Below are 115,343 nucleotides of genomic sequence, written 5' to 3'. Positions count from 1 at the left end.
ATTGTGGATGCCATACGGTTGGACAATTCCTTATCAATCACAACGACCGGCAACAAACCGTTCTCGCGCTGATAAATCCGTTTGGAAGTTTTCAACACCTGATAGCGGTGGTATCCGTCTACCAAAATATAGTTGTCTTTCTCCCGGTCGTAATAGCAGACGCAGGGCATTGTAAAACCATCTTCCCAGATGGACAGTTCCAACAGTTTCATTTCGGGCGGCGCCACTACATTCGGATTATAATCATTGGCTTGTATCTTTTCTATGGGAACCGCTTTTACATTGTATACCGGACTTTTATCTACACTCATAGCATCATATTTTTGAATTGTTCCATTATTTTGTCTCGCTTGTATATCTCTTCTTTAGTCAGGGCAAATCCCATGTATTTACACGCATGGTCATTCTTCAAAATACAAATGCACATACGTTTATAAGTAGGTATCTCCCTGAATTCCGTAATATCGATATCATCCAGATAATCCATGCGGACAGGTTTCTTGTTTGTTTTGTAATTGGTATAGTTCACCACTTCGATGGGGATACCCGCATCCTGTAATTTTTTTATGGTATTCTCGCTAAGACATCCTCCTTTGGTTCGCCAGAACTCGATGCTGACGGTCAATTTCTTCAAATAGTTGCGCCGGGTTTCTTCGGGCAAGGTAGAAAGCAGAAACTGCATAAAGCCTTTCCACGTATAGCCTTTCGGGATGCGTACGCTCTGCCATCCCATAGCGTGAGTACCGCCATAAATACCTGTAAAGTTCACTCCATTGACACGTCCTATCATTTTTCCCCAAGTATTAGGGTCTATCACTTTATACAACGCAAGGCTCTCCTGCGCCTCGCACAGAAACGGGCTGGCCACACGCTGGCGTTCTATATTGACACCTGCCTTATAATACAAGTCGTACAAATGGTTATAATCGAAGCCGAACTTTCCATTGGCAGTCCAGATATCCGTCGTTTTCCAGTCGTAGATGGGATAAGCGTTGAATATGTCGTTGCCTATTTTGGAAGTCCACCTGTAATTATGATACATCTGATATTTGCGGTTCAGATGAATACTGCGCCAGCGGTTGAAGCTCTCCTGCGTGCGAATACCTATAAGGAAACAGGTACGCACCGCATCTTTTCGCAGATGCAGCCATTTGGCAAAATGCATCTGATACTCATAATCCCACATATTCTCCGTATAGAACGGAAAAGCCTCTTTCGTATAAGAGCCCGGAGGCATCTGACGCACCCAAAGTTCTTTCATGCTCTCATCCCAGGGACGCCAATAACTCTGATACATGGATGTGCAAGTAGTAACCTTGAAAGGGACACATACCCGATAGACTTCCAAAATATCCTTATTGGCTTCCAATATACGGTCTACATAATCTATGGTTACGGTATATTGTATCTCATAATCCATATGAAACACACATAACTTTCGCTTTAAATTATTGCGCCGGATGTAATCTATGCATAAGTTCAGCAATACGCCACTGTCTTTCCCGCCGGAAAACGACACGCATATTGTATCGAACTCTCTAAAAATCAGTTCTAAACGTTCCTGCGCAAGTTCGTATACATTTTTAGATGCGGCCATACTTATTTATCTTTTTTCATTTTCACGTAGCGAGTCCAGACCTTTTCCTCCGAAAAGCCTAATTCCTTAAAAAGAGAACAGTGCTCCATGAAAGTAACCGAAGTCAGTTCCTTACTCGCAGTCGTCTCCGATATAACTTTCTCTAATAATAGTTTCAGCGTACTTTCATTATTACCTTCTATATAATAATTATTAATGATACACTCTTTCTTCTTTTCTTCTACCGGTATAAAACCTATGACTTTCTTTTTGTCTACTGCCACAAACCAAACAAAATCTTCCGATGTACGGAAGGGGTAGTTATAATTCTGCTTTAAGATATCAGGATTCATCACCAATGGTGCTACAAGCTCATATAGCCGCTTGTCCGTTCCTTGTAGTTGTATAATCTGTATCATCCTGTATTGGCGGTTTAATATTTTCGAATGTTCAAAGATAAATATTAAACTTTACGACTTAAGCACTTTTTAAGCAGTTTTAAGAATAAAGATTTTACATGCCATGATTTATGTTTCCTATATAAAACCATAGTACACTGATAAACAAAAAATATAAAAGTTACACTATCTCAGTATCGGCTTTAACTCCCAAGCCCGCCACCTGCGGACTGATAACTTCTCTAACTCCTTTTCACTCCTGACTTGCATATCTCAGTACAATCCGTTTCTTTGTTTAAGAGGTTGGGCTGCTAATGCTTATTCGTTCCACCATGGAAAAGTTTTCGTTCCACCGTGGAGAAACTTTTGTTCCATCATGGGGAAGTTTCTGTTCCACCATGGTGGAACGAATAAATATTGGCAATGTCTCTTCTTATTAAAGACATGAACGATTTTCAACGTAACGATTTTGTTCCTAAGGCAAATAAGCAACCTTATTTCACTTACCAACTTATTTTTTAACGGCTTATCAGCTATTAATTAAATAAAATTCATACATTTGCGCAGATTTTAGAAGATAGCCTAAAATACCTTTTATCTGTTCTATTTTTCCATATATTGAATATAAATAAACAACAAAACAATTATAAACAATAAAATTATGATTCTAAACGCAAAGAAAAGACCGCTTATAGCCGTGGCCTTATTATTAACATCGTTAGGAATAACTACATCGTGTATCGATAACAGTTATGACTTGAACAAGGATATCGACATGACAATCAGTGCCGGTGGCGAACATTTGGCGATTCCTGTGGGATATACGGAGAAGATCACGCTGGATAAAATCATTGAGATTGAAGAAGGAGATGATTTACAACTGGTAGACGGAGAATACCATCTGTTGAAAGCGGATGAGATGGCGGGAACGGAAACAGAAGTCGCAACAGTTACAGTTGACCCATCTACAAATAATATAGATGCCATCAAAGTATATGACAGCAATCAACCAAGTTCTTATAATACAGAGCATACTGTAAGTAATGTAAAATCTCAAGGTGAGATTAACATTAAAGCCCAAAAAATTGACAAAGCTGTAATAGAAATCGGAGCATTGACTGCCGAAAATCCAACAAAATTATACATAAAATTTGTTATTGAAGCAGATAATACTCTCACCTATAATAGCGTCACCATTGATAAAATGGAAATAGCATTCCCTAATTTCATTAAATTTAAGGAAGGACAAGAGGGGTTGATTGGCAACACGTTAACCTTAAGAGATAAAACAATATCTTCTAACAATGATACCCACGAACTGGATATCATCGGATATGAATTTGGAAGCCGATACGGAGAAGGAATAGCCGTAGAAGGAGAGAACAACGAAAAATTTATCAACATAAATAACGAGTTTATCAAAGTAGTAACTACCGTAACAGTGACCAACATCAGCGGTACAGGAACACTGAATATCAAGCCGACTGCCATTTTAAACGAAATGACAGTCAATAAAGTCTTTGGAACCATCAAACCTGATATGAACGTAGAAACCACCAATGTGGAACTGACCAATCTTCCTGACTTCCTGCAAGATGATGAGGTAAAATTAGATATTACCAATCCTATCTTCTCATTCAAAGCCAACAACCCGTTGCAAACGAATATTGAGATGGATGGAGTTATGACCGGATACAAAAACGGCCAAGTAACCAAAGTCGTAAAGATAGGTAGTGGTAATGGCGGCAATTCTATAATTTTAAAACCCAGTGGAGATAACCAACAAACAATTTCTTTAACACGTGTTGCAACCGCAATTGAGGGAGCTACCAATGTTGTTGTACCCAATTTGAATGACATAATCGAAACCATACCCGACTACATAACAGTGGATTTGGAACCGACTGTAAAATCTGACGATTATTACAATGTGGAATTAGGACAAAAATACATTTTAAATAGCAGTTATGATATTGATGTTCCCCTCAACTTCGGCAGCAACCTGAAGATCGTATATGATGAAACCATCGACAATTTCGACCTCGACCTTGAAGATGTAGACATCAAGAAAGCCATTCTCTCTATCAACGCTGTCAACACCATTCCTTTGGCAATGGAAATCAAAAACGAAAATGTAAGCGCACTGGATGCCAATGGAAACGTAATAAAAGACATTGACGTGACCGTAGAAGGAACCATCACGGAAAGCAAAGACGGTAAAGCCGAAGTTTCAAGTACGCTCAATATCAACCTGAACGAAACCGCAGAAGGCGCTATCAGTAAGTTGGACGGTCTGAAGCTGAAAGTTACAGCCGTACCGGGACAAGCAACCGACGTTCAGTTATTAAGTACACAATGGTTACAGCTTACAGACATGAAACTCAAAATACCTAACGGTATCAAAGTTGATTTGAACTAATAGAAATATATTTCATGCGATACAAACAAAAGATTCAACAATCATATATAACGAAACGAATGAAAACAAATGTTTTAGCGATTATACTGTCCGGAGCAGTAGCGACACTTGCAATCAGTGACGCAATGGCACAGACACAGAACAGCCGTTCAACCTATTTTCTGGAAGGAAGCACCTACCGTCACGAACTAAATCCCGCCTTCATGGGCGAACGTGGCTATGTCAGCCTTCCCGGCTTGGGAAATCTTACCATCGGAGCGCAATCCACAGGTGGTGTAGGTGACTTTATCTTCAAGAAAGCCAACGGTGACCTCACTACATTTATGAACGAAGAAGTCAGCAGCGCCGAATTCCTGAAAGGGCTGCCCAAAAGACTGAAAGTAGGCGTCAATGTAGACGAATCAATCCTTTCCTTAGGTTTTCATGCCTGGGGCGGTTTCAATACGCTCGGTATTTCCGTTAAGTCAAACACTAACTTCTTCATGCCCGATGAACTCTTTAAGTTCATGAAAAACGGAGTAGCCAGCGAAACAGGAAGCAGCTACAATGTGAAGAACCTGAATATCGTATCTACCAACTATGCGGAAATCGCTTTCGGCCACGCACGCGAAATCAACGAACGCCTGACAGTAGGCGCCAAAGTAAAGGCACTCGTGGGATTGGCGAAAGCAACCATGCACATCGACGAGCTGAACATCCTTGCCTCTCAGGACAAATGGACCATCACTCCGAAGAATGCCGAACTATATATGTCTGCCAAAGGTCTTATTGTACCCACTAAAGGCGAAACCGGCAACTATCAGGAAGACGACTATATCTTGGATGCCAACGGAGACAGAACACAAACTTTGAAAGAAGGTACCGACGGACAGATTTCTTACGATGATTTGGATTTCGATACAGACAACCTCGGTCCCACAGGCTTCGGTATGGCTATCGATTTGGGAGCGACTTACAAGTTGAACGATGAATGGACATTCTCCGCTTCCTTGCTTGACCTCGGTTTCATATCATGGAAGAATACCACCAAAGGCACAATGAGCAAAGACTTTACGTTCGACGGCTTTAGCGAAATCTCCGTAAAAGACGATGGAAGCAACAATAACAAAAAACTGGATACCCAAGTAGACGAACTGGTAGACGACCTGGCGGACTTGGCAAAGTTCGATAAAGTGGGCGAAGGAATGAAGCGTACCACCGCCCTTGCGGCTACCTTGCACCTGGGCGCTCAATACACTCTGCCCGCTTACGACCGTCTGAACTTCGGTTTCCTCTCCACCACCCGCATGCAAGGTAAGCACTCGTGGACAGAAGCACGCGTTTCTGCCAATGTCGCTCCCCTTTCTTGGTTTGAAGCATCGGTAAACTACGCTCTGTCTAATTTCGGTTCCGACGCCGGCATCATGTTGAATTTCCACCCGCGCGGTTTCAACTTCTTCATCGGCGCAGATGTTCCCATGTGTAAATACGAACCGGCCTACTACGCTCCTATCAGCCGTGCTGCCGTCAACGTAAATCTGGGTATCAACTTCACTTTCGGACCGAAGTACAAGCGTAAATACAAAACGGTAGAAACCCAATCACTCTAAATTCATCAACTAAAACAAGAAGAATATGAAAAAAATATATTGCCTGCTGTTTGCCATGCTGCCATTGGCCGCGATGGCAGGTGAAGTAAAAGTCACCAAACCGGCATTGACCTTGGAAAACGATACGCTGACATTGGACTTTAAGTTTAATATGGAAGCTGTAAAAGTGAACAGTACCCAATCTTACGCTTTTACTCCGGTATTGTTTGCCGGAAAGAACTACAAGACCTTGCCGCCCGTTGTTGTGACCGGAAAGAGCAAGTTCAAGATGCGTCACAAAGACCGTAAGCTTGCCAAGAAAGGATATTACAACGCGCCTTATACCGTCATCAAAGGTAAGTCTGCCGACCGCCGGAACCTGGTGGACTATACCGTACGCATTCCCTACGAAGAATGGATGAGCCAAGCGGATATGTGGATATTGCAGGAAGGAAGAAAGAAATACGGTTGTCTGCTGGATTTACCCGAGATTCAGGTAATAGAGCCGGTGGTTGTAGTGGAAGAAGAACCGTTGCCACAAAAAGGTTCCATCTGCGAGCCTTGCATGAGCATGGTATCCTACCTTACTCCGACGGAAGAACCTCTGAAAGTGCGTTCGGAACAAAATACCCTGTATATAGAATATGCAGTAGGTGGTACGGAATTCAAAGCCGACTTCAAAAACAACTCCGCCGAGCTCCAAAAGCTGAAAGAAACGCTGAATCCGCTGACCGAAGGCGATTTGGTAACTTTCAAAGCCATCAACGTATGCGGATACGCTTCACCCGACGGCTCTGCCAAGACCAACGACCGTGTGGCAACAAAACGCGCCGACTCTTTTGCTCTTTACCTGAGAGGAAGCTATCACTTCCCGGACAGCATACTGAACGTGACCTCTGCCGGTGAAGATTGGGAGAGCCTTGTTAAGATGCTCGAAGAAGACAAGCCCGTATATGCAGAAAAAGCATTGGAAATCATCAATAAATATACCAACCCCGACGTGCGTGAGGCCAGACTGAAATCGGGACTGGGCGCCGCTTCTTACCGTGCCATGATGAATGAATATTATCCTCGTCTGCGTCGTCTGTCCATCGCTATCGATTACGAAATACGCGAAGTACGTAACTCCGAAGCCGCAACGTTGATTTATACCAATCCCAAAATGCTGAACTTGCAGGAAATGTACGGCGTAGCCAAAAATTTCCAACCGGGAACAAAAGAATATAAAGAAGTCTACGAAATAGCCGCTACCAACTATCCGGCAGATATTGTAGCCAATATCAACGCAGCTTCCGCCAACATCGTTTATGGTGACTTTGACCGTGCGGAACAATACATGGAAAGAGTAAAAGACGATCCCCGTGCATGGAATAACCTGGGCGTATTGGCATGGCTGTCGGGAGATACCGAGATAGCAAAGGAATGGTTCACCAAAGCCTTGACTATAGAACCGGACAAAGCACAGGAGAACCTTAATAAGATGAAGTAATTCCATCTTTACATAAGACATGAAAGAGTTGCAATAACGGGATTTTTTCCCTATATTGCAACTCTTTTAGTATAGATACAAGAAAGAAAATGAAGTACCTGATTCTATTCCTTACATTTGCCAAAATCGGTATGTTTACCATTGGTGGCGGCTATGCCATGATACCCCTTATTGAACGGGAAATTGTAAATAAAAAATGGATGACTAAAGATGATTTCATGGAGATGTTCGCGCTAACCCAATCGCTACCGGGAGTATTTGCGGTAAACATATCCATCTTTGTAGGCTACAAACTGCATAAGGTAAAAGGCAGTCTGGTATGCGCCCTGGCTACCATACTTCCGTCTTTCGTCATTATGATGCTGATAGCCATGTTCTTTGCGCACTTTCAGGATAATCAGACTATGATACGCATCTTCAATGGCATCCGCCCGGCGGTGGTCGCTTTAATCGTATTTCCCTGTATTTCCGCCGCACGCGCCTTGAAACTGAAATACCGGCAACTGGTACTTCCCGCCATCGCCACATTGCTTATTTGGCAATGCGGTCTGTCACCTGTATATATCGTACTGGCAGGAATTGCAGGCGGACTGATTTACACATTATGGTTAAAAGATAAACTGACAAAACTACAAGCATGATTTACTGGCAATTAATTTTAGTATATCTAAAAATCGGGATGTTCGGATTCGGTGGCGGCTATGCCATGCTTTCCTTAATTCAATATGAAGTAGTAGACCATTATCACTGGCTCACGCTCCAGCAATTTACCGATGTTGTGGCCATCTCACAAATGACTCCGGGACCTATCGGCATCAACAGCGCCACTTATGTAGGCTATACCGTTACTCAAAGCATATGGGGAGCTATCGCAGCTACGGTGGCAGTCTGTCTGCCCTCGTTCATACTGGTACTGCTCATCTCTTATTTCTTCGTAAAATGCAGGGATAACAAATACATCAAAGCAGCCATGTCGGGACTGTTACCTATGTCTGTCTCACTGATTGCCGCTGCCGCCTTGTTACTGATGAACAAGGAAAATTTCATAGATTACAAGAGCATCCTAATCTTCGCGGCCGCTTTCGGAGTAACCTGGAAGTGGAATATGCATCCTATCCTGCTGATAATACTTGCAGGAGTAGCCGGATATATCTTATATTGACAAGCTCTTTATCGTACCTTTCCTGCCACGGACAACATCTTGCGCGCATAGCACCATACTACGCAATAAGCCGCCAAAGGTACGGTAAATGCCATTACCATTGTTGTGTAATCTGCTACAAGTCCCATTAACAAAGGCCCCACTACCCCGCCTACCGGAGACATCATCAGGAAAGAAGAAGCGCGCTTGGTATGGTTACCCAGCCCTCTCAGAGAAAGGGCAAAAATCGTGGGGAACATAATAGCCTCGAAGGCATATCCGCAGAGCAACGCTATCAATGACACCATACCGACATCAAGCAATACCACCAAAGTAGTCACCACCGTTCCCGTAGCGCAGACCAGCAACATTTTCTCCGCACGTACACGCCCCATAATCCAACTGCCCGCAAAACGTCCCAGCATAAATAAGCCCAGTCCGCCGAATGAGAGTACCAATGAAGCTTCACGGGCATTCATCCATCCTTGTTCCACTACATAATTGATAAAAAAGCTATTAATGGAAATTTCACCTATCTCATAAGCAAACAGAGCCAATAAGCCAAAGATAAAGAGTTTATGCGACCATAACCCTATTTTGTGCCCGGCCTCATCCACCTCTACACCATGCTCTATTTCGGGCAGCTTAATTTTCGAGAAAACCAGCGCCACCAGCAACACCACTATCCCCATACCGACATAAGGTAGCGCCACATTGCCCGCACTGCCGCTCCCGTCTTCCGAAAACAAAAGCAATCCTGCCAGTACAGGGGCGCAAATACATCCCAATCCATTGAACGACTGAGCAAAGTTCAAACGACTGGCAGCCGTTTCTTTTGCCCCCAATTCCGTAGCATAAGGGTTGGCGGCCGTTTCAAGAAATGTCAGTCCGCAACCGATGACAAAAAGGGCAAACAGAAACATATTGAACGAAAGATAATATTGTCCGGGAATAAACAGCAACGACCCGATACCATATAGCAGTAATCCGAAGACTACTCCCCTGCGATATCCGAAACGGCTTATAAACAATCCCGCAGGAATAGCCATTACGAAATAACCCATATACATCATCGCTTGAATAAAAGCCGAATGTGCCTTTGTAATATCCAGCAACTCCTGAAAATGCTTATTCAGCACGTCCAGAATGGCATGTGCAAATCCCCACAGGAAAAAGAGAGAAGTTATCAATATAAAAGGAACAAGATATTGTTCTCCTACCAACGGTATTCGTTTCTGTTTCATAATATAATAATCTCAGACAATCTGTATCAATCAATAAATGCGGCTGTAAAGATAAGCAATAAAAAGAACTGCATAATAAATAATACCGTATCTTTGCGCTCAAAATCTTACAACATAAGTCTTCCGATATGGATATTCCCCGTTATACTTTTCATAAAACAAAATACGGAAGTGAGCTTCTGATTGATATCGTCAATCTGAAATATGTCAAAAAATACTTGAACAAAGGAATCACGCACAAATTGACCTATTACGACATTACGTTCATCACAGAAGGAGAAGGATTTTTTTCTATTGATAATCAAACCTATCAAGCCATACCGGGTGACGTACTATTTTCCCAGCCCGGAGAAATCCGAAGCTGGGATACCACACATATAACCAATGGCTATGCCTTGATTTTTGAAGATAACTTCCTGTCATCTCTTTTTAAAGACTCTCTGTTCGTACAGCATCTTCCTTTTTTCCATCCCGAAAAGACTGCTGCCAAACTGCATCTTTCCAATGAACTATGTCCCCGGATACTTCAACTTTTACGAGAAATAAAAAAGGAAATTGACGCATACAAACAGAATGATATACATGTACTGAGAGCATTACTCTATGAAACGCTCATGTTACTTCATCGAGCTTATCTGAATATGGAATCTCCGAAAAACAGGCTTAAGGAAGCAAGCAACATGCACATCAACAAATTCATACGACTGGTCAGTAAGAATCTGAAAGAAGAACATTCCGTCAAGTTTTATGCGGATAAACTTTGTATCACTCCTAATTATCTGAATGAGATTGTCACTTCCGCTCTGAATGTCAGCGCTAAACAATATATTCAAAACAAAATTATGGATGAAGCCAAAAAACTGCTCAGTTACACAGAACTATCCATATCGGAAATAGCATTTGAGCTACACTTCTCAACAGTTTCCTATTTTACACGTACTTTTCGTCAATATACAGGCGAAACGGCACTCTCATACCGGAAAAATCATAAACCTTGAAAAGTATCATTTTCTCCTTCATTTTTATTGCAACTGTTTCCCATATCACACTTACCTTTGCCCCAACATAACCCCTTAAAATAAAATTAATTATGAAAGATGTAGAAAAAACAGTAGGTGGCATGATTGACAAGCAGAAAACAGCTTTTATAGGTTCAATTGATGCGGAAGGATTTCCCAATATCAAAGCCATGTTACAACCCAGAAAAAGAGAAGGAATAAGAAGCATTTATCTTACGACTAATACTTCTTCTATGCGTGTAGCACAATTCCGAAAGGATAATCATGCCTGTATTTATTTCTGCGATAATCGCTTCTTCAGAGGTGTCATGCTACGCGGCACAATGGAAATTCTGACCGATAACGCCAGTAAAGAAATGATATGGCAAGAGGGTGATACCATGTATTATAAAGAGGGAGTTACCGACCCGGATTACTGTGTCCTCAAATTTACCGCCACTTCCGGAAGATATTACAGTAACTTCAAATCAGAAAATTTCAGTATTGATTAATGAGCATTCATCCCCATAAATTTATCTCTCAAATTACTTTCCGACAAAAAAATATCCTACATTTGTAAGACATTGATTAGAGGTACCCGCATTAATATTTCCGACAACAACAAATATGCGCTTTTAATTTATATATTATGGATAAGAACTATTGGAAAGAAGCCTATAAAGAATACTGGGAAATATCCAGCAAGAAAGAGATATTCGTGAAAGAACTGATAGAAAGCAAAACAGGCTTTAAAACGCTGGAAGTAGGCCTCGGAGCCGGAAGCGAAGATTTTCTATCGGGGAGTGCATCAGACTATGGTTTAACGAAAGGAGACGCCGATTTATATGTAATCGTCCCCGATACGTATGTAGAAGTTACAGGTCCTAATATAAGCGTCAAGCCGGAAGACACACTGTGGATCAGACCGGATAAAGTCAAAAACTCTTTCAACAAACAAAAAGCAGGTAAAGGCAAGTTGCACGTCATTGTTCATATTGCAAAAATCAAACCGAATGGAAATATAGCCATAAGAGTTATCATGTTAAACAAAACATTCTTTGAAGCCTGTCGTAAGAAAGAATTTCCACTGATTCAGCGAAACATACGAGGGCTGCAAGAGACCTATTTAAAGTTACCCCCAAAACATGAAACCATCATATCATTCGAGGAGTTTATAGCACTGCTCAAACAGAATAAATAATGTAGAGTTCGTGGGAGTAAAACGACTTTCAAAAAGTCCCACGGATAAGCCACGTGAGAACTGCCTGAAACCGCTGTTTTTTGCCTAAGCGTGGAAAAAGAAAAAGCTCTGAAATTCAAGAATTTCAGAGCTTTGCTTTAATTTGCTATTTGCTTTCGCGGTGCGTACGGGAGTCTCTGAATGATATTGTCTGATTTTTAAAGAAGCCACAAAATCTTAATAATCAACATTATAATAAAATCTCATCAACTTCATAACTTCAACCAATATTATATATTCTCGTAAATCGGGGGAGTAGTTAAAGGGTGTTACTCCCCCAAATTAGTCTTCGTATCTTCGCTCTTGAAATTAAGTGGATAGAATAAGGGAAAGTAGTTTGTACTATCATGTATATTCATGTAATGTCAGCCTATTTTCCCTTTAAAATCTTCTCTTTAGATTCGCGATAAAATTAAGTAAAACGTATGAAAAAGACAAATTTTAGCACAAGAGCCTATGTAATGAAGAACGGGCAGGTAATGATCCGGGTAAGATGGAACAGCAAGAAGAATGAGGTCGGTTTTTCCGTCGGTTATACTATTGATCCTTTAAAATGGGATAGTGACAAACAGTTGGTAAAAAGTAATACGACCCATAAAATTGGTGGAAAGATTGTCTATGCCCGCGAGATTAACAATGCAATCCGTAGTTTTCTGGTTTGTATCGAGGAAGTGTTTGCCAAATATGACCTTCATTCCAAAACACCAACGACAACTGACCTGAAAGAGCTGGTGAATGAGAAATTGGGTAGGATAAAACAAGAAACGGTGAATGAAGATAAAGTGAAAACGTTGAAAGATATATTTTCCGAATTCTTGCTGCTTCGGCCACAAGAAGGTAATTGGGGTAATAAGATCCATGAGAAATATGACCAGATGTGGACTCAGTTAAGCAGTTGTGACCCCAATATCACACTTGAAACTCTAGATCAGGCAAAAGTTCAGGAGCTTGTCGTGTGGTATATAAAGAATGACTATTGTAACCGTACCATACAGAAACAAATCAGGATATTGAAATCATTCCTACGGTGGGTTTCAAGGCATGGATATACAATAAATTCCGGTGTATTAGAATTCAAACTCAGGCTGAAAGTAATTCCCCGAACCGTTACTTTTCTAAAATATAAGGAATTGATGCACTTCTTCCATTTTGAATTTCCCAAAGAGAAAGAATACCTATCAAAAGCAAGGGATATGTTCTGCTTCATGGCTTTCACTTCTTTACGATATTCAGACTTGGCCGCACTTAGACCGGTCAATATTGTAGATGGCTGCTTGGATTTCTGTACCGAAAAGACCGATGATAAATTACATATCGCTTTGAATGAACACGCACAGCGGATCATTGATAAATACTCTTGGTACAAAGGCGATACCATATTTCCGGTTCCAAGTAATCAGAAATTAAATGACTACTTGAAAGAAGCAGCCAAACTTGCCGGACTGGATCGTGAAATATCTCAAGTTTATTTCAAGGGTAATACCAGGCATGAGGATACTTATAAGTTTTGGGAACAAATCAGTTGTCATGATGCAAGAAGAACTTTTGTATGTTGTTCCTTGGCTCTTGGTATTCCGGCTAGCGTAGTAATGAGCTGTACTGGCCATTCGGATTATGCTACTATGAAACCTTACATCGAGGTTGCTGACGAGACACAGAAAATACAAATTGAAAAGTGGAACACACACCAATACAAGTCGGGAATCATAGAAAGTATGGAAAAAATGAACTCGGCACAGCTAAAACAACTTTTTGAGTATGTAAAGAGTATTACATAATATATTTTTTTATATATTTAAGGCAGCATTTGAAAAAATCGGGCGCTGTCTTTATGTTTAACTCAAAAAAATGTCATTATGGATAAAGTTATAGCAGAATCTATAAAAGATAATCAAGATTTTAAAATTCTATCCCAAATATATGATGATATAGAAACCGGTAAAGTGCCGATAAGAATAGAGAAATACCAGCTGACTCAAAATATTTATAAATGGAAAGACCAGGAATGCTCCATCAAAGAAATCATTGACATACTGTATTTAAAAAGTTGGATGAAAAAAGGAAAAGGGAAATATATATTAGAAAATGTGAAGATTGGAGAAAACCTATATAGCATATGTGGAGATAAATATTTTATAGAAGATGATATTGTCCCTATATTTGAGGATGTCCTTAACGATAAAATCCAATTGAACGAGGAAGAGAATATAGAATATCGGTTTCATCTTTTCCTTGTATCCATGCCTGCAAGTATTGTAAGAGCACTCACACTTACAATGACCAATAAAGAAAATATTAGGCAGCAAAAAATACAAAGAAGTTTCCATTACGCAACTGATGAGGAACAAAAAAAGATTGCATTGTCATTTTGGATTCTTTGGAACAAGAACATATCAATACCCGAACTACTAAGTTGTTGTTTCCCATCGTTATTCTCGCCGGAGGAGATACAAATTATCCAGAACAAATACATGGAATTTGAGAAAAAAGAGGACTTTACCATTTGGTTTGATCAGAACTATGATGCCATTCTACAAGATTATATCAATAAGGAGTTCCAAGGCAGCAGTTTAAGATTCAATGAATATATAAGGAATGAATTGGAAAGAAGCGGTATATGTCCACTTGATAGAAAACCGACAGAAGAATATGAATGGAAAGTCGCGGCAAATGTTGTTAAAAAATTCCACAACGAGTATCAAAAATGGGAACAGCAAATTATGGGGGATGGTTATATGGACATCCATCCGATTTTTGAATATGAGTACAGAAAGCCTATTTTCTTCCTGCAATATTATTGTTTTCATAAAAGGAACTGGGAGATTTTTTTTGATATGATGAATGGTGACAAATTGAGTATGGACGAATATAACCATATACTCAGCCGGATGAAAGAAGAAGGTCTAAATAAATATGTCCAGAAAAAATATAATGAATACAAAAGAATAACAAGTGCCGTAAAAGATATAGTATTTGTCAAAGAGCTTAACATAAATGAAGTTAGCCAATCGTTGTCAAGATACTATAGGAGAAAAAAGGACGGAAAAATTGATTATAAATTTGACCGTCAGTATTTATTGGATATTATTGAGGATATAATTTCTGAATTACATTCTGGTTTGGATGTGGCCGGATTTATTTACATATTATGGAGAACCCACTTCTTTGACCACGCCTACTTTGATGATAAATTCACTTCATTTCGAGATAAAATGACTGAAATATTCCAACTTAGTGATATTCCTAGTATTAAAGAATATACAGAAAAGAAGCCCAAGACAAAAGATAAAGCTTATAAATTATGGGATCAATGGGACGTTTTTCAAAGAATGATTGACAAGACAGCACTGGACTAATTTCTCTTCAATAAAATAAAAGGAGGAATATTTTTACATATTCCTCCTGAGCTGAGTTATTATAGTCTTTCGATCTCTTCTTTGGTCAATCCGGTTGCTCCGATAATCAACTCTATTGAAGTTCCAGATGATTTTAAATAACGGGCTACTTCTATGGCTTTCCTCTTCTCTCCTTCTGCTCTTCCTTCTTCACGCTCGGTATTGATATTATCACGAAGGATTACAATATTATCCAAGTGGCGGTAATAGGCAGCAAGCTCATCCTTGGTCATACTATCCAGTTTCAGCCTTTCACGAGCCTCTTCAAGACCGGGAGCTGTGGCAGTGGAAGGTATCTCTCCAGTGTTAAGATAATAAATCCATTCTTCCAAGGGACTTTTCGCTACCTGATTGAAACCGTTTACTTTCAAGATATAATATTCAGGATATAGCTGACTTACCGTATCCACCTTGAATGTTTGCTTCTGAAATGGAGTGAGTTCAAGGAGATCGTTGGTGTGGATACCTCTGAATTCCGTCTTTCCATGATAAACAAAATCAGTTCCATGTCCCAGAGAGAAGTAGACTATATTGACGCTATAGACTTTACGCACCTTGTCATAGCTTTCTCCCCTATTGATATACTCAGTTACTAATTTGGAAGTACCGAACAACATACGCTGGAAATAGGCATACTCATTATTGTTCTGCACCTCTATCAGTACCAGCTCACCCTTGGAGTTCTCGGCAAGCATATCGACACGGTTATACTTGTCATACTCATCCTCCTGATTGCTTTCACTTTCTAGGAGTCGCTGGATAATAATCTTCTCACCCAATAACGTAGTGAGCAGACCTTCAAGGACACTGAAGTTTGCCTTGTTCCTGAGCAGACGTTTCATCGCCCAGTCAAAACGGATTATCTGATTCTTATTGTTGCTATTCATAATTGTCTAATATATTGGTTACTACAAAGGTAATAAAAACACCTTGAAATACCAAAGAGTGAGATAATTTTCAGAATGTAAAGCTAAAGAAATATCAATTAAGAATATAAGTACCAATTGAATTAATAATCCTATTTTATAAGTCCATGTTAAAATTACACATTTACTGTGTAAGATATTATATAACGTACAATTCTCTTTGTTCACTCATTTGCCATAACTCTTCAGGGATATTCTTACACATTTTCTTGAACTGAAATATATGTTCGTCTATAATACTTTCATTTATAGCAATTTCCCAGCGTGCAATATAAACATGCTTAATAACAAACAAAACAAAAGACAATGGAGTTAATATAATAGCACTAGGTAATCGAAAAGTATTATTTAACCCTATGTGAATATGCGCGTATGAATGTAAATTAGGCCTATAACCTTTACGGTCTACATCATATCGAATATACATAGCTCCTACATTTATTTTTTGCTCATCTCTCCTTTGTTCATAGTCTTCTGCATAATCTACTTTCATCTCCTCCAACACTTGTTCGTCAGTAGGAATATCTTCCTCATCGAATAATTCTAATAGGAAATCCGTAAAGGAAAAATAAGTTGATTGCGATTGAATAAAAGCATAACGGAGCTTATCTCCCTCCTTACTAAATTGAAAAATAGAATCATCATCTAACAATAGCTCATAATCATTATTGTCTATTGCTGTTTGATGAATTTTCTTTAAATCACCTAATTTTGCAATATCTAATGATGTAGAAGAGTATGCGCCTATTCCAATTTCCTTCCTACGTTTTAAGAATTTCATTTTTTTCAAAATAAGCGCAGCATCTTTAATTGATATATTAAAAGTAGCCTCGTTCATTTTTTTCTTTGAATAAATTGCATAATATCCTCGACACTCAACCCACTATTAACAAGAATATCTATTTTAGACTGCACATCTAATAGCAAATTTTGTTGAACCTTACTTCCGCTTTCAATGGTCTTGGTAGTTTCTTTACTTGGTTGAGTAAAAACTAATTTGAAATCATTTTCTTCTAATTTGTTCAGTTCTTCAAGGCAGTATTTTATTTTTTCTCCTCCGGTTATTGTCACCCACCCCTTAGTTCGTGTAATAGCAGTGAATAGTTTATTTCTCAATATAACATTATCTCGATTTATAAAAACAGTATCAGCACCTATAATATAAACCATTCCAGCCTCATTACCTTTTGCTTTATTTATAGTGGATAAAGTGACGTTATTTTCATAAAAAAAGTGCTTATTAGCATTTGGAGCATCAACAAGGTTGAATGTAGATATTCCATTTCTTATTAGCATTCTAGACAATAGACTATAATAAGCATTAATGTTCCGATTATCAAGACAAATAACACAAATATCGTCAGGCCTCAATTTTTCATCTTGAATATCTTGTGTTATACATTGCGTTACAAATTTACACTCTGAAGCATAATCACTGAAAGAGCTTACTTTTATAGTATATATTCCTAATTCTTGATTCATTATATTAGGTGTATGCTCTATAGGACGAGATATTACCATTTGATCGCCAACATCCGAGTGACCTGACTCAACTTTAAATCCTAATAATTCCCAATGATTATTATCCTCTAAACGTTGTAAAACTTTTGAATTGTAGATGCCTAGCCCTAAAGAAAAAGCAGCAATCAATGCTGTTCTTGGGTTTCTATAGCATGTATGTAACACAATATCTTGAAGAGGGTTATTGTTTTTAGAAAAGTCAACTAAATAATCCCCTTTTTGATCTTTTCCAAAGGTGTTTTTCTCATCTTGCAAATTTATATCAAATATGTTTTGAAAATCGTCATATGCCCAAACAATTCTTTTTTCCTTTGAAAGAGCATAACATAATTGATAAAAATGATCAGGAAAATCCTGTCCTTCATCAATCAAGGTTAAATCATATTTGGGAGCTATCTTACCAGTTCCCAAAATGGATTTGCAAACATAATCAAATGGATTTGAAGAGAACTGCCTAGCGATATTGTATGTAATAGGCTCAATACCATTTTCCATACATGCAGTTGAATATACTCCTCCTAGCTCAACACCTCCCCAACCATGAAGTATATGAATCTTCTTCCAATTGGGTTCTCTATTATCTGCAAAATCACGATAAAAACGTTCTATCAAATTCTTTATTAAACCAAATAGAGATTTTGTGTAATATGTATATAAGATATCCTCATTAGGATGAGCCATATGATATAAGGCAGCTTTCATCGTTAATATTATTGTTTTTCCTGACCCTGCCAACCCTCTTATTCTTTGAGGCCCATCAATGGTTACTAAAGCGACTTTTTTTTGCTCTAAATCAAAAGCAGCCTCCTTATTTTGAATTCTATTAAGTACATCTGCTTTCAACTTTGATTCATTATCAAGGGAAATTTTACGTTCTTTTTTGGTAGTTAAACGTGAGGTTCCATCAATGCAACTCAATAAAATATTAAATTCCTCATCGGTTAATGCTGCATCTTTATTTGCTTCTATAGCTTTTTTCAAACAAGGTAAAGAAACATATTTTCTATCATCAATTATTTCATCTTTTTCTGAGATAATCAGGAGGGTAACATTAAATTTTAGTTCTCTACGTCCTTTTCTTAATTCACTACGTTTGTTTAAACGATTAATAATACTAACATCTAAATCATCCAAATAAATTTCTTCTTCTTTTGTTAAATATCTATTTGATTCTAAGCATTTAAAATACAAGATACCATATTGTGGAGACGCCAACAATAATTGCGCTTGTATTAAATCTTCCGGCAATTCTCCACGATATAATGGGAAATTATAATAAAGTACAGCAGAGCTATCTAAAGTAAATTCTTTTAGTTTCTCACAAACTCGATATGTTACAACATCTTGTTTTAGTTTAATTTCATCCGCTATTATATTCATAACTTGTTATTTTAAAGTATGCATGCAAATATAGGCAATATCTATTGCATAGATTCAATAGTTGATATTTATTTTATTCAATACTAACCCATAACTCTTCTTAATTGATTATTGCAGCTTTTTCTTTTATTAAAACAGTAACCATTAGTCGTTACAGAATAATAATGCATGTGCTTCGATAAATATAGTTATAAGAAGATTATCTATACCAACGAAAATATAGCATATGAAATCATTAAGCAAATTTTCTTTTCAAATCCCCTCAAACTCTTATATATGATGAAATAGCTTGGAGTATAATACAGCACCATTAAGATAAGGTGCGTAGCTTCAAGCATTAATGATAAAAACAATTACTGGGTCACGCTTATTTTCAGACGATGGATAAGATGGCGATTCGATGATGCGTAGCAATTTCAGTATGTGGACAAGACATAAAGTTCCCCACGAAAGAATGTATGCCGCATGATAGGCCAAGTAAATGCGAGGAGCTATTTATAACGGTTCAACTATCACAACCAGTCGAAAGATTGGTTTATTTTTTTCTTCTCCCCTTCCTTGATTTCCCCTCAAAGCCTTATATATGAGAAATATGTATATAAGAGAATAGAAATAATAACTAACAATTTAAAACAACTAAGAGACATGGGAAATTTAATTAAAGGATTGAAGGTCGCAGCTTATGTGGCCGAGATTATCGTGGCAGGTTCCGTAGTAATCGAGCTTGCGGAGAAGTATAGTGGCAAATTCGGGAAAAAGAAGATTGCCACGGGTGAAGTCAAGGCCGTTGATGCTGCGACTGAAAACTGATAGTACGTCTGATGAATGGATTATGACAAGAAAGCAGACGTAATAATAACGGTATTGGAGGTAGCAACTTCAATACTCAAAGGGATAAAGAAGCTAAGAGGTATATTCATAAAAGCAAAGAAATAACACCTCTTGGCTTTTTGTTTTTTCATCGCATTTTATTAACCGACTAAAAAATAACAAGAGTATGGAAACAATGACTAATGAACTTACTGTCATTCCAGGAACAATCGGAATGATGGACGGAATGGGTATGCTTAAACCTGAATTTATCGAAGACGCAGTAATCGTATCGGAAGAGGAACAGGAGGAGCATCCCAATTTTATTGAGAGTAACACTTCGGGTATTACGCTTGAAGAACTTGAAAGGAACTGTATCGTACCCAGCTTCAGTGACAACCAGCTAACAATCAGCCACCAGACATTCATACACCGGATCGAGGATGCTGCAAGGAGCTATTTTACAGGTGAGAACCTTGGAAACACAGAGATCAGAGTTTCACATAAAATCCTGGGCAGAGTGCCAAGTGCATTGACCAAAAGGAAAGAGGAGCTTAAACCTGAGGACGAGACCATCTATTATCAACGTATGGCTTTCTGCTTTCATATCAGAACAATGAGCAGAATGATGAACGGAGAGGAAGTACATCTTTGCATAGGTGGGGTACGTAGTTTAAACGAGGAGAATCTATACAACCGAAAATCACCTGAGAAATTCAAGATATTCATAGGTTGGCGTGTGCGTGTATGTTCAAATCTAATGCTGACCAATGACGGACTGACCGGACGGCTGGAAGTGATGAGTGACACTGATATTTACAATTCGGCGCTACGGTTATTCCAGGACTTCAACCCGGAACACAATTTGAGACTACTTGAGAACTTAGGAAGAACAAAGATTTCACAAGAACAGTTCTGTCAGATTATAGGCAGACTGAGATTGTACCAAGTCTTGCCTGTATCACAACTTAGAGAACTGCCAAAGGTGATTTTAGGTGACTCAAATATCAATGCGGCAACCAAAAACTACGTGGATAATCCTAATTTCGGGTTACGTGGAAGAGAAAACATATCGTGCTGGGATTTGATGCAGCTTCTTAATGATGCGGCTAAACAATCCTATATTGATAAATTCTTGGAGAGGAATCAGAACTGCACAGATTTTGCGGTTGGTATCCAGAAAGCCTTGAACGGTGAGGATACGGAGAATTATGGCTGGTTTTTGAGTTAGACCGGAAAATAAATTAACTCACAAGGGAGAAAGATCTGAAATAACAAACATGGTCTTTCTCCCTTTTTTTGTTGAACCCTTTTAAAAATAAATAACATGAGCAGATTGGATATACTTAAAGCCTCCCTGGAAAAGAAGCAGGCTAAATTTAATAGAAAACTGAATGAGTACTTTTCCGATGTGAAGAGTGCCAACGGACAACCCCTTAACGACAAGAGAAACGGATATTCAACGATGAAGCGTTGGGACAGGCAGAATGACACCCTTTCCAAAATACAGAAAGAGATTGAAAAGACTCAGACAGCGATTGAACGGGAAGAAAGCAGAATAAGATGTATTGACCGCAACAGAAGTTCAATGCCCGAAGAAATTCAAACGCTTATCAATGACGGTACTTTAAAACAATGGGGCAGATATCCCCATATCATGTTTGTGGAAGGTGTGGATAAAGCACGTATCATATGGGATGACAGGAAGAAAGTGGTGATGCACAAGTTTGTAAGCTCCATTACCGATACAGAGCAGAGAAGGAAGTTTGCCCGGGTGTATAACTTACTCAATGCGTCAATAAATGAAGAGACAGGAAAACAAGGAAAAAAATAGCAGAAAGACATTATGGAAAGACAAGAATTGGAAAACAGCAGGGAATTCAAGGCTGCAAAAGAACTTGAACATGCCCTGAACGATTATGGGTGGAATGAGAGAAGGTTCGCTATTGCAGTCACTACATTCCACAAGACCCTGCAACAGACTTTATTCAGAAGTATGGTTGAAGTAATAAGAATCATGGGAAGCGAGGATTATGGATATGACCTGAGGAACAAGGCTTCCCATAAGATATGTAAGAAGATAGTGGAATCGGGAGTTCTGGAAGAGGATACGATACCATTCATCTGAAAAGGTTGAAACATACCAAAATTTGATATTCTGAGGAGGGATATTTCCGATAAAAAGGAAGTATCCCTCCTTTTTTATTTACCGACAATTTAAAATTCAGAAGATTATGTTATACTATGATTTTTACGGTTACGAAGGATTCAAGGCCCTTTTCGGACTTGAAAAAAGAGAGAATGGTACAGTGGTAAGAAAGAACAGGATACTGCTGAGCCATCTGAAAAATCCTGCATTGCTCAGATATTGCAGGGAACATGATGATTATGCCTTGTTACATATATATGATATGGCTGACCTACAGAAAAAAGTAATGGATGCTGTCATTGAATCAGGAAAAGGTGATGAAAAGCTACCTTATAGGGTGGAGCTGATAGGAAAGACATATTACTCCTCCCAATATCAAACTGACGAAAGCAAGGGTGTATGTGAGGATCTGGATAAAAGTTCAGTCCGCTATATAAATGTTGAACGTAACAGGGTCTTCAAGAAAAGAGCCGGAAAATTCATGAGAGGGCTTATCCTTGAGACAGAGATAGGAAAACTGCTCTCTCCAAGTGTAGTGAACTGGATTTCGGGAGACGTTTTCACTCAAAACTGGTGGACTTATACACATGGGAAATCACCTGATATGGAATTGCATGTGAATAAGGAGTTCTGGAAAATCTATGACAGCAACTGTTGTAAAGGGAATTTCGGTTCATGCATGGTGGATGAGAACAGGACTTCGTTCTATCGTGATTCGGTAAAAGCCAAGGCGGCTTACATAACAGACAAAACAGGATTGATTGTAGCCAGATCCATTCTTTTTACTGACGTTACGGATCAGGATGGCAATAAATGGAGATTGCTTGAAAGGCAATACTCCTCAGGAGGTGATGATGTATTGAAACGGTTACTGATTGACAAACTCATTCAAGGTGATTACATAGACGGTTATAAAATCGTGGGTGCATCCTGTCATGAAGCTAACGCATTTGTAGATATTCATGGGAACTCATTATCCGACAAGAAGTTTGAGATTGACTGTGATCTGGAACTGGAAGACACGCTTTCTTATCAGGATTCCTTCAAATGGTATAGTTATAACCTGAATAAAGCCTATAACTACGAGAACTCACACTATTCATATAACCTTGACACCACAGACCTGAACTTATATGGTGACACTGACGATGATGAAGATGACGGGGAATGGGACGATTACCACCAGTATCATTGTTCAGAAACAATCTGTTGCTACCGGAATGGAATAGAGATTTGGGTGGATTCAGAGAACCTGGATGATTTTATATGGATAGAATCAGCACAGGAATACCACCATGAAAACGATTGTGCCTGCTGTGACGAATGTGGAACACATATCCTGTTGGATGATGCCATGTGTTCGAAAGTGACGGAGGAATATTATTGCTGCAAGGAATGTATGGAGAAAGCGGAGAATGAGTTCAAGCGGAAGAACTGGCACTATTCAGAATATGATGATGAATGGTATGAGGATTACACCGATATAACCTACATCCATGTCTGGAATGAACAAGAATGCTCCTATCAGGATAAAAGCATCAATGTGGATACATTATGCAGGTTATTAAAAAATGAGGAAGCATGGGAATTTGGCGAGGATATATTTGACAAAGTAAATCCAAGTACCAACCTTCCATACGGCTATAAACTTAAAAAAGAGATAAATCATGAATATACAATTATTGAAGAGGCTGTATAGTATCTACAGCCCTAGTGGAAAGGAACAGAAGATGGTGAAGTTCCTCTGTTCCTATATAAGACAGCTTCCCGGAAACATATCCGTGTCAAAGGATAAATTCGGAAACTTATATATAGTAAAAGGAAATTCGGAAATTTATCCTTGCCTGGTGAGCCATATCGACCAGGTTTCACACTGCAAGCATTCAAAGGATTTTAAGGCAGTGGAGACAAGGGAAATCATATTCGGTTATTCGCCAAAGAACAGGAGGTTTGAGAATTTGGGAGCCGATGATAAAAATGGAGTGTTCATCTGCCTTGAATGCCTAAAGAAATATGATGCTGTTAAAGTCGTGTTTTTCAGAGAGGAAGAGACTGGCTGCAAGGGAAGTTCTGAGGCGGTGATGTCTTTCTTCGATGATGTAAGGTTCGTTATCCAGCCTGACAGAAAGGGTGATTCGGATCTGATTACAAACATAGGTTATTCCGAGTTGTGTTCAGAAAGGTTCATTGAAGCGATAGAACCTGAGAAATGGGGTTACATGGAAGAGAACGGATTGATGACTGATGTTCTAGCCTTGAAAGAGAAAGGATTGGAAGTGTCTTGTATCAACGTATCATGTGGTTATTACAATGCCCACACCGATGAGGAGATTACAGTGAAGAAAGACCTGATGAAGTGTCTGAGATTTATAGAACATATCATAGAGGACTGTACAGACACTTATCCCCATACACAAAGTGATTCATATTTCAGTCCCTATGAGTTCGAGGATGAGGTTTACGATATGCTGAACAATGACCCGACTTTAACTCCCGAAGATCTTTATGACATGTATTCCACCAATTTCCCACATTTCGGATTGGAGGATTACAGAAAGATATATGAAGATTATCGGATGTTCTGGGTTGAGGATGAAGAAGATAGGAACTTAAAAACTTTGGATTATGGAAAGAGATAAGAACTACGATTTGGAACTGGCCAAGTATATCTGGTCAATCCTGAAATCCAATCTCCCGATTCTAATGTCTTGGGGAGTTGAGATTGAAACAGTAAAAGTGATAAAGTATGGTCTTGAATTCAGAGTCAACGGATTCAAACATACCGGAAAAGTTCAGATAGTTTTGAATGAGGGTGCTGACCTGTTTGAAGTCTGTCTGATTGCTGAAGATGGAGAAATCAGGGATAAGAGAGAGGGCATCTACTTTGACATGCTTGTTTCTGTGGTAGATGAACTTGTGGAGAAAACCAATGACTATGAGAAGAGGGTTTCTGATACATATAATATATAAGGTATCGGCGATTCTCTGAAAAATCGGGAAATATGATAACGGGCTTTCTGTGGGAGAGTAGAATTTATAAGAACTCGAAATCTCATGGAAAGCCTTTTTTATAAATCAGCTTAAAGGTTATTGAACGGACATTCAGTAACCGAGAAGGACGTTAAATAAGTGTTAATTATGAAACAGAAAAATTATGTAGCTTACTTACGACAATCCACAGTGAAACAGGAAGTATCAGGATTAGGCGTAGAGGCACAAAGAGAAATTATACAGAATTACCTGAAGGATAGAAAAACGATTGCTGAATATATTGAAACGGAAAGCGGAAGAAAATCCAACAGACCTAAACTTACTGAAGCTTTGGAATTATGCAGGAAAACAAATTCTGTCCTGATTGTAGCAAAACTGGATAGATTAAGTAGAAATGTCGCTTTCACCAGTAAATTGTTGGAGAGCGATGTCGAGATAGTATTTTGTGATTTTCCTGAGGCCAATAAACTTGTACTACATATCATCAGCAGTATAGCGGAATATGAGGCGGGATTGATCAGCCAAAGAACGAAACAATCCCTGAAAGCCAAGAAATCAAGGGGATATAAGCTGGGGAAATCTGAGAACCTATTGAATAAATTGAATCAAGCAGTAGAGAACAGTAACAAGACCAATCATCAGAAAGCTCTTGATAACCCCAATAACAAGAGAGCCATAGCATTGTTGAAAAACTTAGTAAGAGAAGATAGAAGTTTGTCTGAAATGGCTAGAATCCTGAATAGTGAAGGATTTGTTACAGCTATGGGGAAGGAATTCAGAGCTTCGCAGGTGAGTATATTATTGAAAAGGTATAACTTAAAAGAGGATTGAATTTATGGAACCAAGGTATGTATTGATTTTGGATTTTTGTGTCGGCTGTCTGAATATCATAAGGCTGACAGATGAAGAATTAAGGGAATCGGAGAATTACGAGGCCTTTGAATCCTTCTTATCTACAATCGAGGGAAAATATGGATTCAAACTAAATAATTGCCAGTGGATGACTACTGAAAATTTAGACATCTATTGCTATCAGAACGGAGAAGAGACAGAACCCAATCTGTTATAATCAAATTAAGAAGGGAAACTGAGGTAATACTTGGTTTCTCTTTTTTCTTTCTTCGGGGTTGGTCGGAGATGATGGTAGCAGAAGAGAATATAATCAGGTTAAGTGTTTTTCTATCTGTCATCCACCATATTCTTAACCGGATGAATAATATCGGCATAGTTTTATATTTTTTTGCCGACAATCATCTCATCCGATCTGCAAATGGTGGGATAAGACAAAATGACTGGAGAACTTTTATCATTCCGGCCGTTGACTGCTATTTATGATGTTGTTGGTGGAATAGTAAGGTATCATCCAATCTTCTTTTTGTTGGCGGCTGATTGTTGTTTCCGGTTGATTATAATAGGAAATATGGGGGAGTATTTTTCTTATCCCTAAAAGACAAAGAGATTATAGTTTGGATGATTGGTTCTGTGATTGGATTTTATTTCTTTCCCTACCTCAAAGGGGAAAGGAGGGGAAATGGGGGAAAAGAGGGTGAAAAAGGCTGTTTTTTATAACTTTCTCAATTTTATCCATTCAAAAATCAGTAAAAAAATAGGTTTTAGAGGTTCCGCTTTCCCCTTTCCCCCCTTCTCTCTCTTGAGGACGGGAAGAAACAAATAACTACTGAATCATAATTTAATCCGGAAACAGAAAATCAAATATAACTGAATGCTTTGATTCGCCGTTTTATAATTACCACTTTTAAAAATTGGAAGTGAACAACAAGGCTAGAAGTGGATTATTAAACTTATTTTTAACCGGTGATGTTAGTTGCAATTTGTAAAAATTTCACAAGTGTCTAACCTCTCGTTTAATCCTATTATTCCCTTTGGTGCTTCAAATCTCCAGCTATATCCGTATTTCTTATCAAGATAGTCGAAAATTATTTGATTTCTTTTGACTTTGTGGAAATAATCTAAGATTGTTATTCGCTGTGATTTATCTTGTAAACTTTCTTTTGTGTACCATGATGCTTTAAGTCCGTATTTATCCCAAAAATTGTCTTTCAGAACATTGCTTTCTTCTTCTTTTGAAAGGATTAGGCTTAATTGTGGTATCTGAATGCTAAGGTCTGACAATATAACCTTTAAATCTATGTTATCATTAATGAGAATTAAGGTATCTACACGTTCAAGGCCAATACAAGAGAATGTTAGATGATATTTCCCCTCTCGTAGGCTATCTATTTTGAAGTACCCTTCTGTATCTGTCAGCCAACCACGTTCAGGCATTTCTTTAATTTGAATATAAGTACCAGCACTCTATTGGGATTTTGTTGTTTGATTAGGAACTATATATTCTTCTACAAATGCTCTTCCCGTTATGGAAAAATAGTTTTTTTGCACAAATCCACTTAGCGGGAAATATAAGAGGCTCAATAGAATAATTTTTTTCATGGATAATTCGATTATGATGTGCAAAGGTCAGAATCCCCCAGCGAAAACCCCGCCGGAGGCTTTCTTTATTCTTGATTGTTCTCTTTTATAGGTGTATAATTTAAGGAGGATTCTTCATCTGTAGCCTCCAACTTAAAGATTACGGGTCGCAAACCATCATTACAGCTGCATATAGCTACACCCGGTTTCTTTATCCAGTCTCCAAAATAGAAAGTTTCCTTTGAAGCACCATGAGCCAAAGCAAATACATACTGATAAATTGCCTTCCATGCTTCATCACAAAAACCTTTTGGCTTTGCATAATCGGCATAAAATACCTGACTTTCTTTCAACATAGGACATTTTGTCAACCCCTCTATTCCATATTCCTTTGCCAAATCTTCAATAATAGTTTTCCTTAATACGGTTATTTTTACTTTTTTCATTACATCAATAATTAAAATTGTTATAGTTCTGTATTCACGTGTATTTTTCCGAAAGTTTTTTGCTCGTCACGCACTCGGCATAGTTCCCAATGTACTATTATTTACAAATATACACAAAAAGTGTCATTCATAAGACATCATGAACGGTGCTTTTTGTTTTTCAGCGCAATAAGTCGATTACAATTTCATTCCTCTACTTTTCCTTTGCGGTTGTATAGGTCGGCGTATGTTCTGCCTTAACTTCTCGAATTCTTCCTTGAACTATTCAGCAATGGGCTTTCGGGCAATTAAAAGAACTAATCTCATCCTGTCCATAGGGCTTTTCAGCACTTGAAACCCTGCCTTTTTAATCGTGAGTTTTCGTCTGTGTTCCTTCCCCCACATGCTTCAGCTGTTCGCCTTTCATCGAAATCGATAAGAAGGTATCAAGACCGGAGAAGAGACTGAGTTTGTACTTGATGTATAGTTAATAGTTGACCAATTATCATTCCCAAGTTGGTTGAAGAGATTTCCCAACTGGTATCTCCCCAGTTTCCATAAGTGATACCAAATACTGAATTTCCGGTAACAAGTTTACGTTGAGATGTAACTGTAAAACTTTTACTTTCACCTGTAGCGCTGAAAGATGCTGATGTAGGACTAAGACTGATACTATATTCATAATAAGTACTTTCTGTTGCAGCTGATTGAGTAATTGTGGCTTCAGGAGAATTTACACTGCTGTATGTACCTCTCACTTGAACACTCCTAGAACTTCCAGAATTAGATGTAGCAGTAACAACAGCCCCAGAAATTGAGAAACCGGAAACAGGGGATACTATAGAGAAACTTGTTACGTTCTGATTCCCTGAATCTAAAGGCTGTGTACTCCCCGAGCTCCAAGTTCTAGTACCAGTTCTACGTGCTGTACCTGATAGTGTTGAAGTACCACCAGCCGCACTGATTGTTGTAGGATTAGGAGTACATGTTACAACCCAAGTATTCCATGCATCTGAATAAGAGTTTTCTGCTTGACTAACATTAGCGCTAGATGCTGAACTAGATTTACCATTCATCGTAATAGTTAATGAAACAACAGCTACAGTAGTTTGATTAGATGGTGTAGTACCCTTTGAACCTTGTGCTGCTAAACCACTTGAAGAATTTACTGTTGCTGTTCCCGAGGTTCTGTTAAATGATGGAGTTCCGCCGGATGTTAACGTTGTTGTTTTTCCAGATACCCAATGAACTGCTTAGTTCTTTTATTTGTGAATTATGTTAGCAGGCTGTTATATACTGTACGCTGCTTTCATGATACATCCATAGTAGTTTTTGTATATCCGATACCATCATCCATTTATTGTTCATCATCCTTAGACATTTTCCTGTTCGATAAAGAAACAATAAAAAAAGCCGGAACTTAGTCCGGCTGATTTAAAGAGGTTTAATAGAGTGCTGAGAGATTATTGAACAGAAATAATCCCATAAAGCGTTCCGGATATTCCAATATCTACTTTAGACCAATTGGCTCCGTCTACAGATATATAAGTGGTTCCTGCTTCACCTATTGCTGCAAATTTCCCATTGCCATAGGTGACACTATAAAGTTCCTTCTGCAACTTCCATCCTATAGTCCAATTTATTGCATCAGTGGAATAAGCGATTGCTTTATAATCATCATAACTACCAACTGCAACATACTTCCCATTTCCGTAACAAACACTTTTTGCAAAGAAATCAAGATTATTTGATTTCTTGCTCCAAGAGTTGCCATCAGTTGATGTATATGTACTATTATGAGACAGTGATATAAATTCTCCATTTAAAAAAGCTATGGGTGGAGTCCCTGCTGAAATACCATTATCAGAATATCTCCACGTAATCCCATCAGAGGAAGTCAGAACGTCTCCGTCTGCATATATACTTGTGACAAACTTTCCATTCCCATAAGCTACATTATAATGACTGTCATTATATGGATAAGACTCTTCTGACTTATTCCAATTTATTCCATCGGTACTATATATCCTCTTCGCCGCATCCGATGTAAAATTTCTAGTTTCTCCAACCGCTACAAATTTTCCATTTCCATAAGCAACACTATTTAATCTGTATATTTTCAAGTTACCAATATTTCCTTTATTCCAATTGACTCCGTCAGTTGAGTAAGCGGTATCTCCATCACTTCCAACTGCTACATATTTTCCATTACCATATGTGATACAATTCCATGTCCCACTTCCTATATTTGCCATATTATTATCTCCTACAATTATAAATTCATTATTCCAGTTAATTATCCCATCTGTCGATATTGGCTCTTGTGGCTCTTCCGGTTCAACAGGAGTTTCAGGCTCCTCAGGCTGTTCCGTAGGTGGAACAACAGGTTCATCCGAAATAACAGGTTCATCCTTCTCACAGGATGCAAACACACAAAGACACAATGCCATAAAAAATAATCTGATTTTCATGATTTTACTTTTAATTTCTACATTTTTGATGTAAAAATACTAATCATAATATTATTTACTATAAGCTACAAGTTAAAATAAGTAAAATCAGATTTCTATCCTTTCAATATAACCGTTTCTTCCACAGACGATAAATCCTGTCAATCCTCTTTCCTGGCTGCATGTGAAAAGGATAGTGCTTCCGGATTCTTCCTGGGTAAACATATCGTATTCCGTTCTCTCATTCCCAGTATTCCTACCGACATCAAACATCACATATTCGGGTATTCCGCTTCTGTCTATGGAGTTGAAGTTATCTCCCGAATGCCATCCTACGGAAAATCCTACTGTTTCCGTTTCTCCCGAATCTTTTCCGTTGATGATTTTCTTTTTCAGGGAAGATACGTTGACCCTTTGCGTTCCACCTATGGCCGGAACAGACATGGAATCGGTATCTATGGAGAAGACATATTCCCATGTGATTACACCTGCTTCCTGATACACCACCACTTCATTCCTGCCTTCTTCATGGGATGCGGTAACGACAACGCTTCTTTCCTCTCCTGTATTCTCTACCGCTGTCAGTATGTTTTCCGATAACGACCAGCCGTTACTATGTGCGGGTATACTGAAAAAAGGTGTTCCGGAATCGTCTATGTCTTCCTTACTGCCTGAGTCCCATTCCCTGATACCTTTCCTTTCTGCTGTTCCCGATAATAAGGATGTACCGCCTCTTGCACCTATTCTTACAGGGTCGGCCGATATGTTGACAGTCCAATTCTCCCAAGAATCAGAATAAGAGTTAGCAGCCTGATAAACATTGGCGCTACCAGAAGTACCAGTCTTACCGTTTAAAGTTACTGATAAAGTTACAGTGGCTACAACGGTCCGACTTGAAGCAGTTGTTCCTTTAGAAGGTGCTGTAGTAGATCCTGTAGAAGAATTTGTTGTGCCCGTCCCAGAATTAGATGCCTTAGTAAAAGTCAGTGAACCTCCAGAAGTAACATTTGTGGTTTTTCCTGATACCCAACGAACAACCTGATTATAAGAATAAGTAGGATTAGCGGCTGTTTTTCCAGATGCAGGAATATTTGAATTGTAAGCCAAAGAAACTGTTGGATTATCATAAGAACTGATAGAATCTGCATTTTGTTTATGAGTTGCAGTAGCTGTTTTCTTAGGATCAGAGCCAAAAGATTCAGATTGAGTCCATGTAATAGTACCGCTCGGCTGTGTTGATCCAGTATTTGCTCTATAACTAATAGTATCACTCGCGGCGGTCCAAGTACCAGATCCACTATTAGAACTAGTATACCCTACATTTGTTTGTGATCCCTCTACATAGATACGATTTCCTGCATTACTATAACTATATTGTCTCTTATACGAGGTCACTGTGAATTTCTGTGATCCTCCCGCCGCGGATATAGTTGTTGTAGTTGGAGTTACAGAGAAAGTATATTCCCAATCAAGACGTTCTATATGATCTTGGGGAACAAGCTGATCGGTTGCATAGGTATAACCTTTTTTTATATACAAACCAGCTGATTCAATTTGGCTTCTTGTAGGACACATTGTAGTATCTCCAGTGAAAGAGCCTGCCTTTAATGTATTACAGAAAGCCTTTGTTGCTATTAATAAGTCTGCCATAATTAAATTGGTTTAATGATTCAATAAAAAATAAAACAAAGAAAATCTCTATCTTTTTCTTGATAAATTTTTCTTTGTTCAGATATAAGGATTTCCGCCGTTTTCTTCCGCGTTTTGTTATGGTAAATCAAAGGACAAAACAACGAATGTTAATCAAAGCTTGAATAAAATTAAATACAACATGAGTTTGTCTTCTCCAAACTGCGTTTTTGCCATTTTCACAGCCTCACTGCCTAATATCTGAAATATAAATCGAATTTTTATGTTCACTGACTTTATAAACAGAATATTAGGAGCTGAGCCAAGATCATCAGTTTCTAATCGCTTGGAAAATGATGCTGTGCCAAGTGTTATCGTGACAAAAGACAGCACCAAACCTATCCCTGAAAAGTATAAGAAAGACGTAGCATTGCTCCAGCGCAAGTATGGGGATGCTTTTAAAACCGGATTCTGTATTAATCTTACACTTCAGGAGGCTTTATCAGTCATGCCGAGAGATCGTAAGAGAGTAGATTCTTATGCAGGACTAATATCTTATCTAAAAAAAGAACAGGGAATTACACTAACAATCACATCACAAAAAACTAAACCTAAATCATTATGAAGAACTATTTTATAGCAAACGGAGAAGTGCTCAATACAAATATGAGCATTAAAGAAATGGAATCGCGGGTGCAGGAATCATTGGACGAATACACCTCTGGAATGGCGCAATTTAGAATAAAGGAGATCAGCGAGAAAGAGGTCAGAATGTTCTTTGTCAGGGACTTCGACTATGATCCCGACGCACCAATCATTTTTGATGCGGACATGGCCTTGATAACCGGGGTGGGAATAGGAGCATTCCAGCTACAGGCTGTCGGTGGATATCCAATGATACATCCACTAAAATTTGCCGGGAAGAACTTCTATACTGATATCACAAGCTTCATCAGGTTCTATAAATTCCAGCTGTTTGAAGAGACGGGACAGACAGTGGAACATATCGGAATCAGATGCTATTCGGATCGAATCTTAATGCAGATAATATTCTAAAGCTATGAAAAATACAATATATACCACAATCGGAGCTTCCAACCACTCCGGTACGGCAAGGAAGGAACATGATTTTTATGCTACATACCCCGAAGCCATAGACAGGTTATTCGAGGTGGAGAAGTTCCCTGATACGATATGGGAACCTGCTTGTGGAATGGGACACCTCTCTAAAAGAATGATAGAATTAGGCAAAAAGGTTCATTCCACTGACTTGATAAATCGTGGTTATGGTACCGGTGGAGTTGATTTCCTGAAAGCCACCGAAAACCCTTATGGAGCTGTCATTACCAACCCTCCTTATAAGATAGCCCTGGAATTTATAGAGAAAGCCTTGGATATATCTGACGAAGGAACAAAGATAGCCATGTTCCTGAAGCTGACATTCCTGGAGGGAAAAAGACGTAAACCATTCTTCCGGGACAATCCACCACGAAAAATCCATGTCTTTTCTTCCTGCGCTTCTGTTGCCAAGGATGGAGATTTTACAGCCATCCCAAACAACGGAAATGCAATCGCCTATGCCTGGTTCGTGTGGGAAAAAGGTTATAAGGGAGAGACTGTTGTGGATTGGATAAACTGAACGAATAAGTAATTGGAAATGGTGGATAGTTCATATTTTATTAAAGTCGTAATACTTTTCAGTATAACGACTTTTTAGTATATAAAGAAACTAATTATAGAAAGTATTACTTAAGGATAGGTAAATTGTTTATTTTTATTATATTTGCAACATAGGTTTTATCGTAAGGTTAAGTAATTAATGAATGCATTAAGTAATCTAGTAATGAATCAGCCTATAGAAAAAGGCGGAGCATGGGCTTCTGGTGGTTTCTCTTATCAATGTGATTGGGGAATGGACAAATTATTAACCTTGCATAAATCTGGCAATGACTATATTATTGTTTTTGATTATCATGATGATATAGTTGTTTTAGATGGAGAGGTAAACTTGCAAAATGTTGATTTTTATCAAATAAAAACCAGCCACAATAATCAATGGACTATTAACCGATTGACAAAGTATGAAAAAGGTGGACATTCTATTTTATGGAAATTGTTATCTCATTTCGCTATAATAAGTTATACCAGAAATATATATTTTGTTACCAATGATTATTTATCAAGCAGTATGCTGAAAATAGGGAGTACTTCTCAAAATTTGATTCATTTTTATGATTTAAAAAGTACTACTCAAGCCTCAATAAAGAAAAGATTAGAAAAAGAAGATCCGAAAGTAAATATTAGCAAGCTTGATAATTTGTACTTCTTTATAAATCAATTACACTATAATTTGCATAATGAAATCATGATTGGACGAGTCACTGATTTTATAAAAGAAAGTAATTTGAGTCCAGATCTGAAGCCTAAAATATTTTATGATTCACTACATAATGAAATAGAACGAAAAATTCGTTATGCTACGGATATAACAAGCGCAGATGATTTAATTAGTGAAAAAAGTTTTACTAAAAAACGATTTGATATATATTTGAATGAGATAAATAATTTTGAAACATTCAAAAGGTCTTGTGAAAATATTGTTGGAATCCTTAACAACGACAAGGTTAGTTTTAAAACAATAAAGGAATTGCAAAGATCATGGAAAGAAATACAGGTCGATCTAATGGATTATAGAAATTATGAAATTAGGGAACTGATTAAATATATATCAAGCGTTTATAAAACCACTGAGATAGAAGATGATATAACTCTTTATCAATATTGTTGTAAAATATATGATATGGTTGAAAGGGAATATGTTAATCTTATGAGACATAGTGAGTATTACTTAAAGGCATTAATTTTATATATAGTCAATAATGAGTAAAGGTGCATCTCTTAAATTATTAATCCGATATCTAAGAACAAAGTGTAATGAAAAAAATAAAGTTTATTCAGATACAATTTCTTTCTTACAGAGAAAAGAGAGGACTAACAATAAATCTTGATTATCATGTTGTTATAATAAAAGGAGCAAACGGATCAGGTAAATCCAGCTTGATAAAATCATTATATTATTCATTAGGTACAGAAATCGAGGTTTGGCCTCAAAGATGGTTGGATGCTAATATTATATATTTATTAAAATTTAAAATAGATGGAATAACATATCAATCACTTCGCATTGGTAATGAGATAATATTATATAATTGTGATGGTTCGTTTAGATTTCGTTCTAAAAACTCATGGGAAGTATCTGATAAATTAACTGAATTATTGGGGATTGAATTCCAGATGTTAGATAATGAGAATAATGTGAGAGTAATTCCATTAGGATTTTTATTTGCTCCTTTTTATATTGATCAAGATAGGGGATGGAACTCTGTTTGGAATTCTTTTTATAAAATTGGTATACCTAATGGAAAATCTACAGCTCAACTATATCATGCTGGCATTTATACTGACTCTTATAACAATGCAAAAAATAGATTGATTCTGATAAAGAAAGAAATTAAAGAGTGTACTCGTTCTATTGAACTGATAAAAACATTTATCAGACAATTAAAAAAACAGTTTGATAAAGGAAGTATAAATTACGATATAAACAAATTTAATGCGGAAAAAAAAGAATTAGTTGAAAAATCAGAAGAGTTAAAAAAACTTCAAAAAAAACACTTAAACGAGTTGTCAGAGCTATATAACCAAAAAATATCTCTCGAATTTCAATTACAGCAATTAGATAATAATATATCGGAAATAGAAAAGGATTATTTGTTTGCATTGCAACAACGAAATATTCTTATATGTCCTATCTGTCAATCAAAAGTTGAAAATAGTGAAGTGGGGAGATATGAAATGCTGCTAGATATAGACCAATCTAAAGATTTAAGATTAAATCTCCAAAGCAACCTGGATGATTTGAATAGAAAAATTGATGCAGTGGAAAATAAAACACAAGTTGTTGTAGAAAAAATAGTAGCTATACAAAATTTACTGGCTATAAAAAGAGAAAATTACTCGTTTGAAGATGTAATCGAGTCTTTAGTAAATCAAAAACTTCATGATGTGATAGATATGCAACGCAATAAACTTATGGAGGAAAAGAATAAAAAAATACTATTAGAACATAGTCTAAATGAATCATTAAGCCGATTAAATAATAAGGAAAAGCAAAAAAATATTGAGGAAAAATTTTCTAATTCTATCAATAAAGCATATATAGCACTTTCTATACCGAATTCTAATCCTAAGCCTAATAAAATTACAGGTGTTGTAAAGGGTGTTGGTTCTGCTGCACCTAGATGTATTATAGCCTATAATTATAGTATGCTAGAAATAATAAATGGGAATTCTAGGGCTCTATTTGCACCAATTGTCATAGATTCTCCACGTCAAAGTTCTATTGATGCAGAAACAATGAAGAAGATGAATAACTATATAATAAAGAACAAGCCAGTTGATTCTCAGCTTATATTGGGTATTAACAAAGATGATGAATTTGATGCGACAAATTGTCATCTAATTGAAATAGAGAGTAATATACCTTTATTAAAAGAAGAAGAATATCAAGGTGTTAAGAAAAATATAGAAAAGTTATTGAGCAATTCTTTTTTTAAATAGGAAGGTACTTTATCAATATAGATATATAAACTTTTATAGTTAGATTATTTTTAGCTATTTGACATGATAAGTAAACAATCAAGAATTAAAAGGAGACCGAGCAATTAAGTTCAGTCTCCTCTTTTCTTTTATAACTTGAATCCATCAGGCAGGATTAGATTCACCTTTTTCCGTACTCCACTGCCATAACGGTATTCCTCCAATTGTTTCTGGCATAATGAAGATTCAGTAAAACCGGATTGAGTGATTAACCGTTCTCTACCTTCAAGTACCCAGTTCATAATTCCGGGTAACTCTGTAGAAACAATCTTCTCAGCCAGTTTCGGATCCACTTCCGGTTTGGGTATCTGGACTTTGAAGGGAACGATAAGAAACCTCCTGAAATATCCGTTCGATTTGTCGTTGGTTTTCGGAAGCTCGTTCAGACAAAAAAGCATCTTTGCATAATCGGTAAGTGTTGCCACATCCTTATATAGTTGTCTGGTGCTGATAGGTTCCCCACTGGCGATACGTTTGAAAATATCCCCCGAGAAAGCGTTTGGGGCTACATCAGAGCAGGTATTCAACAGTTTCCCAGATAAATTTGCCCTGCTTCTGTCTCCGTTTTCTCCACACATATCCGATAGAGACTCATGGGAAATATTCTCCTTGCCTAAAAGAGCCTCGACAATATCAACGAACACCGATTTCCCATTTTTTCCTGAACCATAGAGAAACAGACACTTCTCCAGTTTCAATGGTGTAAAGATCCAGCCTATATATTCAGCTAACACTTTCTGAGTGTCTTTGTCCGGTAATACTCTGTCCAGGTACTTCATAAACATCTGACACGTCGCATTTGGGTTATAGGGGTAAGGGAGAACATACCTGAAATAATCCGAATACAGATGTTGTTCCAGTCTTCCGGTTTTAAGATTAAGCGTACCGTTCAGAAAGTTGATTTTCTCCTTGTCCTGCTCTACGGCCAATCCCATCACCGTATATGGAAACTGCTTGAACAATCCTTCCACCACTTCCCTTTGTGATGCCTCTACCATATCATTTGTCATTTTCCCCAAAGCTTCCCTGAGAAATATCTTCAGGTCAAAATCATCTATACTGACCCAATACTTTCCGGTGTAGGAATAAACATGCTGGTCCCTGAAAGTCTGAAAAGGATGACCGACCCTGATTGCCACTTGTTGTATCTTGTAGCATATTTCAGCATTTGTTCCCCTCTTGTTGTTTGAAGCAGTCGGTTGGGGAATGGCATTGATTATATCCCCCAATAATTTTTTGTAATCCATAATCTTAAATTTTTCTATATTTACTACCAATTTTACCTTTACCATCAACCCACTTATAGGCATTTCTTATTTCACGTTTCAACTCTTCTTCCGGGAAATCCGGTTCTATGAACTTTCTCAGATTGACATAAGCCGCACTCTCTGAAAATCCCCATTCAGCCAATTCCCTTGCTCTGTTGAAGGCTGAATCATGTCTTTGACCTGGTGTCATCGGATATTTATAGAATCCACCTTCCAGAAAATTTATGATTTTAGCTGCTTCACTGGGTGAACAGACCATGTATTTAGGACTTATAGGATTGTGATTACCTGTATTCGTTGGTTGAGGAGTACTTTTTCTTATAGTCCATACCTTGCTGTTCCTGTTCCGATAAAGATCAGGGTCACTGCTTAGATAACAAGCTCTGGACATTCCTTTACAACAGTCATCCCAGAACGGAGAGTTATAATATTCCTTCAAGGCATCAAGGTATTCGTTATGACTGGTATTATCCATATTATTCCCTACACGGACAATAACCTTATATCCTCTACCGGAAGGGGAAAGGAATGCAGCATAGGTATATGGATCATTGACCAGCATATTCCAGACACCAGACATATCCTGGGGTGGAATCTTGTCCAAATCAACAACTACAAGCCCCGAAGGAGCAATAAGAGCATCATTACAGAATCTTCCGAATGTTCCGGCAAAGAGACAGACAGGTAATTTTCCCTTAAGTTCGGAATACTTTGAACGGTCAGTATCATAGAAAGATCTCATGGCATCAATCTCAGGTTTCAGTTTTTCCTGTTCAATCATGTCGAATACCAAATCAACATCCACATAGTTGGGAGGATATTCCATGACTCTGAATGATTTTATACCGGTCAGAGTATTTGTATATTCCTGACTATAAGGTTTCTGTTTAAAGAGTGTTACTTCAATCATAATTTCTAAATTTTAATTGTTAATGTTTCATTTTATCTTTCTTCTTCCCGTCCTCAAGAGAGAGAAGGGGGGGAAAGGGGAAAGCGGAACCCCTAAAACCTAATTTTTTACTGATTTTTGAATGGATGAAATTGAGAAAGTTATAAAAAATAGGCTTTTCCCCCCTCTTTTCCCCATTTCCCCTCCTTTTCCCCCTTTGAGGCAGGGAAAGAAAAGTAATCTAATCCCAAAGTGAGGAAAGTCTAATCATGGAACTGTTTATACCTATCTTCACCCCCTTCTTGTTGTCTTCTTCCACCACATAGCCCTCACTTTTCAGTTTCATCTTGAAGTTTTCCCTGGTCTCAGCTTTCTGGTTATTATCCCTACAATATTCCCGATAATTGTTGAACAGGGAAGTCAGACCTATCTTGTTGTCATTATCAGGAACACACTTCTTGGCACTCAGGAACATAACCACAGTATCCGTATCCTCCTTATATGCCTGCTCCAGATTTTCAAGAGTGGAGGACTTGCTGAGTTTTTTCCCGTTCCTGATAAATCTTCCCAGACCTTCGATGGCCCAGATGAGAATACCGGACAATTCACTTTTCAATTTTTTAGCCAAATCAGGATCAGCCTTACCCTTGTCTATCTTCACATCGAAAGGGACAATCAATAACCTCCTCCTGAATCCGAAAGACGTATCGGCACTGTAAGGCATTGAATTGCAATTGCAGGCAATCCTGGCATAGTCCTTTAAAATCTCCGGTTCCTTATATAATCTTCTGGCTTCAACGGGTTCTCCACTCGTCAGTTGCTTGAAGATACCGTTGGCGAATATCTTGCCGTTGAAGTCGCTGCTGTAGTTCAGAAGTTTGTTTTTGATCATTGCTCTGCTGTATCCTTTATCATCACACAAGGAGTTTATGTTGTAGGAGCATACATTATCCTCACCAAGCAGAGCCATCACAATCTCGAAGAACACGCTCTTGCCGTTGAATCCTGAACCTACACAACACAATGCCTTCTCCAGTTTGATGAAGGGATTGAGACAGCAACCGACAAACTCCTGCAATACTTCCTGAACATCTTTGGCTGGCAATACTTCATCCAGAAACTTATGAAACATGGGACACATCGCTTTGGGGTCATACTCATAAGGCAGGACATAGAAGAAATAGTCATCAGCCGAATGCTCCTGTTCCTTCACACTTCCATCATGACCAATCACAAGGGTCGTATTAGTCAGATTGATTTTAACTACACCCTTATCCCGTTCAGTCTGCCTGTAAAGTGAGTAGCAGGCCTGTTCATGGACCTTGTTCGCTATCCTCACATTTCTGGCTGTATATTTGTCGGCTCCCATTTTCTGGAAAGCCTTGCCTAGGAAATGTTTCAGGTCAAGCTCGTTTATCGGTTCCCAGAACACTTTGTTATACAGATAGCACGTTTTTCCCTCATTGATCACCAGGCCATATCCTAATTGTCCAGCTACTTCCTTCACTTTCTCGACAACAAGGACGGATTTGTTCTCATCAGTGACCTGTATGGAATAGATCTTCTCCTGAAAAAGTTTCTTCACATCAGGATCGGTTTCCTTTTCCAGCCTCCGGTACAATCCACCGGCATAAATCTCCTTGAAATCCGTTTTCGGAATATTATCAAGGATCTCTTTAAGAATTTCTTTTTGTTTATTCATTCATTCATTTCTTTTTTAGTTTACAATTTATTATCTTCTTATTTATAAGCTTGTTACATTCTACACCAAGGACGTTTTTAAGCATAGAAAGGGCTGTAATGGGAATTTTGGTTTTTCCCATTATCGTAATTTTTTAATTACACTTCAATTGTGATAAAGCAAGCTGGACCCCTGCTTACTTTATATTAGAATTTCATATATCTGCCGGGAATAGTTTCAATGTTTATTTCCTCATCCTTGACAGCAGATTGTAACAGAGCATACCAAAGGTTCAAATCACTACTCACAATAACCAGCTTCTTTTCCAAGTTGTTATCCAGTGAAGTTACAAGATCACCGTTCCCATCTACTACAGATATTCCACGTGCTAGATAATCACTTACCGTAGTAACATGAATAATAACAGCTTCAACAGGACATATCAACTGACATTGTAGCTTGTTGATGATTCCGGTGTCTATTTTCGGTTTTTGGGGGAGACAGAAACTATACCCGTCTTCCTTGAGTTTCTTCAAGTTATTCATTTTCTGAATGTCGTTTATGAAATCCCCATCACCTCTCACATGATGGGGAAATCTGCATTAGTGTTTAAAATTGGAATCAGCAAATAATTCGTTCAACTTGGCAATAATCATATTATCCTTGCTCTGGCTGGCGCTCTTCTTCATCTGGCTTATTTCCTGTGCATTGGTAGCTCCTATGCCTTCAAGAAATGCAACCAACAGATTCATGGCCTCACTCCGTTTCATATCCCTTTTTATCAGGGAGTCCAGTTGCTTGTAAATCCATTCCGGTAATACTTTCCAACCGAGAACCTTGGCTGAATTTCCTTCAAAAGATTTGGCGGCTGCTTCATAGAGTCTCTTGTCCTCCTTGAATGATGTAGTATCAGCCAGCTCCTCCAGTTTTTGATCATTGGTTGAAGCCTTGATGCAGACTGTCTTTGAATTGGTTTTGCCACCATTTACCCAAGACCATGCAGCGGAATCAGATCCGGTTTTGGCTTTCTCCTTTACCCACTCCAATTTTTCAGTTGATATACCTTTTTCTTTGGCAGTGGCAAGAAGTTGTGTCACCCAATCCATACCATCCCAAGGGTTCGTTGCTGAATTGGCCTCTCTCAACAACGTGGGAACATCATACTCGCTTATAAGAGGAAGATAGACATAACCCTCATATTCTGTCTTACCTTCTTTCCTTAGTTTCTTGTTCAACTGCCTGAGAGCCTCCATGCGGTGCTGCCCGTCAATTACAATAAGGATAAGATCAAGGTTCGGGGTATCTTCTGTGATTGGATTTCCGTTTTCGTCTTCCAGTTCCAGTCCCGCTTTTAGGCAAACAATGGCAGGTACGACAAGGAATGGAGATATGATACCTTTGCAGGCCAGAATGGAAGCTATTTTTTTCTTGACCTGTTTCGCATCAATATCACGGTTAATCTTGATACGCCCGAAAGTATAACCCATTCCAAGCAGTACAGATAAGGAGTAGATCATTTCCCATGTCAGCTTCATCGGTACTGCTTCTGGGACTTCATCTTTGTTTTCTTCTGAATTAGGTTGTTGTGCATCACCAGCAGATGCACCTGCCTGTAAATCCTTATCCTCTACAGTGGATTCTTTCACATTTGACCCTTGCAGATCCAGTGTGGAAACTGCTTCATCAATTAGATTCTTTTCCATTGTACTTTTAACTTTTAACGTTAAACTTGTTTTTCTTGTCACTCACACGTAGGATTTCAATTACTTTAGGCAGTTCAAAGATCACTACCTTCCCACATTGCAGGGTTGCATCATCAAGCAGACCACAAGCTTTCCAACGGTTGACTGTTGAAACGGAAGCACCAAAGAATCCAGCAAGTCCCTTTACCCCTATTATGAATTGGGGAATACCGGAACAAACCTCTTTCGGAGGCGTTTCATCCCTTTGATTTGTTTTTATTACTCCCAGCTCCAGGCCGGCCATCCAAAAATCTGCAACAGTTGCTTGGAACATCGCTTTTTCCAACAGCGATTGTAGTTCATTTTTTTGCTGTGCCATCTTTTTAAAATTTTAGTTCGTTATACTTTTTGTCTTAATGACGTAGCAAAGGTAAGATGGGAAATAAAGGGATGATTTACTTGGGAACAGCCACAAACTCATATGTTCATTATCTCAAAACATTGTTTATCAACAAATTATATGCAATTATTTTTTTTACGTCAATGCAAAATATTGGGATTCTAGGAACATTTTGGGAACGCTTTGGGAATAAAAAGCGTATCATGGTGTATATTCCAATGGAGAAGAAACAGACGTTATATTCAAATGGTATTTAAAACATCTTTGAGTGATGTTAGAAAAGCGAACGGAAGATAATTTGGATAGTAACGAAAGGTCTGTAGTCCATGCCGGAAAAACATTACGGAGGATTTTGGGGACATATTCAATTTGGTAACTAATAACAGACAATGGAGACCCAATCAATTTACTAGATTTGAATGGATAAATTCGTCTATCGAAAAGAAAATCCCATTCTTTTGTAGAAAGATGTTTTTATTATTATTTTCATACCCGATATTAATATCTTTGGAAGTAATCTCAAAATAAGTAAATTTGAGATCTCTAAGTTAATTAGGTTATGGATATTGTTTCTTCTATATCAAAATGAAATGATGTAAATAATATATTAGATATAATTATGAAAAATGAAAAGAGAGTACAAATGCACACAGAATTATATAATCGCAATGTTCGAATATTTGAAAAGGAACATCGAGGAACATGTACAAAATGTAATAAAAAGATTGCTGATGGAGAGACAATACATTTAGGTTATGATAAGCAGTATGAACTTGCTTATGTTTGTGATAATTGCTCGAAAAATTTGGCAACAATAATTGTTAGACATTTGTATAAAAAGGAATTATATATTAAACCAAATAATAAGGCAAAATTATGGAGATTTATGGATCTTGCGAAGTACATATCACTTATTCAGTCTAAGAGTTTATTTTTTGCAAGAGCTGATACTTTTGAAGACCCATTTGAGTGTGCCAAAGGATATAAGAACTTGGAATATAAATGGAATGCTTGTTATGCCGGTTTTTGCTGGGGAGCAATAACTTCTTTGGAGAATTTACCTGATATAAAAAAAACTTATTCTGAAAAAGAAGCGCTAACAGAAGCAAATAGGCTATTGAAACAATTAAAAGATTTATCTAGAAAAGAAAGGCAGAATACATTTATATGTTGTTGGCATGAAAATGAATTTGAATCAGAAGCTATGTGGAAATTATACTCAAATAATTCATCACAAGGTGTTGCAATACAAACAACTTATGAGCGTCTTTATATGGCTTTAGATAAAGATCCCGACATTGATATTGGAAAAATAAATTATATTGATTTTGAAAATCATTTATGCGGAGTTAATGGGTCATTTTGGTATAAAAGAAAGTCATTCGAACACGAAAAAGAGGTTCGTGCTGTAGTTAAGCTTTTTCCAAAAAAGGAACTTGTTCAATCTGTAATGAAACCTATTAACTTAGATGTACTTATTGAAAATATTTATGTTTCTCCAACCTCTCCAAAATGGTTTAGGGATTTAGTTATAGATATAAATATAAAGTATGGCGTTGAAAAAGAAGTATTTCATTCAACCTTAGACAAAGAACCTTTTTATTAAAATTTACAAAGATATTATGTCTTACCTTTCGTTTATCTAAATGAGTAAAGTGAAAAATATTCTTTTTTTAAGTGCACGTTCCATCTAATATTTACATTATTCCGGATGGTTGGGGATTTTTTTAAGCTTTTTGAGTGATGTTTGAAGAATGTCAGAAAATAAATGAAAAATCGCATTTTGTTTTGTGTTAATGATTGAAAAACACTCACAAATCGATTTGAGAAAGCATCACAAAGTATTTTGAGTTTATATATTCTTCACAGCCTTTAACGTAGGAGGGTTAAATGAGTATAAAAGACCGGGGGAGTAAGAGGGGGAGTAGTAGAAAAAAGAAAACCTCCGAGGTGTTGTTTCTCAGAGGTTTACATTGTCATTCGTTTTCCTTAAGCGGTGCGTACGGGACTCGAACCCGTGACCCCATGCGTGACAGGCATGTATTCTAACCAACTGAACTAACGCACCAGAATTTCATTTTATCATTGCTATCTCTCTCGATTGCGGTTGCAAAGGTAGGCGTTTTTTTTAAACCTGCAATAGCTTGAAAGAAAAAAAATCATCTTTTTTTTAACATTGGTTGATTATAAGAGATTTATGTTACCTTTGCATAGACAAAAAATAGAAATTATGAAAAATACCCCTATCGAACGTAAACTAATCGATGAAACTATCGAAGATTTTCATATTGCAGACTTTGCAAAAGCCACTATTCGCGAAGTAAAAGCTATCGCAGCTAAAGCAGAAGCGGATTCCGGTGTAGAATTTATAAAAATGGAAATGGGAGTTCCCGGACTGCCTCCCTCAGCCGTAGGTGTAAAGGCTGAAATTGAATCTCTGCAAAAAGGGATAGCAAGCCTATATCCGGACATCAACGGCTTGCCGGCATTGAAAGAGGAAGCATCCCGTTTCATCAAAGCATTCATCAACGTAGATGTGGCACCGGAAGGATGTGTACCGGTAACAGGCTCCATGCAGGGGACTTTTGCCTCATTCCTCACATGCAGCCAGTGCGACGGGAAGAAAGATACCATTCTGTTCATCGACCCCGGTTTCCCCGTGCAAAAACAACAATTAGTTGTAATGGGACAGAAATATGAAACCTTTGATGTGTACGATTACCGTGGCGACAAACTGAAAGATAAGCTGGAAAGTTATCTCAAAAAGGGCAATATTTCCGCCATTGTTTACTCCAATCCAAACAATCCCAGCTGGATATGCCTGAAAGAAGAGGAACTCCGCATTATCGGCGAACTCGCCACTCAATATGATGTAATCGTTCTGGAAGATCTTGCCTATTTCGCCATGGATTTCCGCCAAGACCTAAGCAAACCGTTTCAAGCGCCATATCAACCTTCTGTGGCTCATTACACAGACCATTATGTCCTACTCGTATCCGGTTCCAAAGCATTCAGCTATGCAGGGCAACGTATCGGAGTAAGCTGCATCTCAGACAAACTTTATCACCGGGCATATCCGGGACTGACACAGCGTTATGGTGGCGGTACATTCGGCACTGTATTCATTCATCGCGTTCTTTACGCTCTTTCTTCCGGAACCAGCCACTCGGCGCAATATGCGCTCGCCGCCATGCTGAAAGCTGCCAACGAAGGTAAATACAACTTCCTGGACGAAGTAAAGGTATACGGTGAACGTGCACGGCGATTGAAAGAGATTTTCCTGCGCCATGGCTTCCATCTGGTATACGACAACGACCTCGGCGATCCCGTAGCCGACGGATTCTACTTCACTATCGGCTATCCGGGTATGAGCAGCGGCGAACTTGCCAAAGAACTGATGTACTACGGAGTAAGCGCCATTTCATTGGTAACCACCGGAAGCCATCAAGAAGGACTACGCGCTTGCACCTCATTCATCCAAGACCATCAATATGCCCAGTTGGACGAACGTATGGCTGTCTTTGCAGAAAATCATCCTATAAAATAAGACGCATATACCTTGTTACAGAGAATGAGCATCTCCTCCCTGAAGACGCTTCATTCTCTGTAAAACCTTAAATTTCCCAAGAAAGATACTTTTCTCATAAAAAAGAGAAATATAATTTGCTCCTTTATAGAAAAATACTTAATTTGGGGGCATGTATATCAATACAGACATATTCAAAATAGAAACTAACCATATAGTTCCTGCACGAGGAAAAGTTCTTATATCTGAACCTTTTTTGTGTGACCATATGTTCGGGCGATCTGTTATTTTATTAGTAGACCATACACAAGACGGAACAATGGGATTGGTAATGAACAAACCGTTGCCTCTATTTTTGAATGATTTATTAAGTGAAATCGACTGTCGGGAGGATATTCCTATCTATAAAGGCGGCCCCATCAGCACCGACACTCTTTTCTATCTGCACACGCTGGAGAACATAGCAGATTCACTCCCGATAGCCAACGGATTCTATCTGAACGGTGACTTCGCCGCCATCAAGCAATTTATGGCGGAAGGCAATTCAATAAAAGGAAAAATACGATTCTTCCTCGGCTACTCCGGTTGGGAATCCGGACAGCTGAAGCAAGAGATAGAAGAAAATACCTGGTTGGTGGACAAAGCGGATATTCCCTCGCTCATGGATGAAAAAGCCAGCAAGAATCTGTGGAAAGACGCGCTTGGCAAGCTCGGCGGAAAATATGAAATGTGGTCACGTTTTCCGCAAATCCCCACTCTGAACTGACAGTAACCGACTAATCCGATTACCGACTATCCTCTACCCGACTCCGTACTCCCGGAACGAATACGTTGCATCAAAACAACATCCTTAAATCTACCACCTGTAAACCACCACTCTTTCAGCAGTCCGCACTGTACAAAACCACAAGAGCCGAACAGACGCAGACTCACCTCATTATCAGCGGCCACATGCACAATCAGTTGTTTCAGAAATAAAAAGCCGAAAGCATAGTCACACAAAAGTTTCAAGGCGTCGGAAGCATATCCATTCCCCTGATACTCCTTTCGTACCGCAATCCCCACCTCACCGCGGGAATGCATCGGTGCAAAGTCCGTAATGTCAATAGTGCCCACTACGGCATCATCCTCGCGACGCACTATCATCATACGGAGCTGACGGTCGGCAAACATATCGCATTGCGAGTTTTCCATGTATTGTTTCAGGACATACTTGGAATACGGCACCGAGAAGTTCGTGACATCCCACGTTTGCGGGTCATTCTCCATGGCATACATTATCTCCAAATCTTCCGGCTCCATGGCCCGAAGACGCACACGCTCACTTATAAAAAAAGAAGGTTTCATTATTCTTTATCTATATGCAGTTCCTTACGCAAGCGATTTTCACCCGGCAGACAGAACAGAGACGCAGTCAAAGCAATTAAGGCACAAAGCACTCCCTTATTGCTCAGTATCATGTAATAGGTGAGAAATCCCGCCAATACCGGCACGGCAAGCAGAGCCAGACGCACTCCACTCCACAACACATACAAGCGCAGCGCATCCGTAATGGCAACAACATCTATTTTCTTAGTCAGCACCCACGAAAAAAGTTTCAGGGAAACAGGCACTAATACAGCCGTAAGCAGAATCGTAACAGTCTCCGCAAAATATGTAGCACGCACATCTCCCGCATAGGCACCAACCCATTCTCCGCCTGTTTCACCAAATACCACAAGAAATACGGGCAACATCCAAAAATATACAAACAACATCTTTGTGCGGGATGCAACCCGCTTTATCTTTTCTTCCATGCAATCGGTTTTAAAGTTACGTCATACCGTACCCGTAAACGGAGTACGATTTACAATGCTACGCCCAAGCGTTACCTCGTCCGCATATTCCAGTTCATCTCCCACAGAAATACCACGTGCTATCACAGACAGTTTCACTCCCAGTTTTTCCAGTTTGCGATAAATATAAAAGTTGGTTGTATCACCTTCCATGGTAGTACTGAGGGCAAGCACTACTTCCTTAATTCCCCCGGCAGACACCCGTTGCACCAGACTTTCTATTTCCAAGTCACCGGGACCTATTCCGTCCATCGGCGAAATCACACCGCCCAGCACATGATACAATCCACGGAATTGCTGTGTCGCTTCCACCGCCATCACATCGCGTATGTTCTCCACCACGCAAATAACGGAAGAATCACGCTGAGGATTGGAGCAGATACGGCAAGTCTCCGTATCAGAAATATTATGACAGACCTTGCAGTACTTCACTTCATGCTTCAACGTAACGATGGCATTGCCGAAGGCTTCCACCACCGCCGTATCCTGCCGCAGCAGATGGAGCACCAGCCTCATGGCAGTCTTCCTGCCCACACCCGGCAGTTTGGCAAACTCATTCACCGCTTTCTCCAGTAATATCGAGGGAAATTGTCCGTTCATACTTAAAGTTCTCCTATTGACGGGCAAAGATAGAGAGAATTCCTCATTATGAACAAAGATTTTTGAAATAAGTGCTACCTTTGCAGGAAGAAACAATTAAAAAACAGATAACAAAATGGAGATAACAAACGCTGAATTCGTCATCAGTAACACAGACGTAACCAAATGCCCCGGCGGGACATTCCCCGAATACGCCTTCATCGGACGTTCCAACGTTGGAAAATCCAGCCTCATCAATATGCTGACAGGACGCAAGGGACTTGCCATGACGTCCGCAACTCCGGGAAAGACCATGCTCATCAACCATTTCCTGATTAATAAGAGTTGGTATATCGTTGACCTTCCGGGCTACGGTTACGCCAAGCGCGGGCAGAAAGGACAAGAGCAGATTCAGCGCATCATAGAAACCTACATCCTGCAACGTGAGCAAATGACCAACCTCTTTGTCCTCGTCGACAGCCGCCACGAGCCGCAAGCCATCGACCTTGCCTTCATAGAGTGGCTGGGCGAGAACGGAGTGCCTTTTGCCATCGTTTTCACCAAAGCCGACAAGCTGAAAGGCGGCAGGATAAACAGCAACATCCGCCACTATCTGGAGAAACTGCACGAACAATGGGAAGAGCTTCCCCCCTACTTCGTCACATCTTCCGAAAACCGTATGGGACGCGATGAACTGTTGGGCTACATCGAACAAATCAACAAGGACATTAACTCCAAACCATAATTATTATAACCGAAATGAAAAGATTTGTTTTTTGGCACATATTCGTTGCCGCATTGCTAATGGCTTCCAACAGCCGGGCACAATCTCTGAAAGATTTATTAAACAAGGAAAATATCGAAAAAGTAGTGAATGCAGTAACCGGCAAAAGTACCGCCAGCATGGAAGGAACATGGATATATACCGGTTCAGCCATTGAGTTTGAATCGGACAACTTACTGCAAAAAGCAGGCGGTTCGGTAGCCGCCGGCGCTGCCGAAAGCAAGTTGAACGAACAATTGGCAAAGGTAGGTATCAAAGAAGGACAAATGTCTTTCACCTTCAATGCAGACAGTACTTTTACAGCCAAAGTAGGTGCAAAAAGCATAAAAGGCACTTACTCCTACGACACTTCCACACAGCACGTTAATCTGAAATTCATGAAGCTGATTCCACTCAGCGCCAAAGTCAACTGTACATCCGCCAATATGGATTTGCTGTTTAATTCGGATAAACTTTTAAAATTGATTACCCTGATTTCCAGCAAGAGCAATAATACCACACTTAAAACAATCGGCTCGCTGGCAAACAGCTACGACGGCATGATGCTGGGTTTTGCTTTGAAAAAGGAATAAACCCAGGAACGGAAAAATCAAAAAAGCCCCGTAAGTATACAACTTACGGGGCTTTTTCATTCTTATTCTTTAAAATATAAAAAGAGCGGAAAACGAGACTCGAACTCGCGACCCTAACCTTGGCAAGGTTATGCTCTACCAACTGAGCTATTTCCGCAAATGATGCCCTTCTTACAAAGAGCGTGCCCAGAACAGGACTCGAACCTGCATGCCTCTCGACACACGCACCTGAAACGTGCGCGTCTACCAATTCCGCCACCTGGGCAATCATTAAAATCAAAGAAAGAGCGGAAAACGAGACTCGAACTCGCGACCCTAACCTTGGCAAGGTTATGCTCTACCAACTGAGCTATTTCCGCAATATACTATGTGAAGAGAAGGAGACTCGAACTCCCACGACATAATTGTCACTACCCCCTCAAAGTAGCGCGTCTACCAATTCCGCCACCTCTCCAACATATTCCAAACATTTCATAGACCATTGCCTCTACCCTTGTGCCCAGAACAGGACTCGAACCTGCATGCCTCTCGACACACGCACCTGAAACGTGCGCGTCTACCAATTCCGCCACCTGGGCATAGGTAATTGCAATCATTAAATCATAGAAAAGAGCGGAAAACGAGACTCGAACTCGCGACCCTAACCTTGGCAAGGTTATGCTCTACCAACTGAGCTATTTCCGCGTTTGCGGTTGCAAAGGTAGATATTTTCCTTAAACCTGCAAACATTCTACGCACTTTTTTCACACATAAAATTGAACATTCCACCCAAAGCGAAAGCAGACTTTTGATTATCAACTCATTCGGTCACGATAATCTTCGTAAGAAAATAGCTTGAATATATCGGCCTTTCCCTCTTTTGTCCACATGGCAATGGCGGGATGATGAATTCCGTTGAACATATTCGTCTTCACCGTGGTGTAATGTATCATATCTTCAAAAACAATTCTTTCGCCGATATGAAGTTCGTGGTCAAAGCTCCACAAGCCCATATAGTCGCCGCTCAAACAAGAATTACCTCCCAAACGGTAGACATATGCACCTCCATCACCCGTTTCAGCGCCCCGAACGGCAGGCTGATAGGGCATTTCCAGACAATCGGGCATATGGCAGGTGAAACTGACATTCAGAATAGCGGTACGAATACCGCGGTTCTCTACGATATCCACCACTTCGGAAGTCAACACCCCCGTCTGCCAGGTAAACGCAGAACCAGGTTCCAAGATAATATTCAAATGAGGATAACGCTCTTTCAATCCGCGGAGCAGACGAATCAGATGCTCTACATCGTAGTCCTTACGGGTCATCAAATGTCCGCCACCCAGATTCAACCATTTTATTTGCGGGAACCAACGGGAGAACTTCGCTTCCAGATGCTCCAACGTGCGTTCCAGTTCGTATGAGGACGACTCGCAATGGCAGTGGCAGTGGAATCCGTCAATACCCTGCGGCAAAACGTCGGGAAGCTGTCCGGCCATTACACCGAAACGAGTACCGGGAGCGCAAGGATTATACAACTCCGTTTCCACTTCGGAATATTCCGGGTTGACGCGTATGCCGCAGGATATACCCTGTCCGCCCGCTTGAATCATGGGATAGAAACGTTTGAACTGCACCAACGAATTGAATGTAATATGGCTGCTGCATCGCATGATTTCTGAAAAGTCGGCTTCCGTATACGCCGGAGAATACGTATGCGCCTTGCTGCCGAATTCTTCCAACGCCAAGCGTGCCTCATATACGGAGCTTGCCGTAGAATGCTCTACATATTCACGGAATATGGGAAATGAACGCCACATGGCAAAGGATTTGAAAGCAAGAATAATCTCTACTCCCGCCCGGTCGGCAACGCTCTTTATCAATGTGAGGTTCTTCCTCAGCAGTTCTTCTTCCATGATATAACAAGGAGAAGGAAAAAGGTCGAAATCTTTGTCTGTCATTTTTATCGTTGTATAAACTTTTCTTATTAATATCACCCTATCACTTTAAAACGCGCGAAACGCAAAAGAAGTTGCTTGTCACCCGCATTCTTAAAACGAATGGTGGCTTTTGCATTATCACCCTCGCCTTCCACTTTCATCACTTCGCCCAGACCGAAACGTTCATGCTCGATAAGTTGCCCCGGCTGCACCGTGTTTCCGCCTGCGACTGCCGATGAATGAGATGCGGCAGAAGCTGTTCCCATAGAAGGCGTCACCCGCTTTAAATTACGTGGAACGGTGGGGGCAATGATTTCCTGCCGGGGACGAACTCTTTCCTCACGTTTTCCATACATGCCGGAAGAGATATTCTCTCTGTTCTCCCGACGGAAAGACATGGCATTCTCATCTATTCTGCGGCTCAATCCCGCATCCTGCGGCAATTTAAGGAAACGTACATCTATATCTTTCAGAAAACGGCTGGGATTTCCAAACTCCATTTTTCCATAACGGTAGCGACTTTTGGCGTAAGTAAGGAAACAATGATCTTCCGCACGGGTTATGGCTACATAGAACAGACGGCGTTCTTCTTCCAGCGCCTTCGGAGAGTCTCCCGCCATACCGCTGGGGAACAACTCTTCTTCCATCCCTACCACAAAGACATTCTTAAATTCCAACCCTTTGGCGGAATGTACGGTCATCAGGGTTATCTTTGCATCGTCTCCGTCCTTGTCCGAATCTTGGTCGGTAAGCAAGGAGACTTCCGAAAGGAAATCACTCAGTGTGATATTGGCGTTACCCTCTTCCTGCCGTTGGGCGCAGAAGTCTCCCATACCGTTTGCAAGTTCTTCGATATTCTCCTTGCGACTGAGGTTTTCTGGAGAATTGTCTTGGCAAACATCATTGATGATACCGGACTGACGGATTATCTCCGTACCGAGCTCGTAGGCATTCTTTTCGGTAACGCCCTCTATAAATCCGGCTATCAAGTCGCGAAAGCCTTGCAGCTTACCCGCTGTCCCTTTGTTGATATTCACTCCATAAGTCAGCGGTTCGCAGAGTACTGTCCACAGGCTTACATTGTTGTCAGTGGCGGCGGCAGTGATTTTGCTTACCGTCGTATCGCCTATTCCGCGTGCCGGATAGTTGATGATACGTTTGAAGGCTTCTTCATCATTCGGATTGACTGCCAGACGGAAATAGGCGATTACATCTTTTATTTCCTTACGCTGATAGAAAGACAGTCCGCCGTAAATGCGATACGGCATGCTGCGTTTGCGCATGGCTTCCTCGAAGACGCGGCTCTGCGCGTTGGTACGATAGAGTATGGCAAAGTCGGAATAAGCGTAATTCTCCTGCCGGCGCAATTCGGCTATCTTGTTGATTACAATATCGCCCTCTTCCACATCACTGTATGCCTGATACACCCCGATAGCCTCTCCCCTCTCCTTTTCCGAAAAGACTTCCTTGCGAATTTGCCGCTGATTCTTTTCTATCAGACTGTTGGCGGCAGAAACAATCGTTTGGGTGGAACGATAATTTTGTTCCAACTTAAAAACTTTCGTACCCGGATATACCTTTGTAAAATACAGAATGTTATCAATATCCGCCCCCCGGAAAGAATAAATACTTTGCGCATCATCACCCACCACACAGACGTGCTGATGCTCTTTCGCCAACTGAAGCACAATACTGTGTTGGGCAAAGTTGGTGTCCTGATACTCATCCACCAAAATATAGCGAAACTGCGACTGATAGCGGGCAAGCACATCCGGATGGTCGCGGAAAAGCAGGAAAGTATAAAACAGCAAATCATCGAAATCCATAGCATCCGCCTGTCGGCAACGTTCCCAATAGCGGCGGTAAATATCGCGCAGGGCGGGCATCTTGGCGGCGCAATCGCCTTCGTAGGCTTCTTTGTTGTTGGCATAGCCCGCAGGAGACACCAAGTGGTTCTTAGCGTTAGAGATACGAGACTGCACCATACCCGGCTTGTACACCTTTTCATCCAGTCCCATTTCCTTGATGATAGAACGCAACAGGCTTTTGCTGTCCGCCGTATCATAAATGGTGAACTTCGAGGTAAATCCTATCCGTGCGGCTTCCGCATGCAGAATGCGCAAAAATATGGAATGGAATGTCCCCATCCAAAGATGGCGCGCACGTTCTATACCTACTTGCCGGGCAATACGCTCTTTCATCTCACGGGCTGCCTTATTGGTAAAGGTAAGCGCGAGAATGTTCCAGGGCTGATAACCGTTCTCCAACAGATAAGCTATTTTGTAGGTTAGCACACGGGTTTTTCCCGAACCCGCACCGGCTATCACCAGTGACGGGCCGTCATTGTAGAGCACCGCGGCTCGCTGTCCCTCATTCAATTCTTGTATATAATCGGACATATTCCTAATCATCTAACGGGTAAAGTTCGGGCACAAAGATAAAAAAAGGTTCGGACACCAGCGAACAATTCCATAGGTTATCACGTTAGTATAGTAAAGTTTCAAAACTAAATAATTGAACTTATGAATACGTTATTAATGTCTTTAATGATAATGATTATGACACATGAAATGCCAAAACTTCCTTACGCAAACAACGCGCTGGAACCTGTAATCAGTCAGCAAACAATAGATTACCATTACGGTAAACACCTGCAAACGTACGTGAACAATCTGAACAATCTTGTTCCGGGTACGGAGTATGAAAACAAAGATTTGGTTACTATCGTAGCTACCGCACCCGACGGTGCTATTTTTAATAATGCCGGACAAGTGCTGAACCACACATTATACTTCCTGCAATTCTCTCCGAAACCATCTCAAAGCGAACCCACCGGGAAGCTGGCGGAAGCTATCAAACGTGATTTCGGCAGTTTCGAGAACTTCAAGAAAGAGTTTAATGCAGCGGCAGTCGGATTATTCGGCTCGGGCTGGGCATGGCTGTCGGTAGACAAGAACGGTAAACTGCATATCACCAAAGAAGCCAACGGAAGCAATCCCGTACGTTCGGGACTGACCCCGCTGCTGGGCTTCGACGTTTGGGAACATGCTTACTACCTGGATTATCAGAATAAACGTGCCGACCATGTCAACGCTCTTTGGAGCATCGTGGACTGGGATACAGTAGGAAAACGAATGAAATAAGCAACCCCTTATAAAACCCTGTTGCAACGCATCTGTAAGCTGTAAAAAGCCACAGATGCGTTTTTTATTGCTTATTTGCAACGTACAGGAACAGGCCACCCGTGCTTTACAAATAAATCAGGCCGTAATCCCATGCAAATGAGAGTTACGGCCTGATTGCCCTATCCAGTTCGCCTTACGGCGTTCTTGTCATTTCTTAATCTTCTATGGCTGCTTGTGCCGCTGCAAGTCTTGCGATAGGCACGCGGAACGGAGAACAGCTGACATAGTTCAAACCTACCTTGTGGCAGAATTTCACGGAAAAAGGCTCACCACCATGCTCACCGCAAATACCGCACTTCAAGTCCGGACGAATGGCACGGCCTTTTTCGGTAGCCATACGTACCAACTGTCCTACTCCATTCTGGTCGAGCACTTGGAACGGGTCTACTTTCAGAATCTTCTTCTCCAGATAGATAGGCAAGAAAGAAGCGATATCATCACGTGAATAGCCGAAAGTCATCTGCGTCAAGTCATTCGTACCGAATGAGAAGAATTCCGCAGAAGAAGCGATACGGTCTGCAGTAAGAGCCGCACGCGGAATTTCAATCATCGTACCTACTTTGAAATCGATGCTGTCGCCAACTTCGGCAAACAACTTGGCCGCTTCGGCGCGGATAACCTCTTCCTGCTGCTTGAACTCGTACAAGATACCCGTCAGCGGAACCATGATTTCAGGATGTGTCTCAACGCCCTCTTTTTTCAATTCCAAAGCGGCGCCGAGGATAGCCCGTGTCTGCATCTGCGTGATTTCGGGATAAGTATTACCCAAACGGCAACCGCGGTGACCCAACATCGGGTTATGTTCGCAAAGCGCTTCCACACGCTGCTGGATATACTGCAAGCTTACGCCCATGGTATCCGCCATTTCCTGCTGTCCCTTCAAATCGTGGGGAACGAATTCGTGCAAAGGCGGGTCAAGCAAACGAACGGTTACCGGACAACCGGCCATCGCCTTGAAGATACCCTTAAAGTCAGCCTGCTGGTACGGCAGAATCTTAGCCAGTGCCTTGCGGCGTCCTTCCGCGTCTTCCGCCAGAATCATCTCGCGCATAGCCTTGATTTTCTCACCTTCGAAGAACATGTGTTCCGTACGGCAAAGACCGATACCCACCGCTCCGAAATTACGTGCGACCTCTGCATCGTGCGGAGTATCGGCATTGGTACGTACCTGCAATTTCGTATATTTATCAGCCAACTGCATCAATTCGGCAAAATCACCGGACAATTCGGCTGCTTTTGTTTCTACCTTTCCTTTGTAAACCTCACCGGTGCTACCGTTCAAAGAAATGAAGTCGCCTTCTTTCAACACAACGCCATCTACCTCTACCGTACGGGCTTTGTAGTCGATATTCAATGCGCCTGCACCGGATACGCAACATTTACCCATACCGCGGGCCACAACGGCAGCGTGTGAAGTCATACCGCCACGTGCCGTCAGGATGCCTTCGGCAACGGCCATACCGGCCAAATCTTCCGGAGAAGTCTCGATACGCACCATCACCACACGCTTACCGCCGGCATGCCATTCGGCAGCGTCTTCGGCAAAGAACACAATCTGACCGCAAGCCGCACCCGGAGAAGCCGGAAGACCGCGGGTAAGCACTTTAGCCTGCTTCAAAGCCGTCTTATCGAATACGGGGTGAAGCAATTCGTCCAGCTTATTGGGTTCACAACGCAACAAGGCCGTTTTTTCGTCAATCATGCCTTGATGCAGCAAGTCAGTGGCAATCTTTACCATAGCGGCACCGGTACGCTTACCGTTGCGTGTCTGAAGGAACCAGAGCTTACCTTCCTGTACGGTGAACTCCATATCCTGCATATCTCTATAATGATTTTCCAATTTGGTTTGCAAAGCATCCAGTTCCTTATAGATTTCGGGCATCGCCTCTTCCATGGAAGGATATTTGGCGGCACGCTCTTCTTCGCTTACGCCGGCAAGTTCAGCCCAACGCTTGGAACCGACGATGGTAATCTGCTGCGGAGTACGGATACCCGCCACAACGTCTTCACCTTGCGCATTAATCAGATATTCGCCGTTGAAAAGGTCTTCGCCCGTAGCGGCGTCACGGCTGAAGCAAACTCCCGTAGCGGAAGTGTCGCCCATATTACCGAACACCATTGCCTGAACGCTTACGGCAGTACCCCACTCGTCGGGAATTCCTTCCATTTTACGATAAAGGATAGCGCGTTCGTTCATCCATGAGTTGAACACGGCGCAGACAGCTCCCCACAACTGTTCGTAAGCACAAGTCGGGAAATCTTTTCCGGTCTGTTCCTTAACGGCGGCCTTGAATCTCTTTACGAGTTCCTTGAGGTCTTCTACTTCCAGTTCATTATCCAGCTTCACGCCTTTGGCATGTTTCACATCTTCTATAATAGCTTCGAAGGGGTCTACATCTTCTTTGTTTACCGGCTTCATTCCCAATACAACATCACCGTACATCTGTACAAAACGGCGGTAAGAGTCCCATGCAAAGCGAGCGTTGCCCGTCTTGCGAATCAGGCCTTCCACCACTTCATCGTTCAAACCGAGGTTAAGAATCGTATCCATCATACCCGGCATGGAAGCGCGCGCGCCCGAACGTACGGAAACCAACAACGGGTTCTCCACATCGCCGAATTTAGAACGCATCAGCGTTTCTACGTGTGCGATGGCGTTTTCCACTTCCTGTTTCAACAGAGCAACAACCTTGTCCTGCCCCATTTCATAATATTCTGTACAAACTTCTGTCGTAATTGTAAAGCCCGGAGGAACCGGAACTCCGATAAGGTTCATCTCTGCCAAGTTAGCTCCCTTACCTCCCAAAAGGTTTCTCATGCCGGCTTTTCCTTCCGCCTGGCCGTTACCAAAGGTATAAACTCTTTTTTTGTCCATAATATAAATTTAAAGTTCTTGATTGTGATTTTTTTCATTTTTCTGTTCGCAAATCTAAGTATATTTCGCAGACTAGAAAACTTTTTAAGAAAAAACTTTAAGGCAAAATGCAATTTCGACATTGCAAAATTTAATATTCCGATTCATAGAGAGAAATCCCGAAAAAATACCTATTTTTGCCACTGAATTTATTATACTGGTGTAAAAGTGGCAAGAAAGAGAAAAGAACTTCCCCTGTTAGAAAAGGTGGAGATTACGGATGTGGCTGCCGAAGGAAAAGCCATCGCAAAGGTCAATGATTTGGTAATTTTCGTACCATACGTCGTTCCGGGTGACGTGGTAGACCTGCAAATCAAGAGAAAAAAGCATCATTACGCAGAAGCGGAAGCGGTGAAGTTCCACCAATACTCACTGGTAAGAGCAGTCCCGTTTTGTCAACATTACGGTGTATGCGGCGGTTGCAAATGGCAGGTGCTCCCCTATTCAGAGCAAATAAAATACAAGCAAAAACAAGTAACGGACAACCTTACCCGCATCGGGAAAGTAGAGCTTCCGGAAATATCGCCGATACTCGGCTCCGAAAAAACGGAGTTCTATCGGAATAAACTCGAATACACTTTTTCCAACAAACGCTGGCTGACTGCGGAAGAAGTCCGGCAAAACGTGGTGTACGAGCAAATGAACGCGGTAGGTTTCCACATTCCCAACGCCTTCGACAAGGTATTGGCCATAGAGAAATGCTGGCTGCAGGATGATATATCCAACCGTATCCGCAATGCGGTACGCGACTATGCCTACGAGCACGATTACTCGTTCATCAATCTGCGTACGCAGGAAGGGATGTTGCGCAATATGATTGTGCGCACGTCCAGTACCGGCGAGTTGATGGTAATCCTTATCTGCAAGATTGAGAAAGACGAGGAAATGGCTTTGTTCAAACAACTGTTGCAGTATGTGGCGGATACTTTCCCCGAAATCACGTCGTTATTATACATTATTAATAATAAGTGCAACGATACCATTACAGACCTCGACGTGCATACATTCAAAGGCAAAGACCATATCTTTGAGGAAATGGAAGGCCTGCGTTTCAAGGTAGGCCCCAAATCGTTCTATCAGACGAACTCCAAACAAGCATACAATCTATATAAAGTAGCCCGCAATTTCGCAGGGCTCACAGGCAACGAACTGGTATACGACCTTTATACGGGCACGGGAACCATTGCCAACTTCGTATCCAAGCAGGCGCGTCAGGTTATCGGAATCGAATACGTGCCCGAAGCCATCGAAGACGCCAAGGTCAATGCGGAAATCAACGGCATCAAGAATACGCTGTTCTTTGCCGGCGATATGAAGGATATGCTGACGCAGGATTTCATCAACGAATACGGCCGTCCGGATGTAATCATCACCGATCCCCCCCGTGCCGGTATGCATCAGGATGTGGTGGATGTTATCTTGTTTGCCGAGCCGAAACGCATCGTGTATGTGAGCTGTAATCCTGCCACGCAGGCAAGGGACTTGCAGTTGCTCGATGCAAAATACAAAGTAAAAGCCGTACAGCCGGTAGACATGTTCCCGCATACGCACCATGTGGAGAACGTGGTACTGCTTGAACTGAAAGCAGAAGTTTAAGAGTTGAAAGGCTTGAGAATTGAAACGAATCATTAATTACAAATTATTATACTCGTGGCAAAAGAAAGAAACATGGCAAGAGCCCGCACGCAATATACGGACTACATGGTAAAAGAGCCGATGGAACTGATGGAATTCCTGGCTGCCAAAATGCCGGATGCCAGCCGTACCAAGTTGAAATCATTATTGAGCAAACGAATTGTATATGTGGACAGTGTTATCACAACGCAGTACAATTTCCCTTTGAAACCGGGCATGAAAGTGCAAATCAGCCGCGAGAAAGGACGTAAAGAGTTCAGCAACAAACTGCTGAAGATTGTATATGAGGATGCATATATCATTGTCGTCGAGAAGATGCAGGGTCTGTTGTCCGTCAATACGGAAAGACAGAAAGAACGCACTGCCTATACCATATTGAACGAATATGTTCAGCGGTCGGGCAGACAGCACCGTGTGTACATCGTCCATCGCCTGGACCGTGATACTTCGGGATTGATGATGTTTGCCAAAGACGAAAAGACGCAGAACACATTGCGCGACAACTGGCATGATATTGTGACCGACAGGCGTTATGTAGCCGTCGTTGCGGGCGAAATGGAAAACAATGCCGGCATGGTAAGGTCTTGGCTCACCGACCGCAAGCTGTACGTATATTCCAACCCGACAGACGATGGCGGAAAAGAAGCAATCACCCACTACCGCACCATTAAACGCGCCAACGGGTTCTCACTCGTAGAGTTGAATCTGGAAACGGGACGCAAGAATCAGATTCGTGTGCACATGCAGGATTTGGGACATCCCATCATAGGTGACGGACGGTATGGATTGGAAGAGGTAAATCCTATCGGACGATTGGCATTACACGCTTTCAAGCTCTGCTTCTATCATCCTGTGACCGGAGAGTTGATGCAGTTTGAAACGCCTTATCCGGGAGACTTCAAAAAATTATTCCTAAAGAAACAATAAGGTATATCCAAGTAAAAGGGTGTATATCAGAATGAAAGTTGAGATTCACTTTGATATACACCCTTTCTTTTTTATTTTATTCCATATCTAATCTAAACTCAAATGGAACAGCATCATTCGATAAATAAAAAGTTCCATACATTCGATTTCCTGCGATTCTTACATCATCCATATAAGATATTCCGGCTCTACCATAATCTAATACAAGATTCCGATTGCTACTATCCTCCCAATACCACTGGAAACGGAAATGCTCATAGAGCCTACCATCCAACTGATAATACTGATATTCTTCACCAAATCCATCCCAACCAAATGTAAATGTACTAAAAAGAGGTTCTCCATAGTCGGCATTCATGCCAACATCTCCTGTCCATGCGCGATCTATAAAGATAGATTCTATATCATATTGATCATCTTCTTCACATGACGTAAGAGTTAATGTCAATGTGAATAAAAACAGTATACCTAAATATTTTCTCATTATCTTTTATTTCTAATTCCGGTTAGTCATAGACTTGGAGGCGGTCAACATTATGATTTCTCCATCCAATTTTCCGGAGAGGTAATGGTCGCGTACCCAAACATTCTCAAAGTACTTTATGTCGCCGGCTCCGTAATTCAGAACAAGTCCCTCTCTCGAGTTATCTATCCACCGCCATGTGAAATCACTCTCCGTAGTCTTCATCTTACCGACTTCATAGACTATCAGCGTTTCTTTTCCGGAAAGAATTTCCTTGCCATTCTGCTTTCCCTTTGTGAATTCCAATATATGTCTGCATTCTCCCTCGTCGGTCGTATAATCTTCCATCCAAGCATCGCTGCATAACTTCTCATCGGTATTCTGTATGGTATAGTAGTTATCATCCCCGCAAGAAGCCAGCCCGATAGTCATTACGCATAACAACACTATCTTCACTAAGTTCAAAATCTTCATAATTATCAAGTTTAGTTAATATTTACGGGCAAACATACATAAAAATAATGAGATGCTTAATATTTAGACTGAAATTTCTTATAGAAGATAGCGAATAAGATGAAACCTGTCAGCGCAAAAGGCACGCCTGCCAAAGCCGGATAACGGTATCCGCCACTAAGAGCCAGGCCTCCTACGTATGCCCCGATGGCATTGCCCAGATTGAATGCCATTTGCACACAGGCGCCGCCCAGCATCTCCCCGCCGGGAGCTACGCGGATAATCAATACCTGTTCGGGGCTCGACACCGCAAACAGCCCCGCCGTACAAAGAGCCATCAATATGGCGGAGCACCACGGATTGGGCGACAGGAAAAACAGCATCAACAGCACAATGCAAATCATGCCCTGCACCACCATGCCAACCTTGCCCGGAGTATATTTATCGGAAAGCCGTCCGCTCACCAGATTGCCGACCACCATACCAAATCCCGCCAGAACCATTAACGCCGTCACACTCTCGGAGCTGAAACCCGAAACGTTCGTCAGCAACGGTGTGATATAGCTATACCAGCAGAATACACCGCCATTGCCCAAAGCCGTCGCCCCCAATATCAACCAGGGAGCGGGTGTCTTCAGGAAACGGAATTGTCCCTTGAATCCGGTATCTTTCAGTCCCTCTACCACAGGCACCCAGCGCCATATATAATAAAGAACTATCAAGCCCCAGCAACCCACCAGCAAGAATGTAACGCGCCACGAGAGCATGTGGCTCAAGGAAGTGCCCAGCGGAACGCCAAACAGATTGGCGACCGTCATACCCGCTATCATAATGGATACGGCCTCGGAACTTCTACCCTCGTCAGCCAGCTTACCCGCCACAATGGAAGCAACTCCGAAGTATGCCCCATGCGGCAAGCCCGAAATGAAACGCGCCGCCAGCAACGACCAATAATCGGGAGCCACCGCAGCCCCCAGATTTCCTACCAGCATCAAAGCCATCAATGCCAGCAGGATATGTTTCAACGGACGTTTACGCGCCAAAATCAACATGGGAGCACCGGCGCATACGCCCAGCGCATAGGCGGAAATAAAATGTCCCGCAACGGGAATACTGATATTCAAATCAGCGGCAACATAGGGCAAAATGCCCATCATCGTAAATTCGGCGATACCCAATCCTAAGGTGCCGAACGCTAACGCAATAAGACTCTTCTTCATTTGAAAAAATACAACCTGTAAAACAAACTTTTTACCGCTGCAAAAGTAATGCATTGTACCGTTCCCGATTCTTTATTTTATAAAAAAGTAACTAAAAATTTGTCTCATACGAATGTAACTTATACTTTTGCACCCCGAATAAAGAACATGTCAACAAGAACTTCAACCATTCTGCCGGTCGGAGTTCGGATATATTCTTATTCACGGTTCAATAACAATTTGTATAACTAAAAGGTAAGAAGAAAATGAAAAAGTTTGTAATCTTATTATTTGTCGCAATGGCTGCTTTATCAGCAAAAGCACAAGTGTATGTTGGCGGAGCAGTATCTTTATGGCACAACGACGATGTCGACGCAACGACTTTCACGCTGAATCCGGAAGTAGGATACAACCTGAATGAAAAATGGGCTGTCGGCGGTATATTGACATTCTCGCACAGCAAACTGGACGAAGGAAAATACAATGCTTTCGGCCTTGCTCCATACGCACGTTACTCTTATTATGAAAACAAGGTTGTCCGCCTGTTCATCGATGGCGGTCTGGGCTTCTCCACTCAAAAGGTGAAAGGCGCCGATGCCGTAAACGGTTTTGAAATCGGTTTCAAACCGGGCATCGCCATCAAACTGAACGACAAGTTCAGCGTACTTGCCAAATGCGGTTTCCTGGGTTACAGGGACGACTATATGAACGCCGGCAGCGGTTACGGTTTCAACCTCAAAAGCGAAGACCTCTCATTCGGTTTCCACTACGAATTCTAATCAATACAAACCGATGTATACGCAAAAGGGATGCTTTCCGAAGCATCCCTTTTTTATTGTTCTCATAGAATAAGTACGGATTAGTTTCTAATTATTCAAACATTATAAATACTCACACTTAAATTATTCGTATTTTTGCGCATCGTTTATAAAATATGCAATAATGAAGAAGTCCGTAAAAGGAGTCCGGTTTGCTCCTAAAAACTATTCCGACGAAGTAGAAGCCAAGATTCAACATTATAAAAGAGAAGGATATAAACTGCCGTCACGCCACTTGCTGCGCACGGAAGAGCAACTGGCCGGCATACGCGAAAGCGCAAAGATAAACACCGCATTGCTCGATTACATCTCTGAGAATATCCGTGAGGGAATGTCTACGGCAGAGATAGACCATCTGGTATACTGTTTCACGACCGACCACGATGCCATCCCCGCCCCTTTCCTGTACGAGGGCTTTCCCAAGAGCGTATGCGTCAGCATCAACGATGTGGTGTGTCATGGCATCCCCAGCACCAAAGAGTTCCTGCGCAGCGGAGATATTGTAAACGTGGATGTATCCACCATATATAAAGGATATTTCTCCGACGCATCGCGCATGTACATGATTGGTGACGTCCGTCCCGAGATGCAACGTCTGGTGCAGGTGACCAAAGAGTGCCGTGACATCGGCATACAGGCCGCACAGCCCTGGGCCCGATTGGGCGATGTGGGAGCCGCCATCCAGGAGCATGCCGAGAAGAACGGTTACAGCGTAGTGCGCGACCTTTGCGGACATGGCGTAGGCATCAAGTTCCACGAAGAACCGGACGTAGAGCACTTCGGCAAGCGCGGTACGGGCATGCTGATAGTACCGGGCATGACATTCACCATCGAGCCGATGATTAACATGGGCACATACGAGGTCTTCATCGACGAAGCCGACGGCTGGACAGTATGCACCGACGACGGTCTGCCTTCCGCCCAATGGGAAAGCATGATTCTCATTACCGAAAACGGAAACGAGATACTGACGCAATAGGCATAAGCCCGCAGGCTGCAAGACGTTCCCCGGTGTGGTACTCTCCGTACCAACCGTTGGTATTCCTCGTACCACGCTTTGGTATTGCTTGTACCAACCGCTGGTATTATCGGTACCAACCGTTGGTACGGCGGATACCACCCTTTGATACCGAATGTTCAGCCCATTGAAACTTTATTTCCCCATACGCAATTATGAATATCATACTATTACTCGTTGGAATTATCGCAGGAGCCGTCATCGGCTATCTGATGGCCGGCAGAAAAGCCGCCGCCCTAAAAACACAAGTAGAGGCCGCCGAAGCGCGTGAAGCGTTACTGAACCGCACTGCCGAAGAGCGTATCGCCCGCGAGCGCTCCATCGCCGAAGAACGCTTGCAGGAAGCCGGCCGCCAAGCAGCGGAACGCCTTAGCACACAAGAACGGCTGTTTGCCGAACGCATTTCCGAACAGGCACGCGGCTTCAACGAACGCCTCGCCGAGCAGGAACGTTCCTTTGGCGAACGCATCACCCAGCAGCAACGGCAATGGGAACAACGCCTCGCCGAACAGAAAGAAGAAGCCGAAGCCTTGCACAAGCGTATGAACACCGAGTTTGAGAACCTTTCAAACCGCATCTTCCAAAGCAAGACGGAAGATTTCACCAAGCTGAACGCCGAGCATCTGGGCAATCTTCTGCGCCCGCTGGACGAGAAGATAAAAGACTTCAAGGAAAAGGTGGAGCAAGTATACAGTACCGAAGCCAAAGAACGTTTCTCTCTGGGAGAACGCATCAAGGAACTGGTGGAACTGAACAACCGCCTCAGTGAAGACGCCAACAACCTGACACGCGCCTTGAAAGGCGATTCCAAGATGCAAGGCAACTGGGGTGAAATGATTCTGGAACGTCTGTTGCAGGCGTCCGGCCTGATTGAAGGCGAGCACTATTTCCGTCAGGAGTTCCTGAAAGACGAACGCGGCGAAGTGATTGTCAGCGAAGAAAGCGGCCAAAAGATGCAACCCGACATCCTCATCAAGTACCCCGATGAGCGCGAGATGATAATAGACTCCAAAGTCTCCCTCACCGCCTACGCCGCCTATACATCCGCCGAAGACCGCGAAGAACAGGCGCGCTGGCTCAAAGCGCATCTGCAGTCCGTCCGCAACCACATCGACGAGCTCAGCCGGAAAGACTATTCGCACTACGACATCAAGTCACCGGATTTCGTCATGATGTTTATCCCCACAGAGGGTGCTTACCTGCTTGCCATACAAAGCGACGCCAACCTTTGGGAGTACGCCTACAACAAGAAAGTCGTACTGATGAGCCCCACGAACCTCATCAGCGCCCTGCGTCTCTCGCTCGACCTGTGGAAGCGGGAAAACCAAGTGAAAAACGTGCAGGCCATCATCAAGCGCGGCACGGCCTTATACGAAAAGATTGTAGGTTTCACCGACACTTTCCTCACCCTCGGCGACCGCATGACAAGCCTGCAAAAAGACTATGACAAAGCGCTCAACCAACTGTCCGAAGGCAACGGCAGCGTAGTCCGCCAAGCGGAAATGCTGAAAGACATGAGCCTTACTCCGAAGAAACGCATCTCGGCAAGACTGCTGCCCAGAGAAGAGGCGCAAGAAGAAACAGAACAAGAAGACAAAGAATAAATCTAAAGACAAGACCTGTTATATTATGAGAATTTTAAAAGACCGTATTCTGAAAGACGGAAAATGCTATCCGGGAGGTATATTGAAAGTAGATAACTTCATCAATCATCAAATGGACCCGATTCTGATGAAATCCATCGGCGTGGAGTTCGTCAGACGCTTCGCTTCTACCAATATCAACAAGATTATCACCGTCGAGGCCAGCGGCATCGCCCCTGCCATTATGGTAGGCTATCTGCTGGAACTTCCCGTAGTGTTCGCCAAGAAAAAGAAGCCGAGCACTATGGACAATATGCTGATTACTTCCGTATACTCATTCACCAAACAACGTTCGTACGACGTATGCGTCAGCAAAGATTTCCTCACTCCCGGCGACCAGGTGCTTTTCATCGATGACTTCCTCGCCAACGGAAACGCCGCCAAAGGCATTATGGACTTGGTGAAGCAAGCCGGCGCGGAGCTGGTAGGTATGGGATTCATCATAGAGAAAGCCTTTCAGCACGGAGGCGACGAGCTGCGCAGCCAAGGTATTCATGTAGAATCTCTGGCCATCATCGAAAGCCTCGACAACTGCGAAATCAAAATCAGATAACCCGGAGCAATGGAAAAACAACAGGAAAACGGACTGATTTACGGCTTGAACGACAAGCCGCCCTTCAAGGAAGCCTTCTTTGCCGCGTTGCAACATCTGCTGGCCATATTCGTAGCCATCATCACCCCGCCGCTCATCATTGCGGGAGCGCTGAAGCTCGATACGGAAACAACCGGTTACCTGGTTTCCATGGCGCTGTTTGCATCCGGCATATCCACGTTTATCCAATGCCGCAGGTTCGGCGGGTTAGGTACCGGGCTGCTGTGCATTCAGGGAACCAGCTTCTCGTTCATCGGCCCCATCATTTCCGCCGGCATGGCGGGTGGGCTTCCGCTGATTTTCGGTTCCTGTATGGCGGCTTCAAGCGTGGAGATGCTGATAAGCCGGGTGCTGAAGTACACCAAGAAGATTATTACGCCGCTGATATCCGGCATTGTAGTTACCCTTATCGGCATGAGCCTGATAAAAGTGGGAATTACCGCTTGCGGCGGCGGAGCCATCGCACAAGCCGACGGCAGCTTCGGCAGTTTCCGCCATGTGGGGCTTGCCGCATTGGTTCTGTTGCTTATCATCGCCTTCAACCGGAGTTCCAACCGGTACCTGCGCATGAGCTCCATTGTCATCGGATTAGTAATAGGCTACATCGTGGCGTGGTGCATGGGGATTGTCGATTTCTCCTCAATACAAAGCTACGGCGGTTTCAATCTGCCGATGCCTTTCCGCTACGGGCTGGCTTTCGACTTATCCACCATTATCGCGTTGGGACTGATTTTTATGATTACCGCCATTGAGGCGTATGGCGACATTACGGCCAATTCCCTTATCTCCGGCGAACCGGTAGAAGGAGAAACATTCGTGAAACGCGCTTCGGGCGGCATCCTCGCCGACGGCTTCAACTCCATGCTGGCGGGTGCGCTCAATTCTTTCCCGAACTCCGTTTTTGCGCAAAACAACGGGATGATACAACTGACGGGAGTTGCCAGCCGGTATGTGGGATATTACATTGCGGCCTTTCTTGTACTGCTCGGCCTGTTTCCCGCCGTGGGACTGGTATTTTCGCTGATGCCCGAACCGGTATTGGGCGGCGCTACGCTGCTGATGTTCGGTACGGTAGCCGCAGCCGGTATCCGCATCATCGCGGCGCAAGAAATCAACCGAAAGGCTACTCTTGTCATGGCCGTCAGTTTCTCCCTCGGCTTGAGCGTGGAACTGGTTCCCGAGATACTGTGCCAACTGCCGGAAACGCTACGGAATATCTTCTCATCCGGCATCACGACGGGGGGAGTTACGGCAATTCTGGCAAATATGCTGATTCATATCAAGGAGTAAAGTCCGGGAGCGGGAACCCGCTCTTTCCGAAGCATATCTTCCTGAAATAAGCTACTTTGTTTTCGTGGTTTTCGGCAGCACCGTATTCAGCACCGCATATCCCAATACCCCGGCAAGCACCGTCCCTACAAGCACACCGAACTTCGCCTGATTCAGCAATTCCGGATATTCGCCCGCAAAGGAAAGATTGGCGATGAACAAAGATACGGTAAAGCCGATACCGCCCAACAAGGAAACACCGGCTATATTCTTCCAGTTCATACCCGCAGGCATCAAGGCCAAACCGCTCTTTATCGCCAGCCACGTAAACAGATATATTCCCAGGAATTTGCCTGACAGCAGCCCTGCGGCCACAGCCACGCTCACATCTCCCACGATACTGCCGCTACCGCTGAACACCACACCCGCATTGGCAAAGGCAAACAACGGCAGAATCACGAAGTTTACAGCTCCATGCAGATTGTCTTCCAACGACTGCAACGGACTGATAACATAATCGGACGCCTGCTCCACCTGCTTCAGCGTAGCAATCTGCGCATTGGTCAGCACGATATTATCTGATTTGGAAACCGGAAACTCCCCTATGACGTCACGGATGCGCTTGATATATTTACCCGCGTCCAAACGGGGACGCGCCGGTATCACAAACGCCAGTATCACGCCCGAGATTGTACTATGTATGCCCGATTGCAGGAACAAATACCAGATTATTATACCGAAGAACAGAAAGAATATCTTCTGCGTCACCCCGAACTTGCCCATATAGTAGAGGAATACATACAGAACAGCCGCCACTATCAAATACCCGTATGCCACATCAACGCTATAAAACAGTGCGATAACCAATATCCCGCCAATATCGTCCACCACAGCGAACGCCGTCAAAAATACCTTCAGGCTCAACGGCACACGCTTACCCAGCAAGCTGAGCACTCCCAAAGAAAAAGCGATGTCCGTAGCCATAGGAATAGCCATGCCGCGCGTTTCGGGAGTACCGGAAACCACCAGAAGCGAGTAGATGACCACCGGAACCAGCATACCGCCGCATGCCGCGATAAAAGGCAAAGCCGCCTTTCGGACGGAAGACAGTTCGCCTACCAGCAATTCACGCTTTATCTCCAACCCCACTGCCAGAAAGAAAACAGTCATCAGGCAGTCGTTTATGAATTCTATCATCTTCAACGGATGCCCGCCGTGAGAGAGCAGATTGAAATTCCCGATGCGCAAATGAAGTTCCTGAAGCAGAAAGTCCTGGTATATCGGCGATAAAGACGAATTGGCCACGACGGCAGCCAGGATAGCGGTGAGAAATAAAAGAATACTCGCCACTATGTTCAGCGACGAAATGTTTTTCACGGTACGTAGAATAATCATAAGTATTTGATTGAAGGTTTCATCTTTCTTCGGGAAAGGAAGCGTAGCCGACATTTCATTCCGTCACACTTCCATAACTCAACAACGCCAGCTTCTTTACCCACAGAACAAAGATACCCGTTAAAATTAAATTAAGCACTATGGTTAATACGGAAATTATCAATGCCGGGCCGCCCAAACTATATCCAAGAGCGATAAAGATTACCCCCGCCCCTACTTCACCGCGGGTAAACATACCGATAGAGAGCGCCAGACGCTCGCTGAACTTACGGTCTTTGTAAAAGAATACCGGAAACAGTTTACCGATATTAGACAATAACGACACTATCAGTACATGAAGCATAATCATTCCCCACGACATCATCTCCTGCGAACCCGTAACCGAGTGCTGTCCCAACGACGCCTCCGCAAAGTCCACACCCAGAAACCGTGGCATGCTCATTCCAACCAGAAACATAAAGAGGAAAGAAATCCCCGTGGAAACTTTACGTTCCGCTGGTGTGTCATGCTCCTTGTGCTTCATCACCATTCCCAAGACGAAAGCGGGCAGCAGCACCTCTATATGAATACTGCCTGCCTCACCATACAAATGCTTGCTGATGAGATATACAGCCTGCGTACACGCAAACACTACGGCCGAATATACCAGAATGGCTTTCCAATCCTGCCGCCAGTCGTATTTTCCCAGTTGTTTCCAACCGAAAGAGAGCAAAAGAAATACAATGAAAACAATCACCAGAAGCTGCCAGCGCAGGCCGATCATCATAATCTGAAGCGGAATCATCAGAAGGATGGTATCCAAATCATCAAAGATAGCCAGCACTTGAATTTTCTTGTAAACCCAGCTTGTCTTTAAGCCGATGGCGGCCAGCATGGTAAACAAAATACCGGCGGAAGTGGGAGCCGCAAAACGGCTCAACAGGAGATTCTCTTTCCACGCTTCCCAACTATTCCAGTATTCGGGCGGAAGCAGGACAAAAACATAATAAATAGCAATCAGGAACCAAGGCATGGCGGCGGTAGCCATTGCAACGCCATAATCTTTCGCGTATGTCTGCCAACGTGATTTATCGACTTCAAACTCACGTCCCACATTAATCATTATAAAACTCAAGCAGACATAGAGCAATACATTCGATACGGCCTTTACCGCATTATAGTTTCCGCCCGCCCACACAGGGAGATATTGGGAAACGAACAGGCCTGCCATCAGGAAGGCCGAAAACGATAGAACTTTTCTCATTCGGTTTAAATTTAAAAGGGGTTGTCAAGATAGCCCTACGGAAAGAGAACAACCCCTGTGTCATATGAATTGTTTAGCAACTAATCCAATTTCAGCACAGCCAAGAACGCTTTCTGCGGCACTTCCACATTACCAATCTGTTTCATTCTTTTCTTACCCCGCTTCTGCTTTTCAAGCAATTTACGCTTACGGCTCACGTCACCGCCATAACACTTGGCCGTAACGTCCTTACGGACTGCCTTGATTGTTTCGCGGGAAATAATCTTGGCGCCGATAGCCGCCTGAATGGCAATGTCAAACTGCTGTCTCGGAATCAGGTCTTTCAGCTTCTCGCACATACGGCGTCCCAGCTCGTACGCATTGTCAAAGTGTGTCAAGGTAGAGAGGGCATCCACCGGTTCGCCGTTCAGAAGGATATCCAGCTTCACCAGTTTGGACGGACGGAAACCGTTCGCGTGATAGTCGAAAGAGGCATATCCCTTGGAAATACTTTTCAGTTTGTCGTAAAAGTCGATAACGATTTCGCCCAACGGCATATCATAGTATATCTCCACACGGTTACCGGAGATATATTCCTGCTTCACCAGTTCGCCGCGCTTGCCCAGACAGAGTGTCATGATAGGACCGATATAGTCCGTGGTGGTAATCACGGACGCACGGATATAGGGCTCTTCAATGCGGTCTATCAAAGTGGGATCGGGCATGCTGCCGGGGTTGTGCACCTCGGTCATGTGCCCTTGCTTATCGTAGATATTGTAAGATACGTTCGGCACGGTGGTAATCACATTCATATCGAATTCGCGGTCCAGACGTTCCTGTACAATCTCCATGTGAAGCAATCCCAGGAATCCGCAACGGAAACCGAAGCCCAGCGCCAATGAAGATTCGGGCTGGAAAGTCAGCGAAGCGTCATTCAGCTGCAACTTCTCCAATGATGAGCGCAAGTCCTCAAAGTCTTCCGCCTCAATGGGATATACACCGGCAAATACCATCGGCTTCACTTCCTCGAAACCGGCAATCGCTTCCTTGCACGGACGGGCTATGTGCGTAATCGTATCGCCCACCTTTACCTCTTTGGAAGTCTTGATGCCCGAGATAATATAGCCTACGTCGCCCGTACGCAATTCCTGACGGGCAACCATATCCATCTTCAGCACACCGATTTCATCCGCATCGTACTCCTTGCCCGTATTGAAGAATTTCACTTTGTCTCCTTTACGTATCACACCGTTCACAATCTTGAAATAAGCGATGATACCGCGGAAAGAATTGAATACGGAGTCGAATATCAAAGCCTGCAGAGGCGCTTCTTCATCGCCTTCGGGATGAGGAATACGCTCGACGACTGCCGCAAGGATTTCCTCGACGCCCCTTCCCGTCTTACCGGAAGCGCGGATTATCTCTTCACGCTTGCAACCGAGCAGTTCCACGATTTCATCCTCTACCTCTTCGGGCATGGCGCTCGCCATATCGCATTTGTTGATAACCGGAATAATTTCCAAGTCATGCTCAATAGCCATATACAGGTTGGAGATGGTCTGCGCCTGCACGCCCTGTGAAGCGTCCACTATGAGCAACGCACCTTCGCAGGCGGCAATGGAGCGGGACACCTCGTAGGAAAAGTCCACGTGCCCCGGAGTGTCAATCAGGTTCAGAACATACTTCTCGCCTTTGTACATATACTCCATCTGGATAGCATGGCTTTTGATGGTGATACCTCTCTCCTTTTCCAAATCCATATCATCCAGCATCTGTCCTTCGGTTACTTGGATAGTATTGGTGAACTCCAACAGACGGTCGGCCAAAGTTGATTTACCGTGATCGATATGAGCGATGATACAAAAGTTACGTATATTCTTTTTCATTTGTTTCTAAAATTTTGGTGCGCAAAGATACAAAAAGGAGAAGACAAAAAAAAATGCGTTGATAACATATCAAATGTATCAACGCATTTTTTATAACATTCTAATCTCTTTCTTAGTTCAGCTTTACAAACAGTTCGCCTTCAACTTCTTGAGTAGAAATTTTGTCTTCTCTCAATAACCAGCCAAGACCCAAGAACAAATCCTTATCTACCAATTTTGTAGCTTTCTTGATTTGTTTAGCAGTTAAACCTTCAGTTTCATTCAGTGCGCTCCAAATTTTTCCTGCAGTTTCACCGGCTTTTTCTTTTAACATTTTCTCTTTGTTTTTAGTTAGACATGCTTAAAAATCCGCTTCCCAAAACGGAATAATCAGATTTTATTTCGGCGGCAAAGATAGTTATTTTTATGTTACATAACACATTAACTCTCTTTTTTTTCGCTTATCTGTCATAAAAAACAGCTGTTGCCGGCTTATTTCCGCTGTTTTTCCAAGTACTCAGCCCATATCGTCGCGGCTTCTTCCACCATTTTCGCGCAAGGACGTTTGGCGTAGTATTGCTCCGTACGGGCTTCGGGAACGGAAGAGCCTTCGGGCTTCTTCAGTCCCAGCAACTCGGCGCAAATCATCGAGCCGTTACGTTTCTTGAATTCTTCCGCAAGTGCCTGCACCAGCGCATAATTAGCGGCTTTGCCCTCACGGTCTTTACCGTCGACGGCGCCTTTTTCCAGCCCCGCCAACAAAAACATGCCGCAGGCAGCGCCGCAAGTCTGACGCATCCGCCCTATACCGCCGCCAAAAGAGGCGGACATGCGCAAAGCCTGTTCTTCCGTAAAACCGTACATGTCGGCAAAGGCGGCTACCACCGATTGCGAACAGTTATAACCGCTCTTGAACAACTCAACGGCTTTCTCTATTCTGTCTTTCATCATCGTCTTTTAATCTGCAATTTCCAACATCATAGGACAATGGTCCGAATGTACCGCATCGTTCAGAATGCGCGCTTCTTTCAGCATCGGACGTACCGGCTCGTTCACCATGCAATAATCTATACGCCAGCCTTTATTCTTCGCCCGCGAATTGAAACGGTAACTCCACCAGGTATATTCCTGCTTGTCGGGATGCAACAGACGGAAAGTATCTATGAAGCCCGCATTCAGAAAACGGGTCATCCACTCTCTTTCTTCCGGCAGGAAACCGCTGTTTGTAGCATTGCGGACAGGGTCGTGAATGTCTATCGCTTCATGACAGATATTATAATCTCCGCAAAGAATCAGCTTCGGACGGGTGCGCTGCAACTCCACCACATATTGCTGAAACTTTTCCAACCATACCATTTTAAAAGCCTGGCGCTCATCACCGCTTGTTCCCGAAGGATGATAAACACTCACAATGGACAGGTCGCCGTAATCGGCGCGGATAAAACGGCCTTCATTATCGTACTCTTCAATACCCATACCATATTCCACATGATCCGGTTCGCGTTTCGTCAGAATGGCTACTCCGCTATACCCTTTCTTTCGGGCGGAATACAGGTAATGCTTGTATCCCGATGCATCCAACGCTTCCGCCGGATACTGTTCCGGCTGCAATTTGGTTTCCTGCAGACACAGCACGTCCGGTTGTTCATTTGCCAGCCATTCGGGAAAACCTTTGGTTACGGCAGCGCGCAAACCATTTACGTTGTAGGTTATAATCTTCATGTCTGTATGTTTTTAAGTTTATCTATTCGGCTTCCTTATGCTGTTTCTCCCACTCCAGCAGTCGGACTTTACGCTCCAGCCCCCAATGGTAACCGCCGAGAGCTCCGTCCGTACGCAGCACCCGGTGACAGGGAATCAATACCGAAACCGGATTCTCGCCGATGGCGGAGCCTACAGCCCGGAAAGCCTTGGGAGTTTGCAGCGCGGCGGCAATGTCCTTGTAAGTGGTTGTTTCGCCGAACGGGATGTTCAACAGCTCTTTCCACACGCGCAACTGAAATTCGGTTCCCTTCAAATGCAAAGGTACTGTTTCCACGTTTTCCTCATCCGCGGATAAAGCGGCCAATGCCTTGCGCTGGTACTCGTCCGTACGTTCCTCAAAGTGAGCTCCGGGAAACCTGCTGACCATTTCAATCAATGAAACATCTCTGTTTCCGGTTACAAATGCCATATAGCATACACCTTTGGGCGTAGATGCAACCAACATTTCTCCCAGAAATGTCTCTGCAAAAGAATATCCCACGGTCACTCCCGGGAGTTTATGGGCATATCCGCCATCGGCCAACTGTTCGATTGTCACGAACTTTTCATTTAATAAGTGACGTTTCATTATAAACTTGATATTAATAACATAATGTTTAATACTGTCACAATAGCAGCAATCGTATAGAGCACGAACGTACTCCATTTGCTGTTTACATATTGTCCCATTACTTTACGGGACGAGGTAAGGCTCACTTGCAGGAACACGGTAAACGGCAACTGGACACTCAATATCATCTGTGAAATCAGCAACCCTTTGAACGGGTCTCCGATAAAGCAAATCAATAGCAATGCGATACCCAAGGAAAGAATTACTCCCACCTGCGAATGGCTGTCCTTAATGTGATACGACTCGCCGAATATACCGGCAAAAATAGAGCCTGCCGCCATACCGCTCGTAATAGTCGAAGAGATACCCGCCATCAGCAATGCCAGCGCAAACACCACGCCGGCGCTGCTTCCCAACAACGGGTCCAACAGTGATTTTGCCTGTTGCAATTCTTCCACCTGAATCCCGCTCTTAAAGAAAGTGGCGGCTGCCAGCAATATCATCGCGCTGTTAATGGCCCATCCCACAATCATGGAAAACAGCGTGTCGAACAGTTCATACTTCAATACCTTACGGATGGAAGCATCATCCTGCTTGTTGTACTCATGGCTCTGTATCACTTCCGAATGGAGAAACAGATTATGAGGCATCACCACAGCGCCGAGCACACTCATGATAATAAGCATGCTTCCTTCGGGAAACGAAGGGGTCACCCAGCCTTGCGCGGCCACAGGCCAATCAATCCTGACAAGGAAAAGTTCGTAGATGAACGAAAGCCCTATAACGGACACGAACGCGATGATAGCCCTTTCAATCTTCTTATAGGAATTGGTGAAAAGCATTACCGATACAAAAACCGTAGTCAGTACCGAGCCCCATATAATCGGAATATCCAGCAACATTTGCAGCGCAATGGCTCCGCCTAATATTTCGGCCAGCGAAGTAGATATGGATGCCAGCACAGCCGTCCCCAATATGGGGCGCGACACCCATTTGGGAGTGTATTGCGTGGCAGCTTCCGACAAGCACAATCCGGTTACGATGCCCAAGTGCGCCACATTATGCTGCAAAATTATCAGCATAACGGTGGAAAGCGTCACTACCCACAACAACGAATAACCGAATTCAGAACCCGCCGCAAAGTTCGACGCCCAGTTTCCCGGGTCGATAAAACCGACCGTAACCAATAGCCCCGGACCGATATATTTGAATACATCCAAACCACCCAGATAGCGTTTGTGGTCTTTCCGTTGTAAATCTTTAAAAATATTCTTCATTGTGTTGTTCTTATTTTGAGGGTGTAAAAGTACTCAAATAAAAAAAAACAAATACACCATAACTTGGTTCAAAAGCAAAAAGGACGTGCCAAAACGAATTTCAGCTATCACAGTTTTGCACACTCTCTTCTTCACTCCGTTCAGACTATACATCAATGTAAAAATCAAAAGATGTTTTGAGCGAAGCTAATGACAAAACAATACCTGAAATCCGTTTTGACACACCCTCTTTTAAAATTCCCCCTTTTTAAATCAGAGCAGGGTTAATATCCCATTTCGTGCAATGCTTTACACAACTGGTCCGGACAAGAAGTCGGACGTCCGCCGCAGCGGATACCTTCCAGACGGGAAATCACCTCTTTTACCTGCATCCCGGCAACCAAACGGGACAAGCCTTGCAAATTGCCGTTACAGCCACCCCAGAACGCGATGTCCTTTACGATTCCGTCTTCTACCTCAAGCTCGATATTGCTACTGCACGTACCTTTCGTCTTGTAAGTATAAGTCATTATTCTTCGCTTTCTTCCGGCTTCATATTAGTATAAACCGTCTGTACGTCGTCAAACTCTTCCAGACGTTCCACCATTTTGTCGATAGTTTCACGATGTTCCGGCTCAACATCCTTCAGGTCATTCGCGATGTAGGTAAACTCACCGCCGACATCTTCAAAACCGCCTTCTTCCAAGTGTTTCTGGATAGCCGCATAACTTTTCGGATCACCGTAGATAGTGATTGTGCCTTCTTCTTCATCCTCTTCATAATCTTCGTCAATGTCGAAGTCAATCATATCGAGAATGAATTCTTCCATATCCATACCGTCTTTCTTCTTGAAAGTGAACACGCATTTATGGTCGAACAGGAAAGCCAATGAGCCCATTGTACCCAGGTTTCCGCCAAACTTGTTGAATACGCTGCGCACATCCGCTACCGTACGGGTAGGATTGTCGGTCAAAGTATCAACAAATACGGCTACGCCATGAGGACCGTATCCTTCATAAGTCATACTCTTGTAGTCGCTCTGGTCTTTACCCATCGCATTTTTGATAGCACGTTCAATGTTATCCTTCGGCATGTTTTCACGCTTGCAAGTAGCGATAACGGAACGCAATGTCGGATTGTTTTCCGGTTCGGGTCCGCCGGCTTTCACTGCAATAGCAATTTGTTTACCCAGTCTTGTAAAGGTCTTAGCCATGTGACCCCATCTTTTCAATTTGGCAGCTTTTCTATATTCAAACGCTCTTCCCATTGGAACTAAATATTTATGAGTTATAAGTTATGAGTTATATGAGAATGTGTAAAAACAGACTTATTTATTTTAGGCACGGATTTCACGGAATCACACGGATTTTCATGTATGTTTTCCGTAAAATCCGTGCCTAAAAAAGTTTTACACATCTTAATTCCCTTTTTTAACGAAGTTTCGCCCCCAGCTTGTCTTCCAGATTTCTCACCAGCTTGGACATGATTTTATCAATCATTTTATCGTTCAACGTCTGGTTTTCGTCCTGCAACAAGAAACTTACGGCGTAGGATTTCTTTCCGGCTTCCAGATTCTTGCCTTCATAGACATCAAAGAGAGACACTTCCTTCAACAATTTCTTCTCTGTTTCATAGGCAATCTTCTCGATTTCCGCAAACTGCACCTTCTTGTCGAGCAGCAGGGCGAGATCGCGTTTCACAGCCGGGAATTTGGAAATCTCGGTATAGTTTACTTTCACGTTTTTGACGGCTTTCATCAGCTCTTTCCAATTCAGGTCGGCATAGTACACCTCGTTGTCGATGTCAAACGCTTTCAGGAGCTTTCTTGTCACCACACCGAAGGTAGCCAGACGCTTACCGCCTCTTGTCTGTACGGACAAGGCCGCAGCATAAATGTCGTCCGTAAGATTGCCGACTACCAAATCGTGCATCTGCAATCCGAGACGGGCGAATATATTTTCAACATACGCCTTCAGTTCGTATACGGAGCTATCCTCGTCTTGGTGCGCCCATGAATTGGAAACTCTCTTGCCGGTAACCCACAAGCCCAGATGATAATCTTCCGAGTAAGGAGCAAGCGCCTTTTCAGGATTGCGCTTCTCTTCGTTGAAGTAATAGCAATTACCGAATTCAAAGAATCTCAAATCGGCGTTCTTGCGGTTGGCATTGTGAGAGATGCTCTCCAGTCCGCCAAAGAGCAAAGACTGGCGCATGGCGTTCAAGTCCGCGCTAAGCGGGTTCATCAGCATTACGAGGTTCTTAACAGGATAAGATTCCAATCCGTCATAATATGCGGCGCGTGTCAGCGAGTTATTCAAAATCTCATTGAAACCACAGCCTACCAATTGCTCGGCAATCAGATTCTGTAATCTGTTGGACTTGTCCCATTCGCCTTTCGTTGTCAGGCTGGACTTCAAAGCCGTAGGAATCTCCACATTATTATATCCGTAAATACGGAGAATATCTTCTATTACATCGCAGTCGCGCTGTACATCCACACGGTAAGGCGGAACGTCCAGCGTCAGTCCCTCGGCCGTTTCACCAACAATCTTCATTTCCAGACTTGTCACGATACTCTTTATGGTTTCTACCGGAATAACCTTGCCAATCAGCGAATGTACCTTCTCATAAGAAAGTTCCACTCTGAAATCTTGGGCGGGAGCGGCGCATACATCCTTTATATCGGAAGATATGGTACCGCCGGCAAGTTCCTTCACCATCAATGCCGCCAGTTTCAGGCAGTAAAGGGTGGCATTCGGGTCGATACCTCTTTCAAAGCGGAAAGAAGCATCCGTATTCAAGCCATGACGACGGGCGGTCTTGCGCACCCAAGTAGGATGAAAATAAGCGCTTTCGAGGAATACATCTTTCGTAGTTTCCGTAGAACCGGAATCCAATCCGCCGAATACTCCGGCAATACACATGGCCTCTTCCCTGTTGCAAATCATCAAGTCGCGTTCGCTCAATTTGCGTTCCACACCGTCCAAAGTGACAAAAAGAGTGCCTTCGGGCATAGTCTTTACAATCACCTCACCGCCTTTAATCTTGTCGGCATCGAAGCAATGAAGCGGCTGACCGAACGCATGAACGATGTAGTTCGTAATGTCCACCACATTGTTAATAGGACGTAGGCCAATGATACGGAGCTTGTTTTGCAACCATTCCGGGCTCTCCTTTACGGTTACGCCTTTTACGGTTACTCCGGCATAACGCGGACAAGCCTCGCCGTTTTCCACCGTAACCTTGATGTCCAAGTCGTGGTTCTCAACGGCAAAAGCGTCCACAGACGGCTTCTTCAAAGAAGCTGGCAGGCCATTCTGTACCAGATAAGCGTACAAATCGCGAGCCACGCCGTAGTGTGAGCACGCATCAGCGCGGTTGGGAGTAATATCCACTTCCAGCACGTAATCGCTCTTGATGTTATAATAATCCTTGGCAAGCGTGCCCGGCACAGCCGTTTCCGGCAATACGATGATACCCGCATGGTCTGTACCGATACCTATTTCATCTTCCGCGCAAATCATACCGTTGGACTCTACGCCGCGGAGCTTTGATTTCTTGATTGTAAAGCATTCATCACCATCGTAAAGTTTCGCACCCAAAGTAGCTACTACCACTTTCTGTCCGGCAGCCACGTTAGGCGCACCGCATACAATCTGCACAGGTTCGCCCTGTCCCAGATTTACGGTAGTGATGTGCATGTGGTCTGAATTAGGATGAGCTTCGCATGTCAGCACTTCTCCGATGACCAGACCTTCCTGTCCGCCTTTAATGGTTTGCACCTCTTCTACGCTTCCTGTTTCCAATCCAATGGAAGTCAGCGCAGCGGCGACTTCATCCGGTGTCAAATCGAAATCGACATACTCTTTCAACCAATTATAAGAGATATTCATATCATTATTTTTTTATTGTTTCCAAAAGTGACCCGCAAAGTTAATAAGATTTTTTGGTTGGCAGGGAATTATCAGAGAAGAAAATAAAACAAAAACAGCCGGAACCGCTAAACAAAGCAATTCCGGCTGCGCCTAAAACAAAATAACCGCTGTTACCTGTCGTTTATCAAGCCTCTTTTTCTGCAAATGGCGATGGGCGCTCCAAGCTCTTCCCGCTCCGCTACCTCGATATATCCGTCGTGTTCCAGCTCAAACAGTGCGGGATATACCCGCAACTTGTCGGCGCCGGAATTGCGGATAATATCATCCACAGCCACCATCCCATCCGAGGCGTCTATATAATCTCTGATTTTTTGCGTGTCAAGTGCTTTGTAATCCATAGTCATAAATTTATCCTTTCATTTTTTACTGTAATGATACGATTTAAAGTTTATCCGCTATGCTGTGCAGCCGTCTCCGTAACAACATATCATTCTGCTACATGAACTGAAACGTTTTTTTCACTTTATCTTATTATATATCTATAAATAATAACATCATTTCTCCTATATTTTCAGTCACCCGAATGCGAATATAATGCTTCATATTGCTGTGCAATTACTTTCCAACGATAACGTTTATACGCGATTTCCACCATATTTTCAGCATTTATCTTAAAAGTCGGGTATGGTTTCTGCAAAAGAGTTTCCAGCATCTCTGCAGAAGAGAAATAATCAGCTTTTTGCTCTGTTGTCTCCCTATTATATATCACATCAAAAGCCAATATCGGCTTACCAAAAAACATAGCTTCTACCAACGAAGGATTCGTACCTCCTGCACTATGTCCATGTATATAAAAAGAGCAATGGCCCCTCAATACATTTAAAGTCTTTACATCATATATAGGAGACAATAAATGGATATTCCCGTACTTGGCATATTTTTCTAACAACGATTTTCCATACGGACTTCTATTCCAATTTCCAACGAAAAACAATTTTTTACCAGAAGCTTTAAAAGCTTCCAATATAACATGCACATTGTTTTCCGGCTCTATCCGACATAAAGAAAAAGAGTAACTAATATTTTTCAGTCCGTATTTTTCTAATATTTCTTCCTCTACATCCGTAATATCACACAACACATGGTCTCCGCCATAGGCTATCAGTTCCGTTTCTGTTCTATATTCCTTTTTCACATAATCCTGAATACCCTTATTATCAGCTACCACCACATCTGCATGCTTCACCGCCATCTTTTCCGAAAACTTCAAGAAAGCTTTGGCATATTTTCCCCATTTTTCACGACGATGCTCCAAACCATCGATATTGATTATCAAACGCTTTTTAGAAAACAAACGGTATATTGGAAGAAAGCAACACCCGGAGACACCCAGTATCAAAACCACATCGCTTTTCTTTGTAGCCTTTATCAAAGAGATGATATCGTATAGGATACTTTGACTTCCATTGGCATCTAACGGAACGTATTTCAAATCTGCGTTTTTATAAACTGATTGTCGGTGAGGGTAGCTTTTGGCACTACAATAAACCGTATAGTGTATATCGTCTAAAGAATTATATCCTATGATATTCTCTACCAAAGACTCAAAACCACCATAGTTGGCGGGTACTCCTACTGTGCCTATAATTGAAACCTCTTTCATTATTCTTTCCCGATAATTCTATTATATCCTTCTAATGTAGCTTTTGCCGTATCCTCCCATTTATAATATTTCAAAATTCTATCAGATAACTCCTCGTTGAAAGAACCTTCAAAAGCTGCTACAACAGCACGTCTTATAGAATCCAAATCATCAGGTTCACAATAATAAGCATATTTTTTAAAATAATCTTCTGTATCCCCTTTTTTAGTTACGACTATATTAGTTTTCATAACAGCAGCTTCTAAAGACGAAAGTCCCGGGGTTTCCATCCACGAAGCTAAAATATGTACTTTTGCTAACTTATAGAATTGAGGCAACTTCGTGTGCTCAACTTGCCCTAAGAAGAAAATGTTCGAAGAAGCCTCTTTCTTACACCTTTCATAATACTTTTTAAAATTAGCGCCAGCTTGCCCTATAAAAACGAATTTATAAGGTAAATCTTTTACTGCTTTTATTATGTTCAACTGATTTTTACGTCCTTCTATCCTAGACACACACAATACACAATCTTTATAGCACTTAATGTTATCATCAACAATAACATTATTATAATCGAATTTATTTATATCAACAGCATTCGGAACCGCTACATAGTAATAATTCTGCAAGTTAAAATCATCACAAACTCGTTTCATTTCAGAATCTGAATTAGGCAAAAATACATCTATAGCTTGTACTATTTTCTTCTGTAACCGTTTATGGCCATTTAACAAATAAAACAATGTTCCTTTATTAAATTCTGCATTCAATATTATCCGAGCTATAACCTTCAAGTATTCTATTTGAGTTATAGATAAAAATTGATTCAAAATTTGTAAAACACCACCTCTCGCTTTTTTCTCATATTCCACATACGGACCATAAATTGTAGATAAAGCTATTTTTTTATGCTGCTTTTTCGCATTTCTCACCTGCAAATATAACTCTTGAGGTCTCATCAAATTAAATACATGCACGATATCATAATCTGATAAGTCAGGTTCTAATTCTAAAGTTATATCAACAATACAACCAGCTTTTTCTAAATATTCCTTTGTTTTAAGGATTTGAGTTGTATCTCCTCCCGGCACAGTAAATAGAGTTTTACGAGACTGAAATAGAATTTTCATTATATTTATGATAATTATTTAACACAATTAATATTGTAACAAAAGCTATTATAGACATGCCATTAAAAAGGACGTGACCTGCAAATGCTGAATGAAAATAAATAACAATCCATGCTATTTTAAAAATTAATGCATACTTCCCTTTTATCTGCATTGCCTTTTTCAAACCATAAACAAAAAGCGATATATAAAGGAATAGTCCCCATAAACCATACATAAAAAATATATCAAAAGATTCACACTCCAAAAAGGATGAAGATTCATCCCAAAAACTATTAGCAAAAGGATTTCTAAATGATACAAAATATCCCATACCGAAAAATAATCTCAAAAGCAGAAGTCCATCCAAAGAATATTGTTCAAAAGCATAATCTAAATATTCCACTCGGCCAGACAATAAAAAATGCCTTAAAGAATCCGCATGCTCATACCTATAAGTAACAACAGAAGTAGCCGTTGTAATCAATTCTATAATATATGAATTATAGTATAATAAAAGAGCTATAACACCAATAATGGTAATTATTTTATATACTTTTTTTGCATAAAAGAAAGAGATAAGGATTATGGCCAAAGTTAGTATTATCGCTGCTTTAGATAATAAATTTACTAATACATAAAGAAAAAGAAATAAACGTATAATTTCTTTTTTCTGTTTTGTAGAAAAATAAGTATATAAAGAAAAAAGGCCTGCTACTCCTATAAATATGCCTAAACCATTACCAGAAGTAAAAACACCTTTTGATCCCAAACCATCTCCATACACATCGAAATTAATTCCTAAAATATTGGATAATAATATTATACCAGCATATATCGTTGCAGATAAAATAAAATAGTGAATTATATCCAATACCTCAACATTTCTACTCTGAACATATCTATTAATTACTAAATAGAATAACAGACAAAAAGAGAGTTTATAAGAGGAAATAATACCTGTCAATAATCCCAAAGGATACTGATGTAATAAGAAAGATGTAAATTCTATTATTAATAGATAAACAACCGTGATTAAAAAAAAATAGAATTTTTGTTTATGCTTCAATTGCACAAATAATATTACAGTCAGAAACAATCGAAATATTTGAGAAGGAGAAAATGCTGCATTCTCACTCATTATTCCTTTTCCAACAATATAGCCAGTCAAAGCATCAGCAAACGGGTTTAAAAGGAAAATAAGAAATAAAGTAAAAGTAATAATAGAAGTTCTGAAGGCACAAATATTATGCAACATCATTAATCATTCATTATATTGTTTAAATGTCGCGAATATACATTTTGGCTCAAAAAGTATTCACATACTTTATCAGGATGACGCAGATTAGTCAATCGATAATCAGTATAAATATTGTATAAAGTAGAAGATATATCTTCCGTACTCCTTACATTCGAAAAATAATCGATAATTCCATCGGAATACATATCATGAAGAACACCATCAATAGGGCTAATCGCCCATATAGTTTTCTTATTCTGCATATAATCAGAAATTTTACTCGGCAAGAAAATACCTTCTTCGCAAGGAGCCTCTAACAATAAACACAAGTCATATTGTTTTATCACAGACAAACTTTCCATATATGAAACAGGTGGAAGACATTTTATCCATTTATTTAATTGCAAAGTTTCTATTTGTTCATAGAAAGTTCTATTATGCATCCTTTCCAATATCCCAAGGAAAGTAAATTCTATCTGGGCATCTGTAACTTTATCCAAAAAAGAACGTATGCCTTTCAACAATATTTCAGGATTACGTTCACGTCCTAAAGCACCAGCATGAATTATTCTCAACACTTTACCATATTTCATTGAAACTTCTTGTGGAATAAGTTTTTCCATTATAATATGAGGGCTGATTAAACACCTAGTCTTATTCATTCCAACCATATATTGCAACATATAATCACGCAATCTTGTTGATGGAAAGACATTATAAAATGTATATTTTCCTATATCTAAAATCAACTTCTTTCTAAATAAATTGACACGCGTATCCGCCCCTTTCCCATATGGATAAGGATACTTTACCCACATATATGGATCATTCCAAGTAGCAACCCATTTTATCTTGTATGTTCTTGCTATATACGCGCCTACCACTTCTGAAGGATAATCGTAAGTATAAACATAATCGTATTGATACAGCTTAATTAATTTCTCGCAAACGGATATTGCATCAAAAGCCCAATCAATACCTTTATAAATATATCCTGTTTTAAAAAAAGTTTTTAGATGTCGTAATATTGTGCTCAAGTCAAAAGCGGTATCTACCTTTACAAGATTTATAGAATTAACTTTCCCAAAGAAAAAATCCGTGGTAGATTCTGGATAACAAGTGCGGTTACTACGTACTGAACGACATACTAAATCAACAATAGCTCCTCCCTCGGTTAAAGCATTCAGCATTTTAGCATTAACATTAGCTTCTGCACCAAATACTGGGTAGGAACTTGGAGCAACAAATAAAATTCTCATATTAATACTTTTCTACAAATAGCTCAACTATTCTTTTACACGCTTTTCCATTTCCATAGGGATTTACCGCTTTACTCATCCTCTCATAATACATTTGATCATCAAGTAATGCAGACACTTCAGCCACAATCTTATCGTAATCCGTTCCTACAAGTTTTACCGTTCCTGCCTCTAATGCCTCCGGACGTTCTGTCGTATCGCGCATCACAAGCACAGGTTTGCCCAGGCCTGGAGCCTCTTCCTGAATACCACCACTATCTGTCAATATAATAGATGACTTTTCCATCAAATAAACAAAAGATAGATACTCCAACGGCTCTATAAAAAACATATTACAAAGATTAGATAAATCTTCTCCCCAAACCTCATGAATAGGTTTACGAACATTAGGATTTAAATGCATAGGATAAACAAAATCAACATTAGGATACCTCTCTGTAAGGGTTTGGATAGCCTGACACATAGATATAAATCCATCTCCAAAGTTTTCACGGCGATGTCCTGTTATCAGGACCATTTTTTTCCCATTCTGCAAACGTTTGATATCATAGCCTGCAGTTTTCAACACGGTTTCTAATTCTATATTTAACTTCTTGTCATTCTTTATTTTATCGACAACCATATAAAGTGCATCAATTACCGTATTACCAGTAACAGTTATAGCTTCTTCTTTTATACCTTCTGCCAAAAGATTTTGTTTACTTAATGCGGTAGGCGCAAAATTATAAGTAGTAATGCGTCCCGTAATTTGTCGATTCATTTCCTCCGGCCAAGGACTATAGATATTATGTGTGCGCAATCCTGCTTCCACATGACCTACAGGTACTTGTTGGTAAAAAGCCGCCAATGCAGCTGCAGTAGAGGTTGTAGTATCGCCATGTACCAATACCACATCAGGCTTCACATTCTTCAATACATCACGCATTCCTAATAACACCCGAGAAGTGACATCATATAAATCTTGCCCTTGCTTCATTATATTCAAATCATAATCAGGTTTAATATCAAAAATATGAAGAACTTGATCTAACATTTCACGATGCTGACCTGTTACACAAACCAATGTCTTAAACTCCTTTGTGTGTGTTTGAAATTCTTTTACTAAAGGAGCCATTTTTATTGCTTCGGGACGAGTACCGAAGACAAGCATAATTTTTTTCATACGTATAATTTATACTAGTCAAATATTTTTAACAAACAGTTAAATTGAAACTTTTTTATAGAGTTTATACAAGATTTTTCATCCCATTTTTTCATTACATTTGCTACTTGGCTATAATCCTCAAACTCTGTAAGAGATAAAACCGCATTTTTCGTATTATAGACATACTCAGCCATTCCATTTGCTTTCTCACTATAGGACAAGAAAATCGTAGGAATATTCATCGTTATAGCATTAACAGCACAATGCATACGAGCAGCTATTACAAAATCACATTTATTCAAGAATCTTTTCAATCCAATAAATCCAGGATCTGAATTTACTACATCTACAGAGTATCCCTTAGACCTTACTTTATTTGCTATCTGTTCCAGATAAAATAAATCATTATCATTCATTGAATCTGAAAAAACATGAGGTAAAAACATCAGTCTACAATTGAGTTCTCCAGCCAATCCACAAATAGCTTCTACTTGTTTATTGATAGCAATTTCTATATTTCCATAATGATATAAAGCTGATAATGGACTAAGATTAACACCTAACGTTGTACCTTGCTTTTTTTTATCTTTATCTAAAAAAGGACATTCTACAAAATAAGCAGGATCAGGAGCAAATACTACATTTTGGACAATTCCTAATGAATTGAGATAGTCTACTGTAACCCATTCCCTTGCTACAATTAAATCTATTTTCCTCAAGTGTTTCTTGAAAAAAGCTAATGCTTTAGAGTTTTTTTCAAATTTGCCTACGGAAGCTCCCCATAACACATATTTAATCCCTCTTGCTTGGCATTTCTCTAGAAACAGTGGCAAGGAGGCATCATAAGTTCCATCAGGATATAAAGTATATATATCTCCGCCTATAGAGAATATTGTATCATAACCATCAAGCCAATCGGTAGAATCATAAGGTAAAATATAATCAATATTTACTAATGAAAGCAGTTTCCGCACAATATTGTGAAAACTCCATCGGCCAATCCTTTTACGCTGTATAATACGTATATCACAATCTGTCAATCTTCGTAAATCATCTTCATAATTATAAGAAGCATAACTAATTCTTATTTCCGGATTTATTGACTTCAATATATTTACTGTTCCCCGTACAATAGCTTCACAACCATAATTATAAACACCCCCAATACCTATTAGCAAGACATTCTTCATATATTTTTAGTTTATTCAAATGCAAATTTTTTCTTCAATTCTTCCGTAAACCTCACGGCACCTTTATGATTTAAATGATGCGCATCCAACCGCTCATCATCTGTTGCCGCCCAATGACTATAATCCAAATATTCTACATCGTTGAAATATTTCTTACGCATATTTTCACAAAAAGTCTGATCATAGTAAAACTCCGGTTTAAATACGGGGTAATACATCAAATAAAGCTTAATATGATGCACTTTACAGTAATCGATTATCTTTCTGAGATATTTATAGTTCACACTATATCCATACCAGCCATAATCCTTTATCATATCCACCTCTAGTTGTGGAGTTTGCTTAGTGGCATCAAATGAAACATTGTCTTCCCTCTCATTTATATATCCACCTAATAACTTAATATAAGAAACCGATTGAAAATATGCCAACTTAGACAAACTTGCTATAACAATACTAAATATCTGTTTGGACTCTGATTTGAATATTTGCCATTGCTCTTTATTAAAAAAAGGCCAATAGGAAGATATAAAGAAACTCTGTTCATTGTGAGCATGATATTTATAATCAGTATTTTGCCACAGATCCGTTGAAGAACATTGCAAAAACACAGTATCTACTTGAGGGTTATTTCCTACATAATGCAATAGTTTTATATAAGTATAGAGATAACGTTCACTCGGACTACCTAAATTAATAGCTTCTTTGGTAAGTGAATCATCTACTCCCCTACATACATGCGAAGCTCCCATAAAAAGAATATGCTTCTCCTTTGACAAACTCCAATTTATATGCCTTGCTACATAATATCTTACTAGAAAGAGTGAAAATATAAGAACTGTAAATAAAAAGCTAATAAATAAAAAGCTTTTAAGATATTGTTTCATAATAACTTTAAAATTGGAAATAAATAAATTGTACTTGTTGCCCAGCTTGAGTAAGAACTATAAAGGCAATAAGAAGATATAGTCCCCAACGCATCCAACGCTTAGGAAGAGAAAATTGAAGACCATACTGCTTTGTACGGTTCAACCACTCCACACACAATAATATTACAATAAATAATAGCATTTTTTTAGGAATACTTTCAGTTTCGACAACGTAAAAATTATCAGCAATACAATATAAATAATCAACGAACTCAGTAATATTGTTTGCTCTAAAAATAATCCAGCCAAATACTACTAAAGCAAACGTAAGCAGCATCATAAAAAATTCTTTTATGCTAAGCAAACGCCTACCTTCAGCTACTGTTTCAATATATTTTTTAGCCTTTCCAATAATCATCAATGGGAGAAAAAGCAGTGCATGATAAATACCCCACAATATAAAAGTCCAGTTAGCACCATGCCACAAACCACTAGCAAAGAATATAATGAATGTGTTTCGAAACTGTTTATACTTACCTTCCCGACTTCCGCCTAGAGGAATATACAGATAATCAACAAACCACGTATTAAGTGAAATATGCCAACGTTTCCAAAATTCTGCTACATCACGTGAAAAATAAGGAAAATTAAAATTACGCATCAAATTAATACCAAATAATCTGGCAGTACCTATCGCTATATCTGAATAACCAGAAAAATCCCCATAAATCTGAAAAGCAAATAAAATAGCAGTAGCTATTAACATCAGACTACTATGCGCAGCATAATTACCCCAAATATTATCTACTATATCTGCGCAATTATCAGCAATCACCATTTTTTTGAACAATCCCCAAAGGATCTGTTTTGTACCATCAACAGCTACAGAATATATAAACACACGTTTTCTTAAAAATTGGGGCAAAAGGTTGGTAGCACGTTCAATAGGCCCAGCAACCAATTGTGGGAAAAAACTAATGAAAGCGAAAAAGGCTATCACATTTTTAGTCGGTTCTATTTTTTTACGATATACATCAATTGTATAACTGAGTGCTTGAAAAGTATAAAAGCTAATACCGACAGGAAGTACTATATTGAGAGAATTAATATTTAATTCTACACCTATACTTGAAAATGCTTCAACCAAACTTTCAATAAAAAAGTTATAATACTTATAGAGACAAAGGATAAATAAATTTATAACTATATTCAATATTGCATAACACTTTGCATACCCCCCCCATTTTGTCTATCGTATTGTATTATAACACCTGATAAATAGCTACAAAAAGATGTAAAGGCTATCAAAAGGAGAAAATGCCAATTCCACCAGCCATAAAAAATATAACTGCTGATAACTATAAACAGATTTTGCCACCGTAACGGTTTGAAAACAAACCAATAGAGAATAAAAACAACAGGCAGAAAAATCAAGAATTCTAAAGAATTAAAAAGCATGATTATTTATGAATTACTTTGTTTATAAATGCAGCAATCATAACATTAAAACTATATCTGGTAGCTTTATTAAAGCCAAACAAATAGGCCGAAAACAACACGGAAACAACAGATACGATTATCATTAGAAAGCTTGTAAACAATGTATTATCACCCATATATACAACAAGTAAGGGAAATATCAATGAACAAAATAGCACTAAACCATTACGGGCAAAGATAGTGGTAAACTCTCTCCATGTATATCCATGCAGACATACAGCAAGCCACGGTTTGACAATCATTCCCTGAACAATGGTCAATATCAGCAAAGCCCAAGCAATGGCTAGTACCGACCCACCCATCCGATAAATGACAAAGACAACAGCAAAAGCTGCAATATCCATAGCAGGACAAATCAGTGCATTTTCCTTCAACCTTCCATTAGCTTGAAAAATCATATAAAAAGAAAGATCATAGACGATAAAAAGCACCTCTAATAAAGTGATACGAAGAAATTCAACAGTATAGGGCGGAACTATTTTCAACCATAATTTTAATACTAATTCTGTTTCAAAGAGAAGTGGTAAAGTAATGACAAGCATCAGATAAAAAGACACATTAGTGGACAAAAATAATAGACTTTTACTACTCTCTATTTCACCACTAGCATACCGTTTCAGTATTTGCGGATTAACTGCTGTACGGAAATTAGTGATAAAATTCACTACTTGGCTCTTGACTTGCCCAGATATAGCACGTGCTGTAACCAATGCCGGTCCAAAAAAGATACTTATCAATACAGTTGCAGCATGAGTTATTGCCATTGAGGAAAAACTTCCCAAAAGATTCCATCCCGTAAATCCCAATATAGGTTTAAAATATTCTTTATCAAAAGAGTAACCAGCAATACATTCTTTGAAATGCAATTTACAGTAAATACGATTAAACAGATAAAGCGCCAACTGTACGACAAGTATCATAAATGCATAAAACACCAACTTATCTATTGGAGAAATTTGTATGAGATAACAAATGAGTAACTTTAAAAACGCATCAAAAATGCCGATATAAGCATAGACAGCCATATGTTCATGAGCTATGATTAGTGCTTGAAACGGCACTAATATAATAGAAAGAACTGCGGTAATTACCGATATCTGATATACCCATAAAGCAGCATACATACGATTAGCTGGTATCTCACATTTATTATAAAGTAACCAAAGACCAATAGTTTCGGCAATCACAATAATAATCAATGCCATAATACCGTGGATAGCTCTAGTAGTAGTAAAACATCGTATCAGTCTAATAAAGGTCTTTTCGTTACTTTTACCTAACTCTACAGTTATAAAGCGAGAAGAGGCTCCTCCTAAAGCTCCATTTAAAAAAGCAAACATTGCGACTACACTACCGGCAACATTGTATATACCATAATCTTCTATTCCTAATGCATTCAATATAACTCGTGAGGAATACAATCCTACGAGAATGACTAATGCCATACGGAAATAAAGAAACAAAGTATTTTTAGCGATAGTCTTATTGGAGTTAGCTTGCATACAAAACAAATCAGAGTATCGTAAAATCGCAATTATCAGGATCGTATCTCAAACGAGAATTGATATTGATGGAGTCAATTTGTGATATCTCTTCTAATGTCAATGAAAAATCAAAAATATCTAAGTTTTGTTTTAATCTTCTTATGTTTGTTGATCGGGGAACAGGAATCACTCCATTTTCAATATGCCAACGAAGAATAATCTGTAGCATTGTTTTCTCGTATTTTTCAGCAATGGTACGAAGTATTCTATTATGACGTAACCGCTCATCATTACGCGCCAAAGGTGTATAAGCTTCAATTCGAATCTTTTCAGATTTACAAAACTCAATCAATGGTTTTTGGGTAAACAAAGGATGAACCTCTATTTGATTTAAAACAGGACGTACTTTGCATATTTTAAGTATCTCTTCGATATGATGCTGATGACAATTAGCCAAGCCAATATTCTTCACATACCCTTCTTCATATAATCTTTCCATTTCTCTCCATGTATCCAAATAATGACCTGGAACCGGCCAATGAAACATATACAAATCTATATAATCTAAATCAAATTTTTTAAGAGCTTTAAAGAAACCTGTTCTGACTGTCCCGGAGTATTGTTGTTGGTTAGTAGCCCGCGTCGTTATATATAATTCGCTTCTATTTATACCAGATAATTTAATAGCCTTACCTATGCATTCTTCATTATCATAGGCTGAAGAAGTATCTATCAAACGATATCCGGCTTTTATAGCTTTGGCTATAATAAAAGCTAATTGCCGCTTAAAAAATGGTTTTAAAAAGTAATAATTACAACCCTGTATGTACCGATCTATCTTTTTATTCTTACAAGAAACAAGTTTTCGTAAATAAAAGACATCATCGGTACCAAGTCCTATAACAGGCAACTTATTACCGTTACTTAATAATAATTCCTGCATAAATTAACCTTCTATAAGTTCCAATATATCACCTATTGTTTCTGCCTTTACCAAAGGAAGAATCTTTAGTTTCACATCAAATTCTGTAGATATTTTATCAAGCAAAATCATCATTGTAAGTGAACTGTACTGTTCCCATTCCTTAAATTCCGCATCCAGCACAATTTCATTCGTAGGTACTTCCGTAAATATTTCTCTAAATAATTTGAGTAACTTTTCTTCTTTCATAATTAATTAATTTAACATTTCCAATAAACCTCTTCATCTACTACCTGGGCTGGGTTACCACTTACAATTGAAAAAGCTGGAACATCTGCCGTTACAAAAGCACCAGCTCCAACGATACCACCAGGATAAACATGTACTCCAGGCATAATTGTACAACGGTCACATAACCAAGCGTGATTACCTAAAATAACCGCCCTGGAAGTTTTATATCCTTGACGGGATAAATAATGTTCTCCATTTGTATCACGAACAATTACATTTCGTCCAAGAAAAACATTATCTTCAAATTGGATTTTTTTTCCGCAAACTATTTCAACTCCTATATTGGTATCACCTCCTCCTCCAACTATAAATTCTGCATTCTCAAAAACCTGTACATTCGTACCTGCTCCAAACGTATAGTTCCCTTCAAACTTAATCAAACCATTTTTCCGAATTAAAAAAATCGATTGGCTCTTATCCTTTTCTGTTACTTTATTTCCCAACTTAACACATCCCTTCACTATTATTTTCGCCCCTCTATGCATATCTATATAAGTGTACTTATGAAATATGAGAAAATACCCTGAAAAAATTGTACTTTGTACGTGTTTAGAAAAAATATTATAATAAATATTTTTATACCAAGTACTTATTGAAAATTTAGACGCCTTCATTGTGAAATAAGCAAACTTTAATACATTCTTCAATCTCCTTTTAAAAAGGACTTTTGAAGGTGTACTTTCAATCAATCGGCGTAAAATAAGCTTCTCAAAGTTTACACTATCAAGGTCTTTATAGAATTGAATCCTATCAATATTTGTTGGCGATTTATAAGTAATAGTCAACGCCGGATTTCCATCTAGAATGGTATCAAAAGGAATTTCTTGATAGCATAAGCTTTTCTTTACTTTTTCATCAAAGTAGGTGTCACCCTTTTGAGAGTTTATGAGTATGAGAGAGGTCCCTAAGTCATTGTCATAGTCTTTGTTTAAATATTTCTCAACCCCCCAAAAGTCTGCAATAGAAATATCCGCAATTCGGGGAAAGCCTTTAAATTTACAATTATGACATGAAGGACGAGAAGCAACCCCTAAGTCCATATAACAACGGCGGAACAGATTTTTTTCTCTGGAATCGTAAATGACTTTCCCATTTTCAAAAACGACTTTATTTGTTAGAGTACGCCAACCTATTTCTTTATTTTTATCTTTTATATAAATTACTTTAGAATTATATTTTTCTTCTAAAAACTCAATGTATTTATGCCATACCTTAGGAGAATTAACATACATACATATAAAGTCAAGTGTTATCAAATTCTCATAATCTTTTTTCAAATACGACTTTAAAGCTGCTATTTGGCATGGTGTACCGCACAATAATACCTTTTCTCCCTCTTGCAATATTCTTTTGACATTTGCATAAAATCCGATAGCATTACTTTGAATGTACTTTGAACTTCGAAGTTTTTCGATATCATCCTTATTATTTGATATGTATTCTGAAACACTCCAATCTTTATTCCATATTGCACCACCTACATATGCTTTTTCAGAATAGGCTTTTTTGGCAAAGGCTGAAAAAGCTCCGCCGGACGTACTGTCAAAGCGAACTTGTAGGTTTCTATGAATTGCAGCAAAGCAATGAGGATGTGCAAAATCATTCTGCTTAAGAGCATCAATATTTATAACAGGGCATACTTTCTCACAAATATTACATTTGATACATAAATCGTCGTCAATTGAAGGATACAAAAACCCTTCATTATCTTCAAAAAATGTTATGGCTCCCTTAGGACATGCATCACCACAAACATTACATCCACAACATTCTATTTTGGCTAATTTATCAATCATAACATCAATTGATTATCAATTTCATTTTCTTTCGATCTACTTTATCACTGCTATTCAACGGAAACTCTTTAATAAACAATATATGAGTTGGAATCATATAAGAAGGCAGTTTAGAGTTCAAATAAGAGACAAGTTCCTGTGTTGCAAACTCTTCACCCTCAATAACAAGAAATAATGTTACGATATCATTAATCTCTTTTGCTAAACAAACAACATTTTTATTCGGAAGGAACTCCCGTGCCTGAAATTCAATCTCACCTAATTCTATCCGATAGCCCTGGATTTTTACTTGATTATCTATACGACCTGAATACATGATGTCCCCATATTCATCCATATAACATAAATCTCCTGTCTTATAAAAACGCATAAGCCTACCATCTAATTCATATTCAAAAAAAGAAGAGCTGTTTTTCTCAATATTATTCCAATAACCTGGTGTTATTTGCAATCCAGCAACACACAACTCCCCTTTTTCATTGCATTTACATTCCGTACCATCTTCTCGAAGAATAATACTTGAAACATTCTTCAATGCTTTTCCAATTGAAATAATACCATTCAAATCTTTATTTAAACCAGTATTGGACAATTTATAGCATGTGCAGTAGACTGTGGCTTCGGTTGGACCATAAAAATCAAAAAGTTGAATTTGAGAATTATACGTATATATACATTCCAATAATTTCTTAGGACAAGCTTCAGCTGTAAGAATACACGATTTGAGCTTAGTCATATCAATTTGCTCAAAGAAAGGTTGCATATATCTAAGCATGGATGGCGCCATTACAGCAAAGGAAAGTCCATATTCTTCCATCAGGCCTGCCACGTATAAATACTTACCTTCCATATAGGGAACGGTAAATACACAAGCTCCCTTAATAAGTGCCGATAAATAACACTGAACAGATACATCAAAAGTCAAATCAAAACATTGAAGACACCTATCATTTTCATTAATCTGAATACCCGTAGCCCAAAAAGAATTAATAAAGGCTGCAATATTACCTCTCGAAATAGTTACCCCCTTAGGAATCCCCGTGCTTCCAGATGTAAAGAGAATATAAGCTAAATCACTATCTGTTATATGCCGCCTAATAGTAAAATCTGAATTTACATGTTCTTTTTCATTAGTATTAATAAGCATTGATTGTTTGTAACGAGAATGTTTAGATGAATCCAAAATTGTAGTTATACCTACTTGCTCTATAATATTATAACATCTGTCAACAGGCTGATTTATATGTAAAGGTACATAAGAATACCCTTCAAGCCATAAAGCAAAAATAGAAGCATAGGTTTCAAGATCATTATTAGTAACAAGACCTACATTCCTCCCTCTTATTTCACGAAATTGTAACAGACCACGAATTTTTTTTATTGCATTCGAAAAGTCATTATATGTATAAAATTTATTTTCTATACAGAAAGCATTCCTTTCTGAGAATCTTTCTAAATTTGCCATTACAGGCTGTAGGATCTCTTCTTCAAACATAAATACTATTATTATATCGAACAATCTTTCTCTTTTGATACAAGAGAAATCTAATTTAAAACTTATATTTTGTCTATGTTTTCCCAAACGAATCTATCGAATCACAACAAAAAAATAATCCGTATATTTGGATATTGGAAAAACATTAGCAATTTAAAGGACTTTACAAATTAGACATGAAAATATCTACCAGAACAAACCCATACCTTTTAAAAAAGTAATAGGCCTTTTAGTTTCTTACTTTTTATCTCTCAAATAATCCCACCACAGATTCAGCCCTATCCAAATCACGATATCAGCTATCAGCATCATCGTATTATTTACATAAGGCACCAGTAAAATATTGGCTGCACTAAAAGCACAAGACATGAAAAGCAAGCTCAGCATTGCCTTTCTCGGCGACAATCCTACCGCCAGCAATTTATGGTGAATATGATTCTTATCCGGTTCAAAAGGGCTGTGTCCCTCACGAATACGGACTAAAACAACACGGACAACATCGAATGCGGGAATTATCATGGTGCTGAAAGCTATGATAAAAGCGCCTGCGGTATACGGCATTATATCCGTATTGTGCTGGCTGTACTTTATGGCAAGGAAACTGAGCGTATAGCCTAAAGTAAGACTTCCCGTATCACCCATGAAAATCTTGCGGGCACGCTCCACGCTACCGAATACGTTGTAATAAAAGAACGGTACAAGCACGCCGAAAGTACCTGCGGCAAGCATGGCATAACTCCACAGTCCCTTATTTATAAACAAGAAAGTAAAAATCAATAACGCCACACTGCTTAAACCGGAAGCAAGACCGTCAATCCCGTCTATCAGATTGATAGCATTGGTAATGAATACTATAATCAGAACGGTGAAGGGCATACCGATATAAGCCGATAACTCGTGTATACCGAACAAGCCGTATAAATCGTTTATCCAAATTCCCGATAAAGGGAAAAGGCAGGCACAGAAGATTTGGATAACAAACTTCTGGCGATAACGGACACCGACAAGGTCGTCGGCGATACCCGTCAGATAAAGCAAGGTCATACCGCAGGCAAATAACAATAACTCCGGCAGCAGATAGCTTGCATAGACTGTTGAAACACTGTCACCACCCAACAAACGGAGAGCATAGACAAGACAAAAAGAGAATAAGGTGGTTGGAAAGAAAGATACGCCACCCAGACGGGGTATAGCTCTTTTATGTATCTTGCGATTATCCGGAATGTCAAAAAGTTTCTTGCGCAGGGATATCAACAAGATACGGGGTATCAGGATACGGGCGATAAACGCCGATATCAGAAAGGTCAGAATGATAAAAAAGAAGTTCACTATGATAATTGTTGTTTAGTGATTAGCGATTGATAGCTGAAAACTTAAACGCTTAGTGACCGAGAGAGGGGGGAAAGACTGTCAGGCGGAATTAATCTACAATCTCGAAAGGGTATTGATTTTCTTCCATATTCTTTAACTCACCGATGATTTCCGTCTGTTCCGGAGTTAAAGAAGACGCATCCCAAGTGTCAATAATGGAGTGTGCCTCGCTGGCGAGTTTCTCATCATATACTTCCCCATAGCAACAGGTAAGAAGACGAACTTTCAGAAGCGAAGCCGGAAGTTTGTCAAGAACATTCCAGCAACGGTCGAGAAGATGCTGGATGAATTGCTGCTTTCGGCCATTGTCATAAAAAGTTGCATTCAAGGCCAGAAGAATAGAAAGACAAAGCTCGGCTTCTTCTTCCGGTGTGTTACCTTCCGGAGCGTTGTACAGATTGAGCGCTTGTTCATAAACTTCGCGATTCAGACGGGCGAAGTGGTCGCTGTAAATAGGACTGCCGTCCATACCCAGATTCAGAAGCTCATGGGCAAGGGCATACAAGGATGAAACGTGATCGTTCATTTTATCTAAAATATAGAAGTTATTGAGTTACAAATATTTCAGTTTCTATCTATCGGTTCTATAAGTGAAGAGTGGATAAATGTAGTGGCAACTGCCATGACACCCTCTATATTCACCACTACACGGCGGTCATGACGCAAACGGACAAATTCGCCGACAGCTCCTTCAAACACTCCGCCTGTAATACGTACTTTGGTACCCTTCACTAATTTCAGTTCTTCCGGTTCCACATAGACAACAGCCTCGTCGTACGTACCTGCAACCAATATGAAACTACGCATCTGCGCATCCGGAATGATAACCGGCTGGCGGGTTTCGCGATTCATAATGTAACGGACGGGGATATTCAGAGCCGGATTGTTTTTGATTTCATCAATACACGCACGGGTGGAACGGACAAATACCAAATTGTGTATGGCAGGAACGAGTTTGCGGACACGGCGTTCATTCCTGATGATATATTCGTAGTGCATAGGAATGAAATTCTCTATATTTTCCTTGTCGAGATAGTCCTTTAAAGACAATTCGCGACTGTACGTCACACGGACAGCATACCAATGTAATTGGCAATCTTTGTTCTGTTGACAAGCGGGGGTGTGCTGCGATTCAGATTTAATCTTTTCCGATAAGCCGGGCATTACAAAGTATGAATTGTAAGAGTTCGAGGGAAATAAAACCTTGTGAAAAGGGTATTCTTTGGGGACACCGGGATAAGATAACTCTTTCCGGTCAATTCATGTAATGCAATTATAGTCAATAGTTTAGTCTGCATCCATATTATCCCAAAGCTCCCCACTATCACAGAAAGAGAACGTTGAAACAGTTATGTGATCAATAAGCTTTCAAAAAGCTGTAAACGAATGATTTAAAAACGAATATGTTTTTTAGACGTTCGTTTGATAAACGCAAAGATATGGCAGTTTTTTGTATTGGCAAAATGTTTGATAGAAATTCTTTGAAGTTTATAGTCAATAGAATATATAATAGTCTGTATGTCAACAAATAAACCATTATAATAACCTCTGTTAATCTTTACTTATTTCCATATATTTCTACTGGATGCGATTTGCATTTGAAAAGTGTTTATTAAACGAACGTCTAAAAAACACTTTCAGGCATACTCTTCCCCATTCCTTTTTGTATCCACAAAGTAAAAACAAGACAACTCCCACCGAAGTTAACATCATGGGAAATAGCAAGTTAACATCACTATACACAATAAGTTAACATCATCAGAAGCTATAAGTTAACATCAGTGCACCTGTATATTAACATCAGAGAAACAAGGATGCTGCAACTCCGATTGACACCCTCATGATATAAAAGAGAATATATTCTCTATTGTCTATCTCCAAGCATACCTCTCAACTCACGGCAAAGCAGTTCTTTCACCTCATCCATCGGCACTTCCCGTCCCAATTCTTTTTGGAGCGAAGTCACCCCTTTATCTATAAACCCGCAAGGATTGATATAGCTGAAATAGCGTAAATCCGTATTTACATTGAGCGCCAGACCATGCATCGTAACATAATGGCTGCTACGTACACCGATAGCGCAGATTTTACGGGCACGCGGTGAATCTCCATCCAACCATACGCCGGTAGCTTTCTCCACGCGTCCGGCAGTTATCCCGTAAGAAGCGCAAACACGAATTACGGCTTCTTCCAGCAAATGCACATATTCTTTCAAGCCCAAAGAGAACTCTTCCAGATTCAAGATAGGATAACAAACAAGTTGTCCCGGCCCATGATAGGTAATATCACCACCCCGGTCTATATGATACAGCGACGCCCCTATTTTATGTAACTGTTCTTCACTCAGCAACATATTTCCTTCCTTACCACTGCGTCCCAACGTATATACGTGCGGATGCTCACAAAGAACAATATGATTTACATACTCCCCACCTGCTTGTTTGGCTTGTACAAGCGTATCGAAACACTCCGTCTGTCTGTCCCATGCCGCGGCATAGGGAACAGTTTTCCAATCTGATATTTCCAGTCTCATAAAACAAATATACTACTTTTTCTTTATTTCCGCACCATTACCCTCAAATCACCGATTATTACCCAATTTAATCACCGGTCATCCATCACCAATCATAATTCATTAACATTCACCCCTAATCACTAATCACTAACCACTAATCACTCATTAAATACCCCTTATTCTGCCACAACCTCTCATTCATTTTCAGCACATTGCCCGGAATAGGAAACACGGTGGTGTATCCACTCTCCTCGCCCGCCAGTTGCGGACGGTCGCTGTACGCACGGGTAAATCGTCCGAAACGCACAAGATCCTGCCGCCGCCATCCTTCCCATGCAAACTCCAATAATCTTTCGTCCAGCAGGTTCTCCAATGTTGCCGGACGCGCAACAGCTCCCACTCGGCTGCGTACCTGCGCCAATTCCGCATCCCCGTTTTCCCCGTTGCGAACTTTCGCTTCACTCTTCATCAGCAGCACATCCGCATAACGGAACAGAACGATATCGTTCTCCATTAACTTACCGTCCTTGGTTGCGTCCGTATCAATGGCATATTTCTTCATGCGTGCGCCTGCCGTTTTTTCATAAGGCGTATCCGATATATCCACCGCCACTTCCCAAGGATGATACTCCAATACGGTTCCATCGTCCAGCCTGATTAACTCCCCTTTCAAATCGTACATCACACCGGCAAAATAACACTTATCAAAACGAGGGTCTACCTCGGCCGTATCGTACCCGAACACACGTAACGCGTCTTTCGTAGCGCTCGACCCGTTCTCGCCGCTCAGCCCGTAGGCTTTGGCATGATTATAGTGCCGCGAACGAAACAGATACTGCATCTGATTGGTATATAAAGTCTTGTTCATCGGAATAGTGAAGATATTCTCTACCGAGGATTCATTATATACGGCGAAATTCGTTTCGTACAAGGGTTCCAGCGCATACCCCATCGCGGTAATCCGGTCACAATAAGTCACTGTCGCCTGCCACGCATTCTGTTGCCGCCCGTCTATGGTAAAGCTTATAGTTCCGCCGTCGGGACGCACACCGTCCGTCCAGTCATTATCCGTATACACTTCCGCGTTAAGAGCCAGCTTGGCAAGCAAGAAATAAGCTACCGGACGGGTGATGCGTCCGTAATAGTCGCCCGGCCGGTTACTGCGGCTTTCCGCCAATAGCGGAGCCGCTTCCTGCAGTTCTTTCACAACAAAATCGAAAACCGTTTTCCGTTCACTCTGCACAATATCGCTCATAGATGCGGAAGAAGAGAGTACGAGCGGCACTCTGCCGAATAAATCCAGCAGATAATAATAGTACATGGCACGCATAGCACGCACCTCAGCCAAATAGGCCGGCAGTTCGGGGTCATCGTGAGTTTCCCTGAACTTTTGGATTTGTTCTACCGACTTATTGCTCAGCATCAACACTTTATACAGATACTCCCACGTAGCCTGAACGGCATCATTGCTCACTCCCCACTTATGCAGATACAATCCCTGCCAGAAGCCGCCGTCGTACCAGTCACCGCCCCGGGTGGGCATGATGGCCTCATCGGTGGTAAACGTATTCAGGTCGTAAACACCCCGTCCCGTACCTTGCAATCCCTGACTGTCGGCATAACCGCCCACGTAGTTATACAGAGACGCCACCGCATTGAGATATACGTCCGACAGCGTACGGTACGCATCCGCATGGTCTGTTCCGTCGCGAGGGTCTTCACGCAAAAAGCCGTTACAGGCAGTAAACAAAGGCAGACAGCACACCGCCGCCAACCAATATACTATACGATACTTCTTCATATCCTTATTCCTTTAGAAATTAATACTCAATCCCAATGTATAGGTTCGGGCAAGCGGATAGTTCCGTTTGTCGTCCAATCCCAAAGTGCCGTTCACCGTAGCGCTGTTTATCATCGGCGAAAGCCCCGAATAGCCGGTGATGGTGGCAAGGTTGTTCACCGTAAAGGTCAGACGCAAGTTCTGAACATACCTCTTCGTACCCCGCAACGGAACATTCCAGCCTGCCGTTACATAGTCGAAGTTCACATAATCGCCCCTTTCCAGCCAGTAGTCGGTTGCGGTCTGGTCTTTGATATTGACTTGCGGAGCGCCTTTCATCACGTTATAGTCGGGAAAGATACCCATATTCATATACGTAAGTGAAGTGCCGTTGTATATCTTATGCCCGAACGCCCCGTTTATCTGTACCGACAAATCGAAATCCTTGTAGCGGAAACTGATATTGGAGCCTACCGTTGCTTTGGGTACAGCCTGCCCGGCAATGTAGCGGTCTTCGCCGTCTTCCAGACTGATACCGTTTCCGTTCAAATCGGCTACACCGTATTTATATCCGCCGTTTCCGTCCGACACCAGCCCCGTGCTATGAGGAAGATAGAACACGCCGAGCGGTTGCCCCACAATCTGGTAAGCTATATGATTATACCCGCCATGAAAACCCGCGCCGTCCAGGCTGGAGATGCTCTTGTATTCGGCGGCCGCAATGCGTTCGCCATTGTAAACGCCGCTCAACGAAAGCAGTTTGTTCTGTTGGAAAGACACGTTCGCATTAATGTTCAGCTCCATATCTTTCGTTTTCAGGGGAGTAACCCCTACCGCGATTTCTACGCCGCTGTTGCGCATCGAGCCGATATTTGCCACCAGCGTATTATAAGTAAACGGCGGCACGCTGACATTATACATATACAGCATGTCGGTAGTCTTGGAGAGGTAATAATTCACCGAGAACAGCAGCCGGTTGGCAAACAGCGCCAAATCAAAACCGGCATTGAAGTTATGCTTCACTTCCCATTTCAAATCGGGATTCGTATTTCTCAATTCGCTCAAGGACACCACAGGAGCGCTGCCCACAGGCACTACCCCGTTGGGCTGCGCCAGACGCAAGGTCGTGTACGAGTTTATCCCGCTCTGATTACCCGCCAGACCGTAGCCCACACGTACTTTCAGATTATTGACCAGCGGAAACCGCTTCATGAAATCCTCTTCCGTCACATTCCAGGCCGCCGATACCGAAGGGAAAAAGCCCCATTTATGATTGTCGCCGAATTTGGAAGAGGCGTCCGCACGGGCATTCACCGTCAGCACATAGCGGTCGGCATAGGTGTAGTTGGCACGTCCCATGAAAGAAAGCAAACGGGTACGCTCGTAATAAGAGTTCGTCCCTTCCCACGGGCGCAGCGCGCCCGCCTGCAAATTATCAAAGCCGAATAAATCGGAACTGAAATTGGTGACCGTCGTATAGAAGCCGGAAAACTTCTCTTCCTGCACTTCCGCCAGCGCCAACGCATCAATGAAGTGACGCTTCAAACGCTTCCGGTAGGTCAGCATGGCATTGCCCACCAACGACTCCGACTTGCGCACGCCTCTATACGCCTGTCCGTGCGCCCATACGCCGGTAGGCAGATATTGGGAGTTCTCCACCATATTATACGAGTACGAACCGAACAGCCGCATCTTCAGGTCAGGCGTGAAGTTCAGCAACAGCTTGGCATGCGTGCTGATACGCGAAACGGACTCTTTATCCTTCACTTCCATCCATGCCAGCGGATTGGTTATCTGGCTGGCGTTCGTCACGCCGTCCCAAGAGCCGTCCCCGTTTTTATGATTGGGAAAGGTCGGGTTAAAGGCAGCCGCCGAATAGAAAGTCTTTTGCTCGTCCACCAGATTGCGGTTGTTCTGCACCGAACCGAACATGCCGACATCGCACCGGATGAAACCGTTGAACAGGCTCTGCGTCATGTTCATGTTCGATGTAAAATTCCTCATGTTTTCGTTGACAATCACCCCTTCCCGGCTCATATAGCCCAATGACACACGATAGCTCGACTCATCCCGTCCGCCGTAAAAAGCGATATGATGGTCTTGTTGGAATCCCGTCTGCTGTATCTCTTTCCGGAAGTCGGTATTGTTCCCCTTGTCGATAATGGAAACGCCCGTCTGCTCCGCCACTTTGCGGAATTCATCCGCCGACAGCATTTTCAGGCTCTTATAGACAGATGCCACGCCGAAACTGCCGTTATAGCTTACCCTCGTCTTACCCTTCACTCCTTTCTTGGTCGTTATCTCGATGACGCCGGATGCACCCCGCGAACCGTACTGCGCCGTTTCGGAAGCATCCTTCAGGATAGTGAAGCTCTCTATGTCCGTAGGATAAACGGATGTAAGCATCGAAATATCGCCGAATACGCCGTCGATGATAATCAGCGGGTCGTTGCCGCTGGTCAGCGAGGTAGTGCCGCGCAGGCGTACGGCATCCAAAGCGGCCGTACCGTTGGCAGTGCGCTGTATGGTAAGGCCGGGCACTTTGCCGTAGATGGCTTCCAGCGGATTGGTTATCTGGTCTGCTTTCAGCTGTTTGCCGGTGAAACTCTCCACAAGGGAAGATATATTACGGGTATGCCCCACGGTATATCCTATGGTGAGCAATGAGTCGGGAACGCCGGCCGACACATCCTGCGCCTGCGCGTACGACACCGGCCACGCGGCGCATATAAATCCGAGGAAGAAAAGTTTGCGGTATTGTTTCATAGTTCTATCTGTTATAAGATTAACACTCTTAACTTTAATAACAATTAAAATTAAAAAAATCCCTGTCCGATTGCAAGTTTTTCGATATTTTTCAGCAAAAAAGCGTAACTTTGTGCAGACCAAAAACGACAACACTTATGGAATTTCCCCAAGTCGATCTCCCCGTAGACCTGATTGCATGGACGGATGTAACAGAAGATATTCTGAACATATACAAGCAATCATGCCGTCTGAAGGCATGTATCTTCGCATTGTGCACCGAAGGTTCCATTACGGTATCCATCAACCTGATGGACACCGAAATCAAACAAGGCGACTTTGTGACACTCCTTCCCGGCACCATCATCCAGTTTCACGGACAGAAAGAAAAGGTGCGGATAGGTTTTGCCGGGTTCTCCGAGCATTGTCTCAACGGAGTCAACATCATCCAATCCACCATGAGCTCGTACTCCAAGATTATAGAAGCTCCCGTGATACCGCTCAACGAAACCGTCGCCTCTTACTTCAGGGACTACTTCGCATTGCTGGCACGCGTTTCCACCGGACCGTACATGCCCAAAACGCGAATGGCGCAGAACGTGCTGGACACGCTTCTCTACGGTGTCAACGAGTTATACAGCAACCGTCCGGACTCCCAAAACAGGATTAAAAGCCGGAAAGAGGAAATCTGCCGTGAGTTCATACAGCTGGTTATCGAAAACTACACCACCGAACGCCGCGCGCAGTTCTATGCCGAAAAGCTGGGCATATCCCTGCAACACCTCAGCACCACCATCAAACTGGTGACCGGGAAAAACGTGCTGGACATCATTGCGCATGTCGTCATCATCGACATAAAAGCCAAATTGAAATCCACCGACATGACCATTCAGGAAATCGCCTACTCGCTGAACTTCCCCAGCGCCTCGTTCTTCGGCAAGTACTTCAAGAGACACATGGGAATGAGCCCGCTGGAATACAGGAACAGCTGACCTACCCTCTCATCAGCGTTACGCAGGAGAGCACTATGGCTATTGCGGCCAGCATGGGCGTCAACAGTATTCCGTACACCGGATAAAGGATGCCCGCGGCTATCAATACGCCTGCCAGATGATAGATTATCACCCAGAACGAGTTCTGGCGCATCAGCCGGAGCGTATGGCGCGACAGGCCGAACAACTTGGGCAGCGACTGCAAATCGGAAGATTTCATCACTATCATGGCTTCATCCGTCAGCGTATCGTCGGCATAGCCGCCCATGGCGATACTGACATCCGCACCCGCCAGCGCCTGCACGTCATTGATGCCGTCGCCCACCATAACGACCGTCTTTCCCTGCAACCGGAGCTCGCGGATAAAAGTCTCCTTGTCGTCCGGCAGGGCATCGGACAGATAGCGGATGATACCCAGCTTCCCCGCTATGGTCGAAGCGGTACGTTCGCCGTCGCCCGTCAGCAGACAAATATCGAGTTCCTGCCCTCTGAGCTCTTTCACCACACCGAGCGCAGTGACTTTCAACTGGTCTTTAACGGCAATTATGGCGAGCAGCTCACCCTCACGACCGAAGTAAACGATGCTGTTTCCCTCGGACTCATACTCCACCAGCATATCGCCCAGCACGTCGGACAGGTAAACCTGATAATCCTTCAACAGCTTATGGCTGCCCACCCAATACTCCATACCCTTATAGGCGGCTTTCATCCCTTTTCCTTTCAGAATCTCGCAGCCGTCCAAACGGGCGGGCGTAATCTGCTCTTCCCGCAGGGCGGCGGTGATGGCGGCCGCCAGCGAATTGGACGAGTTCATTTCCGCAGCCAGCAGCACCATCTTAAAATATTCTTCCTGGTACTGCGCCCACAACCAAGCCGTAACGGTGGGATGTCCCTCGGTCAGCGTCCCGGTCTTGTCAAAGACCACCACATCGGCCTTGTTCAGCCGTTCCAAAGCGAGGGAATCCTTTATCCAGATATGCATATCGGCGGCTCTGCCTATCCCGCGCATCAGCGCGACCGGTGTTATCAAGCCCAACGCGCACGGACAAGCGACAATGAAAATGGAAATAACCGAATAGAGCGCATGCGGCACGGCTTCCACACCGCCGAACAATATCCAGATAAAAAACACGGCAACCGCCGTTCCCGTCAGCACGGGAAAGATGATATTGGCTATGCGGTCTTCACCATGCAGTTCTTCGGGCAGGAACCGGAACACTTTACCGGTCAGCCCCACTGCGACAATCAGTACGGTCACTTCGTAATAAACGTGCGGTTGAAGTCCCGCGTCATGCCAGTAGTCCGGAAAGAACGTGTTGAACAAGCTGAAAAGAAAAGCTACGGAAGCGCTGAAAGCAATCAGCGTGTCCATGGTGGCGCGTCCCTCACGGAGCCGTTTCCAGGCATCCGTATAAAAAGATGTTCCCAGAAACAGCAGCGCAAGTGCGGCCAGCGGCAATTGTATCTCGCTGCCATAGGACACATAATTACCGAATATGGAAAGCAGCAACAACGGAACGGCCAGCAGCCACGCGCCGACAGCCTGCATCTTCAGACTGCGGTACTGCCTGTTGCGTTCTTCCATGTTGCATCTTTCCATACTATCGGCATATTCCGCGCAGTGTAATTCCTGCGCGGGACATACCTTCTTCAATATATTGCTCATTCCATTCTATATTTTAGGGGGTTGTTACTCTGAATCCACTAAAGCAACAACCGGAATGAGCCGTTTGTTCAATTACTTCTTATCGCCCTGCTTGCTCTCTTTCACAAACTCGGCTTCGTAATGGAACTTTCTGAAACCCTCTTTCAGTTTTTCAATATCGGTCTTGTCGGCATCGTACGTGATGGTCACCGTTTTGGTCTTCAAGTCCGTATCGAACTTTTTCAGCCCTTTCTCGAAACGGATATTGCTGTTTATCTTTTTCACACAGTTCTCGCACGTCATCTGTGACACTTTGAACACTACGGTGCGCAGGTCTTTGGCCACGACTGTCGTTGCGCTCAGCAATACGGCCGCAAGGGCGATGCAAATCTTTCTTGTTTTCATGATGTTTTCTTTTAATTAGTTTTCACTGTTCATATCTCTTTGATTAACCGCTATATCCGTGGAATATTGAAGCGTACGCCTACATACGCCTTTGCCCCATGCATCGGACCCCACACCATGGTGGCATCGAAATTGCTTCCCCACGGATCGGAAGCGTCGATAATGGGATTCTTCTGCTTGAAGTTGGTAAGGTTTTCCCCGCCGACATAGACAGACCAGTTGCGGAAGTAGCGGGTGACCTGTGCGCTTAGCTGCTCAAAGCCGTTATAGCGGTGTTCCCACGACCACGCGCCGTCTCCCTGTTCGTAAGGGGTCGGCATACGGCCGCCACCGTTCAGCTGCAAGGTCGCGTCGAACTGCCACAAGCCCAGCGGAGTCTGATACGAAGCGGTAAGCAGTCCTTTGTACTTGCCGGTAAGCGGCTTTTCCCGCAACTGCCCGTCGTAGGTGGTCTTGGCATCCGTCCAGCGATAGGCTGCCGTGAGGGTGAATCCCGGGAAGAACGGATAAGTGGCTTCCACCTGGAACACCTGCGAATACGACCGCCCGCCGAGGTTGTAGAACAAAACGGCATGCGGGTCGGTATCCATATCCACCACTACCTGCTTGAGGAAGTCCGTGTAGTAATACTCCGCATTCAAGTTCAGCGTTTTGCCGAACAAAGGGACGTAAAAGGAAGCGCTCGCTCCGTAGTTCCAAGCCTCATCCTGGTCGAGGTTACGGGCGATGTCTATACGGCGGCTGCTTGCCAAGAGGTAATTGTTCTCGGCAAGGACATGATTGGTGCGATACCCTTTTCCGGCGGAAAGACGGAAGTGCGCGTATTCGTTGGGATTGTACTTTACGTGGAAACGGGGCGTGACAAAGCAACCGTACTCGCTGCTGCGGTCACCGCGAATACCGCACATAAGGATAAGTTTATCATCCAGATTATAGGTGTACTGCACATACGCTCCCGGAACGGCTTCCTTTACGAACTGCCTCGTAAGAGGTTGCTCCGCATCGTTCGTCAGCCGATAATGCTGATTGTAGGAATCGTAGTTGAAACTCAGTCCCGCAGACAGGCTGTGACGCTTGCCGAGTTCCGTCTCGAACAAAAGGGACGCGTAAGCGTTGTGCTGGTCTACATCGTACAGCTTACGTCCGTACACGGCATCCTGCTTGTGCAGAGAGCCGGAAAGGATGAGCGCCAGATTGGTATTCTTCTCCTTATCGAAGATATAAGCGTTTTTGGTGAACGCCTCGTAACGGTCGGTTCCGATGGATATTTTGTAGGGGTCGGCCGAATGGCTGCCGCCATGGCTCACCTGCCCGCTGTTGCGGTCTTCGGACAAGGCTTTGATGCCTGCCTGGAAAACGTAACGGTCGCCCATATACGCCCAGCGGTTCCATACGTTGTACTGCTTCACCTGCGGAATATCGGCAAAGCCGTCATCGTTGCTGTCGTGGGCTTTGGTTTCGTTTTCGTAATGCGCCAGCAAAGAAGTGCTCCAACGCTTGGAGAGTTTCACCGTGGCGTCCGCATTGGCTTCGTAACGGTTGGTGGTGCTGCCGAAAAGATTGACGGAGAGCCAGTCGGCTTCGGGCAATTGCGGCTTCTTGAACTCCACATTGATTTGCCCGGTGATGGCCTCGTAACCGTTTTTGACGGATGCGCTGCCCTTGCTCACCTGTATGCTTTGCATCCACGGGCCGGGCACATAGCCCAGCCCGTACGGAGCGGCCACTCCCCGAAAGTTGGGAATGTTTTCCGTCATCATCTGTACGTAAGTGCCGGACAATCCTAACAGCTTGATTTGCTTGGCGCCCGTAGCGGCATCGGAATAGGTCACGTCCACCGAAGGGTTGGTTACGAAACTCTCTCCGAGGTTGCAACAGGCGGCGCGGGTCAGTTCGGCGCTGCTTATCATATCCTCATTCATCACGCTGCTCCGCAGTTTCATGGTTCCGAGCTTACGGCTGACAACATTGACTTCGCTCAGTTCCACCCCTTCGCGAAGAACTATGTCGAGCGTTTCATCACGTCCGTTCACATGTATCGTATCGTTCTCGAAACCGATGAAGCTGACTACCAGCATGTGCTTACCGGCAGGCTTTGCGAGGGAGAAGCTCCCGTCGGCAGAGGTGGTGGCGCCCTGTGTCGTTCCCATCCAGAAAAGGTTGGCTCCGGCAACCGGTTCACCGAGATTATCTTTTACCGTTCCCTTTACCTGCGCCCGCAAAGTGATAAAGGGGAAGAACAGCAACATTAACCATATATATTTCATATCTGATTCTTTCTTATTTTGAAATGTGACAATAAAACAAATAAACGGTTATCCGGCATGGCGCCCGTAAATGATAATAAAGGCGTCATTGCGGATAATCATAGCAATTATTCGCCTCACGGGATGGAAATATCCGTCTTACGAGATGAAAATACCAATCCCGTGAGGTGAAACGATTCGTTCCGCGGGATGAAACTGTTTGTTCCATGGGATGAAACGTATCGTTCCCCGGCAGGGAACAACATGTTTCACGGTGAGGAACAGACCGTTCCCCGGCAGGAAACAAACGCCGTCCCGCAAGGATGTCTCTCTAAATAAGCAGTGTGGAATAAAGCGCCAGATAATGCCTGGAACCGCAATATCTCGGCGGTGAATAGACTTGCGTTCCGGTCACCGGCAGTTCCACCGGCAACAGGCAACCGAACTGCGGCAACTGCTCGCAGTACAGCGTGCATACGGGTACTGTCGAAGACGCTTCCTGCACATGCTTCACCACATCCACTTTGTAGTGAACGGTGGTACAGCCCGTATCTTTACAGGTTTCCTGCGACGCGTAGTGCGCCTTCTCACATTCCGAACAACCGGACGTGCAGCAGCGTTGCTCCATCCGGCATCCCGAACAGCAATAATGGATAATGGAAACTCCCGCCCCACTTATGATAATAAGTGAGGATATCAATATGGCGAATATGTAACGGAGCCTCTTCATAGACGGCGGCAAAGATAGAAAGTTTTAACCGTTCGCAGGAATTAATTTTTCCTTTTTTATGTGTGGAGTTCGTTAATAAGTTCTATATTTGTCGATAAAGATTCCCGAATGAAATGTTGATTTATAAATGAAACTCGATATGAAAAAGCAAACTGTCAGCCTACTTGTCCTTCTGCTTGCGGCAAGCGGCTTTTTCTTTTCTTGCGGTAACATCATGAACAAAAACGCCGGAGCGCTGGAGTTCGACAGCATACAAGTGAACGAAACCGCCCACCTCTTCGGTGATACCGCCAAACCGGCATGCAACCTCATCATCAACCTTACATACGCTTCCCGGTCGGCCGACGAGAAGATGAAGGACAGTCTGAACACCTATTTCCTTTCCGCCTGCTTCGGCGAGAAGTACATGGGCATGACTACCGAAGAAGCCGTAAAGAAGTACACCGAAAAGTACGTCGGCGACTACCGCAAAGACCTGGAACCGATGTACAGGAAAGACGAACAGGACAAGGAGAACGCCGAAGACATGGGAGCATGGTACTCCTATTATAAAGGTATCGAAAGCCACGTGCAACTGTACACCGGACATCTGCTCGTCTACCGTATAGACTACAACGAATATACCGGCGGCGCACACGGCATCTACATGTCCACTTTCCTCAACCTCGACCTGCGTACCCTGGCTCCCATCCGCCTGGACGACTTGTTTGTGAACGACTACAAGGAACAGCTCACCGACCTCTTGTGGAACCAGCTCATGGCCGACAATAAGGTAGCCACCCGTCAGGAACTGGAAGATATGGGATACGTCACTACCGGCGACCTGACGCCGACCGAGAACTTCTATCTGAGCAAGGACGGCATCACGTTCTATTATAATGTATACGACATCGCTCCCTATGTAATGGGACCTGTAAAGATAACATTGCCGTACGAAATGATGCAGCACCTGCTGAGCGACGAAACAATGGCGCTGAACGACCTGCGCAACCCATAACCCATAACTTATAACTCATAACCCAACAATGGAACTCATCCTGAAGTACTTTCCGGACCTGACAGAAGAACAGAAAGGGCAATTCGCCGCGCTCTACAACCTCTATACGGACTGGAACTCTAAAATAAACGTCATTTCACGTAAAGATATCGGAAACCTCTACGAACACCACGTTCTCCACTCCCTGGGCATAGCCAAAGTAATCCGCTTCGCCCCGGGTACGAAAATCATGGACTTGGGCACAGGGGGCGGATTCCCGGGAATTCCGCTGGCCATACTTTTCCCCGAAGTGCAGTTCCACCTGGTGGACAGCATCGGCAAGAAAGTACGCGTAGCCACCGAAGTAGCGGGCAGCATCGGGCTGAAAAACGTAACCACCCGTCATGCACGCGCCGAAGAAGAAAAGCAACTGTTCGACTTCGTGGTGAGCCGTGCCGTAATGCCCCTTACCGATTTATTGAAAATCATCCGCAAGAATATCTCCCCCAAACAGCGGAACGCACTGCCCAACGGACTTATCTGCCTGAAAGGCGGCGAACTGGAGAAAGAGGCGATGCCCGTCAGAAACAAGACTACGATGTGGGACTTGAAGGAGTTCTTCGGGGAAGAGTTCTTCGAAACAAAGAAAGCGGTGTACGTAACAGTCTGAAGAAAGAATCTATTACAGTAAATATAGTATCATGAAGATAAAGAGATTTGAATTTAATATGTTCCCGGAGAACTGCTATGTACTGTGGGACGAAACCAACGAAGCCGTAGTCATCGACCCCGGTTGCTTCTACGAAGAGGAGAAACAGGCTTTAAAGAACTTTATCATACACAACGAGCTGAATGTAAAGCACCTGCTGAACACGCACCTGCACCTGGACCACATCTTCGGAAACCCTTTCATGCTGAAAGAGTTCGGACTGAAGGCGGAAGCCAACCAAGCCGACGAGTTCTGGATTGACGAAGCGCCCAAGCAGAGCCGTATGTTCGGTTTCCAGTTGCAGGAACCGCCCGTACCGTTGGGTACTTACCTGCACGACGGCGACATCATCACCTTCGGCAATACGGAACTGGAAGCCATCCATGTGCCGGGACACTCGCCGGGCAGTCTGGTGTACTATTGCGCGGCAGACCATTGCATGTTCTCCGGCGATGTACTGTTTCAAGGCAGCATCGGCCGTGCCGACCTCGCCGGCGGCAACTTCGACGAACTGATAGAACATATATGCAGCCGCCTGTTCATACTCCCCAATGAAACGATTGTCTATCCGGGGCACGGAGCGCCTACGACCATCGGCATAGAAAAGGCGGAGAACCCGTTCTTTAGATAGGTAATAACTTTAAATAATATAGTACGTATGAAAAACGACCTGTTGGCTGACCGCCACATCGGCATCAGCAAGAAGGATGAAGAACAGATGCTCCGCAAAATCGGCGTGGCAAGTCTGGACGAACTGATTGATAAAACCATTCCTGCCGATATCCGTCTGAAAGAACCGCTGGCTTTGCCCGAAGCCTTGACCGAATATGAGTTCGGACAGCACATAGCGGAACTGGCAGCTAAAAATAAGCTATACGCTACCTATATCGGCATGGGTTGGTACAACACCATTACGCCTGCCGTAATCCAGCGCAACGTATTCGAGAATCCCGTTTGGTACACCTCCTATACGCCTTATCAGACGGAAGTGTCGCAGGGACGGCTGGAAGCCCTGCTGAATTTCCAAACCGCCGTTTGCGACCTTACCGGCATGCCTCTTGCCAACTGCTCCCTGCTGGATGAAGCGACCGCCGCCGCGGAAGCCGTTACGATGATGTACGCGCTGCGTCCGCGCGATATGCAGAAGGCGGGAGCCAACGTCGTGTTTGTGGACGAAAACGTATTCCCGCAAACACTGGCTGTCATCACCACCCGCGCCATCCCGCAGGGCATCGAGATACGGACGGGTAAATACAATGAACTGGAACCGGCTCCGGACATCTTCGCCTGCATATTGCAGTACCCGGACGCCAACGGAAATATAGAAGACTACCGCGCTTTTGTGGAAAAAGCGCATGCCGCAGGCTGTAAAGTGGCTGTGGCCGCCGATATACTGAGCCTCGCCCTGCTCACCCCGCCGGGAGAATGGGGAGCGGACATCGTATTCGGAACTACCCAACGACTGGGCACGCCGATGTTCTACGGCGGCCCGTCGGCCGCTTACTTCGCCACACGCGACGAGTACAAGCGCAATATGCCGGGACGTATCATCGGCTGGTCTAAAGACAAATACGGAAAGCCGTGTTACCGCATGGCGCTGCAAACCCGCGAGCAACACATCAAACGCGAGAAAGCGACTTCCAACATCTGTACCGCACAGGCGCTGCTGGCCACAATGGCCGGTTTCTATGCCGTATATCACGGACCGGAAGGTATCCGCACCATTGCAGAGCGCATTCACAACATCGCCGCATATCTGGAACAGGAAATCGATAAATTAGGATACAGGCAAGTGAACGCCCGGTACTTCGACACGCTCCGCTTCGCATTGCCCGACAATGTATCGGCGCAGCAAGTGCGCACCGTCGCCCTGAGCAAGGAAGTGAACCTGCGCTACTTCAAGAACGGCGATGTAGGTATGAGCATCGACGAAACGACAGACCTGGCCGCCGTCAACGTGCTTCTTTCCATTTTCGGCATCGCAGCCGGAAAAGACTATACCAAAGCCGCCGACATCCCCGAAAGCCGTACCATTCCGGAAGCTTTCCGGCGCCAGAGCGCTTACCTGACGCACGAGGTATTCAACAAATACCATACGGAAACGGAAATGATACGTTACATCAAGCGACTGGACCGCAAGGATATCTCATTGGCGCACTCCATGATTTCCCTCGGCTCATGTACCATGAAGCTGAATGCCGCCGCCGAAATGCTGCCGCTCAGCCGTCCGGAATTCATGGGTATGCACCCGCTCGTTCCCGAAGACCAGGCAGAGGGCTACCGCGAACTGATACACAACCTCAGCGAAGAGCTGAAAGTGATAACCGGATTTGCCGGAGTGAGCCTGCAACCCAATTCCGGCGCCGCCGGAGAGTATGCGGGACTTCGCGTAATCCGCGCCTATCTGGAAAGCATCGGACAAGGGCACCGCAACAAGGTGCTGATACCCGCATCGGCTCACGGCACCAATCCCGCTTCGGCTGTTCAGGCAGGTTTCACCACGGTCACCTGCGCCTGCGACGAACAAGGGAATGTCGACATGGCCGACCTGCGCGCCAAAGCCGAAGAGAACAAGGCCGACCTCGCCGCGCTAATGATTACCTATCCGTCCACCCATGGCATCTTTGAAACGGAAATCGTGGAAATCTGCAAGATTATCCATGCCTGCGGCGCACAGGTTTATATGGACGGCGCCAACATGAACGCCCAAGTAGGTTTGACCAACCCCGGATTTATCGGCGCCGATGTCTGCCACCTGAACTTGCACAAGACATTCGCTTCTCCCCATGGCGGTGGCGGACCGGGCGTAGGTCCTATCTGCGTAGCCGGACATCTGGTTCCGTTCCTGCCGGGTCACGAACTGTTCGGCAATACCGCCAACCAAGTATCGGGAGCTCCCTTCGGCAGTGCGGGAATCCTGCCTATCACCTACGGCTATATCCGCATGATGGGTACGGAAGGGCTGACACGCGCCACCAAGACTGCCATTCTGAACGCCAATTATCTGGCTGCCTGCTTCAAAGACACCTACGGTATCGTCTATCGCGGAGCAACGGGTTTCGTAGGACACGAAATGATATTGGAATGCCGCAAGGTACACGAGGAAACGGGCATCAGCGAAAACGATATAGCCAAACGCCTTATGGACTACGGCTATCACGCGCCTACCCTCTCCTTCCCCGTTCACGGCACACTGATGATAGAGCCGACAGAGAGCGAAAGCCTTGCCGAGCTGGATAACTTTGTACATGTGATGCTCACTATCTGGCAGG

Annotated in this window: 103 protein-coding genes, 7 tRNA genes and 2 pseudogenes (2 of these 112 cut by a window edge); 42 read left to right on the top strand and 70 right to left on the bottom strand. The window is 42.2% G+C overall.

Going from position 1 to position 115,343, the window contains the following annotated elements:
• The 3 genes in view from BUB52_RS08115 to BUB52_RS08105 are tightly spaced (at most 2 nt apart) and all read right to left on the bottom strand, a layout consistent with a single transcriptional unit that may run on beyond the window.
• Positions 1-311, bottom strand: partial view of an IbrB-like domain-containing protein gene (locus tag BUB52_RS08115; RefSeq protein ID WP_009121066.1) — the 5' portion only. It extends 217 nt beyond the left edge of the window; the window shows 311 of its 528 coding nt (coding positions 1-311); the start codon lies at positions 309-311; its stop codon lies beyond the left edge, outside the window.
• A complete protein-coding gene (locus BUB52_RS08110; protein WP_009121067.1) occupies positions 308-1,597 on the bottom strand; it encodes a DUF3440 domain-containing protein in 1,290 nt (429 codons plus the stop codon). The genes BUB52_RS08115 and BUB52_RS08110 overlap by 4 nt, the downstream gene beginning before the upstream one ends.
• A gap of 2 nt (positions 1,598-1,599) precedes the next feature.
• The gene (locus BUB52_RS08105; protein WP_009121068.1) at positions 1,600-1,995 is read right to left on the bottom strand and encodes a hypothetical protein; all 396 of its coding nucleotides are present in this window, start codon (positions 1,993-1,995) and stop codon (positions 1,600-1,602) included.
• A gap of 640 nt (positions 1,996-2,635) precedes the next feature.
• On the opposite strand from BUB52_RS08105, the gene BUB52_RS08100 reads away from it, so the two are divergent.
• The 5 genes from BUB52_RS08100 (at position 2,636) to BUB52_RS08080 (ending at position 8,612) form a co-directional block, all read left to right on the top strand.
• Entirely contained in the window at positions 2,636-4,393 is a 1,758-nt protein-coding gene (locus BUB52_RS08100; RefSeq protein WP_009121070.1) for a hypothetical protein, read from the top strand.
• A gap of 14 nt (positions 4,394-4,407) precedes the next feature.
• On the top strand, positions 4,408-5,982 hold the full coding sequence (locus BUB52_RS08095) for a DUF5723 family protein (RefSeq protein WP_009121071.1): 1,575 nt from the start codon (positions 4,408-4,410) through the stop codon (positions 5,980-5,982).
• A gap of 25 nt (positions 5,983-6,007) precedes the next feature.
• Positions 6,008-7,450 (top strand): DUF3868 domain-containing protein, encoded by a 1,443-nt coding sequence (locus BUB52_RS08090; protein ID WP_009121072.1) that lies wholly within the window; start codon positions 6,008-6,010, stop codon positions 7,448-7,450.
• A gap of 89 nt (positions 7,451-7,539) precedes the next feature.
• The gene (locus BUB52_RS08085; RefSeq protein WP_009121073.1) at positions 7,540-8,091 is read left to right on the top strand and encodes a chromate transporter; all 552 of its coding nucleotides are present in this window, start codon (positions 7,540-7,542) and stop codon (positions 8,089-8,091) included.
• Positions 8,088-8,612: a chromate transporter gene (locus BUB52_RS08080; RefSeq protein ID WP_009121074.1), complete on the top strand. Its 525-nt coding sequence runs from the start codon at positions 8,088-8,090 to the stop codon at positions 8,610-8,612. Before BUB52_RS08085 ends, BUB52_RS08080 begins: the two co-directional genes overlap by 4 nt.
• 8 nt (positions 8,613-8,620) lie before the next feature.
• Here the strand turns inward: BUB52_RS08080 and BUB52_RS08075 are convergent, their stop codons facing one another.
• Positions 8,621-9,835, bottom strand: coding sequence for a sugar MFS transporter (locus tag BUB52_RS08075; protein ID WP_009121075.1), 1,215 nt, complete (start codon positions 9,833-9,835; stop codon positions 8,621-8,623).
• Positions 9,836-9,963: 128 nt separating this feature from the next.
• Between BUB52_RS08075 and BUB52_RS08070 the strand changes: the two genes are divergently transcribed.
• The 5 genes from BUB52_RS08070 to BUB52_RS08050 all read left to right on the top strand — a co-directional run bounded on the left by BUB52_RS08070 (position 9,964) and on the right by BUB52_RS08050 (position 15,429).
• A complete protein-coding gene (locus tag BUB52_RS08070; protein WP_009121076.1) occupies positions 9,964-10,833 on the top strand; it encodes an AraC family transcriptional regulator in 870 nt (289 codons plus the stop codon).
• Between the two features lie 92 nt (positions 10,834-10,925).
• Entirely contained in the window at positions 10,926-11,345 is a 420-nt protein-coding gene (locus BUB52_RS08065; protein WP_009121077.1) for a pyridoxamine 5'-phosphate oxidase family protein, read from the top strand.
• Positions 11,346-11,482: 137 nt separating this feature from the next.
• Positions 11,483-12,034 (top strand): hypothetical protein, encoded by a 552-nt coding sequence (locus BUB52_RS08060; RefSeq protein WP_009121078.1) that lies wholly within the window; start codon positions 11,483-11,485, stop codon positions 12,032-12,034.
• 464 nt (positions 12,035-12,498) lie between these two features.
• A complete protein-coding gene (locus BUB52_RS08055; protein ID WP_009121079.1) occupies positions 12,499-13,851 on the top strand; it encodes a site-specific integrase in 1,353 nt (450 codons plus the stop codon).
• 78 nt (positions 13,852-13,929) lie between these two features.
• Positions 13,930-15,429, top strand: a complete 1,500-nt coding sequence (locus BUB52_RS08050; protein WP_009121080.1) for a hypothetical protein — start codon at positions 13,930-13,932, stop codon at positions 15,427-15,429.
• Positions 15,430-15,488: 59 nt separating this feature from the next.
• On the opposite strand, the gene BUB52_RS08045 is transcribed toward BUB52_RS08050, so the two are convergent.
• The 3 genes from BUB52_RS08045 to BUB52_RS08035 form a co-directional block, all read right to left on the bottom strand.
• Positions 15,489-16,355, bottom strand: coding sequence for a PD-(D/E)XK nuclease family transposase (locus tag BUB52_RS08045; protein WP_009121081.1), 867 nt, complete (start codon positions 16,353-16,355; stop codon positions 15,489-15,491).
• 178 nt (positions 16,356-16,533) lie between these two features.
• On the bottom strand, positions 16,534-17,232 hold the full coding sequence (locus BUB52_RS08040; protein ID WP_009121082.1) for a DUF2290 domain-containing protein: 699 nt from the start codon (positions 17,230-17,232) through the stop codon (positions 16,534-16,536).
• Positions 17,229-19,295, bottom strand: coding sequence for a DEAD/DEAH box helicase (locus BUB52_RS08035; RefSeq protein WP_009121083.1), 2,067 nt, complete (start codon positions 19,293-19,295; stop codon positions 17,229-17,231). The genes BUB52_RS08040 and BUB52_RS08035 overlap by 4 nt, the downstream gene beginning before the upstream one ends.
• A gap of 645 nt (positions 19,296-19,940) precedes the next feature.
• On the opposite strand from BUB52_RS08035, the gene BUB52_RS15765 reads away from it, so the two are divergent.
• The 9 genes from BUB52_RS15765 to BUB52_RS07990 all read left to right on the top strand — a co-directional run bounded on the left by BUB52_RS15765 (position 19,941) and on the right by BUB52_RS07990 (position 26,314).
• On the top strand, positions 19,941-20,105 hold the full coding sequence (locus tag BUB52_RS15765; RefSeq protein WP_004292428.1) for a hypothetical protein: 165 nt from the start codon (positions 19,941-19,943) through the stop codon (positions 20,103-20,105).
• Positions 20,106-20,292: 187 nt separating this feature from the next.
• Positions 20,293-21,336, top strand: coding sequence for a DUF3871 family protein (locus tag BUB52_RS08025; RefSeq protein WP_009121086.1), 1,044 nt, complete (start codon positions 20,293-20,295; stop codon positions 21,334-21,336).
• A 96-nt stretch (positions 21,337-21,432) separates the two neighbouring features.
• Complete coding sequence (locus BUB52_RS08020; RefSeq protein WP_009121087.1) at positions 21,433-21,939, top strand: hypothetical protein; 507 nt, start codon at positions 21,433-21,435, stop codon at positions 21,937-21,939.
• Between the two features lie 12 nt (positions 21,940-21,951).
• A complete protein-coding gene (locus BUB52_RS08015; protein ID WP_009121088.1) occupies positions 21,952-22,233 on the top strand; it encodes a hypothetical protein in 282 nt (93 codons plus the stop codon).
• A gap of 106 nt (positions 22,234-22,339) precedes the next feature.
• Entirely contained in the window at positions 22,340-23,953 is a 1,614-nt protein-coding gene (locus tag BUB52_RS08010) for a hypothetical protein (RefSeq protein WP_009121089.1), read from the top strand.
• Positions 23,922-24,893 carry a zinc-binding metallopeptidase family protein gene (locus BUB52_RS08005; protein WP_009121090.1) on the top strand — a complete coding sequence of 324 codons (972 nt, stop codon included), beginning with the start codon at positions 23,922-23,924 and terminating at the stop codon, positions 24,891-24,893. The genes BUB52_RS08010 and BUB52_RS08005 overlap by 32 nt, the downstream gene beginning before the upstream one ends.
• The gene (locus tag BUB52_RS08000) at positions 24,880-25,224 is read left to right on the top strand and encodes a hypothetical protein (protein WP_009121091.1); all 345 of its coding nucleotides are present in this window, start codon (positions 24,880-24,882) and stop codon (positions 25,222-25,224) included. Before BUB52_RS08005 ends, BUB52_RS08000 begins: the two co-directional genes overlap by 14 nt.
• 168 nt (positions 25,225-25,392) lie before the next feature.
• Positions 25,393-26,076 carry a recombinase family protein gene (locus BUB52_RS07995; protein WP_009121092.1) on the top strand — a complete coding sequence of 228 codons (684 nt, stop codon included), beginning with the start codon at positions 25,393-25,395 and terminating at the stop codon, positions 26,074-26,076.
• 4 nt (positions 26,077-26,080) lie between these two features.
• On the top strand, positions 26,081-26,314 hold the full coding sequence (locus BUB52_RS07990; RefSeq protein ID WP_009121093.1) for a hypothetical protein: 234 nt from the start codon (positions 26,081-26,083) through the stop codon (positions 26,312-26,314).
• A gap of 752 nt (positions 26,315-27,066) precedes the next feature.
• Here BUB52_RS07990 and BUB52_RS07985 read toward each other — a convergent pair.
• The 6 genes and pseudogenes from BUB52_RS07985 to BUB52_RS15980 all read right to left on the bottom strand — a co-directional run bounded on the left by BUB52_RS07985 (position 27,067) and on the right by BUB52_RS15980 (position 32,200).
• On the bottom strand, positions 27,067-27,531 hold the full coding sequence (locus tag BUB52_RS07985; RefSeq protein WP_009121096.1) for an FEKKY domain-containing protein: 465 nt from the start codon (positions 27,529-27,531) through the stop codon (positions 27,067-27,069).
• A gap of 230 nt (positions 27,532-27,761) precedes the next feature.
• The gene (locus BUB52_RS07980) at positions 27,762-28,121 is read right to left on the bottom strand and encodes a TIGR04076 family protein (protein WP_009121097.1); all 360 of its coding nucleotides are present in this window, start codon (positions 28,119-28,121) and stop codon (positions 27,762-27,764) included.
• Between the two features lie 177 nt (positions 28,122-28,298).
• Positions 28,299-28,493: pseudogene (locus BUB52_RS15870) on the bottom strand (MobV family relaxase); the annotation flags it as partial.
• 53 nt (positions 28,494-28,546) lie between these two features.
• On the bottom strand, positions 28,547-29,176 hold the full coding sequence (locus BUB52_RS15595; RefSeq protein ID WP_009121099.1) for a hypothetical protein: 630 nt from the start codon (positions 29,174-29,176) through the stop codon (positions 28,547-28,549).
• A 387-nt stretch (positions 29,177-29,563) separates the two neighbouring features.
• Positions 29,564-30,571, bottom strand: coding sequence for a beta propeller repeat protein (locus tag BUB52_RS07975; protein WP_009121101.1), 1,008 nt, complete (start codon positions 30,569-30,571; stop codon positions 29,564-29,566).
• An 87-nt stretch (positions 30,572-30,658) separates the two neighbouring features.
• Positions 30,659-32,200 carry a hypothetical protein gene (locus BUB52_RS15980; RefSeq protein WP_009121102.1) on the bottom strand — a complete coding sequence of 514 codons (1,542 nt, stop codon included), beginning with the start codon at positions 32,198-32,200 and terminating at the stop codon, positions 30,659-30,661.
• Between the two features lie 262 nt (positions 32,201-32,462).
• Here BUB52_RS15980 and BUB52_RS07965 point away from each other — a divergent pair, with 262 nt between their 5' ends.
• The 5 genes from BUB52_RS07965 to BUB52_RS07945 all read left to right on the top strand — a co-directional run bounded on the left by BUB52_RS07965 (position 32,463) and on the right by BUB52_RS07945 (position 36,799).
• Positions 32,463-32,804 carry a hypothetical protein gene (locus BUB52_RS07965; RefSeq protein ID WP_009121103.1) on the top strand — a complete coding sequence of 114 codons (342 nt, stop codon included), beginning with the start codon at positions 32,463-32,465 and terminating at the stop codon, positions 32,802-32,804.
• Positions 32,801-33,235, top strand: coding sequence for a hypothetical protein (locus BUB52_RS07960; RefSeq protein WP_009121104.1), 435 nt, complete (start codon positions 32,801-32,803; stop codon positions 33,233-33,235). The genes BUB52_RS07965 and BUB52_RS07960 overlap by 4 nt, the downstream gene beginning before the upstream one ends.
• A gap of 4 nt (positions 33,236-33,239) precedes the next feature.
• A complete protein-coding gene (locus tag BUB52_RS07955) occupies positions 33,240-33,818 on the top strand; it encodes a class I SAM-dependent methyltransferase (RefSeq protein WP_009121105.1) in 579 nt (192 codons plus the stop codon).
• Between the two features lie 204 nt (positions 33,819-34,022).
• A complete protein-coding gene (locus BUB52_RS07950) occupies positions 34,023-35,066 on the top strand; it encodes a dsDNA nuclease domain-containing protein (RefSeq protein WP_157183389.1) in 1,044 nt (347 codons plus the stop codon).
• 47 nt (positions 35,067-35,113) lie between these two features.
• Positions 35,114-36,799, top strand: a complete 1,686-nt coding sequence (locus BUB52_RS07945) for an AAA family ATPase (protein WP_009121107.1) — start codon at positions 35,114-35,116, stop codon at positions 36,797-36,799.
• A gap of 128 nt (positions 36,800-36,927) precedes the next feature.
• Here BUB52_RS07945 and BUB52_RS07940 read toward each other — a convergent pair whose 3' ends face one another.
• The 6 genes from BUB52_RS07940 to BUB52_RS07915 all read right to left on the bottom strand — a co-directional run bounded on the left by BUB52_RS07940 (position 36,928) and on the right by BUB52_RS07915 (position 42,737).
• Positions 36,928-38,085 carry a DNA primase family protein gene (locus tag BUB52_RS07940; protein ID WP_254302447.1) on the bottom strand — a complete coding sequence of 386 codons (1,158 nt, stop codon included), beginning with the start codon at positions 38,083-38,085 and terminating at the stop codon, positions 36,928-36,930.
• Positions 38,086-38,089: 4 nt separating this feature from the next.
• Entirely contained in the window at positions 38,090-39,016 is a 927-nt protein-coding gene (locus BUB52_RS07935; protein WP_009121109.1) for a BT4734/BF3469 family protein, read from the bottom strand.
• Positions 39,017-39,236: 220 nt separating this feature from the next.
• Positions 39,237-40,697: a DNA primase family protein gene (locus tag BUB52_RS07930; protein WP_009121110.1), complete on the bottom strand. Its 1,461-nt coding sequence runs from the start codon at positions 40,695-40,697 to the stop codon at positions 39,237-39,239.
• 185 nt (positions 40,698-40,882) lie between these two features.
• Positions 40,883-41,221 carry a hypothetical protein gene (locus BUB52_RS07925; RefSeq protein WP_039950426.1) on the bottom strand — a complete coding sequence of 113 codons (339 nt, stop codon included), beginning with the start codon at positions 41,219-41,221 and terminating at the stop codon, positions 40,883-40,885.
• Positions 41,222-41,278: 57 nt separating this feature from the next.
• On the bottom strand, positions 41,279-42,379 hold the full coding sequence (locus BUB52_RS07920) for a ParB N-terminal domain-containing protein (RefSeq protein WP_009121112.1): 1,101 nt from the start codon (positions 42,377-42,379) through the stop codon (positions 41,279-41,281).
• Between the two features lie 7 nt (positions 42,380-42,386).
• The gene (locus BUB52_RS07915; RefSeq protein WP_009121113.1) at positions 42,387-42,737 is read right to left on the bottom strand and encodes a DUF3853 family protein; all 351 of its coding nucleotides are present in this window, start codon (positions 42,735-42,737) and stop codon (positions 42,387-42,389) included.
• Between the two features lie 640 nt (positions 42,738-43,377).
• Between BUB52_RS07915 and BUB52_RS07905 the strand changes: the two genes are divergently transcribed.
• Positions 43,378-44,364 (top strand): hypothetical protein, encoded by a 987-nt coding sequence (locus BUB52_RS07905; RefSeq protein ID WP_009121115.1) that lies wholly within the window; start codon positions 43,378-43,380, stop codon positions 44,362-44,364.
• A 388-nt stretch (positions 44,365-44,752) separates the two neighbouring features.
• Here BUB52_RS07905 and BUB52_RS07900 read toward each other — a convergent pair.
• A tRNA-Asp gene (locus BUB52_RS07900) sits at positions 44,753-44,826 on the bottom strand.
• A gap of 162 nt (positions 44,827-44,988) precedes the next feature.
• Here BUB52_RS07900 and BUB52_RS07895 point away from each other — a divergent pair.
• Together BUB52_RS07895 and BUB52_RS07890 are read left to right on the top strand one after the other, a co-directional pair.
• A complete protein-coding gene (locus tag BUB52_RS07895; RefSeq protein WP_039950371.1) occupies positions 44,989-46,305 on the top strand; it encodes an aminotransferase class I/II-fold pyridoxal phosphate-dependent enzyme in 1,317 nt (438 codons plus the stop codon).
• 151 nt (positions 46,306-46,456) lie between these two features.
• Complete coding sequence (locus BUB52_RS07890) at positions 46,457-47,050, top strand: YqgE/AlgH family protein (protein WP_009121117.1); 594 nt, start codon at positions 46,457-46,459, stop codon at positions 47,048-47,050.
• Positions 47,051-47,076: 26 nt separating this feature from the next.
• Here BUB52_RS07890 and BUB52_RS07885 read toward each other — a convergent pair whose 3' ends face one another.
• The 3 genes from BUB52_RS07885 to recR are packed head-to-tail and all read right to left on the bottom strand — an operon-like array spanning position 47,077 to position 48,719.
• Positions 47,077-47,631 (bottom strand): GNAT family N-acetyltransferase, encoded by a 555-nt coding sequence (locus BUB52_RS07885; protein WP_009121118.1) that lies wholly within the window; start codon positions 47,629-47,631, stop codon positions 47,077-47,079.
• The gene (locus tag BUB52_RS07880) at positions 47,631-48,080 is read right to left on the bottom strand and encodes a hypothetical protein (RefSeq protein ID WP_009121119.1); all 450 of its coding nucleotides are present in this window, start codon (positions 48,078-48,080) and stop codon (positions 47,631-47,633) included. Before BUB52_RS07880 ends, BUB52_RS07885 begins: the two co-directional genes overlap by 1 nt.
• Before the next feature lie 21 nt (positions 48,081-48,101).
• The gene (gene recR, locus BUB52_RS07875) at positions 48,102-48,719 is read right to left on the bottom strand and encodes a recombination mediator RecR (protein WP_009121120.1); all 618 of its coding nucleotides are present in this window, start codon (positions 48,717-48,719) and stop codon (positions 48,102-48,104) included.
• Between the two features lie 115 nt (positions 48,720-48,834).
• On the opposite strand from recR, the gene yihA reads away from it, so the two are divergent.
• Positions 48,835-49,443 carry a ribosome biogenesis GTP-binding protein YihA/YsxC gene (yihA, locus tag BUB52_RS07870; RefSeq protein ID WP_009121121.1) on the top strand — a complete coding sequence of 203 codons (609 nt, stop codon included), beginning with the start codon at positions 48,835-48,837 and terminating at the stop codon, positions 49,441-49,443.
• 14 nt (positions 49,444-49,457) lie between these two features.
• Positions 49,458-50,054, top strand: a complete 597-nt coding sequence (locus tag BUB52_RS07865; protein ID WP_009121122.1) for a DUF4923 family protein — start codon at positions 49,458-49,460, stop codon at positions 50,052-50,054.
• An 84-nt stretch (positions 50,055-50,138) separates the two neighbouring features.
• On the opposite strand, the gene BUB52_RS07860 is transcribed toward BUB52_RS07865, so the two are convergent.
• The 8 genes from BUB52_RS07860 to BUB52_RS07820 all read right to left on the bottom strand — a co-directional run bounded on the left by BUB52_RS07860 (position 50,139) and on the right by BUB52_RS07820 (position 54,372).
• A tRNA-Gly gene (locus tag BUB52_RS07860) sits at positions 50,139-50,211 on the bottom strand.
• A gap of 26 nt (positions 50,212-50,237) precedes the next feature.
• A tRNA-Leu gene (locus BUB52_RS07855) sits at positions 50,238-50,319 on the bottom strand.
• A 21-nt stretch (positions 50,320-50,340) separates the two neighbouring features.
• Positions 50,341-50,413 (bottom strand) — tRNA-Gly (locus tag BUB52_RS07850).
• An 11-nt stretch (positions 50,414-50,424) separates the two neighbouring features.
• A tRNA-Leu gene (locus BUB52_RS07845) sits at positions 50,425-50,508 on the bottom strand.
• Between the two features lie 42 nt (positions 50,509-50,550).
• A tRNA-Leu gene (locus BUB52_RS07840) sits at positions 50,551-50,632 on the bottom strand.
• 33 nt (positions 50,633-50,665) lie between these two features.
• Positions 50,666-50,738 (bottom strand) — tRNA-Gly (locus BUB52_RS07835).
• 110 nt (positions 50,739-50,848) lie between these two features.
• Positions 50,849-51,994: a carboxynorspermidine decarboxylase gene (gene nspC, locus BUB52_RS07825; protein WP_039950373.1), complete on the bottom strand. Its 1,146-nt coding sequence runs from the start codon at positions 51,992-51,994 to the stop codon at positions 50,849-50,851.
• Between the two features lie 32 nt (positions 51,995-52,026).
• Positions 52,027-54,372, bottom strand: a complete 2,346-nt coding sequence (locus BUB52_RS07820; RefSeq protein ID WP_039950375.1) for an ATP-dependent helicase — start codon at positions 54,370-54,372, stop codon at positions 52,027-52,029.
• Between the two features lie 123 nt (positions 54,373-54,495).
• Between BUB52_RS07820 and BUB52_RS07815 the strand changes: the two genes are divergently transcribed.
• Positions 54,496-55,116 (top strand): superoxide dismutase, encoded by a 621-nt coding sequence (locus BUB52_RS07815; protein WP_022218180.1) that lies wholly within the window; start codon positions 54,496-54,498, stop codon positions 55,114-55,116.
• A gap of 196 nt (positions 55,117-55,312) precedes the next feature.
• Here the strand turns inward: BUB52_RS07815 and ppdK are convergent, their stop codons facing one another.
• A complete protein-coding gene (ppdK, locus tag BUB52_RS07810) occupies positions 55,313-58,033 on the bottom strand; it encodes a pyruvate, phosphate dikinase (protein WP_009121126.1) in 2,721 nt (906 codons plus the stop codon).
• 207 nt (positions 58,034-58,240) lie between these two features.
• Here ppdK and rlmD point away from each other — a divergent pair, with 207 nt between their 5' ends.
• Positions 58,241-59,668 carry a 23S rRNA (uracil(1939)-C(5))-methyltransferase RlmD gene (gene rlmD / locus BUB52_RS07805; RefSeq protein ID WP_009121128.1) on the top strand — a complete coding sequence of 476 codons (1,428 nt, stop codon included), beginning with the start codon at positions 58,241-58,243 and terminating at the stop codon, positions 59,666-59,668.
• Positions 59,669-59,722: 54 nt separating this feature from the next.
• On the top strand, positions 59,723-60,634 hold the full coding sequence (locus BUB52_RS07800; protein ID WP_022218177.1) for an RluA family pseudouridine synthase: 912 nt from the start codon (positions 59,723-59,725) through the stop codon (positions 60,632-60,634).
• Positions 60,635-60,710: 76 nt separating this feature from the next.
• Here BUB52_RS07800 and BUB52_RS07795 read toward each other — a convergent pair whose 3' ends face one another.
• From BUB52_RS07795 to araJ, 3 genes are read right to left on the bottom strand one after another with little or no spacing between them, the layout of a single operon-like run.
• The gene (locus tag BUB52_RS07795) at positions 60,711-61,118 is read right to left on the bottom strand and encodes a hypothetical protein (protein WP_009121130.1); all 408 of its coding nucleotides are present in this window, start codon (positions 61,116-61,118) and stop codon (positions 60,711-60,713) included.
• A gap of 12 nt (positions 61,119-61,130) precedes the next feature.
• A complete protein-coding gene (locus BUB52_RS07790) occupies positions 61,131-61,571 on the bottom strand; it encodes a hypothetical protein (protein ID WP_009121131.1) in 441 nt (146 codons plus the stop codon).
• A 56-nt stretch (positions 61,572-61,627) separates the two neighbouring features.
• A complete protein-coding gene (gene araJ, locus BUB52_RS07785) occupies positions 61,628-62,770 on the bottom strand; it encodes an MFS transporter AraJ (RefSeq protein ID WP_039950428.1) in 1,143 nt (380 codons plus the stop codon).
• 245 nt (positions 62,771-63,015) lie between these two features.
• Here araJ and BUB52_RS07780 point away from each other — a divergent pair, with 245 nt between their 5' ends.
• The 5 genes from BUB52_RS07780 (at position 63,016) to BUB52_RS07755 (ending at position 68,110) form a co-directional block, all read left to right on the top strand.
• The gene (locus tag BUB52_RS07780) at positions 63,016-63,528 is read left to right on the top strand and encodes an outer membrane beta-barrel protein (protein WP_009121134.1); all 513 of its coding nucleotides are present in this window, start codon (positions 63,016-63,018) and stop codon (positions 63,526-63,528) included.
• Positions 63,529-63,691: 163 nt separating this feature from the next.
• Positions 63,692-64,546, top strand: coding sequence for a type I methionyl aminopeptidase (map, locus tag BUB52_RS07775; protein WP_009121135.1), 855 nt, complete (start codon positions 63,692-63,694; stop codon positions 64,544-64,546).
• Between the two features lie 194 nt (positions 64,547-64,740).
• Positions 64,741-66,189 (top strand): DNA recombination protein RmuC, encoded by a 1,449-nt coding sequence (gene rmuC / locus BUB52_RS07765; protein WP_009121136.1) that lies wholly within the window; start codon positions 64,741-64,743, stop codon positions 66,187-66,189.
• Between the two features lie 25 nt (positions 66,190-66,214).
• Positions 66,215-66,781: a xanthine phosphoribosyltransferase gene (gene xpt / locus BUB52_RS07760; RefSeq protein ID WP_009121137.1), complete on the top strand. Its 567-nt coding sequence runs from the start codon at positions 66,215-66,217 to the stop codon at positions 66,779-66,781.
• A gap of 9 nt (positions 66,782-66,790) precedes the next feature.
• The gene (locus tag BUB52_RS07755) at positions 66,791-68,110 is read left to right on the top strand and encodes a nucleobase:cation symporter-2 family protein (protein ID WP_009121138.1); all 1,320 of its coding nucleotides are present in this window, start codon (positions 66,791-66,793) and stop codon (positions 68,108-68,110) included.
• A 51-nt stretch (positions 68,111-68,161) separates the two neighbouring features.
• Here BUB52_RS07755 and nhaA read toward each other — a convergent pair whose 3' ends face one another.
• From nhaA to BUB52_RS07600, 31 genes and pseudogenes are all read right to left on the bottom strand, one after another.
• Entirely contained in the window at positions 68,162-69,484 is a 1,323-nt protein-coding gene (nhaA, locus tag BUB52_RS07750) for a Na+/H+ antiporter NhaA (protein WP_039950429.1), read from the bottom strand.
• A 55-nt stretch (positions 69,485-69,539) separates the two neighbouring features.
• Positions 69,540-70,727: a cation:proton antiporter gene (locus BUB52_RS07745; protein ID WP_009121140.1), complete on the bottom strand. Its 1,188-nt coding sequence runs from the start codon at positions 70,725-70,727 to the stop codon at positions 69,540-69,542.
• An 80-nt stretch (positions 70,728-70,807) separates the two neighbouring features.
• Complete coding sequence (lepA, locus tag BUB52_RS07740; protein WP_009121141.1) at positions 70,808-72,592, bottom strand: translation elongation factor 4; 1,785 nt, start codon at positions 72,590-72,592, stop codon at positions 70,808-70,810.
• A gap of 112 nt (positions 72,593-72,704) precedes the next feature.
• The gene (locus BUB52_RS07735; protein ID WP_009121142.1) at positions 72,705-72,905 is read right to left on the bottom strand and encodes a winged helix-turn-helix domain-containing protein; all 201 of its coding nucleotides are present in this window, start codon (positions 72,903-72,905) and stop codon (positions 72,705-72,707) included.
• Between the two features lie 158 nt (positions 72,906-73,063).
• On the bottom strand, positions 73,064-73,522 hold the full coding sequence (locus tag BUB52_RS07730; RefSeq protein WP_009121143.1) for a C-GCAxxG-C-C family protein: 459 nt from the start codon (positions 73,520-73,522) through the stop codon (positions 73,064-73,066).
• Positions 73,523-73,528: 6 nt separating this feature from the next.
• On the bottom strand, positions 73,529-74,293 hold the full coding sequence (locus tag BUB52_RS07725) for an exodeoxyribonuclease III (protein ID WP_009121144.1): 765 nt from the start codon (positions 74,291-74,293) through the stop codon (positions 73,529-73,531).
• 22 nt (positions 74,294-74,315) lie between these two features.
• Positions 74,316-74,903: a methylated-DNA--[protein]-cysteine S-methyltransferase gene (locus tag BUB52_RS07720; protein WP_009121145.1), complete on the bottom strand. Its 588-nt coding sequence runs from the start codon at positions 74,901-74,903 to the stop codon at positions 74,316-74,318.
• Positions 74,903-76,162, bottom strand: coding sequence for an Nramp family divalent metal transporter (locus BUB52_RS07715; RefSeq protein WP_009121146.1), 1,260 nt, complete (start codon positions 76,160-76,162; stop codon positions 74,903-74,905). Before BUB52_RS07715 ends, BUB52_RS07720 begins: the two co-directional genes overlap by 1 nt.
• 263 nt (positions 76,163-76,425) lie before the next feature.
• Positions 76,426-76,671, bottom strand: coding sequence for a TIGR03905 family TSCPD domain-containing protein (locus BUB52_RS07710; protein ID WP_009121147.1), 246 nt, complete (start codon positions 76,669-76,671; stop codon positions 76,426-76,428).
• On the bottom strand, positions 76,671-77,408 hold the full coding sequence (locus tag BUB52_RS07705; protein WP_009121148.1) for a YebC/PmpR family DNA-binding transcriptional regulator: 738 nt from the start codon (positions 77,406-77,408) through the stop codon (positions 76,671-76,673). The genes BUB52_RS07710 and BUB52_RS07705 overlap by 1 nt, the downstream gene beginning before the upstream one ends.
• Before the next feature lie 163 nt (positions 77,409-77,571).
• On the bottom strand, positions 77,572-80,034 hold the full coding sequence (pheT, locus tag BUB52_RS07700) for a phenylalanine--tRNA ligase subunit beta (RefSeq protein WP_009121150.1): 2,463 nt from the start codon (positions 80,032-80,034) through the stop codon (positions 77,572-77,574).
• Between the two features lie 152 nt (positions 80,035-80,186).
• Positions 80,187-80,420 carry a hypothetical protein gene (locus tag BUB52_RS07695; RefSeq protein WP_009121151.1) on the bottom strand — a complete coding sequence of 78 codons (234 nt, stop codon included), beginning with the start codon at positions 80,418-80,420 and terminating at the stop codon, positions 80,187-80,189.
• A 167-nt stretch (positions 80,421-80,587) separates the two neighbouring features.
• A complete protein-coding gene (locus tag BUB52_RS07690) occupies positions 80,588-81,679 on the bottom strand; it encodes a DUF1972 domain-containing protein (protein ID WP_009121152.1) in 1,092 nt (363 codons plus the stop codon).
• Positions 81,679-82,788, bottom strand: a complete 1,110-nt coding sequence (locus tag BUB52_RS07685) for a glycosyltransferase family 4 protein (RefSeq protein ID WP_009121153.1) — start codon at positions 82,786-82,788, stop codon at positions 81,679-81,681. Before BUB52_RS07685 ends, BUB52_RS07690 begins: the two co-directional genes overlap by 1 nt.
• Positions 82,763-84,028 (bottom strand): O-antigen ligase family protein, encoded by a 1,266-nt coding sequence (locus tag BUB52_RS07680; protein WP_009121154.1) that lies wholly within the window; start codon positions 84,026-84,028, stop codon positions 82,763-82,765. The genes BUB52_RS07685 and BUB52_RS07680 overlap by 26 nt, the downstream gene beginning before the upstream one ends.
• On the bottom strand, positions 84,028-85,266 hold the full coding sequence (locus BUB52_RS07675; protein WP_009121155.1) for a glycosyltransferase family protein: 1,239 nt from the start codon (positions 85,264-85,266) through the stop codon (positions 84,028-84,030). Before BUB52_RS07675 ends, BUB52_RS07680 begins: the two co-directional genes overlap by 1 nt.
• A gap of 1 nt (position 85,267) precedes the next feature.
• On the bottom strand, positions 85,268-86,428 hold the full coding sequence (gene wecB / locus BUB52_RS07670) for a non-hydrolyzing UDP-N-acetylglucosamine 2-epimerase (protein WP_009121156.1): 1,161 nt from the start codon (positions 86,426-86,428) through the stop codon (positions 85,268-85,270).
• A gap of 14 nt (positions 86,429-86,442) precedes the next feature.
• On the bottom strand, positions 86,443-87,600 hold the full coding sequence (locus BUB52_RS07665) for a polysaccharide pyruvyl transferase family protein (protein ID WP_009121157.1): 1,158 nt from the start codon (positions 87,598-87,600) through the stop codon (positions 86,443-86,445).
• Between the two features lie 11 nt (positions 87,601-87,611).
• Positions 87,612-88,487 (bottom strand): hypothetical protein, encoded by an 876-nt coding sequence (locus tag BUB52_RS07660; protein ID WP_009121158.1) that lies wholly within the window; start codon positions 88,485-88,487, stop codon positions 87,612-87,614.
• Positions 88,488-88,494: 7 nt separating this feature from the next.
• A pseudogene (locus BUB52_RS07655) lies at positions 88,495-89,927 on the bottom strand (MBOAT family O-acyltransferase).
• 2 nt (positions 89,928-89,929) lie between these two features.
• Positions 89,930-91,414: an MATE family efflux transporter gene (locus BUB52_RS07650; protein ID WP_083554542.1), complete on the bottom strand. Its 1,485-nt coding sequence runs from the start codon at positions 91,412-91,414 to the stop codon at positions 89,930-89,932.
• 67 nt (positions 91,415-91,481) lie between these two features.
• Positions 91,482-92,396, bottom strand: coding sequence for an aldo/keto reductase (locus tag BUB52_RS07645; protein ID WP_009121162.1), 915 nt, complete (start codon positions 92,394-92,396; stop codon positions 91,482-91,484).
• Positions 92,397-92,399: 3 nt separating this feature from the next.
• Positions 92,400-92,624, bottom strand: a complete 225-nt coding sequence (locus tag BUB52_RS07640) for a phosphopantetheine-binding protein (protein WP_009121163.1) — start codon at positions 92,622-92,624, stop codon at positions 92,400-92,402.
• Positions 92,625-92,635: 11 nt separating this feature from the next.
• Complete coding sequence (locus BUB52_RS07635) at positions 92,636-94,462, bottom strand: Coenzyme F420 hydrogenase/dehydrogenase, beta subunit C-terminal domain (protein ID WP_009121164.1); 1,827 nt, start codon at positions 94,460-94,462, stop codon at positions 92,636-92,638.
• A 4-nt stretch (positions 94,463-94,466) separates the two neighbouring features.
• A complete protein-coding gene (locus BUB52_RS07630) occupies positions 94,467-95,957 on the bottom strand; it encodes an AMP-binding protein (protein ID WP_009121165.1) in 1,491 nt (496 codons plus the stop codon).
• Between the two features lie 237 nt (positions 95,958-96,194).
• Positions 96,195-97,286 (bottom strand): MraY family glycosyltransferase, encoded by a 1,092-nt coding sequence (locus BUB52_RS07625; protein ID WP_039950382.1) that lies wholly within the window; start codon positions 97,284-97,286, stop codon positions 96,195-96,197.
• A 91-nt stretch (positions 97,287-97,377) separates the two neighbouring features.
• The gene (locus BUB52_RS07620; protein ID WP_009121168.1) at positions 97,378-97,854 is read right to left on the bottom strand and encodes a UpxZ family transcription anti-terminator antagonist; all 477 of its coding nucleotides are present in this window, start codon (positions 97,852-97,854) and stop codon (positions 97,378-97,380) included.
• A 38-nt stretch (positions 97,855-97,892) separates the two neighbouring features.
• Entirely contained in the window at positions 97,893-98,492 is a 600-nt protein-coding gene (locus tag BUB52_RS07615; RefSeq protein WP_009121169.1) for a UpxY family transcription antiterminator, read from the bottom strand.
• A gap of 700 nt (positions 98,493-99,192) precedes the next feature.
• On the bottom strand, positions 99,193-99,861 hold the full coding sequence (gene lipB, locus BUB52_RS07610; protein ID WP_009121172.1) for a lipoyl(octanoyl) transferase LipB: 669 nt from the start codon (positions 99,859-99,861) through the stop codon (positions 99,193-99,195).
• 136 nt (positions 99,862-99,997) lie between these two features.
• A complete protein-coding gene (locus BUB52_RS07605; protein ID WP_009121173.1) occupies positions 99,998-101,644 on the bottom strand; it encodes a RagB/SusD family nutrient uptake outer membrane protein in 1,647 nt (548 codons plus the stop codon).
• A gap of 12 nt (positions 101,645-101,656) precedes the next feature.
• Positions 101,657-104,389 (bottom strand): SusC/RagA family TonB-linked outer membrane protein, encoded by a 2,733-nt coding sequence (locus tag BUB52_RS07600; RefSeq protein ID WP_009121174.1) that lies wholly within the window; start codon positions 104,387-104,389, stop codon positions 101,657-101,659.
• A gap of 137 nt (positions 104,390-104,526) precedes the next feature.
• Between BUB52_RS07600 and BUB52_RS07595 the strand changes: the two genes are divergently transcribed.
• Positions 104,527-105,360 (top strand): helix-turn-helix domain-containing protein, encoded by an 834-nt coding sequence (locus BUB52_RS07595; protein WP_009121175.1) that lies wholly within the window; start codon positions 104,527-104,529, stop codon positions 105,358-105,360.
• 1 nt (position 105,361) lies between these two features.
• On the opposite strand, the gene BUB52_RS07590 is transcribed toward BUB52_RS07595, so the two are convergent.
• The 4 genes from BUB52_RS07590 to BUB52_RS07575 all read right to left on the bottom strand — a co-directional run bounded on the left by BUB52_RS07590 (position 105,362) and on the right by BUB52_RS07575 (position 110,386).
• A complete protein-coding gene (locus BUB52_RS07590; protein ID WP_009121176.1) occupies positions 105,362-107,026 on the bottom strand; it encodes an HAD-IC family P-type ATPase in 1,665 nt (554 codons plus the stop codon).
• Between the two features lie 72 nt (positions 107,027-107,098).
• The gene (locus BUB52_RS07585; protein ID WP_009121177.1) at positions 107,099-107,410 is read right to left on the bottom strand and encodes a heavy-metal-associated domain-containing protein; all 312 of its coding nucleotides are present in this window, start codon (positions 107,408-107,410) and stop codon (positions 107,099-107,101) included.
• Between the two features lie 50 nt (positions 107,411-107,460).
• The gene (locus BUB52_RS07580; RefSeq protein ID WP_009121178.1) at positions 107,461-109,677 is read right to left on the bottom strand and encodes a TonB-dependent receptor; all 2,217 of its coding nucleotides are present in this window, start codon (positions 109,675-109,677) and stop codon (positions 107,461-107,463) included.
• 310 nt (positions 109,678-109,987) lie between these two features.
• Positions 109,988-110,386, bottom strand: coding sequence for a hypothetical protein (locus tag BUB52_RS07575; protein ID WP_039950383.1), 399 nt, complete (start codon positions 110,384-110,386; stop codon positions 109,988-109,990).
• Between the two features lie 139 nt (positions 110,387-110,525).
• On the opposite strand from BUB52_RS07575, the gene BUB52_RS07570 reads away from it, so the two are divergent.
• The 4 genes in view from BUB52_RS07570 to gcvP are tightly spaced (at most 31 nt apart) and all read left to right on the top strand, a layout consistent with a single transcriptional unit that may run on beyond the window.
• Complete coding sequence (locus tag BUB52_RS07570) at positions 110,526-111,383, top strand: DUF3298 and DUF4163 domain-containing protein (RefSeq protein WP_039950433.1); 858 nt, start codon at positions 110,526-110,528, stop codon at positions 111,381-111,383.
• Between the two features lie 28 nt (positions 111,384-111,411).
• Entirely contained in the window at positions 111,412-112,032 is a 621-nt protein-coding gene (gene rsmG / locus BUB52_RS07565) for a 16S rRNA (guanine(527)-N(7))-methyltransferase RsmG (RefSeq protein WP_009121181.1), read from the top strand.
• Between the two features lie 31 nt (positions 112,033-112,063).
• Complete coding sequence (locus BUB52_RS07560) at positions 112,064-112,702, top strand: MBL fold metallo-hydrolase (RefSeq protein WP_009121182.1); 639 nt, start codon at positions 112,064-112,066, stop codon at positions 112,700-112,702.
• 27 nt (positions 112,703-112,729) lie between these two features.
• Positions 112,730-115,343, top strand: partial view of an aminomethyl-transferring glycine dehydrogenase gene (gene gcvP / locus BUB52_RS07555; protein ID WP_009121183.1) — the 5' portion only. Its footprint extends 236 nt past the window's final position; 2,614 of the gene's 2,850 nt are visible here — the first part of the coding sequence; its start codon is at positions 112,730-112,732; the stop codon falls past the right edge of the window.

The organism is Bacteroides clarus YIT 12056 (genome assembly GCF_900129655.1).
GTDB classification, from domain to species: domain Bacteria; phylum Bacteroidota; class Bacteroidia; order Bacteroidales; family Bacteroidaceae; genus Bacteroides; species Bacteroides clarus.
The sequence above is the reverse complement of the archived record's forward strand: the minus strand, read 5'-3'. Positions and strand labels throughout refer to the sequence as shown.

What these genes read in the sequence shown, in the direction of transcription:
- BUB52_RS07965 (WP_009121103.1), top strand. Translation starts at nt 32,463, where the DNA reads ATGTTCACTGACTTTATAAACAGAATATTAGGAGCTGAGCCAAGATCA.
- BUB52_RS08050 (WP_009121080.1), top strand. Translation starts at nt 13,930, where the DNA reads ATGGATAAAGTTATAGCAGAATCTATAAAAGATAATCAAGATTTTAAA.
- BUB52_RS07645 (WP_009121162.1), bottom strand. Translation starts at nt 92,396, where the DNA reads ATGCAGGAATTATTATTAAGTAACGGTAATAAGTTGCCTGTTATAGGA.
- araJ (WP_039950428.1), bottom strand. Translation starts at nt 62,770, where the DNA reads ATGAAGAAGAGTCTTATTGCGTTAGCGTTCGGCACCTTAGGATTGGGT.
- recR (WP_009121120.1), bottom strand. Translation starts at nt 48,719, where the DNA reads ATGAACGGACAATTTCCCTCGATATTACTGGAGAAAGCGGTGAATGAG.
- BUB52_RS07635 (WP_009121164.1), bottom strand. Translation starts at nt 94,462, where the DNA reads ATGATTGATAAATTAGCCAAAATAGAATGTTGTGGATGTAATGTTTGT.
- BUB52_RS08070 (WP_009121076.1), top strand. Translation starts at nt 9,964, where the DNA reads ATGGATATTCCCCGTTATACTTTTCATAAAACAAAATACGGAAGTGAG.
- BUB52_RS07595 (WP_009121175.1), top strand. Translation starts at nt 104,527, where the DNA reads ATGGAATTTCCCCAAGTCGATCTCCCCGTAGACCTGATTGCATGGACG.
- BUB52_RS07705 (WP_009121148.1), bottom strand. Translation starts at nt 77,408, where the DNA reads ATGGGAAGAGCGTTTGAATATAGAAAAGCTGCCAAATTGAAAAGATGG.
- BUB52_RS07725 (WP_009121144.1), bottom strand. Translation starts at nt 74,293, where the DNA reads ATGAAGATTATAACCTACAACGTAAATGGTTTGCGCGCTGCCGTAACC.
- BUB52_RS07560 (WP_009121182.1), top strand. Translation starts at nt 112,064, where the DNA reads ATGAAGATAAAGAGATTTGAATTTAATATGTTCCCGGAGAACTGCTAT.
- BUB52_RS08015 (WP_009121088.1), top strand. Translation starts at nt 21,952, where the DNA reads ATGGAAAGACAAGAATTGGAAAACAGCAGGGAATTCAAGGCTGCAAAA.
- BUB52_RS07665 (WP_009121157.1), bottom strand. Translation starts at nt 87,600, where the DNA reads ATGAAGAATGTCTTGCTAATAGGTATTGGGGGTGTTTATAATTATGGT.
- BUB52_RS07780 (WP_009121134.1), top strand. Translation starts at nt 63,016, where the DNA reads ATGAAAAAGTTTGTAATCTTATTATTTGTCGCAATGGCTGCTTTATCA.
- BUB52_RS08040 (WP_009121082.1), bottom strand. Translation starts at nt 17,232, where the DNA reads ATGAACGAGGCTACTTTTAATATATCAATTAAAGATGCTGCGCTTATT.
- BUB52_RS07955 (WP_009121105.1), top strand. Translation starts at nt 33,240, where the DNA reads ATGAAAAATACAATATATACCACAATCGGAGCTTCCAACCACTCCGGT.
- lipB (WP_009121172.1), bottom strand. Translation starts at nt 99,861, where the DNA reads ATGAGACTGGAAATATCAGATTGGAAAACTGTTCCCTATGCCGCGGCA.
- BUB52_RS07935 (WP_009121109.1), bottom strand. Translation starts at nt 39,016, where the DNA reads ATGATTGAAGTAACACTCTTTAAACAGAAACCTTATAGTCAGGAATAT.
- BUB52_RS07605 (WP_009121173.1), bottom strand. Translation starts at nt 101,644, where the DNA reads ATGAAGAAGTATCGTATAGTATATTGGTTGGCGGCGGTGTGCTGTCTG.
- BUB52_RS07985 (WP_009121096.1), bottom strand. Translation starts at nt 27,531, where the DNA reads ATGCCTGAACGTGGTTGGCTGACAGATACAGAAGGGTACTTCAAAATA.
- BUB52_RS07730 (WP_009121143.1), bottom strand. Translation starts at nt 73,522, where the DNA reads ATGATGAAAGACAGAATAGAGAAAGCCGTTGAGTTGTTCAAGAGCGGT.
- BUB52_RS07925 (WP_039950426.1), bottom strand. Translation starts at nt 41,221, where the DNA reads ATGAATAACTTGAAGAAACTCAAGGAAGACGGGTATAGTTTCTGTCTC.
- BUB52_RS08035 (WP_009121083.1), bottom strand. Translation starts at nt 19,295, where the DNA reads ATGAATATAATAGCGGATGAAATTAAACTAAAACAAGATGTTGTAACA.
- BUB52_RS07675 (WP_009121155.1), bottom strand. Translation starts at nt 85,266, where the DNA reads ATGAGAATTTTATTTGTTGCTCCAAGTTCCTACCCAGTATTTGGTGCA.
- BUB52_RS07890 (WP_009121117.1), top strand. Translation starts at nt 46,457, where the DNA reads ATGTATATCAATACAGACATATTCAAAATAGAAACTAACCATATAGTT.
- wecB (WP_009121156.1), bottom strand. Translation starts at nt 86,428, where the DNA reads ATGAAAAAAATTATGCTTGTCTTCGGTACTCGTCCCGAAGCAATAAAA.
- BUB52_RS08075 (WP_009121075.1), bottom strand. Translation starts at nt 9,835, where the DNA reads ATGAAACAGAAACGAATACCGTTGGTAGGAGAACAATATCTTGTTCCT.
- BUB52_RS08005 (WP_009121090.1), top strand. Translation starts at nt 23,922, where the DNA reads ATGAATATACAATTATTGAAGAGGCTGTATAGTATCTACAGCCCTAGT.
- BUB52_RS07695 (WP_009121151.1), bottom strand. Translation starts at nt 80,420, where the DNA reads ATGACTATGGATTACAAAGCACTTGACACGCAAAAAATCAGAGATTAT.
- BUB52_RS15595 (WP_009121099.1), bottom strand. Translation starts at nt 29,176, where the DNA reads ATGAATGGTAAATCTAGTTCAGCATCTAGCGCTAATGTTAGTCAAGCA.
- BUB52_RS08085 (WP_009121073.1), top strand. Translation starts at nt 7,540, where the DNA reads ATGAAGTACCTGATTCTATTCCTTACATTTGCCAAAATCGGTATGTTT.
- BUB52_RS07570 (WP_039950433.1), top strand. Translation starts at nt 110,526, where the DNA reads ATGAAAAAGCAAACTGTCAGCCTACTTGTCCTTCTGCTTGCGGCAAGC.
- BUB52_RS08090 (WP_009121072.1), top strand. Translation starts at nt 6,008, where the DNA reads ATGAAAAAAATATATTGCCTGCTGTTTGCCATGCTGCCATTGGCCGCG.
- BUB52_RS07630 (WP_009121165.1), bottom strand. Translation starts at nt 95,957, where the DNA reads ATGTTTGAAGAAGAGATCCTACAGCCTGTAATGGCAAATTTAGAAAGA.
- BUB52_RS08010 (WP_009121089.1), top strand. Translation starts at nt 22,340, where the DNA reads ATGTTATACTATGATTTTTACGGTTACGAAGGATTCAAGGCCCTTTTC.
- BUB52_RS07620 (WP_009121168.1), bottom strand. Translation starts at nt 97,854, where the DNA reads ATGAACGATCACGTTTCATCCTTGTATGCCCTTGCCCATGAGCTTCTG.
- BUB52_RS07915 (WP_009121113.1), bottom strand. Translation starts at nt 42,737, where the DNA reads ATGGCACAGCAAAAAAATGAACTACAATCGCTGTTGGAAAAAGCGATG.
- BUB52_RS07820 (WP_039950375.1), bottom strand. Translation starts at nt 54,372, where the DNA reads ATGTCCGATTATATACAAGAATTGAATGAGGGACAGCGAGCCGCGGTG.
- BUB52_RS08105 (WP_009121068.1), bottom strand. Translation starts at nt 1,995, where the DNA reads ATGATACAGATTATACAACTACAAGGAACGGACAAGCGGCTATATGAG.
- BUB52_RS15765 (WP_004292428.1), top strand. Translation starts at nt 19,941, where the DNA reads ATGGGAAATTTAATTAAAGGATTGAAGGTCGCAGCTTATGTGGCCGAG.
- BUB52_RS07975 (WP_009121101.1), bottom strand. Translation starts at nt 30,571, where the DNA reads ATGAAAATCAGATTATTTTTTATGGCATTGTGTCTTTGTGTGTTTGCA.
- BUB52_RS07575 (WP_039950383.1), bottom strand. Translation starts at nt 110,386, where the DNA reads ATGAAGAGGCTCCGTTACATATTCGCCATATTGATATCCTCACTTATT.
- rsmG (WP_009121181.1), top strand. Translation starts at nt 111,412, where the DNA reads ATGGAACTCATCCTGAAGTACTTTCCGGACCTGACAGAAGAACAGAAA.
- BUB52_RS08000 (WP_009121091.1), top strand. Translation starts at nt 24,880, where the DNA reads ATGGAAAGAGATAAGAACTACGATTTGGAACTGGCCAAGTATATCTGG.
- BUB52_RS07590 (WP_009121176.1), bottom strand. Translation starts at nt 107,026, where the DNA reads ATGAGCAATATATTGAAGAAGGTATGTCCCGCGCAGGAATTACACTGC.
- lepA (WP_009121141.1), bottom strand. Translation starts at nt 72,592, where the DNA reads ATGAAAAAGAATATACGTAACTTTTGTATCATCGCTCATATCGATCAC.
- BUB52_RS08110 (WP_009121067.1), bottom strand. Translation starts at nt 1,597, where the DNA reads ATGGCCGCATCTAAAAATGTATACGAACTTGCGCAGGAACGTTTAGAA.
- BUB52_RS08055 (WP_009121079.1), top strand. Translation starts at nt 12,499, where the DNA reads ATGAAAAAGACAAATTTTAGCACAAGAGCCTATGTAATGAAGAACGGG.
- map (WP_009121135.1), top strand. Translation starts at nt 63,692, where the DNA reads ATGAAGAAGTCCGTAAAAGGAGTCCGGTTTGCTCCTAAAAACTATTCC.
- BUB52_RS07650 (WP_083554542.1), bottom strand. Translation starts at nt 91,414, where the DNA reads ATGGCATTAGTCATTCTCGTAGGATTGTATTCCTCACGAGTTATATTG.
- BUB52_RS07735 (WP_009121142.1), bottom strand. Translation starts at nt 72,905, where the DNA reads ATGTTAAAAGAAAAAGCCGGTGAAACTGCAGGAAAAATTTGGAGCGCA.
- ppdK (WP_009121126.1), bottom strand. Translation starts at nt 58,033, where the DNA reads ATGGACAAAAAAAGAGTTTATACCTTTGGTAACGGCCAGGCGGAAGGA.
- BUB52_RS07745 (WP_009121140.1), bottom strand. Translation starts at nt 70,727, where the DNA reads ATGAGAAAAGTTCTATCGTTTTCGGCCTTCCTGATGGCAGGCCTGTTC.
- BUB52_RS07715 (WP_009121146.1), bottom strand. Translation starts at nt 76,162, where the DNA reads ATGAAGAATATTTTTAAAGATTTACAACGGAAAGACCACAAACGCTAT.
- BUB52_RS07995 (WP_009121092.1), top strand. Translation starts at nt 25,393, where the DNA reads ATGAAACAGAAAAATTATGTAGCTTACTTACGACAATCCACAGTGAAA.
- BUB52_RS08025 (WP_009121086.1), top strand. Translation starts at nt 20,293, where the DNA reads ATGGAAACAATGACTAATGAACTTACTGTCATTCCAGGAACAATCGGA.
- BUB52_RS07920 (WP_009121112.1), bottom strand. Translation starts at nt 42,379, where the DNA reads ATGGAAAAGAATCTAATTGATGAAGCAGTTTCCACACTGGATCTGCAA.
- BUB52_RS08045 (WP_009121081.1), bottom strand. Translation starts at nt 16,355, where the DNA reads ATGAATAGCAACAATAAGAATCAGATAATCCGTTTTGACTGGGCGATG.
- BUB52_RS07815 (WP_022218180.1), top strand. Translation starts at nt 54,496, where the DNA reads ATGAATACGTTATTAATGTCTTTAATGATAATGATTATGACACATGAA.
- BUB52_RS07945 (WP_009121107.1), top strand. Translation starts at nt 35,114, where the DNA reads ATGAAAAAAATAAAGTTTATTCAGATACAATTTCTTTCTTACAGAGAA.
- BUB52_RS07960 (WP_009121104.1), top strand. Translation starts at nt 32,801, where the DNA reads ATGAAGAACTATTTTATAGCAAACGGAGAAGTGCTCAATACAAATATG.
- BUB52_RS07690 (WP_009121152.1), bottom strand. Translation starts at nt 81,679, where the DNA reads ATGAAAGAGGTTTCAATTATAGGCACAGTAGGAGTACCCGCCAACTAT.
- BUB52_RS07990 (WP_009121093.1), top strand. Translation starts at nt 26,081, where the DNA reads ATGGAACCAAGGTATGTATTGATTTTGGATTTTTGTGTCGGCTGTCTG.
- BUB52_RS07755 (WP_009121138.1), top strand. Translation starts at nt 66,791, where the DNA reads ATGGAAAAACAACAGGAAAACGGACTGATTTACGGCTTGAACGACAAG.
- BUB52_RS15980 (WP_009121102.1), bottom strand. Translation starts at nt 32,200, where the DNA reads ATGGCAGACTTATTAATAGCAACAAAGGCTTTCTGTAATACATTAAAG.
- BUB52_RS08095 (WP_009121071.1), top strand. Translation starts at nt 4,408, where the DNA reads ATGCGATACAAACAAAAGATTCAACAATCATATATAACGAAACGAATG.
- BUB52_RS07640 (WP_009121163.1), bottom strand. Translation starts at nt 92,624, where the DNA reads ATGAAAGAAGAAAAGTTACTCAAATTATTTAGAGAAATATTTACGGAA.
- BUB52_RS07720 (WP_009121145.1), bottom strand. Translation starts at nt 74,903, where the DNA reads ATGAAACGTCACTTATTAAATGAAAAGTTCGTGACAATCGAACAGTTG.
- BUB52_RS07950 (WP_157183389.1), top strand. Translation starts at nt 34,023, where the DNA reads ATGAATCAGCCTATAGAAAAAGGCGGAGCATGGGCTTCTGGTGGTTTC.
- nspC (WP_039950373.1), bottom strand. Translation starts at nt 51,994, where the DNA reads ATGACAGACAAAGATTTCGACCTTTTTCCTTCTCCTTGTTATATCATG.
- BUB52_RS08020 (WP_009121087.1), top strand. Translation starts at nt 21,433, where the DNA reads ATGAGCAGATTGGATATACTTAAAGCCTCCCTGGAAAAGAAGCAGGCT.
- BUB52_RS07710 (WP_009121147.1), bottom strand. Translation starts at nt 76,671, where the DNA reads ATGACTTATACTTACAAGACGAAAGGTACGTGCAGTAGCAATATCGAG.
- BUB52_RS08065 (WP_009121077.1), top strand. Translation starts at nt 10,926, where the DNA reads ATGAAAGATGTAGAAAAAACAGTAGGTGGCATGATTGACAAGCAGAAA.
- BUB52_RS07930 (WP_009121110.1), bottom strand. Translation starts at nt 40,697, where the DNA reads ATGAATAAACAAAAAGAAATTCTTAAAGAGATCCTTGATAATATTCCG.
- BUB52_RS07905 (WP_009121115.1), top strand. Translation starts at nt 43,378, where the DNA reads ATGAAAAATGAAAAGAGAGTACAAATGCACACAGAATTATATAATCGC.
- BUB52_RS07790 (WP_009121131.1), bottom strand. Translation starts at nt 61,571, where the DNA reads ATGAAGATTTTGAACTTAGTGAAGATAGTGTTGTTATGCGTAATGACT.
- BUB52_RS07600 (WP_009121174.1), bottom strand. Translation starts at nt 104,389, where the DNA reads ATGAAACAATACCGCAAACTTTTCTTCCTCGGATTTATATGCGCCGCG.
- BUB52_RS07865 (WP_009121122.1), top strand. Translation starts at nt 49,458, where the DNA reads ATGAAAAGATTTGTTTTTTGGCACATATTCGTTGCCGCATTGCTAATG.
- BUB52_RS07585 (WP_009121177.1), bottom strand. Translation starts at nt 107,410, where the DNA reads ATGAAAACAAGAAAGATTTGCATCGCCCTTGCGGCCGTATTGCTGAGC.
- BUB52_RS07880 (WP_009121119.1), bottom strand. Translation starts at nt 48,080, where the DNA reads ATGGAAGAAAAGATAAAGCGGGTTGCATCCCGCACAAAGATGTTGTTT.
- xpt (WP_009121137.1), top strand. Translation starts at nt 66,215, where the DNA reads ATGAGAATTTTAAAAGACCGTATTCTGAAAGACGGAAAATGCTATCCG.
- BUB52_RS07685 (WP_009121153.1), bottom strand. Translation starts at nt 82,788, where the DNA reads ATGAAAATTCTATTTCAGTCTCGTAAAACTCTATTTACTGTGCCGGGA.
- BUB52_RS07680 (WP_009121154.1), bottom strand. Translation starts at nt 84,028, where the DNA reads ATGATGTTGCATAATATTTGTGCCTTCAGAACTTCTATTATTACTTTT.
- BUB52_RS07795 (WP_009121130.1), bottom strand. Translation starts at nt 61,118, where the DNA reads ATGAGAAAATATTTAGGTATACTGTTTTTATTCACATTGACATTAACT.
- BUB52_RS08060 (WP_009121078.1), top strand. Translation starts at nt 11,483, where the DNA reads ATGGATAAGAACTATTGGAAAGAAGCCTATAAAGAATACTGGGAAATA.
- BUB52_RS07660 (WP_009121158.1), bottom strand. Translation starts at nt 88,487, where the DNA reads ATGAAACAATATCTTAAAAGCTTTTTATTTATTAGCTTTTTATTTACA.
- rmuC (WP_009121136.1), top strand. Translation starts at nt 64,741, where the DNA reads ATGAATATCATACTATTACTCGTTGGAATTATCGCAGGAGCCGTCATC.
- BUB52_RS07580 (WP_009121178.1), bottom strand. Translation starts at nt 109,677, where the DNA reads ATGAAATATATATGGTTAATGTTGCTGTTCTTCCCCTTTATCACTTTG.
- BUB52_RS07885 (WP_009121118.1), bottom strand. Translation starts at nt 47,631, where the DNA reads ATGAAACCTTCTTTTTTTATAAGTGAGCGTGTGCGTCTTCGGGCCATG.
- BUB52_RS07895 (WP_039950371.1), top strand. Translation starts at nt 44,989, where the DNA reads ATGAAAAATACCCCTATCGAACGTAAACTAATCGATGAAACTATCGAA.
- yihA (WP_009121121.1), top strand. Translation starts at nt 48,835, where the DNA reads ATGGAGATAACAAACGCTGAATTCGTCATCAGTAACACAGACGTAACC.
- BUB52_RS08100 (WP_009121070.1), top strand. Translation starts at nt 2,636, where the DNA reads ATGATTCTAAACGCAAAGAAAAGACCGCTTATAGCCGTGGCCTTATTA.
- BUB52_RS08080 (WP_009121074.1), top strand. Translation starts at nt 8,088, where the DNA reads ATGATTTACTGGCAATTAATTTTAGTATATCTAAAAATCGGGATGTTC.
- BUB52_RS07980 (WP_009121097.1), bottom strand. Translation starts at nt 28,121, where the DNA reads ATGAAAAAAGTAAAAATAACCGTATTAAGGAAAACTATTATTGAAGAT.
- nhaA (WP_039950429.1), bottom strand. Translation starts at nt 69,484, where the DNA reads ATGATTATTCTACGTACCGTGAAAAACATTTCGTCGCTGAACATAGTG.
- pheT (WP_009121150.1), bottom strand. Translation starts at nt 80,034, where the DNA reads ATGAATATCTCTTATAATTGGTTGAAAGAGTATGTCGATTTCGATTTG.
- BUB52_RS07940 (WP_254302447.1), bottom strand. Translation starts at nt 38,085, where the DNA reads ATGGATTACAAAAAATTATTGGGGGATATAATCAATGCCATTCCCCAA.
- BUB52_RS07615 (WP_009121169.1), bottom strand. Translation starts at nt 98,492, where the DNA reads ATGCCCGGCTTATCGGAAAAGATTAAATCTGAATCGCAGCACACCCCC.